The sequence below is a fragment of the Amycolatopsis tucumanensis genome, assembly GCF_021654135.1.
In the GTDB taxonomy this organism is placed as follows: domain Bacteria; phylum Actinomycetota; class Actinomycetes; order Mycobacteriales; family Pseudonocardiaceae; genus Amycolatopsis_E; species Amycolatopsis_E tucumanensis.
In genome coordinates this window covers 57,101-161,159 of record NZ_JAKGSD010000015.1, presented here as the reverse complement: position 1 = coordinate 161,159, position 104,059 = coordinate 57,101, and the positions used below count along the sequence as shown (strand labels likewise).

The following is a 104,059-nucleotide window of genomic DNA, read 5'->3' as shown; positions in this document are numbered from 1 at the left end:
GCGGCAGCGGCCCGCGGCGGGGCGGCGGCGGGGCGGCGGCGTGGTAGCGCAGCAAATCCGGCGCAACGGCAGGCGGCGGCGCGGCAGCGGCACGGCAGCGGGGCGGCGGGCGGCAGCGCGGGCAGCGGCACGGCAGCGGCCCGCGGCGCGGTGCCGGGTTGCCGGCGGCGCCGGCGCGGCGGCACCACGGCGCGACGGCACCACGATGCGGTGAGCGCCCTCGGGCGCACCGAGTATCCGGAAACAGCACTCCCGGGCGGCCCCCACCCGGACGCGGCGCGGCAGCGCAGCAAGTCCGGCGGGGCCGCGGGCGGCGGCGGGCAGCGGCACGGCAGCGTAGCAAAACCGGCGCAACGGCGCGCGGCAGCGCAGCAAAACCGGCGCAACGGCGCGCGGCAGCACGGCAACGGCACGGCAACCCAGCAAAACCGGCGCAACGGCGCACGGCAGCACAGCAACGGCACGGCAGCGGCCCGCGACGCGGTGCCGCGTTGCCGGTCGGCGCCAGCGCGGCGGCACCACGGCGCGGCGGGGGCGGCACCACCGTGCGACGGCACCACCGTGCGGTGAGCCCCCTCAGGCGCACCGAGTATCCGGCAACAGCACTCCCGGGCGACACCCACCCGGACGCGGCGCGGCAGCGGGCACCAGCTCGGCCGCCGCGGGATGCGGGGGCAGCCGCAGCACGGGCTTGCGGCCGCCCCCGCCGCGCGCTACGCACTGGGGGCGAGCCGGGAACCGGCGTCCAGGTTGGACAGCGGCTCGTCGAGCAGCAGCAGGCCCGGCGAGTACACTCAGCTTCGGCGCGTCAAGCGTCCCACCAGCCCCGGCTTGCGCCGTGTTCGCAACCGTCCCGCGAGCGCGTCCTCCAGCAGGCGGCCGACCGTCTCCTCGGCGCACGCCCGGTTGGCCCCGATCCCGCCGGACGGCCCTCGCTTGATCCAGCCCACCACATACGTCCCCGGCGCCACGCGGCCGCCGTCGTTCGGGATCGTGCCGCTGTCCTCGTCGAACGGGAGCCCGGGCAGCGGCGCCCCGCGGTAGCCGACGGCGCGCACCACGCCGCCCGCGGGGATCTCGACGTCCCCCGACACCCGGATTCCCCGCACCCGCGAGGCACCGAGGATCTCCTCCGGCGCGGCGTGGAACCGCAGCACGATCCGCCGCTTGCCGGGCTGGGGTGGCGCCGTCCAGTCGACCGTCTCCTGCTTGCAGTCGCGCAGCAGGGCGGCCCGCGGCGACGTGTCGATCGCCTCGGTGATGCGCGGGTCGTGCGCGTCGACGACCAGGTCGATGTCCTCGTGCTGGGTCAGCGCCAGCAGCTCGGGCGTGGTGTACGCCGCCGCCTCCGGACCTCGCCTGCCGAGCAGCACGACCTCCCGCACCCGGCTCGACTTCAGCCGCTCCAACGCGGCCGGGGCGATCGAAGTGCCCTCCAGCGAACGCGGGTCCGTCGTCAGGATCCGCGCCACGTCCAGTGCCACGTTGCCCGTCCCGGCCACGACGAGGCGTTCCGCCGAGAGGTCGACCGCGTCCGCGGGCACGTCCGGGTGGCCGTTGTACCAGGCCACCACCGTCGTCGCCGCGACGCTGCCCGCCAGGTCCTCGCCGGCGATCCCCAGCCGCCGCGCCGAGGACGCGCCCACCGCGTAGATCACCGCGTCGTGGCGGCGCGCCAGCTCGTCCACCGTGACGTCCCGGCCCACCTCGACGCCCAGCCGCATCCGCAGCCGCGGGTGGTGGTGGTACCGCGCGAACGTCTCGCCGATCTTCTTGGTGGACGGGTGGTCCGGCGCGACCCCGTACCGCACCAGCCCGCCCGCGACCGGCAGCCGGTCGATCAGCGTTACCCGGGAACTGGTGTGCAGCAACAGGTCCTCGACGGCGTACATGCCGGCCGGCCCGGTGCCGACCACCGCGACGTCCAGCGCCGGGAAGTCGGCCGGGATGGTGCGGCTGAACACCGGCGGGCCCCACGCGTGGAAGTTCGGCGCGGGATCGGTCGCGGCCGGCTCGCGGTCGGCGTAGAAGTCCGCGTTGATCCCGGCGTACGGCCGCATCGACTCGGCCAGCGCGTCCACCGGGAAGATCGCGTCGACCGGGCAGGCGTCGGCGCACGCGCCGCAGTCGATGCAGCTGCGCGGGTCGATGTAGAGCATCTCGGTGGTGCCGAAGTCCGGCTCGTCCGGCGTCGGGTGGATGCAGTTGACCGGGCACACCGCCACGCACGACGCGTCGTTGCAGCAGGTCTGGGTGATCGCGAAGGCCATGGTCAGAGGAGGTTCGCGCGCTTGTAGAAGACCGTCGCGGCCTTGGTCAGCAGGCCGGCCGAGTCCAGGAACTCCATCAGCCCGGCGCAGCTCGACCGCAGCATCGACTTGTGGTGCTCGTTGGCCTTCGCCTCGCGCAGCGCGCGCTTGGTGTCGAGCCCGGCGTTCGCGTAGACCTTCGGGTTCCACATGCTGCTGACGATGAAGTACGCGGCGATCGACACGACGAGCGCGTTGTACTGGCGGCCCAGCGGCCCGGTCTTCTTCAGCCGCTCGCGGGTCTCCTCGCGGGCGAACTTCATGTGCCGCGACTCCTCGACCACGTGGATGTTGTTGATGGTGCGCACGAACGGCACCACGCGCTCGTCACGCATCCAGTCGCGCTGCATCACGTCGAGGACCTCTTCGGCGACCAGGATCGCCGCGTAGGCGGCCTCGCCGCGGGCGGTCGTCTTGAAGAACCGGCCCAGCTCGACGGCGAGCCGGCGCGGGCGGTAGGCCGGGGCGCGAAGCTTCGCCGCGCCACGCGCGAACATGATCGAGTGGCGGCACTCGTCGGCGATCTCGGTGAGCGCCCACTGGAACGCCGGGTCGGTCGGGTCCTTGGCGTAGAAGTCGCGCAGCACCATCTGCTGCAGGATCATCTCGAACCAGATGCCGGTGCTCGCCACCGACGCCGCCTCCTGGCGGGTCAGCTCGCGCTGCTGCTCGGGGGTCATCTCGTTCCAGTACGCGGTCCCGTATAGGGTGCTCCACTCCGGGCTCGCGCCGTGGTAGCTCGTGTCCAGCGGGGTGTCCCAGTCGACCTCCTTGACGGGGTCGTAGGACAACGTCTCGGACGAGTCGAGCAACCGCTGCGCGACCGACCGGTGGTCAGGCTGCGCAGTGTCCGAGTGCTCGTGTGCGCCGACGCTGGTCATGGCACCCTCCCGATTGCCTGTTACCTCGGTTTACTGTTACCCAAGGTAACACGCATCGGCGACGGCGCAAGAGGGCGACCGCCCGTGACCGAGCACCGCGATTTCCTGAAACGGGTATTTCGGCCCCATCACATCGGCGCCTGCCGGGCCTACCGTTTCCGGCATCACCGAAGGAAGGGCGGATGCCATGGAGATCAACAGGATCGGGCGCGACGTCAGCGTCCTGAGCGACCAGCTCGAGGTGCCCGGCATCGGCTTCCTCCCGGTCAACGCGTTCGTCCTGCACGGCGCCGAACCGGTCGTCGTCGACACCGGGCTGAGCCTGCCCGGCCGCGGTTACCTGGACGCGCTCGGGGCGGTGATCGACCCCGCCGACGTGCGGTGGATCTGGCTCACCCACCCGGACCGCGACCACACCGGCGCCCTGTTCGAGCTGCTCGAGCTGGCCCCGCGCGCCCGCCTGATCACCACCTACCTCGCGATGGGCATCATGTCGACCGAGCGCCCGCTGCCGGTCGAGCGGGTGTACCTGCTCAACCCCGGCCAGACCCTCGACGCGGGCGGCCGCACGCTGACCGCCTTCCGGCCGCCACTGTTCGACAGCCCGGCCACGGTCGGCTTCTTCGACCACAGCAGCGGGGTGTGCGTCAGCTCGGACTGCTTCGGCGCCCCGATGCCGACCGCGGAACTCGCCACGTGCGACGACGTCGCTAACGCCCCCGCGGACGCGCTGCACGCCGGCCAGCTGCTGTGGGCCGCGGTGGACAGCCCGTGGGTGCACAACGTCGACCACGACCGCTACCTCGCCACGCTGGCGCCGCTGCGGACCTTCGACCCGGCCGTCATCCTGAGCACCCACCTGCCCCCGGCGCCCGGTCGCACCGCCGAGTTCCTGGACCGCGTCGCCACGGCCCCGGACGCGGACCCGTGGGTCGGCCCGGACCAGGCGGCGCTGGAGCAGATGCTGGCGACCTTCGAGCCGCCGGAGCCGCACCCGGTGTCCTAACCGAACAGCAGCGAGCTGCCGTGGGCGCGCTTGAAGTACAGGTGCGCGTCGTGCTCCCAGGTGATCGCGATCCCGCCGTGCAGCTGGATCATCTCGGCCGCGGCGTGCCGCAGTGCTTCCGAGCACACGGTTTTCGCGGTGGCCGCGTCCAGCGCGAAGTCGTCCCCGGTCAGTGCGCCGTACAGCGCCGAGCGGGCGGCCTCGACCTGCACGTGCACGTCGGCCATCCGGTGCTTGAGCGCCTGGAAACCGCCGATGGGCCTGCCGAACTGGCGCCGCTGCTTGGTGTACTCGACGGTCAGCTCCAGCGCCCTGGCCGCGGCGCCGGTCTGCTCGGCCGCCAGCGCCACGGCCGCGGTCCAGCGCAGCCGCTCGGTGTCGAACCCGCCGATGTCCAGCCGCCGCGCGGGGGCGTCCGCCAGCGTGACGACCGCGAGACGGCGCGTCGGGTCCAGGGTCGTCACGGCCTCCCGGCGGGTGTCGGCCGGCGCGACCTCGAACAGGCCAGGGCCGTCCGGGGTGCGCGCCACCACCAGCAGGACGTCCGCGTGGTCGCCGTCGAGCACGTAGTGCGCCCGGCCGCCGACGCGCCCGTCCCGGAACTCGCGCGCAGGCGACCAGCGTCCGTCCTCATCGGACCACGCCAGCGCGGCGAGGCTGCTGCCCGCCGCGATGCCGGGCAGCAGCCGACGGCACGCCTCGTCGTTGCCGGTCAGCAGCAGGGCCTGCCCGCACAGCACCGCCGAGCCGAGCATCGGGGCCGGGGTGAGGGTGCGGCCCAGCTCCTCCAGCACCACGCACGCCTCGGCCAGCCCGGCGCCCGCGCCCCCGTACTCCTCCGGGATCGCCAGCGCCGCGACGCCGATCTGCTCGCACAGCGTGGACCACAGCTTGTCGTCGTAGCCGAGGGGTGAGTCCATCGCGGCCCGCACCGCTTCCGGCGCGGACCGCCGGGTCAGCAGGGCCCGCACGGACTCGCGCAGCGCCCGCGCCTCCTCCGTCCACATCGGATCGATCATCGCGCCAGCACCCGCTCGCGGTGGAACCCGCCGTCGCCCCAGGCTCCGGTCAGTGCACGGACTTTGGTCAGTCGCAGGCCGAGGTCGTGTTCGGCGGTGTAGCCGATGGCGCCGTGGACCTGCAGCGCGGTGCGGGCGGCGAGGTAGGCGGCGTCGGCGGCTTTGACCTTGGCGGCCGAGATGTCCTGTGGGCTGCCGGTGACGGCGGCGCCGCGCACCAGGGGCCGGGTGAGTTCGAGGTGGGTAGCGACGTCGGCGAGCAGGTGCTTGATCGCCTGGTACTCGCCGATCAGCCGGCCGTACTGGCTGCGTTGCTTCGCGTAGGCGACCGAGGCGTCCAGCAGCCATTGCCCGGCGCCGAGCAGCTGCGCGGCCACCGCGAGCACCCCCAGGTCGAAGGCGCGTTCCGGGACCGGGCCCAGGGACACCGCCGCACCGTCCACTCGGAACAACCGGCGGGCCGGGTCGATCGAGCGCACCGGCTCCGGCCGGGCCGCCCGGATCTCGTGCGCTTCGCCGTCGCGCAGCGCGAGGACAACGTCCGCGATGTCTGCGTCCAGCGCGAGGGGCACCTGCGGCGGCGCCACCACGGTGGCCAACGCCTCCCCCGACGCCAGCGCCGGCCACCACGCCTGGGCGGCCGGGACGGCGGGCGCGACCGCGGCGGTTTCCACCAGCGGTCCGGGGACGGCGTGGTAACCCAGGGCCTCGAACGCCACGACCAGGTCGACGGGGCCGGCGCCGAGGCCGCCGTGGGCTTCGTCGATCAGCAGGGCGGGCACGCCCAGTTCGGCGAGGCCGCGCAGGAGTTTGAGCCCGGGTTCGTGCCGCCCGTGTGCCCAGGCGCGGGCGGCGGCGGGGGTGTCGGCGCCGGCGAGGTAGTCGTGCAGGCTGGTGGCGAAGTCCCGGTGTTCGGCCGACAGCGCGAATCTCATCGGCGGGCCTCCTTCGGCAGTCCCAGGAGTCGTTCGGCGATGGTGTTGCGCTGAATCTGGTCGGTGCCGCCGTAGATCGGGCCGGCCAGGGAGAACAGGTACCCGTCCACCCAGGCCTGGTCGGTTTCGGCCGCGGGACCGAGGATGTCCAGGGCGGTGTCGTGCAGGTCGAGGTCGAGGTGGGACCAGAACAGCTTGTTGACGCTGGATTCCGGTCCGAGCTCGCCGCCCTCGGCCAGCCGGGAGACGGTGCCGAAGGTGTAGAGCTGGTAGGCGCGCGCCCCGATCCACGCGTCGGCCACCCGGTCCCGCGACGCGGCCGGTTCCCCGGTCGAGCGCCACAGGTCCACGAGCCGGTTCGCGGCGGCGAGGAAGCGGCCGGGGCTGCGCAGCGACAGGCCGCGTTCGTTGTTGGCGGTGGTCATCGCCACCCGCCACCCCTGGCCCGGTTCGCCGATCACGTCGGCATCGGGCACGAACACGTGGTCCAGGAAGATCTCGGCGAACCCCGGCTCCCCGTCCAGTTGCGGGATCGGCCGCACGGTCACGCCCTCGGCGCGCAGGTCGAACATGAAATAGGTCAGTCCGCGGTGCCGCCGCCCGCGGGGGTCGGTGCGGAACAGCCCGAACGCGCGGTCGGCGAAGGCCGCGCGGGAGGACCAGGTTTTCTGCCCGGACAGCAACCACCCGCCCTCGGTGCGGACCGCGCTGCTGCGCAACGCGGCGATGTCGCTGCCGGCTTCGGGTTCGGACCAGGCCTGCGCCCACACCTGCTCACCGCGGGCCATCGCGGGCAGGATCCGCTCCCGCTGCTCCTGGGTCCCGTGGGCGAACAAGGTCGGGCCCAGCATGAAGATCCCGTTCTGGCTGACGCGCCCGGGTGCGCTCGCGGCGTAGTACTCCTCCTCGAACAGCACCCACTGCAACAGCGACGCGTCCCGCCCGCCGTACTCGCGCGGCCACGACACGACCGACAACCGGGCGTCGCCCAGCTGCGCCTCCCACTCGCGGTGCGCCGCGAAGCCCTCCGCGGTGTCCATGGACGGCAGCCTGGGCACGTGTGCCGCCAGCCATTCCCGCACCTCGTGGCGGAACGCCGCCGACTCGGCATCGATGTCGAGGTCCATCAGCGCTGCGCCCCGTCCCGCATCGACCGCGCGTCCTGCCCACCGAGGGAATCGGTGGAGGTTTCGGCGTTGTGGGCGTGCGCGAAGTGGTGCAGCCCGAACACCGAGTCCATTCCGGACCGCAAACCCATCAGGTCCTCGGCCTGGTTGACCGCCTTCTTCGCCAGCGCCAGCCCGAACTGCGGCATCCGCCCGATCGTCTCCGCCAGCTCGAAAGTGCGCGCTTCGAGCTCGGCGCGCGGCACGACCCGGTTGACCATGCCCCACTCCTTGGCCTGCTGCACGCTGAACCGCTCGCCGGTGAACAGGACCTCCTTCGCCGCCCGCGGACCCAGCACCCAGGGGTGCGCGAAGTACTCCACCCCCGGAATGCCCATGCGCACCACCGGATCAGCGAAGAACGCGTCGTCGGAAGCCACGATGAGGTCGCAGACCCAGGCCAGCATCAGCCCGCCCGCGATGCACGCCCCCTGCACCGACGCGATCATCGGTTTCGGGATCTCCCGCCACCGCCGGCACATCCCCAGGTACACCTCGGACTCCCGGGCGAACCGCTGATCCCCGCCCTCACGCGTCGTGTGGTCCCACCACACCACCGCCCGCCGCTCGAAACTCTGGTCCACATCCCGCCCGGGCGTGCCGATGTCATGTCCCGCCGAGAAGTGCTTGCCCTCCCCCGCCAGCACGATCACCTTCACCTCGGCGTCGTCCACCGCGCGAGTGAACGCGTCGTCCAGCGCGTAGGTCATCGCCGAGTTTTGCGCGTTGCGGTACTCGGGGCGGTTCATCGTCACCAGCGCCACCGCGCCCCGGCGCTCGTAGCGGACGACGTCCTCGGTCATGCGTTCTCCTCACCTCAGCTGCCGCTTCAGCACCTTGCCGGAAGCGTTGCGGGGCAGCTCGTCCACGAAGTCGACGAGCCGCGGGACCTTGTAGTTGGCCAGCCGCTCCCGGCAGAACCCGATCACCTGCTCCGCCGTCAGCCCGGCGCCGACGACGAACGCCTTGCCGACCTCGCCCATGCGCTCGTCTGGCACCCCGACGACGGCGACGTCGCGCACGCCGTCCAGTTCGGTCAGGGCGTGCTCGACCTCCGCCGGGTAGACGTTGAACCCGCCGCAGATGTACATGTCCTTGAGCCGCCCGGTGAGGGTCAGGTAGCCCGCGTCGTCGAGTTCGCCGACGTCGCCGGTGTGCAGCCAGCCCTGCTCGTCGATCGCCTGCGCGGTCGCCTCCGGGTCGTCGAGGTAGCCGAGCATCACGTTGGGCCCGCGGACGACGACCTCGGAACCGCGGATCGCCACCTCGAACCCGGCGGTCGCCCGGCCGGACGTGCGCGCGACCAGCTCCGCGTCGTCGCCGGGGCGGCACATCGTCACCACGACCGCCTCGGTGAGCCCGTACGCGGTCAACACCGTGTCGAACCCCAGCTCAGCCCGCATGCGCCGGACCAGCGAGGCGGGCACGGTCGCCGCGCCGGTGACCGCCAGGCGCAGCGACGAGGTGTCCCCGCGGTTCGTTTCCTGGAGCAGCGACTGGAAGATCGTCGGCGCGCCGGGCAGCACGGAGATGCGCTCGCGGCGGATCGTCGCCAGGGTCGACCGCACGTCGAACACCGCCTGCGGCACGATCGTGGCCCCGGTCAGCAGGGCGACCACGATCCCGGCCTTGTAGCCGAAGCTGTGGAAGAACGGGTTGATCACCAGGTACCGGTCGTCGGCGGTGACCCGGCCGCACTCCGCCCACGCGGCCGCCACGTCGACCACCTGCCGGTGCGCCGACAGCACCCCCTTCGAGCGGCCGGTGGTGCCGGAGGTGAACAGGATGTCGCTGACGTCGTCGGGCCGGACGGCGTCCGCGCGCGCCTCGACCTCGGCCGCGGGCACGCGAGCGGCGAGGAACTCGTCCCAGCCGAGGGTGCCCTCGACGGGGCGATGCGGTTGTTCGAGCGGGACGCGGACGACGGTGCCCAGGTCGGGCAGCGCGGCGCCGGTCGCCTTGATCGCGGCGTGCCGGTCGGCGCCGAGGAAGTCCGCCGCGACGACGAGCGCCTTGGCGCGGCTGCGGACCAGCAGGTCCACCGTCTCGGCGGCGGTGAACCGGGTGTTGACCGGCACCAGGACCGCGCCCGCGTACAGCGCGCCGAGCGCCGACAGGACCCAGTGGTACGTATTCGGCAGGTTGATCGCGACGCGGTCGCCGGGCTGGATCCCGCGCGCCGCGAACGCCCCGGCTACGACCTGAACACGTTCCAGGAGTTGCCGGAAATCAAGCCGGACGCCACCGTCGACCAGCGCCTCGGACGAGCCGAACTTCGCCGCGGCGTCACGGACGACGGCCGGGATCGTGGTCTGCCCCACCGCACCCTCCCCTGGACCGGGAAACTAGAACGTGTTCTCATTACCCTAGGTGCCCGGTGGGCCGGGCAGCAAGGAGGCGTGCGTTGGAGCTGACGCGGTTCCGTCGTGAGGTCGCGGACTGGCTGGCGGACAACCTGACCGGTGAGTTCGCGGCGCTGCGTGGGCTGGGCGGGCCGGGGCGGGAGCACGAGGCGTTCGACCTGCGGCTGGCGTGGGAGCGGCACCTGGCGGCGGCGGGGTGGACCTGCGTGGGCTGGCCGAGCGAGTTCGGTGGGCGTGGGTTGTCGCTGGAGGAGCAGGTCGCCTTTCACGAGGAGTACGCGGCGTCGGGGGCGCCGGCGCGGGTCAACCACATCGGGGAGCAGTTGCTGGGGCCGACGTTGATCGCGTTCGGCACGCCGGAGCAGCAGACGCGGTTCCTGCCGAAGATCGTGGCGGTGGAGGAGCTGTGGTGCCAGGGCTACTCCGAGCCCGGGGCCGGGTCGGATCTGGCGGCGGTGTCCACCTCGGCGGAGCTGCGGGACGGCGAGTGGGTGGTCAACGGGCAGAAGATCTGGACGTCGCTGGCGCATGTGGCGGACTGGTGTTTCGTGCTGGCCCGCACCGAGCGGGGGTCGCAGCGCCACCGGGGGTTGTCGTATCTGCTGGTGCCGTTGCGGCAGGCGGGGGTGACGGTGCGGCCGATCCAGCAGCTGACCGGGACCTCGGAGTTCAACGAGGTGTTCTTCGACGACGCCCGCACCCCGGCTGGCATGGTGGTCGGCGAGCCGGGTGAGGGGTGGCGGATCGCGATGGCCACCCTCGGCTCCGAACGCGGCGTGTCGACGCTGGGCCAGCAGATCGGGTTCCGCCGCGAGCTGGACGGTATCGAGGCGGAGGCCAAGCGGCTCGGGACCTGGGAGGATCCGCTGCTGCGCGCCGATCTGGAGCGCGCCCGGATGGGCCTGCGGGTGCTGCGGGCGCACGCGTTGCGGACGCTGGGTCAGGCGGCGGGGCCGGAGGTCGCGGTCGGCAAGCTGATGTGGGCGCAGTGGCACCGCCGCCTCGGCGAACTCGCGGTGCGGGCGCGGGGGGCGCGGTCGCTGGTCGCCGAGGGCGAGCTGGACGAGTGGCAGCGGCTGTTCCTGTTCACCCGCGCCGACACCATCTACGGGGGCTCGGACGAGATCGAACGCAACATCATCGCCGAGCGGGTGCTCGGCCTGCCCAAGGAGGCCCGGTGATCCCCCACTACCCGCCCGGACACCACCTGCTGGAGGACAAGGTCGTGGTGGTGACCGCCGCCGCGGGCACCGGCATCGGCTCCGCGGTGGCGAAACGCTGCCTGGAAGAAGGCGCCAACGTGGTGATCAGCGACTGGCACGAACGCCGCCTGGCGGAGAAGGCCGCCGAGCTGGCGGAGCTGGGCAAGGTCCACGCGATCACCTGCGACGTCACTCTTGAAGACCAGGTCCAGGGGTTGACCGCCGGGGCGGTGGAGCAGTTCGGCCGCATCGACGTGATGATCAACAACGCCGGCCTCGGCGGGACCCGCTCGGTGCTGGAGATGACCGACGAGGAATGGTCCCGGGTCCTCGACATCACGCTGACCGGCACATTCCGCTGCACCCGCGCCGTGCTGCGGCAGTTCGTCGAGCAGGGCGGTGGCGGGGCGATCGTCAACAACGCGTCGGTGATCGGGTGGCGGGCGCAGGCCGGGCAGGCCCACTACGCCGCCGCGAAAGCCGGGGTGATGGCGTTGACCCGGTGTTCCGCGCTGGACGCCGCCGAGCACGGCGTGCGGATCAACGCGGTAGCGCCGAGTTTGGCGATGCACCCGTTCCTGGCGAAGGTCACCAGCGACGAACTGCTGCAGGAGTTGCAGGGCCGGGAAGCCTTCGGGCGGGCGGCGGAGCCGTGGGAGGTCGCCAACGTGATGGTGTTCCTCGCCAGCGACTACGCCAGCTACATGACCGGTGAAGTCGTGTCCGTGTCCAGCCAGCACCCCTAGGGAGTCGTTGTGCCTGAAGCCTTTCTCCTCGACGCGGTGCGCACCCCCGTCGGCAGGCGTGGCGGCGCGTTGTCCGGGTGGCACTCCGCCGACCTGGCCGCGCACACCATCCGGGCGGTGGTTTCCCGGGCCGGGGTGGACCCGCACCTGGTCGACGACGTGATCCTCGGCTGCACCGACACCCTCGGACCCCAATCCGGCAACATCGCCCGCACGGCGTGGCTCGCGGCGGGGTTCCCGGACCACGTGCCGGGGGTGACCGTGGACCGGCAGTGCGGGTCCAGCCAGCAGGCCGTGCATTTCGCCGCGCAGGCGGTGCTGTCCGGGACGCAGGACTTGGTGGTGGCCGGCGGGGTGCAGAACATGAGCCGCATCCCGATCAGCGCCGCGATGCTCGCCGGGCGGGAGTACGGTTTCGACGACCCGTTCTCCGGCTCCAAGGGCTGGCAGGAGCGCTACGGCAGCGTCGAGGTGTCGCAGTTCCGCTCCGCCGACATGATCGCCGAACACTGGGACATCACCCGCGAAGCCATGGAAGCCTATGCGCTGCGCAGTCATCAGCGCGCGATCGAGGCCATCGACTCCGGACGGTTCGCCGCGGAGATCGCCGCCGTGGACGGCTTCTCGGTGGACGAGGGCCCGCGCCGGGACACCAGCCTCGAACGCATGCAGGGACTCAAGCCACTCTCCGAAGGCTCCCGGCTCACCGCGGCAGTGGCGAGCCAGATCTCCGACGGCGCCAGCGCCGCGTTGCTCGCCTCCGAAAAGTTCGTGCAAGAACACGGGCTCACTCCCCGCGCCCGCATCCACCACATCTCCGTGCGCGCCGCGGATCCCGTCTGGATGCTCACCGGACCCATCCCCGCCACCGCCCACGCCCTCCGCAAGGCCGGGCTCACCGTGGACGACATCGACCTCTTCGAAGTGAACGAGGCCTTCGCCAGCGTGGTCCTGGCCTGGCTCGACGAAACCGGCGCCGACCCCGACCGCGTCAACGTCAACGGCGGCGGCATCGCCCTCGGCCACCCGATCGGCGCGACCGGCACGAAGCTGCTGGCCACCCTCCTGCACGAGCTGGAGCGCCGCAACGGCCGCTACGGCCTGCAAACCATGTGCGAAGGCGGCGGAACCGCGAACGTGACGATCATCGAACGGTTGTGACCGGACGGGGAGGCGCACCGCGCCTCCCCTCAACCACCCAGCCGCTGAAGTATCTCCTTGGCCTGCGTGACGGTGGTGTCGATGATGTCGGCCACCGTCGGCAGGTCGTCGATCATGCCGACGACTTGGCCGGAGGCGAGGACGCCCGCGTCGGTGCGGCCTTCGACCAGGCCGGCGCGCAGCAGCATCGGGGTGTTGGCGGCCATGATGATCTGGCTCCACGTCATCTCGTTGCCGTGTTTCATCGCCAGGCCCTCGCGGATCATGGCGGGCAGCGAGAGGCCGGTGAGCTTGCGGAAGCGCAGGGCGTTGCGGGCCGCCTGCAGTGTGCCCCGGACCCGGCCGGTGTCTTCCAGCTTCTCGACCAGCTCGGTGCGCAACACGCGGTGCGGCAGCCCGTCGACGCGCCGTGTCACGACGGTGCCGGTGAGGTTCTGCGCGAGGTAGACCCGCTTGACCTCCTCCGGCACGGTGCTTTCCTTGCTCAGCAGGAACCGCGTGCCCATCGCGACACCCGCGGCGCCGTAGGCGAGTGCGGCGGCGAGTCCGCGTCCGTCGAAGAAGCCACCCGCCGCGACCACCGGAATGTCAACAGCGTCGAGGACCGAGGGCAGCAGCAGGGTCGTGGCCACTCCCCCGGTGTGCCCGCCACCCTCACCGCCCTGCACGATCACGGCATCCGCCCCCCACGCCGCGACCTTCTCGGCGTGCCGGGCCGCTCCGATGGAGGGGATCACCACGATGCCGTGATCGCGGAGTTTGGCGATCATCTCCTTGCGCGGCGCCAGCGCAAAGGAGGCGACGCGCACGCCCTCGCGGATGAGCAGGTCGACCCGGTCGCCGGCGTCGGTGGCGTCGGCACGGAGGTTCACGCCGAAGGGCCGGTCGGTGCGCTGCTTGACCTCCGCGATCGCGGCTTCCAGTTCCGGGTAGGTCATGGTGGCCGAGGCGAGGATGCCGAGTCCGCCGGCTTCGGCGGTGGCGGAGACGAGGCGGGGGCCCGCGACCCAGCCCATTCCGGTCTGCACGACCGGGTGCCGCACCCCGACCAGCCGCGTGAGGGCGGTGTCCAGGGTCATGACGGGACTTCCTTGTCCCGCAGGCCCTTCGGGTCGAGCACCTCGCGGATCAGCCGGAGCTCCTCGTCAGTGGGCTCGCGGCTCACGCCTGCCCCGGACAGGTCGATTTCGAAACCGCTCGCCGTCGCGACCTCCTCGGGTGTGACACCGGGGTGCAGTGAGACGGCGCGCATCGAGTGATCCGGAGTGGCGAAATCGAACACACCGAGGTTGGTCACCACGCGGTGCACGTCGTGGTACTTCAGTCCGGCTTTGGCGGCGTTGTCGTAGCCCACGCCCGACACGATGTCCACGGACTCGACGAACACGCGGGGGCTGTGGCGCGGCACCCAGTAGCTCGTGCGGTGGTTCGCGGTGTTGCCCGGCGCGCCCCGCACGCCGAGCAGCTGCTTCGTCGGGCGGGCGTGGTCGCCGATGGCGGAGATGTTCTGGTTGCCGAACCGGTCGATCTGGTTGGCGCCCATCACCACGTGCCGCCGGCCGTGCGGGACGATCGTGTCCAGCATTTTGCGGAACGGCTGCCAGCCTTCCACATTGCCCTCGACATCGATCAGATACGCCTCGCCGTCGGAGAGCAGCAGGTCGGGTTCGAAGGTCAGGCGGGCGAGCTTCGCGCCCAGCGACGGGATGTAGCCCATCGGGCTGGCCACGATCTCCCCGTCGCCGCGGAAGAGTTCGGCCACCGCCACCACGGCGATCTCGGCCCTGGTCGCGCTCATGCCGCCGCCTCGAATCGATCCACCTCGGACAGGTACTGTGCCTCGTCGCCGGACAGGAACCGGTCCACGAACCCCGGCCACGCGTCCAAGTCCTTCGCACACGCCACGTAGTGCTTCTGGAACCGCTCATCCCGGCCGTAGTCCGGGACGGCGGTGGTGAAGTGCGCACCCCGCGGCGCCTCCACCACCCCGTCCACCGCCGAACGGTTGAGCAGCAGCGACTGCACCGGCCCCGTCAACTCCGCGGTGTCCACCACCTTCTCCACGGAGACGAATCGCTTCTTCGCCGCCAGGCAGAACAGGTCGTCGAAATACGGATCCGGGCCGAGATACTGCGCATTCCCCCGGGCGTCGGCGCGGTTCAGATGCACCAGCGCTACATCGAGTTCCTGCGCGGGCACGGCCACCAATTCTTCTCCATCGGCATAGGGTGAGCGCACGGTGCGCAGGCCGGGATTGACCCGCATGACCTCGGAGCCCAGCCCCGCCCGCAGCGGCAAGAATGGCAAGCGCTGCGCCGCCGCCGAGAGCGCCGCCGCGAACATGCCCTCGTCGTATTCGGTCACCTCGATCGCCCCGGTCTCCCGGGCGCGGCCGAACCACGGGTCGAACGGGATCGAGTCCAGCGTGACGAACCCGAACACCACCCGCTTGACCTTCCCCGCCGCGCACAACAAGCCCACATCCGGGCCGCCGTACGACACCACCGTGAGATCACGAACGGGCGTCCGCAGCAACGCTCGCACCAACGCCATCGGCTTGCGCCGCGAGCCCCAGCCGCCGATGCCGATGGTCATGCCGTCCCGGACTTCCGCCGCGACCTCGTCGGTGGTCATGCGCTTATCGGCCATTGAGGAACTCCTCCCGAGCCTCATCCGAGGCGCCCAGCAGGTTCAGCTCGAAGGTGAACCCCTGCTCGAACCGGTAACTGCGGTGCACGTGCTGGGTGTCGATACCGTTCAACGCCTCCTTCGCAGCCCGGATCACCCGCGGATCCTTCGCGGCGATGTCCCGCGCCACCGCCAAAGCGCTCTCATCCAGCTGTTCATGCGGCACCACCTGATACACCGAGCCGAACGAGTGCAGCTCCCCGGCGGTGATGGTGCGCGCCGTGAAGTACAGGGTGCGCATCAGGTGCTGCGGCACCAACCGCGCCAGGTGTGTGGCCGCACCCAGGGCACCCCGCTCCACCTCCGGCACCCCGAACGTGGCGTCCTCCGAGGCGATCACGACATCGGCGTTGCCGACCAGGCCGATCCCACCACCCAGGCAGAACCCGTGCACCGCCGCCACCACCGGCACCGCACAGTCATACACCGCACCAAAAGCCGCATAACAGCCCTTGTTCGCACCCACCAGCGCCTCGTAGCCCGCGGTGCGCTGGATCTCCTTGATGTCCACCCCGGCGTTGAACCCGCGGCCCTCCGCCCGCAGCACCACCACGTGCACATCCGGATCCTCCCCCGCGGCACGCACAGCGGCAGCGAGGTCGAACCAGCCCTGCACCGGCAACGCATTGACCGGCGGGAAATCCACCGTGACGATCTCGACGTGACCGTCGCGTTTGGTCAGAATCGGCATCAGGACGCTCCGTACACGGGTTCGGGCGCGGGCGCCTCGGCGATCAACTTCTCCACCACCGGACCCAACTCCCCCGGCTCCCACCGGGCACCCTTGTCCACGAACGGGCCGTGCCGCCACGCCTGCGCCAGCGACACCTTCCCGCCCTCCACCTCGAACACCCGCCCCGTCACACCGGCGGATTCCGCGCTCCCGAGCCACACCACCAGCGGCGAGACGTTCTCCGGCGCCATCGCATCGAAGCCCTCATCCGGGCGGGCCATCGTGGCGGCGAACACCTCCTCGGTCATTCGGGTCCGGGCTGAGGGGGCAATCGCGTTCACCGTCACGCCATACCGGGCCAGCTCCGCCGCAGCGACGACGGTCAAGCCCGCGATGCCCGCTTTCGCGGCCGAATAGTTGGACTGGCCGACACTGCCCAGCAGCCCCGCCCCGGAACTGGTGTTGATCACCCGCGCACTCGGCATCCGCCCCGCCTTCACCTCACCGCGCCAGTACTCCGCGGCATGCCGCAACGGCGCGAAGTGACCCTTGAGGTGCACGCGGATCACCGCGTCCCACTCCTCCTCGCCGAGGTTGACCAGCATCCGGTCCCGCACGAAACCCGCGTTGTTCACCAGCACGTCGAGCCGCCCGAACCGCTCCAGCGCGGTGTTGATGAGGTTTTTCGCACCGGCCCAGTCGGCCACGTCGTCGGTGTTCGCCACGGCCTTGCCACCGAGAGTCTCGATTTCCGCCACCACCTGGGCGGCCGGACCGTCGCCGGTGGCGGAACCATCGAGGGCCACACCAACGTCGTTGACCACCACCCGCGCGCCCTCGGCCGCGAACGCCAGCGCGTGCGCCCGCCCGATCCCGCGGCCGGCGCCCGTCACGATCACCACCCGGTCCTGGCACAGAGTCATGAACCCTCCCGATCGACATCCGCGGCCGCCTGGAACGCGGGCACCTCACCACCGCCGTGCACCTTCAACGTCGCACCCGAGACGTAGGAAGCCAGCGGCGAAGCCAAAAACGCCGCACACCGGCCGACCTCCTCCGGCTCCGCAAGCCGCCCCAACGGCACCGTCTTCCCCACCGCTGCCACGTCGCTGCCGTAGTGCAGATGCGCCTGCTCGGTGCGCACCAACCCGACATCCAGCGCGTTGACCCGCACCTTCGGCGCCCACTCCACCGCCAGGCTCGCGGTCAGGTTGTCCAGCCCCGCCTTCGCCGCCCCGTACGCGGCCGTCCCCGGCGACGGGCGGGTCGCGGACACACTGGAGATCATCACGATCGACCCGCCCGAGCCCCGCTGCATCACCCCGTTCGCGTGTTGCGCGACCAGCAACGGCGCCAGCAGGTTCAACTGCACGATCTTGTCGTGGAATCGCGGCGACGCCTCCGCAGCCGAGGCGAACGGACTGCCACCCGCGTTGTTCACCACCACATCCAGACGACCGTGCTCGTCCACGATCCGGCCGATCAGCGCCGACACCTGCTCCGGATCACGCACATCGCAGGCGATGAACTGGCCTGCCGGTTCCTCGGGCTCGCGCCGGGCGCAGGTCACGACGTGCGCGCCGCAGTCCTGGAACACCCGCGTGATGCCGCGGCCCACGCCACGTACACCCCCGGTCACCAGGACCACGGCGCCGGCCAGGCCCAGATCGCTCTCCACACCCCCAAAACTAGAACATGTTCTCGTCAGGGACAAGGTCGCTGGTCTGGGCGCCGGTCACGCAGCACGAGAACTGGTTTCCACGCGGGTGCGGACCGCCCAGCGAGTCGCCGGGACCGTCCCCAGCCCGGCGGCGAGGAACACCCCGGCGAGCACGAACCAGCCGGGACGCCCCCAGGTGCCGACGAGCAGCGTCATCAGCGCCGGGCTCAGCATCTGCGCGCCGGCCTGGGCCGTGGCGGCCAGGCCCTGGTAGCGGCCGGTCGCGCCGGGCGGGGTCAGGTCCAGGGTGAGCGCCCACTTCGCGGCGATGAACCACAGCTCGCCCGCCAGGTGAGCAGCCGCGGCGAGCAGCACCAGGCCGACGGCGATGGCGCCGCTGCCGCCACCCGTCGCGGCGAACAGCAGGCAGGCCAGCGCGAGAGCGGCGCCCGACCAGACCGCCCGCGCGGCGCCGCGGCGCGGACTGGTGCAGCCGCGGCTCGCGACGACCTGCAAGAGCGCGACGCCGAGCGAGTTGACGATGACGACCACGCCCGCCAGCCCGGCGGGCAGGTGCGTGTCGCGGACCAGCCACAGCGGGAGCGCGGTCGAAACCAGGCCCCAGCACAGCGAAAGCAGGCCTGTCGTCGAGACGACCGCGAGGAACGCGGGATCGGCGAGCACGGTGCGCGGCTTGCGCGCCAGCGCGACCGGCCGCACCCTCGGCACACGGGTCAGCAGCGCGGCGTAGGCCAGCGAGGTGAGCGCGTTGACCGCGATCAGGACGTGGAACGCGGCCGCGCTGCCCAGCGTCAGGCAGGCCGCTCCCGCCGCCGCGCCGACGGTGTAGCCGAGGTGGCTGGCGACCCGCTGCCGGGCCAGGTGCGCCACGCGGGTCTCCTCGTCGGCCAGCTGCGCAACGTAGGCGGTGCGGACCCCGGCGGTGGCGCGGTCGGCGGCCGTGTTGACGACCGCGACGGCCAGGAACACCGCGACGTGGTGGGCGAACACGAACGCGGCCATCGACACGCCCTCGACCGCGATCAGGGCGATCAGCAGCTCCCGCGGCCCGAGCCGGTCGGCCAGCGCGCCGACCGGTGTGGCCGCGAGCAGGCCCGCGCCGCCCGCGAGCATCAGCCCGAGGCCGACGACCGGGGCAGGCAGCCCGGCGACGGACGTGAAGTAGACCGCCCAGGTCGTGTACCACGCGCCGCCGCCGGCCGTGGTGACCAGCACGCCGAGCGCCAGCACCCGGAACGGGCCGGGCGGCGGGATCTGCTCGTGCCAGTAGCGACCCATCACATAGACCTATCACGTATCCGTGAAACGTGAAAGTCGATGGTAGGGTATGGGGCGTGACCTCCCTCGGATGGACCAGCGCCGAGCAGCCGGTGGTGGCGACGGTGACCGGGCTGGCGCGCGAGCTGGCCGACCCGATCCGGCTGACCGTGCTGCAGCTGCTCGCGCACGAGGGGCCGCACGGGATGACCCAGCTGGCGGACGTGCTCGGCGTGAGCCCGGCGCGCTTGGGCAACCACCTGGCGAAGCTGCGGCAGGCCGGGCTGGTGGTGACGTCGCAGAGCGGGCGGCACGTCACCTACCGGCTGAAGGACCCCGCGATCACCGCGGTGCTGGACGCGCTGGCCGACTACGCGGGCGGCGCGCTCCCGCTGCCCGGACCGGCCGCGCCCCCGGAGCGGCTGTGCTACGACCACGCGGCCGGGCGGCTCGGGGTGGCCGTGCTGGACCACCTGCTGGCCGAGGACGCGCTCCGCCGCCGGGCCGACACCGACGAGCTGGAGCTCGGCCCGCGGGCGGCGGAGGTGCTGGCGCGGCTGGGCATCGATGCGGACTCGCTGACGGCGGGCCGCCGCAAGACGGCGACGAGCTGCCTGGACCGCACGCTGCGCCGTCCGCACCTGGGAGGAGCCCTCGGACACGCGATCCTGACCCGGCTGCGCACCGAGGGCCTGGTGGAGGTCGACGCGGACGGCCGAACGCTGACCCTCCGCCCCGACGCGGGTGAGCGGCTCAGCGATCTGCTGCCGGGGCTGGTGCTCGACCACTGACCACGACCTCGTCCTACCTGGCGGCCGCGGAGCGGCCACCGCACTCGCCGGGTCGTGCAGAACGGCAGCCGCAGGCCCAGCGGCCGACGGCTGGATCCCGGCACCCGGCGTGGAGGCCGGGTGCCGGGCCTGCGATCCCCGCGGCCTCGCCAACCTCAGGGCGCGATCGTCAGCGCGGCGATCCGCTCCCCGCGCAGCCGGAACCGGTAGCGCAGATCCACCTCCCCACCGGGAAAGTTCCCGGTCACGTGTTGCGTCACCGTCCACTCCCCCGCCGAGTGGGACGCCCCCGTCAGCGTGGCCGTGTACTGGTACTCCGTGGCCGCGCGGCGCAGCCACCCGTCGATCTCTTCCGTTCCGCGGTACGTCCGGCCGTCGTCGGTGACCACGGCGTCAGGGGTGAAGCCCGCGGCGCTCGGGGCGTCCAGGTAGTCGCGGATCGCCTGTGGCAGTTCGGTCATCGTTCTCCTCCTCAGACGGTCGGCACCGTGCCGCCGTCGATCGTGTGTTCCGCGCCCGTGATGGCGGCCGCCCGGCCGGACACCAGGAACGCCACCAGCTCGGCGACCTCCTCCGGCAGCGTGGGCCGTCCCAGCGGGATGCCGCCGAGCGCGGCCGTCAGCCGGTCCCACGCGGTCCGCTCGTCGACGCCGTCGGCCTCGGCCAGGCGCGCGACCAGGGCATCCGCCGCGGAGGTGCGGATCGCGCCCGGCGACACCACGTTCACCCGCACCCCGCGCGGCGACAGCTCCTTCGCCAGCCCCTTGCTGTACGTGGTGAGCGCGGCCTTGGCGGCCGCGTACCCGAGCGTCGCCTCGAACAGCGGCAGCCGCCGCTGGATGGACGACACGTGCACGACCGCCCCGCCCGCCGCCACGTCCGGCAGCAGCGCCCGGTCCAGGCGGACCGCGGCCAGCAGGTTGAGGTCGAGCTCGTCCTGCCAGTGCCGGTCGGTCAGCGCCGCGAACCCGCCACCCGGCGCGGACGACCCGCCCACGGTGTGCACCAGGATGTCCAGCGCCCCGAACCGGTCGCGCACCTCCCGCACCACCGTCTCGACCCCGCCGGGCGCCGTGACGTCGGCGGCGACGAACGGGCCGTCGGCGTGGTCCGGGCGGGTGCGGGCGGTGGCCAGGACATCGGCGCCGGCGGCACGCAACCGGGCGACGACGGCCGCGCCGGTGCCCCGCCCGCCGCCGGTCACCAGGGCGCGCCGCCCCTCCAGAGATTCGTTCATGCCCGGCACACTCCGCCGTGACGGCGCGGGAGGGTCAAGCGCTGGACCCTCCCCCGGGGAGAGGGTGCAGAATCCGCTGGTGCTGACCATCGGCGAGTTCGCCAGGCTGACCCACCTGAGCATCCGCACGCTGCGCCGCTACCACGACGCCGGGCTGCTCGAACCCGCCCGCGTCGACCCGGCCACCGGCTACCGCTACTACGACGCGGCGCAGATCCCGGCCGCGCAGGTCATCCACCGGCTGCGGGAGCTCGACGTGCCGCTGCCCGAGGTGCGCCGCATCCTCGGCAGCCCCGACCCGGAAGCCCGCGCGCTGCTGGTCGGCGAGCACCTGCGGCGGCTCGAGGACCAGCTGGAACGCACCCGCGCGGCGGTCACATCGCTGCGCAGGCTGCTCACGCCCGAGCCCGGCGAGCTGGCGGTCGAGCTGCGCCGGACCCCGGCCACGACGGTCGCGGCCGTCGAGGGCACCGTCGCCGAGGCGGACGTGCTCGCCTGGTACGCGGGCGCGATGGCCGAGCTGGACGCGGTGGTGCCCGACCCGGCCGGCCCGCCCGGCGGCCTGTACGACAACGAGCTGTTCACCCACGGCCGTGGCCGGATGGTGGTCTACCTGCCGGTCGCCGAACCACCCGCACCGGCCGGGCGGGTGCGGCCGGTGACGCTGCCCGCCGCGGAACTCGCCGTCGCCACCCACCCGGGCGACCACGACACGATCGACGTCACCTACGGCGAGCTCGGCCGCTGGGTGGTGGACCACGCGCTCGCCGTGGCCGGCCCGGTGCGCGAGGTCTACCTCAGCGGCCCCAGGGACACCGCCGACCCGGCGGCGTGGCGGACCGAGATCGGCTGGCCGGTCTTCCGCGTCGCACCGGCCTGAGGAGTCCACAAGGGACGTGGCGCGGAATACTGGACCGGCACGCGGGGTTGACCCGGTGCAAGCCGGACTACTCGGTGAGAGGTGATGCGAGATGCGGACGTTCGTGCTGGCCGGCGGGTGCTTCTGGTGCCTGGACGCGGTCTACCGGACGCTGCGCGGGGTGCAGGACGTGGTGTCCGGCTACACCGGCGGCGACACGGCCCAGCCGTCGTACGAGCAGGTGTGCACCGGGCGGACCGGGCACGCGGAGGCGGTCGCGGTGACGTTCGACGAGACGGTCATCCCGGCCGAGGTCATCCTCGACGTGTTCTTCACCCTGCACGACCCGCGGCAGCTCAACCGCCAGGGCGCCGACGTCGGCACCCAGTACCGCTCGGCGATGTTCTACGCCGACGACGCGCAGCGCGCCGAGTTCGAAGCGGCCATCAAGCGCGCGGCGGACTGGTGGGACGGCGAGATCGTGACCACCCTGGAGCCGCTGGGCGAGTTCTACCGGGCCGAGGAGTACCACCAGGACTTCTTCGCCAAGAACCCCGGCCAGGGCTACTGCCTCGCGGTCGCGCTGCCGAAGGTGAACAAGGTGCGCAAGTCCTTCGCGCAGTACGTCGCCTGACCTCAGCGTTCGACGAACGCGGCCAGCTTGGCCAGCGCCATCCGGGTCCCGGTCTCGTTGTCCTGCGGGGCGACCGAGGCCGGGACCCCGTCGTGCCGGATGACCACCTTCGTGCCCCCTTCGGCGTCGGCCAGGGTGGTCGTCATGGTCATCGTGCCCTGGGATGCCGGGTCGGGGCTGTCGAACTCGATCACCTCGACCACGCGCCGCCCCGGCTCGAGCACCGCGAAGTGACCGGTGTAGGTGTCGGTGGCGCCGCCGGACTTGCCGGCGCGGCCGGGGTCGTCGTAGACCAGCGACACCCGGAACCGCCCGCCCTCGCGGGCGTCGAACTCGTGCACCCTGGCCGTCATCCCGTCCGGCACCCGCCACGTCGCGATCGCCTCGCCGTCGACCAGGGCGCGGTAGACCTCCCGGCGCGGCGCGCGCACGAACCCGGAAACGCTCGTCGAAGTCATGACGACACCCTGGCGCGGCGGCCGGCGGGTGTCCAGCCTCCCGGCATCTCGTCCCAGGTGCGGCCGTCGAGGAGCCGCCCGCCCGCGTTGCGGGTCCGGCCGCCCCACTGCTTGAACAGGAACGGGATCCCCGCGGCGGCACACCGGTCCCGCACCGGCCGGACCGACTCGGCCGCCATCGGCCGCGCGTGCGGCCCCGACTCGCCACCGGCGTAGACCCAGTCGAGCCCCGTCAGGTCCAGGTCCGGCAGCGGGCCGAGCAGCGGCTGCAGGGACAGGAACCGAACCGCGGCCGGGGTTTCGCGTGCTGGCGCGGCTCGCGCCGGAGCCGCTGCCGCACGTCTGGTGGGGCGTGACGATCGAGAGCGACGAGCAGGCCGGGCGCGCCGACCGGCTCCTCCTCGGGCACGCGGGGGTGGAACAGGTCGGTCATCGAGCCGGTGAACACCAGCCGGGGCGCTCGCCAGCGCGACCGGACCGCCAGCCGCCCGGGGTGCAGGGTGACGGCGAAACCCGGTCCGCTGGTGCGGGGGTCGCCGTCGCGGGTGTAGGCGGGGCTGCCCATGGCCCGCAGCCGCCGCGCGAAGGCCATCGCGTAGCAGTTGTCGCATCCGGGGCTGACCCGGTCGCAGCCGGTGGCCGGGTTCCACGTCGCGGTCTCGATGGTGCCGTCCCGCATCCTTCCATTGAACCCCCGACGCGAGGACTCTGGGGACTCCACGGCCGCGACGGCAAAGGAGCCCGCCATGTTCGCCAACGCAGACGAAGTCCTGCGCTACATCGCCGACGAGAACGTGGAGTTCGTCGACGTCCGGTTCTGCGACCTGCCCGGCATCATGCAGCACTTCACGGTGCCCGCCGCGGCCTTCGACGCCGACGCCTTCGAAGAGGGGATCGCCTTCGACGGCTCGTCCGTGCGCGGGTTCCAGTCGATCCACGAGTCGGACATGCTGCTGCTGCCCGACCCCTACACGGCGCGCGTCGACCCGTTCCGCGCGGAGAAGACGCTGTTGATGAACTTCTTCGTGCACGACCCGTTCACCCGCGAGTCCTACAGCCGCGACCCGCGCAACATCGCCCGCAAGGCCGAGGAGTACATCAGCGAGTCGACCATCGCCGACCGCGCGTTCTTCGGGCCGGAGGCGGAGTTCTACATCTTCGACTCGGTGCGCTTCGGCAACGTGGAGAACACCGCGTTCTACGAGGTCGACTCGGTGGAGGGCTGGTGGAACACCGGCCGCGACGAGGAACACGGCAACCTCGGCTACAAGACCCCGTTCAAGGCGGGCTACTTCCCGGTGTCGCCGCGCGACCACTTCGCCGACCTGCGCGACCAGATGGTGCGCAACCTGGCCGGCGTGGGCATCGAGGTGGAGAAGGCGCACCACGAGGTCGGCAGCGGCGGGCAGGCCGAGATCAACTACCGGTTCAACACGCTGCTGCACGCGGCCGACGACCTGCAGCTGTTCAAGTACGTCGTGAAGAACACGGCCTGGGAGCAGGGCAAAACGGTGACCTTCATGCCGAAGCCGCTGTACAACGACAACGGTTCGGGCATGCACTGCCACCAGTCGCTGTGGGACGACAACGGCCCGCTGTTCTACGACGAGGCGGGCTACGGCGGGCTGTCCGACCTGGCGCGGCACTACGTCGGCGGGATCCTGCACCACGCGCCGAGCCTGCTCGCGTTCACCAACCCGACGGCGAACTCCTACCACCGGCTGGTGCCGGGCTTCGAGGCGCCGATCAACCTGGTGTACTCGCAGCGGAACCGGTCGGCGTGCGTGCGCATCCCGGTGACCGGCTCGTCGCCGAAGGCCAAGCGGATCGAATTCCGCTGCCCGGACTCCTCAGGCAATCCGTACCTGGCGTTCTCCGCGATGCTGATGGCCGGGCTGGACGGGGTGCGCAACAAGCTGGAGCCGCCGTCGCCGATCGACAAGGACCTGTACGAGCTGCCGCCCGAGGAGGCGCGGGACGTGGCGCAGGTGCCCGCGTCGCTGGAGGCGGTGATCGACCGGCTCGAAGCCGATCACGAGTTCCTCCTCGCGGGCGGCGTCTTCACCGAGGACGTGATCGAGACGTGGATCGACTTCAAGCGCGAAACGGAGATCGACCCGCTGCGGCTGCGGCCGCACCCGTACGAATTCGCGCTCACCTACGACGTGTAGGTGTTGACCGCCGCGCGGCAGGGGCGGACCATGACCTCTCCCGGGTCTGAAAAGGAGCGGGAAATGACTTTCGTACAGGTCATCGAGTACAAGACCGAGCACCCGGAACAGATGAACGACATGATGGACCGCTGGCTGGCGGAGACGCGGGGCAAGCGGACCGCCACGCACGCGGTGCTGATGAGCGACCGGGAACGGCCCGGCACCTACATGGAGTTCGTCGAGTTCCCGTCCTATGAGGACGCCATGCGCAACTCGTCCCTGCCGGAAACCGACCGGTTCGCGAAGGAGATGATGGCCCTCTGCGAGGGCGACCCGGTGTTCCACAACCTGGAAGTGATGCGCGACGAGCGCCTCTGAGGGCCGCGCTCGCGACTCCGCGCGGACCGGCTCCCCGCCGGTCACGAACGCCTCCCGCGGGTGCTGCACCGACGCCGGCGAAAGGATGTCCCGCCCGAACAGCGCCGCGGTCAGCCAGACCGCCAGCACCCGCACCTTGCGTTCCCAGCTGGGCACGGCCGGCACGTGGTAGCCGCGGTGCATGAGCCAGGCCGGCAGCCCGGTGACGACGATCCGCCGGTACTGGAAGATGCCGCGGCCGAGGCCGAGCGTGGCGATCGCGCCGAGGCTGTGGTGCACGTACGGCTTCGGCGGGCGGCCGCGCAGCGTGGCGATGATGTCGCGCGCCAGGAGTTTGCCCTGCCGGTACGCGTGCTGCGCGTTGGGCACCGTCCGGGCGCCCGGCACGGGCGAGGCCGGCACCGCGGCGGCGTCGCCGGCCGCCCACGCGTCCGGCACCGGCGCCGCCTCCGTCCCGGCCCGCAGGTCCGGCCGCACGACGATCAGCCCGCGCTCGTCCCCCGGCAGGTCGGTGCGCCTGCCGGTGACCGGGTTCGCGCCGTCGCACGCGGTCCACACGATCAGCTCCGAGTCGAACTCCTCGCCGCTGGACAACACGACGTGCCCACCGACCGCCGAGGTGACCTGGGTATTCAGGTGCACGCGCGCGCCGCGCTGCTCGAGGTCGGGTTGTGACGACCGGAGCGGCCCTGGTGCCGCGGATCACGTCAGCGGGACTGGAGCCAGTCGCGGTAGCGGGTGGTGGCGGGACGGCCGCCGGTGAGCACGTCGCCCTTGACCGCGGCGAACAGGCCTGCCGTCTCGTCGGTGACCACCCGGCGGCCGTCGCCGGTCGCGGCGAGCGTGATGCGGCCCAGTTCGTCGGGCGGGACGACCTCGGGGCAGGCGACCTCGCGAGCGCCGCCCAGCGGGGCTTCGGTCGCGGCCTCGGCGACCGCGGCGGCGACCTCGGCAGAGCTGATCGGCTGGATCGGCGTGGACGGCAGGCGCACCGCCTGGTCGAGCCCCTCCCCGGTGAGCAGGTCGACGCCGGTGGCCCGCGAGTGCCCGGTGGCGTCGTGGCCCGCGGCGACGAGCCGGTCGACGACCTGGGAGCCGACGAGGCCGGTGCCGATGACCGCGATCTTCATGGGGCACTCGCGCCTGGCCGAGCTGCACGGGGTGTCCGGGACGTACCTGGCGAAGCAGCTGCAGTCGTTGTCCCGTGCGGGGCTGGTCCACTCGGTGTGTTCGAGGCGGACAAGGCGTGGCGGGCCGCGCTGCGGCAGGTGTCGGTGGCCGACCTGGGCCGCATGGTCGGCACCGACTACGAAGGCGACGTGCTGGGCCAGGTCGGGAAGTGGCTCAGCAGACCGTCCTAACCGGACTGCCAGTGCCAGCCCGAGCGGCGCAGCGCGTCGGCGCGGGCCAGGACGCTTTCCAGGCGCGCGGCGGATTCGGCCTTGTCCCAGTACCGGTCGGCGGCCGTGGTCTGGGCGTCGTGCTTGCGGTAGAGCACGCTCGGCTCGGCGATGAACTCCCCCGACGCCACCGCCTCGGCCGCCAGCAGCAGCCCAACGGTCTCCGCGCCGGTCAGCGCCGGCCAGCCGCCAAGCGCGCGCACCAGGTCCGTGTGCGCCGCGAACGTGTTGGCCTGCACGGACAACCGGTCGTCGAGCTGTTCGGCGTAGAACCGGCCCGGCGGGACCGGCCCGGGCGGCGGGTCGCAGGGTCCGGGCCGCGTCGAGCCGTCCGGCAGCAGGTCGACGCACGCCGAGGTGCACCACGCCATCCGGCCCAGCGCCTCGATGTCCCTGGCCAGCGCGCCGGGCAGCAGCACGTCGTCGGCGTCCAGCGTGCGCACCACCGAGCCGGTCGCCCGCGCCAGCGCCATCGTGCGCGCGACCGCGGCACGGCCGGGCAGCCCGGAACCGGGCAAGACGCGCTCATCGGGCGGCAGGCAGTCCACCACGCCGCTGTCGCCGTCCTCCTGCAGGCACCACTCCCACTCCCAGCCAGGCGGCAGTTCCTGGTCGCACAGCGAGGTGTAGGCCTCCCGCAGGAAGTGGTGCCCCCCGTCGTGGACAGCCGTGATCACACTGACCTTCGGCAACGGATCCCCCAGATCGAGACGATGTCCGTCACCATCAAACCAGTTCACGACCCGGTGCGGGTCACGGCATCCGGGGACCCGGCCGCATGGGTGGGTCACCGGTGAAACGCGGTTTCACCGGTCTTTCATCGCCCGCCCCTACCGTTCGCCGGGATTTCGTCCACACGAACCGGGAGGGTTCGATGAAGAAGATCGCGGCACTGCTGACCGGACTGGCGGTCGCGGCGACGGCGTACCTGGTGGCCTCGCCCGCCGCGCAGGCCGCCCCGTGCGAGGGGACCTACACCATCGTCGTCGGCGGGACTGGCGACAACGACTCCGACGACCCGTACTGGCAGGGCAACATCAGCCAGCGCGTCGGCTACCCGGCGATCCCGGTCGGCATCAACGCGCGGCAGGGCGTCAACGAGCTGAACCGGCTGATCCGCGACCAGCGCAACGTCTGCCCCGGGCAGCACGTGAAGGCCGTCGGGTTCTCGCTCGGCGCGGCCGTCGTGCACACCTGGGTGACCGAGAACTGGCCGACCATCGACGACGTGAACGCCGTGCTGATCGCCGACCCGAAGCGGGCGGCGGGCCCGGGCAACGCGGGCGCCGCGGCGCACCCGCTGGTCGCGCCGGTGGTCGGCGCGCCGCTCGCCGGAGCGGACGACTTCTTCGGCGACATCCCCACCCTGACGCTCTGCACGGACGACATCATCTGCGACGCCAACGCGGCGTCCGGCCTGCCCGGGTACCTGTGGGAAGGCAGGCACGGCAACTACACCTTCAACGTGGACGCCTACTCCGACGACGCGAGCGGGCAGTGGTTCAACGGGGTCTACATCCCCTGATCGCCAGTCGGTGACCCCGGGCCTGGGTGGATCGGCCCGGGGCCGCCGCACGTCAACGGTTGTATCCGACAGGGGCGCTGAGCGTAGCGAAGGGGCGCGGCCCGCCCGCGTCAGCGGAACTGGTGCACCACCATCTCCGCCAGTGCGGCCACATCCGCCTCCGCCATGGGGCCGCCCGTGATGCCCATCCGGTGCAGCAGCGTGCCGACCACCACGTCGATGAACAGCAGCACCCGGTTCTCCGGCTCCCCCAGCGCGTCCTGCAGCACCACGCGGTACGGGTCCTGCAACCGCGTCGTCAGGACCTCGCGCAGCGCCGGGTCGTTCACCGCGTCCACGAACACCCCTGCGAACGCCGCGCCGACCCCGGGCTCGGCGATCTTCGCCGCGGCCCAGTGCACCGCGCGGGTCAGCACCTCCTGCCGGCCCTCGCCCTCCAGGGGCACCGGGCCGAACGCGTGCACCAGGCAGTCCGTGATCAACGCGCCCTTCGACGGCCACCGGCGGTAGATCGTCGTCTTCGCGACGCCCGCCGCCGCCGCGATGCGGTCCATCGTCGCGCCCGCGTAGCCCAGTTCGTGGACCGTTCGCAGCGTCGCGGCGAAGACCTCGGCGTCGATGCCGGCGCGGGGGCGGCCGGGCGATTTGGCGGAGCTCATGGCGACACCCTAGCCAATTCCGCTACCATCGGTATCGCTACCGTCAGTAGCGTAATCCGAGGAGGGGACATGGCCGACCGACCACCGCCGGGCATCCGGCTGCTGCACGCGCTCGCCAAGGAGCCGGACTGGGCCGCGATGACCGACGCGGAACTGGCCTCCTTCAGCGAGCGCACCAACCGCAAGCGCGCCTCCCGGCTGGCGCGGCTGATCACCGGGCGCCCGGACCGCGGCGCGGCGATCGAGTGGCAGGACGTGACAGCCCCCGGCCGCACCATCCGGGTCCGCGTCCACCGGCCGCGGCACGGCGAGAACCTGCCGGTCGTGATTCACGTGCACGGCGGCGGCTTCACCGGCACGGCCGTGCAGTGCGACTGGGTCAACAGCCACCTCGCCGCCCGCCTGCCGGCCGTCGTCGTCTCGGTCGAGCACCGCCTCCTCGCCCCGGGCACCCCGCTGACCGCCGCCGCCGAGGACGCCTGGGACGTGCTCCAGCAAGCCGGAACCTGGGGCGACCCGGCGCGCATCGCGGTGTTCGGCGAGAGCACCGGCGGGCTGATCGCCGCGCTGTCCGCGATCCGCGCCCGCGACACCGGCCTGCGACTGCGCGCCCAGGTCCTGGTCAACCCGGCGCTCGACCTGACGGAGACCGCCTACGACCACCCCTCGATGAGCGAGCACGCGCAGAGCCCGATGCTGACGATCGAGCAGATGCGGCTGTTCCACCGCCTGGCCGCACCACCCGGGACGGACCCGCTCCCGCTGTCGCCGCTGCGGGCGGACGACCTCGGCGGGCTGGCCCCGGCGCTCGTCGTGGTGCCCACACTCGACCCGCTCGCCGACCACGGCCGCCGGTACGCCGAGCGGCTGCGCGACGCCGGCACTCCTGCCGCACTGGCCGCACACCGCGGGGCGCCACACGCGTTCCTCAGCATGCCCGGCCTTGTCCCCCAGGCGAAGCCCGCCCGCGCGAAGATCACCGCCTTCCTCGCCGGGCATCTCGTGGCGGCACTGGAGACGCGATGACGGAAAGCCTCGGACGCCTGCTGCGGCCGCACGCCGGAGGTTTCGCTGCCGTGGTGGTGCTGCAGGTGATCGGCGCGGTCGCCGGCCTGGCGCCGCTGCTCGCGGTCGTCGAACTGGGCCGCACGCTGCTGTCCCCGGAACCGGCCGACGAGAGTCGCGTGTGGACGGTCGTCGCGCTGGGCGCGGCCGGCCTGCTCGTCCGGATGCTGTTCACCGCCGCGTCGGCCGGAGTGGGACACGTCCTGGACGACCGGGTGCAGCTGTCCTTCCGCCGCCTGCTGGCCGAGCGGCTGGGCCGGGTGCCGATCGGCTGGTTCGCCCGCCGCCGCACCGGCGAGCTGGCCAAGGTGGTCGGCGAGGACGTCAGCGCCGTGCACCCGTTCATCGCCCACACGCCGGGCGAGCTGGTCTCCGCGTTCGTCGTGCCGCTGGTGTCGCTGGTCTACCTGGTGACGATCGACTGGCGCCTCACCCTGATCACGCTGGTACCCGTGGTGCTGGCGATAGCGCTGGTCCCGCTGATGATGACCGCCGCCCGGCAGCGTGAGCAGCAGGAGTTCGACGCGGCCATGGGCCGGATCGCGAGCTCCGTCGTCGAGTTCGTGCGCGGTATCGCGGTGGTCAAGGCGTTCGGCGGGTCCGAGCGTGCGCACCGGAGGTTCCGCACCGCCACCGACGACTTCGTCGGCACCTTCCTCCGCTGGGTGCGCGGCATGTCCGGCATCGCGGCCGGGATGCAGCTGGCGTTGTCACCGCCGTTCGTGCTGGTGGTCGTGTTGATCGGCGGGGCAACGCTGATCACGTCCGGCGGCCTCGCCCCGGCCGACCTGCTGCCCTTCGTGCTGCTCGGCCTCGGCCTGACCGCCCCGGTGGCGGCCCTTGGACACGGCTTCGACGACCTGCAGGCCGCCGGTCGCGCGGTCGGCCGGATCCGCGAGGTGCTGGCGGTTCCGCCGCTGCCCGAGCCCGCGCACCCGGCCGAGCCCGACGGGCACCGCGTCGAGCTGCGTGACGTCCGATTCGGGTACACCGAGGGGCACGAGGTGCTGCGCGGCGTCGACCTGGTGCTCGAACCGGGCATGGTCACCGCGCTCGTCGGGCCGTCCGGCAGCGGGAAGTCCACTTTGGTCCAGTTGCTGCCGCGGTTCTTCGACCCGGACGCCGGTTCGGTCACGCTCGGCGGCGTCGACCTGCGGGAGATCGGCAGCGACCGGCTCTACCGGACGGTGTCGTTCGTCTTCCAGGAGACGTCGTTGCTGCGCGCCCCGGTCGCGGACAACATCGCGCTGGCGGTGCCGCGGGCCGCGCGCGAGGACGTCGTCCGTGCCGCTCGCCTGGCGAACATCCACGACCGGATCCTCGAACTGCCGCGCGGGTACGAGACCGTGCTCGGCGAGGAGGCGAGCCTGTCCGGTGGGGAGGCGCAGCGGATCGCGATCGCCCGCGCGCTGCTCACCGACGCGCCCGTCCTGGTGCTGGACGAGGCCACCGCCTTCGCCGACCCGCAGACCGAACACGCGGTGCGCGGGGCGCTGGCCACGCTGATGGGCGACCGGACGATCCTGGTCATCGCCCACCGGCTGGAGACCGTCGCCGACGCCGACACCGTCGTCCTGCTCGAAAACGGGTCGATCGCCGAACGCGGCCGTCCCGCCGAACTGCTCGCCGGCAACGGGAAGTTCGCCGCGTTCTGGCGCGCCCGGGGAGAGGAACCACGATGATCACCACGCTGCTGCGCGTGCTCGGCCACGAACACGCCCGGCCGGTCCGGCGCACCGTCGCTCTGATGACCACCACCGCGGTCGCCGAGGGCCTGTCCTACGCCCTGCTGGTGCCGGTGCTGCGGGCGCTGTTCGGACCCGCCCCCGGCGAGGTGTGGCCGTGGCTGATCGCGTTCGGCGCCGCGGTAGTGGTGTACGGGGTGCTGCGCTACGCCAGCGATCTGTCCGGTTTTCGCGTGGGCACCACGTTGTTGCGCGGGATGTACCACCGGCTCGGCGACCACCTGGCCCGGCTGCCGCTGGGCTGGTACAGCGCCGGGCGGGTCGGCGAGGTGTCCGTGCTGGCCAGCCGCGGCGTGCTGCAGGCGATGAGCGTCATCGCGCACCTGCTGGCGCCGTTCGTCTCGGCTTGTGTGACACCGCTGACGATCGTCGTGGTGATGATCGCGTTCGACTGGCGGCTGGGGCTGGCCGCGCTGGCGGCCGCGCCGCTGGTGGTGGCGGTCCAGGTGTGGGCGGGACGGGCCACGGCGGCCGCGGACGCCGAACGCCACGAGCGCGACCAGCAGGCCACGGCGCGGGTGATCGAGTTCCTCCAGGCGCAGCCGGTGCTGCGGGCGGGCGGCCGGACCGCCGAACGGTTCCGGCTGCTGGACGACTCGCTGCGCAACGTGCAGCGGGCGTCGCGGCGGGCCACGTTGTCGGCGCTGCCGGGCGCGGTCGGCCTGACGCTCGTGGTGCAGGCGGTGTTCACCGCGCTGCTGGTGCTGGGCGCGGCCCTCGCGCTCGGCGCGGGCGTCGGGGCGGCGGAGGTGTTGTCGATCCTCGTGCTGGCGGCCCGGTGCGCGGATCCGTTGCTGTCGCTGGCCGAGACCGGGGGCAAGCTACGCGGCGCCCGTGCGGAGCTGGCCAGGCTCGACGCGGTGTTGCGCACCGAGCCGCTGCCGGAACCGGCCGACCCGGTGACGCCGGCGCGGCACGACCTGGAGTTCGACGGGGTCACCTTCCGGCACGGCGACCGCACGGTGGTCGACGGCGTGTCACTGTCCATTGCGGAGGGTCAGCGGCTCGCGGTGGTCGGCCCGTCCGGTGCCGGGAAGAGCACGCTGTTGCAGCTGATCGCGCGGTTCTACGACGTGGACGCCGGCGCGGTGCGGGTCGGCGGCGTGGACGTGCGGGCGATGGCGGCGGCGGATCTGATGTCGCGGATCGCCATCGTGTTCCAGGACGTGTACCTGTTCGACGGCACGATCGAGGAGAACGTGCGGCTCGGCCGCCCCGGCGCGACCCCCGCGGAGGTCCGCGCGGCGGCGACGGCGGCCCGGCTGGACGAGGTGATCGAGCGCCTGCCCGGCGGCTGGTCGGCCACCGTCGGTGAAGGCGGAGCCCTGCTCTCCGGCGGCGAACGCCAGCGCGTGTCGATCGCCAGGGCGCTGCTGAAGGACGCCCCGGTGGTGCTGCTGGACGAGGTGACGTCGGCGCTGGACCCGGTGAACGAATCCGCGGTGCACGAGGGAATCGAGCGGTTGATGGCGGGCCGCACGGTGGTGATGGTGGCGCACCGGCTGCGCACCGTCCGCAGCGCCGACCACATCGTCTTCCTGGACAACGGCCGGATCACCGAGCAGGGCACGCACGAGGAGCTCCTGTCCCGCGGCGGCCGGTACGCGCGGTTCTGGCAGCTGTCCCTGGAGCCGGCGAACGACTGATCAGACGCGGTCGACCAGGAAGTCGATCATCTCGTGTATCACGGCCGGAACGGAGGGATGGCACCGCGAGGCCGTGAGGAAAGCGTGCGGCAACCCGTCCACGGTGGTGAGCACGTGCTCTGTCGACACATCCTCCAGGCGGGCCGCGAGGCGTTCCGCGGCAACGGCGGGCGCCGAGATCGGCGCCCGCCGAGTCGCCGGCGATGGCGAGGCGGCGCGGCCGCTGCTGAACCCGCCACCATGGAGGTACAACAGGATCGGATGCCGCCCACGGCCCGTTGGTTCGATGTTCTCATCGGTGGTGCCGACGCCACCGGCCCGGCGGATCAGCGTCCCCTTCCGGATCGCACCGAGTTCTCGTTCCGCAGTGCCCGTGGCGACCTCGGACGCAACTCGCCCGGCGCCCGGTCCTCACTCCACCTTCTTCGCCGGTGCTTGGCCGTTGCTCTCGGGCAGCCCCTCGCCCGTGGGGGCCACCTGCAGGCAGAAGTCGCCGTCGTAGTGGCGGTTTCCGGTCAGCACCGCCTGCTCCACGATCTCCGCGCTCTTCTCCTCCCGCCGGATCATCGGGTCGCTGCGGAGGTCCTTCGCGAGCGCCACGCACAGCACCACCATCACCAGCGCGAACGGCGCCGCCGCGATGATCGTCAGGTTCTGCAGCCCGGTGAGCGCCTCGTCGCCACCACCGCCGACCAGCAGCATCACCGCGGCCACGCCCCCGGTCGCCACGCCCCAGAACACCACCAGCCAGCGCTTCGGCTCGATCGCGCCGCGTTGCGACATCGACCCCATCACCAGCGACGCGGCGTCCGCGCCGGAGACGAAGAAGATCGCCACCAGCACCATCACCAGCACGCTCGCCACGGCGGCCAGCGGGAACTGGTCGAGCACCCCGAACATCTGCGACTGCGCGCTGCCCGCGCTCGCCAGATCCGTCCCACTCCGCTGGAGCGTGATCGCCGTACCGCCCATGATGCTGAACCACACCAGGCTCACCACGGACGGAACGAGGATCACGCCGACCACGAACTGCTTGATCGTGCGGCCGCGGCTGATCCGCGCGATGAACATGCCCACGAACGGCGTCCACGAGATCCACCACGCCCAGTAGAAGATCGTCCACGAGGACAGCCAGCTCTCCATGTTCTCGCCGCCGGAGGCGCCCGACCGCGAGATCATCTCGCCCATCTCGCGGAAGTAGTCGCCGATCGTCGAGGGCACCAGGTTGAGGATGAAGATCGTCGGCCCGACCACGAACACGAACACCGCGAGCACGGCGGCCAGCACCATGTTGATGTTGGACAGCCACTGGATGCCCTTCGCCACCCCGGACACCGCGGAGGCGACGAACGCCACCGTCAGCACCGCGATCACGCCGATGAGCAGGCCGGTGCCCGGGTTGTCCGACAGCCAGCCCCGCTGAACGAGCCCGCTGCCGATCTGCAACGCGCCCAGCCCGAGCGACGCGGCGGACCCGAACAGCGTCGCGAAGATCGCCAGGATGTCGATGAGCCTGCCCAGCGGCCCCTCGCTCACCCGCTCACCGAACAGCGGCGCGAACGCCGAGCTGATCAGCTGTTTGCGGCCGCGCCGGAAGGTGCCGTAGGCGATGGCGAGCCCGACCACCGCGTACATCGACCACGGGTGGATGGCCCAGTGGAACAGCGACGTCGCCATCGCGGTCTCCACCGCCGCGTCGGTGCTGCCCGCGACCGTGCCCGGCGGCGGCTCCACGAAGTGCGACAACGGTTCGGCGACCCCGTAGAACATGAGCCCGATGCCCATGCCGGCGCTGAACATCATCGCGATCCACGACACCGTGCGGAACTCCGGCCGCTCGCCGTCGTGGCCGAGCGGGATCTTGCCGTACCGGCTGAACGCCAGCCAGATCGCGAACAGGACGAACCCCGTCGCGGCCAGCAGGAACGCCCAGCCGGTGTTCCGGATCAGCCAGTCCAGCACCCCCGCGGACACGCTGGAGAGATTGTCGGTGGCGAACACGCCCCAGGCCAGGAACGCCGCCGCGACCACCGCCGCGACGACGAACACCACGCGATCCATCCCGCCGCGCGCTCTGGGTTCCGCGGGTTTCCGGGTCGTTGCTTCCGTACTGGGCACGACGCTCACCGCCTCTTGCTCGAGTTGGTTGTCCGGCTGCCCCCCTGCGCTCCGCGAGATGGTCACCGCGTCACCGCCCGCCGGCCAGTGTCCGCTCGACCCACTGGTGGAATTCGCCGATGTGGTGTTCGGACGGCACCAGGACCCCGCCGCGGGCGTAGGCGCGCGAGGACATCGCGGGCTGGCAGCGCTCGCAGGCGTCGAAGTCCTGCTGGTTCACGCGGTGGAACAGCTCGACCGAGTGTGACACGTCGCGGCCGGAGTCCACCACTTCGCGGGCGTAGAGCCAGTCGCATTCGACGATCGTGCGGTCGACCGCCATCGGGAACATCCGGTGGATGATCACGTGGTCGGGCACGAGGTTGACGAACACCTGCGGCCGCACGGTGATCGCGTAGTAGCGGCGGTCCTGGTGCTCGTCCACCCCGCCGAGCCGGTCGAACCCGGCGCTGCCGTCCACCGTGAACCCGCTGACGTCCTCGCCGAACTCCGCGCCGTGGCCCACGTAGTACTGCGCGGCGTAGCCGTCGGCGAACTCCGGCAGCACCTCGGTCAGCTCGGGGTGGATCGTCGCGCAGTGGTAGCACTCCATGAAGTTCTCGATGATGAGCTTCCAGTTGGCCTTGACGTCGTAGGTGATCCGCCTGCCCAGGGCCAGCTCGTCGATGCCGTAGTTGCCGATCGCGTCGAGCTGCCCGAGCCGGCCCGCCACGTCCGCCTGCACCGTCTCTTCGAAGGACGGCGGCTCCTCGGCCAGGCACAGCCACGCGTAGCCGAGCCACTCCCGCAGGTGCACCGGCTTGAGGCCGTACTCGGTGCGGTCGATGTCCGGCATCGAGGTCAGGTTCGGCGCCGCGACGAGCTTGCCGTCCAGGCCGTAGGTCCACGCGTGGTAGGGGCACTGGAAGTTCCGCTTGACCGTGCCGCTCTCTTCCACGCACAGGCGCGCGCCGCGGTGGCGGCAGATGTTGAGGAATGCCCGCAGGGCGCCGTCGCGCGACCGGGTCACCAGCACGCTCTCGCGGCCGATCTGCACGGTGCGGAAGTTTCCGGGTTGCGGCAGGTCCGCGCCGCGGACCGCGCAGAACCACATCTGCTCGAAGATCTTCTCCTGCTCCAGCGCGAAGATCGTCTCGTCGGTGTAGGTGATCCCGCCGAGTGTGGGGATCAGGCTCGACGGGAGCCCGGGCTGGTCGGTGGACGGCGCGGTGGTGGTGTTCTCGGTCAACGAACGCTCCGTGGTGGTGTGAGTGACCGGGGACTGGTTGTTGCTTCTTCCGCAACACCTGCGTGATGTGCAACTGCGACGCGGACCACAGTGCGGCCTACGCGCCGCGTCTGTCAAGACCTGAACCGGGGATGGCGCGGAGTTTTCCTGACGGCAACACGAGGGCCGAATCCCTGCGACACAAGGGACTCACGAGTAACAAAGGTTCGCCGGAATCGGCTCTTGACCCCGCCGGACGCCGAGCCGTAGCGTGGCGGCCAGTTGATATATCAGTCGGCGAACAGAGGTATGAGACCCGGGAGGCAGCATGTCGGTGGCCATCGGCCGCGCTGGCGCACTCAGCCCCCAGCGCGTGCTCGGGCGTTCCCTGCTCCAAACCGATCCGGAGGTGCACGCGGCGATCGGCCGCGAGCTCGGCCGCCAGCGCGACACCCTGGAGATGATCGCGAGCGAGAACTTCGCGCCGCTGGCGGTGATGCAGGCGCAGGGGTCGGTGCTGACCAACAAGTACGCCGAGGGCTACGCCGGCCGCCGCTACTACGGGGGCTGCGAACACGTCGACGAGATCGAGACCCTGGCCATCGACCGGCTCAAAGCGCTCTTCGGCGCGGAGTACGCCAACGTGCAGCCGCACTCCGGCGCACAGGCCAACGCCGCCGCCATGGCCGCGCTGCTGGAGCCCGGCGACACGATCCTCGGCCTGGACCTCGCGCACGGCGGGCACCTGACGCACGGAATGAAGCTCAACTTCTCCGGCCGCCTCTACGACGTGGCCGCCTACCACGTGCGCGCCGAGGACCACCGCGTCGACATGGACGAGGTCGAGCGGCTGGCTCGGGAGCGCAGGCCGAAGCTGATCGTCGCAGGCTGGTCGGCCTACCCGCGGCACCTGGACTTCGCCGCGTTCCGCCGGATCGCCGACGAGGTCGGCGCGTACCTGATGGTCGACATGGCGCACTTCGCCGGGCTGGTCGCGGCGGGCCTGCACCCCTCCCCCGTGCCGCACGCGCACGTCGTCACCTCGACCACGCACAAGACGCTCGGCGGCCCGCGCGGCGGGGTGATCCTGGCCGAGCGGTCGCTGGCGAAGAAGCTCAACAGCAGCGTGTTCCCCGGCCAGCAGGGCGGGCCGCTGGAGCACGTCATCGCGGGCAAGGCCGTGGCGTTCAAGCTGGCCGCCGAGCCGGAGTTCCGCGAGCGCCAGGAACGCACCCTGCAGGGCGCGAAGATCCTCGCCGACCGGTTCCTGCGCGAGACCGGGATCGGGGTGCTGACCGGCGGCACCGACGTGCACCTGGTGCTGGCCGACCTGCGGGAGTCCGAATTGGACGGAAAGCAGGCCGAGGACCGGCTGCACGAGGTCGGGATCACGGTCAACCGCAACGCCGTCCCGTTCGACCCGCGCCCGCCGATGATCAGCTCCGGCCTGCGGTTCGGCACGCCCGCGCTGGCCGCGCGCGGGTTCGGCCCCGACGACTTCGCCGAGGTCGCCGACATCGCCGCGCTGGCCCTGCGCCCGGACGCCTCCGCCGCCGACCTGGACAAGCTCTCCGCCCGCGTCGCCGACCTCACCGCCCGCCACCCCCTCTACCCGGAGCTGACGGCATGACCACCCCCCAGCCCCCCGGCGCGCACCTGCCCGACCACCCGGACTTCCTGTGGCGCAACCCGGAACCGAAGCGCGGCTACGACGTCGTGATCGTCGGCGGCGGCGGGCACGGCCTGGCCACCGCGCACTACCTGGCGCGCAACCACGGCATCACCAACGTCGCGGTCCTGGAGCGCGGCTGGCTGGCCGGCGGGAACATGGCCCGCAACACCACGCTGATCCGCTCCAACTACCTGTGGGACGCCTCCGCGGCGATCTACGAGCACGCCCTGAAGCTGTGGGAGGGCCTCGAAGACGACCTGGGCTATCCGATCCTGTTCTCCCAGCGCGGGGTGCTGAACCTGGCGCACACCGAGCAGGACGTGCGCGACAGCGTGCGGCGGGTGGAGGCCAACAAGCTCAACGGCATCGACGCCGAGTGGCTCTCCCCCGACGAGGTCGCCAAGGTCTGCCCGATCGTCAACGTCTCCGGCGACATCCGGTACCCGGTGCTGGGCGCGACGTACCAGCCGCGCGCGGGCATCGCCAAGCACGACTACGTCGCATGGGGTTTCGCCCGCCGGGCCGACGAGGCCGGGATCGACCTGATCCAGGACTGCGAGGTCACCGGGTTCACTGTGGACGGTGATCGGGTGACCGGGGTGCGGACCAGCCGCGGCGACATCGCCTGCGGCACCGTCGCGCTGTGCGCGGCCGGGCACACCTCGGTGCTGCTGGACCAGCTCGGCGTGCGGGCGCCGCTGCAGTCGCACCCGCTGCAGGCCCTGGTGTCGGAGCTGCTGGAGCCGGTGCACCCGACGATCGTGATGTCCAACGCCGTGCACGTCTACGTGTCCCAGGCGCACAAGGGCGAACTGGTGATGGGCGCGGGCGTGGACTCCTACAACGGGTACGGCCAGCGCGGCGCCTTCCACATCATCGAGCGGCAGATGGCAGCCGCGGTGGAGCTGTTCCCCGTGTTCGCCCGGGCGCACCTGCTGCGCAGCTGGGCCGGGATCGTGGACGTCACGCCGGACGCCTCGCCGATCGTCGGCCGCACGCCCTACGACAACGTCTACCTCAACTGCGGCTGGGGCACCGGCGGGTTCAAGGCCACCCCGGGCCTGGGCTGGTGCCTGGCCGACACGATCGCCAACGGCGAGCCGCACCCGTACGTCGAGCCGTTCGGCCTGGACCGCTTCGTCACCGGCGCGCTCGTCGACGAGCACGGCGCCGCCGCCGTCGCCCACTAGGAGCCACGCATGCAACTCATCACCTGCCCGTGGTGCGGGCCGCGCGAGGAAGTGGAGTTCCACTACGGCGGCCAGGCCCACCTCGCCTACCCGGACGACCCCGCCGCGTTGTCCGACGAGGAGTGGGCGCACTTCGTCTTCTTCCGCGACAACCCCAAGGGCCCGTTCGCCGAACGCTGGAGCCACGCGGCCGGCTGCCGTCGCTGGTTCAACGCGGTCCGCGACACCCGGACCTACGAGTTCCTGGCCGTGTACCCGATGGGCCAGTCCGCACCGGAGGTGGCGTCATGAGCCGCATCAAGGGTTACGGCCGGATCGACCGCACCGGCACCGTCGGGTTCACCTTCGACGGGGTCACCTACACCGGCCACCCGGGCGACACGCTGGCCTCGGCGCTGCTCGCCCACGGCGTGCACGCGGTGGGCACGAGCGTGAAGTTCGGCCGCCCGCGCGGGATCGGCGCGGCGTGGGTCGAGGACCCGACCGGGCTGGTGCAGATCGAGGAGCCGTTCCCGGAGCCGATGCTGCTCGCCGCGACCGTCGAGCTGACCGACGGGCTCGTCGCGCGCGGGCTTGCCGGGCAGGGTCGGCTCGCCGAGGTGGCCGACACCGCCCGCTACGACCGCAAGCACACGCACTGCGACACGCTCGTCGTCGGGGCGGGCCCGGCCGGGTTGCTGGCCGCGCGGTCCGCCGCACGGCGCGGGGAGCGGGTCGTGCTCGTCGACGACCGGGCCGACGCGGGTGGCTCGCTGACCGGCACCGAGGTGATCGACGGGCGGCCGTCGCGCGAGTTCGTCGCCGAGGTGGTGGCCGAGCTGGCCGCCGCCCCGGAGGTGCTGCACCTGCAGCGCACCACGGCGTTCGGGCAGTACGACGACGGGTTCGTGCTGGCGCTGGAGCGGCGCACCGACCACCTCGGCACCGCCGCGCCGCGCAACCTCTCGCGCCAGCGGGTGCACCGGATCCGCGCGCGGCACGTCGTGGTCGCGACCGGCGCGCACGAGCGGCCGGTGGTGTTCGCCGACAACGACCGGCCGGGCATCATGCTCGCCTCCGCGGCGCGTGACTACCTGCACCGCTACGGGGTGCTCGCCGGACGCGAGGTCGTCGTGTTCACCACCAACGACTCCGCCTACGCTGCCGCGCTGGACCTGGAGCACGCCGGGGCGCGGGTCACCGTCCTCGACGCCCGCCCGAGCGCGCCGGAGCACTGGGCCGCGCTGTGCCGGGAACGGTCGATCGCCGTGCGGCCGGGCAGCGCCGTCGTCGGCACCACCGGCGAGGTCCGGATCACCGGCGTGGACACGGTCACCGCGGGCAAGGCCGAGTCGCTGCCGTGCGACCTGCTGCTGACCTCCGGCGGCTGGAACCCCGCCGCGCACCTGTTCAGCCACGTCCGCGGCGCGTTGCGGTACGACCCGGCGCTGGGCGCGTTCCGCCCGGCCGAGCCGATCCCCGGGGTGTCGGTGATCGGCGCGGCGAACGGCACGTTCGACCTCGCCGGCTGCCTGCGCGACGGCGCCGGGGACGACGCACCAGCCACGCCCGCGGAGCCGGAGACCACGCCGCCGCTGGTGCTGTGGCGCACCGAAGGCGACCCGGCCCGCCAGTTCGTGGACATCCAGCGCGACGCGACGGTCGCCGACATCGAGCGCGCGGTCGGCGCCGGGCTGCGGTCGGTCGAGCACATCAAGCGCTACACCACCATCGGCACCGCACACGACCAGGGCAAGACGTCCGGGGTGATCGCCTCCGGCATCGTCGCCGAGCTGCTCGGCAAACCGGTCGAGGACACCGGCACCACGACGTTCCGCCCGCCCTACACCCCGGTGGCGTTCGCCGCGCTGGCCGGGCGGGAGCGCGGGAAGCTGTTCGACCCCGAGCGGATCACCTCGCTGCACAGCTGGCACGTCGCGGCGGGGGCGGTGTTCGAGGACGTCGGGCAGTGGAAGCGGGCCCGCTACTACCCGGCGCCGCACGAGAACATGGACGCCGCCGTGCTGCGCGAGTGCGCCGCGGTCCGCGGCGGGGTCGGCATCCTGGACGGCTCCACCCTGGGCAAGATCGACGTGCAGGGCCCGGACGCCGCCGAGCTGCTCGACCGGCTCTACACCAACATGATGAGCACCCTGAAGGTCGGGCGCGTGCGCTACGGCGTCATGTGCGGCAACGACGGCATGGTGTTCGACGACGGCACGGTGCTGCGGCTGGCCGAGGACCGGTTCCTGGTCGTCACCACCACCGGCGGCGCGGCGCGCGTGCTGGACTGGATGGAGGAGTGGCTGCAGACCGAGTGGCCGGACCTGCGCGTGCACCTGACCTCGGTGACCGAGCAGTGGTCGGTGTTCCCGGTCGTCGGGCCGCGCTCGCGCGACGTGATCGCCGCGGCCTTCCCGCACCTGGACGTGTCCAACGAGGCGTTCCCGTTCATGTCCTGGCAGGACACCGAGGTCGACGGCGTCCCGGTGCGCATCGCCCGCATCTCGTTCTCCGGTGAGCTGGCGTTCGAGGTCAACGTGAACTCCTGGTACGCCAGGGCGATGTGGCTGCGCCTGCTCTCGGCAGGCGCGCGCTGGAACATCACCCCGTACGGCACGGAAACCATGCACGTGCTGCGCGCGGAGAAGGGCTACCCGATCGTCGGGCAGGACACCGACGGCACCGTCAGCCCGCACGACCTCGGCCTGGGCTGGGCGGTGTCGAAGAAGAAGCGGGACTTCGTCGGCAAGCGCTCGTTCACCCGCCCGGAGAACACCAACCCGCTGCGCAAGCAGCTGGTGTCGCTCCTGCCCGCCGACGCGCGGACCAAGCTGCCGGAGGGCTCCCAGGTCGTGGAGTTCCGCCCGGACGGCACCCTGCCCCCGCCGCCGGTGCCGATGCTCGGCCACGTCACCTCCAGCTACCACAGCGCCGAGCTGGGCCGCCCGTTCGCGCTGGCCCTGGTCAAGGGCGGGCAGGCGCGCATCGGCGACACCGTCCACGTCCCGGTCGACGGCGCCCTGGTGCCCGCCGAGATCGGCGGAATCGTGCTGGTCGACCCGGAAGGAGCACGCCGCGATGGCTGACCCGCGCCTCTACCCCACGCATCCGCTGCAGCAGTGGATCCCGTCGCTGGCCGCCGCCTCGCGCAACGCGACCGGCCTGAACCTGGAGGCCGAGCCGCCGGTGGCCGCGGTCGACCTGCGCGTCACGCCACCGGCCGACGTGCTCGGCACCCCGCTGCCCACCGAGCCCAACACCTGGGTCTACGCCGCCGACGGGCAGATCGTCTGGCTCGGCCCGGACGAATGGCTCGTCACCAGCACCGCCGCGCAGGGGCACGAACTGGAGGCGCGGCTGGGCGCTGCGGTCCGGCCACGCGGCGGAGCCGCCATCGACGTTTCCGCGCAGCGCACCGGAATCCGCGTCAGCGGACGGCACGCGCGGGACGTCCTGGCCACCGGCTGCTCGCTCGACCTGCACCCGCTGGCGTTCCCCGCCGGAAGCGCCGCGCAGACGACACTCGGGCAGGCCCCCGTGCTGCTGCTCGCGCTCGGCGCGGGCGAGGACTTCCGCGTGTTCGTGCGGCCCTCGTTCGCCGGATACCTCGCCGACTGGCTCCTCGACGCGGCGCTGGAGTTCCAGCCCGCCGGGGCCACCTCGTAGACCACAGACAGGAGACCACGATGAGCACCACACCCCGGGTTGTCATCATCGGCGCCGGCATCGTCGGCGCGAACCTGGCCGACGAGCTGACCGAGCGCGGGTGGACCCGGATCACGGTCCTCGACCAGGGTCCGCTCCCGCTGACCGGCGGCTCGACCTCGCACGCGCCGGGCCTGGTGTACCAGACGAACCCGTCGAAGACGATGACCGAGTTCGCCACCTACACGGTGAACAAGCTCAAGAGCCTGGACGTGGACGGCGCCTGGTGCTTCAACCAGGTCGGCGGCCTGGAGGTCGCCACCACCCCGGAGCGCCTGGCCGACCTGCACCGCAAGCAGGGCTGGGCCACCTCGTGGGGCGTGCCCGGCGAGGTCGTCGGCCCCGAGGAGTGCGTGCGGCTGCACCCGCTGCTCGACCCCGAGCAGGTCCTCGGCGGGTTCCACACCCCGACCGACGGGCTCGCCAAGGCCGCGCGCGCCGTGGTGGCCCTGCGGCGCCGCGCCGAATCCCGCGGCGCCGAGTTCCACGGCAGCGTCCGGGTCACCGGCATCTCCCACACCGGCGGACGGGTCACCGGCGTGCGCACCACCGCCGGCGACTTCCCCGCCGACATCGTGGTGTCCTGCGCCGGGTTCTGGGGCCAGGCGATCGGCGAGATGGTCGGCATGCGGGTGCCACTGCTGCCGCTGGCGCACCAGTACGTGCGCACCGGCCAGGTCGCGGACCTGGTGGGGCGCAACGACGAGCTGACCGAGGCCGGGCTGCCGATCCTGCGCCACCAGGACCGCGACCTGTACTACCGCGAGCACGTCGACTGCCTCGGCATCGGCTCCTACGCGCACCGCCCGATGCCGGTGCGCCTGTCCGACCTGCCCGAGGTCTCCGACGACGACCTCACCGAGGCGGCGATGCCGTCGATGCTGCCGTTCACCGAGGAGGACTTCGCGCCCTCCTGGGAGCACAGCAGGCAGCTGCTGCCGTCGCTGCGGTCGGCGAAGATCGAGACCGGGTTCAACGGGATCTTCTCCTTCACCCCGGACGGCGGCCCGCTGATCGGCGAGTCTCCCGACGTCGCCGGGTTCTGGATCGCCGAGGCGGTCTGGGTGACGCACTCCTCCGGCGTGGCGCGCTCGGTCGCGCAGCTGCTGGTCGACGGCCGCAGCGAGATCGCCCTGCACGGCTGCGACGTGCACCGGTTCGACGAGATCGAGACCACCGAGGCCTACGTCGACGAGACCGCGCAGCGCAACTTCGTGGAGATCTACGACGTGGTGCACCCGCTGCAGCCGAAGCTGTCGCCGCGGGACCTGCGGGTCAGCCCGTTCCACGCGCGGCAGAAGGAGCTCGGCGCGTTCTTCCTGGAGGCGCACGGCTGGGAGCGGCCGCACTGGTACGAGGCGAACGCGCACCTGGTCAAGGACCTGCCGCCGGAGTGGCAGCCGCCGTCACGGGACGCGTGGTCGGCGATGTTCCACTCCCCGATCGCCGCGGCCGAGGCGTGGAAGACCCGCACCGCGGTCGCCCTCTACGACATGACCCCGCTCAAGCGCCTGGAGGTGTCCGGGCCGGGCGCGCTGGCGTTCCTGGACCGGCTCACCACCGGCAAGATGGACAAGTCGGTCGGCTCGGTGACCTACACGCTCGCGCTGGACGAGGCCGGCGGGATCCGCAGCGACCTGACGGTGGCCCGGCTGGGCGAGGACCGCTTCCAGGTCGGCGCGAACGGCAACCTCGACCTGGCCTACTTCCGGTCCGAGGCGGGCGGGGACGTGCAGGTCCGCGACATCACCGGCGGCACCTGCTGCATCGGCGTGTGGGGTCCGCTGGCGCGCGATCTCGTCCAGCCGCTGAGCCGGGACGACTTCTCGCACGAGGCGCTGAAGTACTTCCGCTGCATGCCCGCGCACATCGCGGGGATCCCGGTCACCGCGATGCGACTGTCCTATGTGGGCGAACTCGGCTGGGAGATCTACACCAGCGCCGAGTACGGGCAGCGGTTGTGGGACGTGCTGTTCGAGGCAGGCCGCCCGCTCGGGGTGGTCGCCGCGGGCCGCGCCGCGTTCAACAGCCTGCGGCTGGAGAAGGGCTACCGGTCGTGGGGCACGGACATGACCACCGAGCACAACCCGTACGAGGCCGGGCTCGGGTTCGCGGTGCGCAAGCAGAAGGGCGACTTCGTCGGCCGGGACGCGATCGCCGAGGTCACCGACGAGACGGTGACACGCCGGCTGTCCTGCCTGACGATCGACGACGGCCGCAGCGTGGTGCTCGGCTCCGAGCCGGTGTTCCTCGACGGCGAGCCCGCCGGGTACGTCACCTCGGCCGCGTTCGCGCACACCCTGGGCGTGCCGATCGCCTACGCGTGGCTGCCCGCCGCCGCGACCCCGGGCACGCCGGTCGAGATCGGCTACTTCGGCCGCCGGGTGCGCGCCACCGTGGCCGCCGAACCCCTGGTCGACCCCGAGATGCTGCGCATCCGGCGCTGAGGACGGACACCGATGCGCACACTGACCCTCGAAGCGTTCCTCGACGCGCTCGCCGCCCGGGTGCCCGCCCCGGGCGGCGGCGCCACCGCCGCGCTGCACGCCGCCCAGGGCGCGGCGCTGGTCGCGATGGTGGCCCGGTACAGCGACGGCGAGAAGTACCGGCAGGACGCCGACGCGATCACGCAGATCCGGGCCAACGCCGACGACCTGCGCACCCTCGCGCTGGCGCTGGCCGAGAAGGACGCCGCCGCGTTCCAGGCCGTCACCCGCGCCTACGCCCTTCCGAAATCCACCGAGCGCGAGAAGGTGGCCCGGTCGCGGGCGATCGGCGCGGCACTGGTGGAGGCCGGGCGGGTCCCGGCCCGCGTCATCGCGGTCGCCAAGCAGATCGTCAACCTCACCGAACGGCTGCAGCCGATCGGCAACCGCAACGTGATCAGCGACGTCGCCGCGGCGGCCGACGCGGCGCGGGCGGCGTTGTCCACGGCCAGGGTGAACGTCGAGATCAACCTGTCCGGCATCGGTGAGGGCCCGGCCCGCGACGAGCTGACCGCGGCGATCGCCACCGTGGACCAGGCGATCGCCCGCGCCGACGACGTGACCACCGCCGTGCGGAAGCAGATCACGCGATGACCGCCGTCCTCAGTGGAACCGAGCTGGGCAGGCAGATCCGGGACGGGGTCTCGGCTGACGCCGCGGCCCTGTCCGAGCGGGGCGTGCACCCCCGCCTGGCCGTCGTGGTCGCCACCGACGACGAGTCCAGCGCCTGGTACGTGCGCTCGATCGCGAAGACCGCGGCCCGCAGCGGTGTGCAGTGCGATGTCGTGGACCTCGGCGCGGCCGCCACCCCGGCCGGCATCACCGCCGAGCTGGAGCGGCTGAGCGCCGATCCGGCGGTGCACGGGATCATCCTGCAGACCCCGCTGCCCGGCGGCGCCCGGCTGGAGGAGCTGGCCACCGCGATCGACCCGGCCAAGGACGTGGACGGCGCCAACCCGCTGTCGCTCGGCCGTCTCACCGCCGGCCTGCCCGCGCACCCGCCGGCGACGGCCGCGGCGGTGCTGGCGCTGCTCGACCACTACGAGGTGCCCCTGGCCGGGCGCCGCGCCGTGGTGGTCGGGCGCTCCACCGTGGTCGGCAAGCCCGCGGCGCAGCTGCTGCTGGCCAGGGACGCGACCGTGACGATCTGCCACCGCCACACCGCGGACCTCGCCGCGTCCACCCGGGAGGCCGACGTCCTCGTGGTGGCCGTCGGCCGGGCCGGGCTGATCACCGCCGAGCACGTCGCCCCGCACGCGGTGGTCGTCGACGTGGGCACCAACCCAACCCCGGACGGCGGCCTCGCCGGTGACGCCGACGCGCGGTCGCTGTCCGGGCGGGTCGCGGCGCTGACACCCGTGCCGGGCGGGGTCGGCCCGGTGACCACCGCGCTGCTGCTCCGGCACACCATCACCGCCGCGTCCCGTTAGGACAGTCATGACCGGGAACCCCCTCGCCGTCCGGACACCGGTGCCGGAGCTGCTGACCGAGCCACGCACCCTGGTCTGCGGCATCGTGAACGTGACGCCGGATTCGTTCTCCGACGGCGGTCTCTTCCACTCCCACGCGGCCGCGGTCGAGCACGGGGAACGGCTGGCGGCCGAGGGAGCCGACCTGCTCGACGTGGGCGGCGAGTCCACCCGGCCCGGCGCCCGTCCGCCCACCCTGGACGAGGAGCTGGACCGGGGGGTGCCGGTGATCGCCCGGCTGGCCCGCGTGGTGGACGTGCCGATCTCGGTCGACACGTCCCGCCCCGAGGTGATGCGTGCCGCGGTGGACGCCGGGGCCGCGATGATCAACGACGTGCGCGCGCTGCGGCACCCCGGCGCCCTGCGGGCCGCGGCCGAGCTCGGGGTGCCGGTGTGCCTGACCCACATGCTCCGGCCCCCGCACCTGATGCAGCGCGATCCGCGCTACACCGACGTGGTCGCCGAGGTGCGGGACTTCCTGCGCGCCCGCATCAAGACCTGCCTGGCGGCCGGCATCCCGGCGGAGCACCTGATCGCCGATCCGGGGTTCGGCTTCGGCAAGACGCTGGAGCACAACCTGGCCCTGCTCGGCGCGCTGCCGGAGTTCCGCGCGCTCGGGGTGCCGCTCATGGTGGGCCTGTCCCGCAAGGCGATGCTCGGCCGGCTCACCGGCCGTCCGGTCGGGCAGCGCACGGTCGCGTCGGTGACCGCCGCGGTCCTGGCCGCGCAGCGCGGCGCGAAGATCGTGCGGGTGCACGACGTCGCCGCCACGCGCGACGGCCTCGCGGTCCTGGAGGCGCTGCCGTGAACCGGTCAGATGATCGCGCGGATCGCCTTCTCGAAGCCGGTGACGTGCACGAGGGCCAGCTCGGCCGCGGTGTCCGCGTCACCTTCGGCGATCGCGCGCAGCAGGGCGGTGTGCTCGCCGACGTGCCGGTCGAAGTGCGGCATCCGGTCCAGGAACAGGCAGAAGATGCGGGTCGCCAGGTTGTCGTAGCGGACCAGCGTGTCCTCCAGGTGCGGGTTGCCCGCCGCACGGTAGATCGCGCGGTGCACCCGCAGGTCGCAGCGCATCAGCTCGGTGCGTTCGAGCGCCCGCACGTCCAGGTCGGCGACCTCGTCGGCGAGTTCGGCGAGCTCGGACTTCACGCCCGGTCCGGCGGTCTCGGCGGCGCGCCGGGCGGCGAGGGGTTCCAGCTGGACGCGGATCTCGGAGATGTAGGCCAGGTCGGTGATGTCGACGCCGGTGGCGAACGTGCCGCGCCGCGGGTAGGACACGACCAGCCGGTCGACCTCCAGGCGTTTGAGCGCCTCCCGCACCGGCGTGCGGCCGAGCCCGAGCGACGCGGCCAGCGCGGTGTCGTCGATCGGCGCCATCGGCGGGATGTCCAGCATGATCAGCCGGTCCTGGATCGCCGTGTAGGCGCGCTCGGCCAGGGAGACCGGCGGCCCCTCGAGTTCCTGCTGTCGAACGGTCACGAACGCCATCCTCTCCGCTGAAAACCACGATCCGCCACTCTGGTATATCAACCCTACATCAGGAGGGACCATGACGGTCTCCGTCTTCGACCTCTTCAAGGTCGGCATCGGTCCGTCCAGTTCGCACACGGTCGGCCCGATGCGGGCCGCGTACCTGTTCGCCTCCCGCCTGGCGGACACCGGGCTCCTGCCGCGCACGGCGGGGCTGCGCTGCGAGCTGTTCGGCTCGCTCGGCGCGACCGGGCACGGGCACGGCAGCGTCAAGGCCGTCGTGCTGGGGCTGACCGGGGAGCAGCCGCACCTGGTCGACCCGGTCGCCGCCGAGCCCGCGGTGACCGCGGCCCGGGCGGACGGCGCGATCTCGCTGCTCGGCAAGCACCGGATCGCCTTCGCCGTCGACGACGACATCGTGCTCCACCGCCGGAAGCGGCTGGACTTCCACAGCAACGGCATGGTGTTCGCCGCCTTCGGCGACGACGGCGAGGTGCTCGACCGGCGCGAGTACTACTCGGTCGGCGGCGGGTTCGTGCTCGACCAGGACGAAACCGGCCGCCGGGCGCTGGTGCCCGATCCCACCCCGGTGCGCTACCCGTTCACCACCGCCGACGGGCTGCTCGCCCACACGCGCGAAACGGGCCTGCGCATCAGCGACCTGATGCTGGCCAACGAGTTGTCCTGGCGCGTCGAGGCGGAGATCCGCGCCGGGCTGCTGCGGATCTGGTCGGTGATGCGCGAGTGCGTGCACCGCGGCACGCACACCGGCGGCGTGCTGCCGGGCGGGCTGAAGGTGCGCCGGCGCGCCAACGACCTGCGGGAACGGCTGGAACGCGACTCGGGTGAGCCGGACGCGCTGCACGCCATGGAGTGGGTCACCCTCTTCGCGCTCGCGGTGAACGAGGAGAACGCGGCCGGCGGGCGGGTGGTCACCGCGCCCACCAACGGCGCGGCCGGGATCGTGCCCGCGGTGCTGCACTACGCGGAGAAGTTCCTGCCCGCCTTCGACGACGACGCGGCCGTGCGGTTCCTGCTCACCGCCGGGGCGATCGGGTCGCTGTTCAAGGAGAACGCCTCGATCTCCGGCGCCGAGGTCGGGTGCCAGGGCGAGGTCGGGTCCGCGTGCTCGATGGCCGCGGCCGGTCTGGCGGAGATCATCGGCGGGACCCCGGAGCAGGTGGAGAACGCGGCCGAGATCGGCATCGAGCACAACCTCGGCCTGACCTGCGATCCGGTGGGCGGGCTCGTGCAGATCCCGTGCATCGAGCGCAACGCGATCGCCTCGGTCAAGGCGATCACCGCCGCCCGGATGGCGGTGCGCGGCGACGGCCGCCACCACGTGTCGCTGGACAAGGCCATCAAGACGATGCGCGAGACCGGCGCTGACATGAAGGACAAGTACAAGGAGACCGCCCGCGGCGGGCTGGCTCTCAACATCGTGGAATGCTGAGGAGACACCGATGACGCGCTCGTTCACGCTCACCCTGGACTGCCCGAACCGGACCGGGATCGTCCACGCCGTCAGCGCCTACCTCGTCGAGCACGGCGGCAACATCGAGGAGTACCAGCAGTTCGACGACCCGGTGCGCAAGCGGCTGTTCCTGCGCACCAAGGTCACCACCGACGCGGACGTGGACCTCGGCGAGCTGTCCCGCGGTTTCGAGCCGGTCGCCGCGGACTTCGCCATGTCGTACGCGTTCCACCCGGACCGCAACGCGCGTGTCCTGGTGATGGTGTCCAAGCAGGGCCACTGCCTCAACGACCTGATCTTCCGCTGGCGCGCGGGCAGTCTGGGGGCCGACATCGTGGCCGTGGTGTCCAATCACGACGATCTGCGCCCGATGGCGGAGGCGGCCGGGCTGCCGTTCCTGCACATCCCGGTGACGCCGGAGACCAAGCCCCAGGCCGAGGCGCGGCTGCTGGAGGTGGTGGAGGAGTACGAGGCGGAGCTGGTGGTGCTCGCCCGGTACATGCAGGTGCTGTCCGACCAGCTGTGCAAGGCGCTGCACGGCCGGGCGATCAACATCCACCACTCGTTCCTGCCCGGGTTCAAGGGCGCGAAGCCCTACCACCAGGCCTACGACCGGGGAGTGAAGCTCGTCGGCGCGACGGCGCACTACGTGACGCCCGACCTGGACGAGGGGCCGATCATCGAGCAGGAGGTCATCCGCATCGACCACACCTATGATCCGCGCGCACTGCAAACGGTAGGCCGCGACGCGGAGGCGCTGGCGCTCTCCCGGGCGGTCCGCTGGCACTGCGAACGCCGCGTCCTGCTCAACGGCAACAGCACCGTGGTCTTCCCCTGACCCGCGGTGCCTGTGGGTCGGCCCCTCCGTGCACTGTGGACGGTCCGGAATGCTCAACGACAACAGCATCCCCTGCCGCGCGCCCGCGGCCCGGCTGCTCCGTGCAGAGTGGACACCTGGCCCACGGCGCCGCACACGCGGAACCGCGGCGCCGGGCCACACGTTGCCCCGAACACTCCGCCGACGCATGGTCAACCCCCTGCGCCCGCGGACCGACCGGGCCGTGCGTTGTGGGCGCCGCTCCTGTCGCGAACAGCCGCCCGCGTCGCCGAGGCGCCGGCGCTGTCCCGAGCGGTCCGCGGGCACGTGGTCATCCCCCGCCGCCGGCTGCACCGCGCTCACCGCTTCCTGCCGCGGCGGACCAACCGTCAGCGCGGACCGAGGTAGCCGACGCGGAAGCTGATCTCCTCGGCGCCCGCGACGATCTTCTCGGCGATGTCCGGATAGGACGACGGCTCCATCCGGTACGCCGGCCCGGAGACCGACAGCGCCGCGATCACGTCCCCGTTCGCAGCGCGGATCGGGGCGGCCACCGCGTTCAGCCCGACCTCCAGCTCCTCCACGGTGCACGCCCAGCCGCGCTCGCGGACCTGCTCCAGCTCCTCGGCGAGCTTGGTCCGGTCGGTGCGCGTGTTCGGCGTGAACGCGGGCAGCTCGGCCAGCGCGGACTCCCGGTCGTCGTCGCCGGCCCAGGCCAGCAGGACCTTCCCGCTGGAGGTGGCGTGCAGCGGGGTGCGCTGGCCGATCCAGTTCCGCGCGGTCACCGCCGCCGAGCCGTAGACCTGCATGATGTTGGTCGCCTGCCCCTGGTCCACGACGGCGACGTTCACGGTCTCGTCGAGTTCCGCGGCGAGCCGCTCGCACACCGCGCGGCTCTCCCGGGACAGGTCCAGCCGGGCCGTGGTGGCGCCGGCCAGGCGCACGATGCCGAACCCGAGGCGGTACTTGCCGCGCTCGCTGACCTGTTCCACCAGCTGCCACGCCTCGAGCGCGCCGACGAGGCGGAACGCGGTGGATTTGTGCACGTCCAGTTCCTGGGCGATCTCGGTGACCCCGGCCTCGCCGCGTCTGGCGAGGATGTCCAGGATGGCGATCGCCCGGTCCACCGACTGGACCTGACTCGCGGACCCGTTCGTAGAGCGCTCGTTGTTCCGCATACCGCAACTCTACTCACATGACACAATTTCCCACTTCCGGGCCTTGACCGCTCCCCCTACGCTGCCGCACTCTGTTGCGGATAGCACGTGTAGTTGTGCATTACACAACGGAGCCGCCTCATGATTCCCGTCTGCGCTCTCCAGGACCTCCCCGTCGGCGAAGCCGTCCGCATCGAAGCCGAAGTGCCGATCGCGGTGTTCAACGTCGACGGCACGCTGTACGCGATCGACGACACCTGCACCCACCAGGACGCCTCGCTGGCCGACGGCTGGCTGGACGGCTGCGCGGTGGAGTGCCCCCTGCACGCCGCCTGCTTCGACCTGCGCACCGGCATGCCGAGCGGGCCCCCGGCCAAGAAGCCGGTGCGCACGCACGAGGTCGTCGTGGTCGACGGGCAGATCTACGTCAACGTCAACGCGCCGCAGCGGATGGGGGTCTGATGCGCGTGATCGCCATCGCCGGCGCGTCGCTGGCCGGCCTGTCCACGGCGCGCGCGCTGCGGGAGGCCGGCTTCGATGGGCGGGTGGTCGTCGTCGGCGACGAGCCGCACCGGCCCTACGACCGGCCGCCGCTGTCGAAGGAGTTCCTCGCCGGCACGATGTCCGCCGCCGACCTGGCGCTGGAGAGCGACGACGAGGACCTGGACGTGGACTGGCGCCTGGGCGCGCGAGCCGTGGCCCTGGACCCGGCACTGCGGACGATCGTGCTCGACTCGGGCGAGCGGATCACCTGCGACGGCGTGGTCCTGGCGACCGGCGCGCGGGCCCGCCGCCTGCCGGGCTCGCCGCTCGCCGGTGTGCACACGCTGCGCACCCTGGACGACGCGATCGCGCTGCGGGCCGAACTGGTCCCCGGCGCGCGGCTGGTGGTGATCGGCGCCGGGTTCATCGGGGCCGAGGTCGCCTCGACCGCCCGCGGGCTCGGCCTGGCGGTCACGGTGGTCGAGCAGCAGGCCGTGCCGCTCGCCGGACCGCTCGGCGTCGAGTTGGGCGGTGTGTGCGCGGCGCTGCACGGCGAGCACGGGGTCGAGCTCATCACCGGCGTCGGCGTGGCGGGGCTGACCGGCGCGGAACGGGTGCGGTCGGTGCACCTGACCGACGGCCGCGAGCTGCCTGCCGACGTCGTGGTGGTGGGGGTCGGCGCGGTGCCGAACACCGAGTGGCTGGCCGGGTCCGGTTTGGACGCGGAGCGGGGCGTGCGCACGGACGCCCGGTGCGCGACCGGCATCCCGTCGGTGGTGGCGGTCGGCGACTGCGCGGTGTCGCACAACCCGTTCGCCGGCGCCGAGATCCGGCTCGAACACTGGACCAACGCGCTCGAGCAACCGGCCACCGCCGCGGCGACCCTGCTCGGGCACGAGCAGCCGCCCAGCCCGCGCGCGCCCTACTTCTGGTCCGATCAGTACGGGGCGCGCCTGCAGTTCGCGGGCCACCGCCGCGAGGGCGACCGGATGGAGGTCGTCGACGGCGACCCGGCAGCGCGCCGGTTCACGGCGGTGTTCCGGCGGGGCGACCGCCCGGTGGCGGTGTTCGCGATGAACCAGCCGAAGGTGTTCGGCCGCTGGCGCCGCGAGCTGCGTGCCACCGCTACCGAACCGGTATGAACGGGCCGTTCATGCCGCGATGATGGGGTCTGTGGTGGGTGGATGAACGGTCCGTTCATGCCTTGGCGGCGGCTGGGCATCTCGCGCCCCGATGAACGGTCCGTTCACAGGTTCGCGGGTGGGCCAGTCGCGGGTCGATGAATGACCCGTTCATGCCCTCCCGAGTGGGTGGGCCGGTGGCTCCGCGATGAACGGTCCATTCATCTCTGGGAGCGGGCCACCATGTCCCGGCTTGACGAATGGGCCGTTCGTGCTGCCGCCGCGAGGCCTGTCGTGGGTGGATGAACGGTCCGTTCATGCCTGCGGGGCGGCTGGGCATCTCGCGCCCCGATGAACGGTCCGTTCACAGGTTCGCGAGTGGACCAATCGTGCGTCGATGAATGGACCGTTCATGCCTTCGAGCGGCTGGGCATGTCGCGCCCCGATGAATGGCCCGTTCAACGGGGCGCGGGTGGACCAGTGGTGCGTCGCTGAACGACCCGTTCATGCCTTCGCGAGCGAGTGGACCGACGGTGCCGCGATGAACGGTCCATTCATCCCTTGGGAGCGAGCCAGCATGTCCTGGCTTGATGAATGGTCCATTCACCCCGCCGCCGGGGGGCATGTGGCGGGTCGATGAACGGTCCGTTCATGCCCCGAACGACTGGGCATGTCGCCCCGATGAATGGTCCGTTCATCGGGGCGCGGGTGGACCAGCTGCGCATCAATGAATGGCCCATTCATCGCGCGGCCGCTAACCGCTCAGGAAGCAGGACCGGCGATCGCGCGCCGAAACAGCGCCTCGATGTCCGAAATAGACGGTGTGCCGTCCGCGATCGCCAACTGCATCAGCAATCCGCAGAACAGTCCGGCCAGCAGGCGCCCGGTCAGGGCGTCCGTCCGGGAGCCGAACAGCTCGATCAGCGCGTCGTCCCACGCCGCGCTCACCGGGCGCAACCGGGGGCGGTGCATGGCCGCCACGTAGAGGTCGTACTCGACCACCGTGTGCGGGCCCTCGTCACGCACGTACCGCATCACCAGCTCCGCCAGCGCGGCCGCGAAGTCCGCGTCCGGCGGCACGCTGCGCTCCCACTCCCGCAGGCCGCGGACGTTGTCCTCGGCCGCCTGGCTCAGCGCGACCTCGAGCAGGTCGTCCAGCGTGCGGAAGTGGTACGTGGTGGACCCCAGCGGCACCCCCGCCGCCGCGGCGACCGCCCGGTGGGTCAGCCCGTCGATCCCCCGCTCCGCCACCACGTCGATCGCCGCCCGCGCGATCTTCGTGCGCCGCCCGGGATCGTTGGGACGCTGCCGGCGCGATCCGGCCGCCTGCCCTGACACCACCGCGCACACCCCTCACCTGCGAAGACACCCGGTTAACACGATCGTAGCCGACGAGTATGGACATCCGTACGCACTCTCATGTACAAATGTACGCACTGAAGTGCCGCGCATCACATCTCCCGCGCCGGCGTTGCCCGCTACCGCATCGGAAAGGGCTCATGAAGGACCTGTACATCGACGGAAACTGGACCGAGGGGCGCGACGGGTCCCGCACCGACGTCCGCAACCCCTACGACGCCTCCGTCATCCAGACGGTCGCCCTCGCCGGCCCGGAGGACGTGGACCGGGCCGTCAAAGCCGCACGAGCGGCGTTCCGCCCCGGCTCGCCGTGGCGCCGCACCACCGCGGCCGACCGCGCCGAACTGCTCCACCGCATCGCCGACCTGCTGATCCGCGACCGCGAGGACATCGCCCGCACCGAAAGCCTCGACACCGGAAAGACCCTCGCCGAAGGGCGCATCGACGTCGACGACGTGGTCGCGGTGTTCCGCTACTACGCCGCGGCGATCGCGCAGGAGGCCGGGCGCGTGGTGGACACCGGGAACCCGGCCGCGATCAGCCGGATCGTGCACGAGCCGGTGGGCGTCTGCGCGCTGATCGCCCCGTGGAACTACCCGCTGCTGCAGATCTCCTGGAAGATCGCCCCCGCGCTGGCGGCGGGCAACACGATGGTGCTCAAGCCGAGCGAGCTCACCCCGCTGACCACCATCCGGCTCGTCGCGCTCGCCGAGGAGGCCGGTGTGCCGCCGGGCGTGGTGAACCTGCTGCTCGGCCCTGGCGCGGTCGGCGCCGCGATGGTCGAGCACCCCGGGGTCGACCTGGTGTCGTTCACCGGCGGGCTCGCGACCGGCGAGAAGATCATGGCCGCCGCGGCGCGCGGCGTCCGGCGGGTGGCGCTGGAACTCGGCGGCAAGAACCCCAACGTGGTCTTCGACGACGCCGATTTCGACACCGCCGTCGACCTCGCCCTCAACGCCGCGTTCGTCCACTCCGGACAGGTCTGCTCGGCGGGCGCCCGGCTGATCGTGCAGAACGGGATCCACGACCGGTTCGTCGGCGAGCTCGCCCGGCGCGCCGAGCGGATCCGGCTCGGCAACGGGCTCGACCCGGACACCGAGTGCGGTCCGCTGATTTCCGAGCAGCACCGTGCGAAGGTGGAGGGCTACATCGCCGGGGCGATCGCCGACGGCGCCACCCTGCGCGCGGGCGGCACGCGGCCCGAGGATCCCGCGCTGCGCAACGGTTTCTTCCTCCGGCCCACGGTGTTCAGCGACTGCACCCGCGACATGGCCGTGGTGCGCGAGGAGGTGTTCGGCCCGGTCGTCACGGTGGAACGGTTCGCCACCGAGGAGGAGGCCGTCGAGCTGGCCAACGACACCGACTACGGCCTCGCCGGCGCGGTGTGGACCTCCGACGCCGGCCGCGCCCAGCGGGTGGCCGGGGCGCTGCGCCACGGCACGGTCTGGATCAACGACTACCACCCGTACCTGCCGCAGGCGGAGTGGGGCGGCTTCGGCAAGTCCGGCATCGGCCGGGAACTCGGCCCGTCCGGCCTGCACGAGTACCGCGAGACCAAGCACATCTACCACAACATCGATCCCCGGCCGCAGCACTGGTTCAAGGGCTGACCGGGACTCCCTCTCCACGCCGCAGTACTGAAGAGGAGGCGCGCGTGAGCACCAGCAACGACCACGGACTGTCCGAGTTCGGGTACCGGCAGTCCCTCGACCGCAGCATCGGCAAGTTCGCGAGTTTCGCCGCCGGGGTCAGCTACATCTCCATCCTCACCGGCACGTTCCAGCTGTTCTACTTCGGGTTCGGCACCGGCGGGCCGGCCTACTGGTGGTCCTGGCCGATGGTCTTCGTCGGGCAGATCGCGGTGGCCCTGTGCTTCGCCGAGCTGGCCGCCCGCTACCCGGTCGCCGGTTCGGTCTACAACTGGTCCAAGAGACTCGCCGGGCCCACCACGTCGTGGCTGGCAGGCTGGATGATGTTCACCGCCTCCGTGGTCACCCTGGCCGGCGTGGTGCTGGCCTACCAGGTCACGCTGCCGCAGCTGTGGTCCGGCTTCCAGCTGGTCGGCGACGGCAGCGGCGCCCACGACTTCGGGATCTCCGCGGTGATCTGGGGCGCGGTGCTGATCCTGTTCACCACGCTGGTGAACGCCTTCGGCGTGAAGCTGATGGCGCGCATCAACAGCATCGGCGTGTTCATCGAGCTGATCGCGGCGGTCCTGCTGGTCGTCATCCTCGCGGTGAACGTGGTGCGCGGCCCCGGTGTCTTCGTCGACACGCACGGGCTCGGCGAGGGGCACGTGGGTGGCTACGCCGGTGTGTTCCTGGTGGCCGCGATCGCCTCGGCCTACGTCATGTACGGCTTCGACACGGCGAGCTCGCTCGGTGAGGAGACCGTCAACCCGCGGCGCACCGCGCCGGTGGCGATCCTGCGCGCGGTCATCGCGTCGTTCGTGATCGGCGGGCTGATCCTGCTGTTCGCCATCATGGCCGCGCCCGACCTGTCCGATCCGCGGCTGGGCACGTCGTCGGGCGGACTGCAGCTGATCGTGCTGCAGGTGCTCGGCGGGCCGCTGGGCAAGGTGTTCCTGGGCTGCATCGTCGTCGCCATCACGGTGTGCGCGCTGGCCGTGCACACCGCCGGGATCCGGCTGATGTTCGCGATGGCCCGCGACAACGCCCTGCCGTTCGGGGTGCGGCTGGCGCGGATCAACGCCAAGACCGGCACCCCGGTGGTCCCGGCGATCCTCATCGGCGCGGTCGCGGTGGCGATCCTGCTGGTCAACATCGGGACACCGCAGATCTTCACCGCGGTCACCAGCGTCGCGGTGGTCATGATCTACCTGGCCTACCTGCTGGTGACGGTGCCGATGCTGGTCAAGCGGCTGCGTGGCGGGTGGTCGGGCCGCGACGCCGGCGGCCACTTCTCGCTCGGGCGGCTCGGCCTGCCGGTCAACGTCGTCGCCGTGCTGTGGGGCGCCGGGATGGCCGTGAACCTGGCGTGGCCGCGCGAGCAGATCTACGGCGGCGGGGCGCTGCGCTGGATGGCCCTGATCTTCATCGGGATCGTCGCCGCGATCGGCCTGGCGTGGTTCCGGCTCCGCGGCCGCCACCGCCTTGGCACGCTGCCCGAACACCAGGCCGACCGCGGCGACCAGCTCGTCGACGAGCTTTCCTGAGGAGGACGAACGTGAGCACCGAGAACTACGACTTCATCATCGTCGGCGGCGGCTCGGCCGGGTGCGTGCTGGCCAACCGGCTGTCGGCCGATCCGAAGGTGAAGGTGCTGGTGCTGGAGGCGGGCCGGTCGGACGCCAAGTGGGACGTGTTCGTGCACATGCCCGCCGCGCTGACCTTCCCGATCGGCAGCCGCTTCTACGACTGGGGCTACCGCAGCGAGCCGGAGCCGTTCATGAACCGGCGGCGCATCTACCACGCGCGCGGCAAGATCCTCGGCGGGTCGAGCAGCATCAACGGCATGATCTTCCAGCGGGGCAACCCGATGGACTACGAACGCTGGGCCGCCGACCCCGGCATGTCCGGCTGGGACTACGCGCACTGCCTGCCCTACTTCCAGCGCATGGAGAACTGCCTGGCCGACCCGCCGGACGGGCGCTGGCGCGGGCACGACGGCCCGCTGGAGCTGGAGCGCGGACCGGCGTCGAACCCGTTGTTCCAGGCGTTCTTCGAGGCCGCGGAACAGGCCGGGTACCCGCGCACGGACGACGTGAACGGCTACCGGCAGGAGGGGTTCGCGCCCTTCGACCGGAACGTGCGCCGCGGCCGCAGGCTCTCCGCCGCCCGCGCCTACCTGCACCCGGTGCGGCACCGGAAGAACCTGACCGTGCAGACCCGCGCGTTCGTGTCGCAGGTTCTGTTCCGCGGCAACCGCGCCGTCGGGGTGGAGTACTCGACCGGGCGGAGCGCGCCGCGCGAGGTGTACGGCAAGGAGGTCGTGCTGTGCGGCGGGGCGATCAACACGCCGCAACTGCTGCAGCTGTCGGGCGTGGGCAACGCGGCCGAGCTGCGCCGCCTCGGCATCGACGTGGTCCACGACCTGCCCGGTGTGGGTGAGAACCTGCAGGACCACCTCGAGGTGTACATCCAGTACGCCTGCAAGGAGCCGGTGTCGATGCAGCCGCACCTGGCGACGTGGAAGCGCCCACTGATCGGCGCGCAGTGGCTGTTCCTGCGGTCCGGTCCGGGTGCCACGAACCACTTCGAGGGCGGCGGTTTCGTGCGCAGCAACGACACCGTGGCCTACCCGAACCTGATGTTCCACTTCCTGCCGATCGCGATCCGCTACGACGGGTCGGTGCCCGCCGGCGGGCACGGCTACCAGGTCCACGTCGGACCGATGTACGCCGACACCCGCGGCAGCGTGAAGATCACGTCGACGGACCCGCGGCGGCACCCGGCGCTGCGGTTCAACTACCTGTCCACCGAGAACGACCGGCGCGAGTGGGTGGAGGCCGTGCGGGTGGCCCGCAAGATCCTCAATCAGCCCGCGCTGGACCGCTACAACGGCGGCGAGATCTCCCCCGGCCCCGGCGTCGAGACCGACGAGCAGATCCTGGACTGGGTGGCGAAGGACGCGGAGACCGCGCTGCACCCGTCCTGCACGGCGAAGATGGGCGTCGACGAGATGTCCGTTGTGGACCCCGGGTCGATGCGGGTGCACGGCACGGAGGGCCTGCGGGTGGTGGACGCGTCGGTGATGCCCTACATCACCAACGGCAACATCTACGCGCCGGTGATCATGACCGCGGAGAAGGCGGCGGACCTGATCCTCGGCAACACCCCGCTGGCGCCGATCAAGGAGCCGTTCTACCGGCACAACGCCGGCTGAGACACCGACAGGTGCGGCGCCAGCGCGCGCAGGAAGTCCGGCGCGTCGAACGCCGCACCTGCGGACACCACGCCCGTCGCCCGGGTCCGTCCACTCAGGATCCGGGCGACGGCCTCCACCGCGAGCGGCGCGCTGATCGCGTAGATGTCCTGCCCGGCGGCGGAGATCCGGCGCTCCTCGGCGCCGCGGCGGACCACGACGTCGACGACGAAGGTCTGTGCCGAGCGGCCCCGCTCGTCGACGGCGGCCGGGGCCGCGGCGCCGGGCGCGGCCAGGTCCGCCGCCGCCTTGGCCGTCATGTAGGTGCGCACCTCGGGCACGTCCAGGTGGGTGGGGACGGTGACGATGTCGGCCATGCTGAACTCCCCGATGACGTCCTGCGACCCGAGCGGCGCGGGGAACTCCCACTCCAGCGTCGGCAGGGCGTCGTCGTGGTACTCCAGCCGTCCGCCGGTGTAGCGGACGCGGCGGTCGTCCCGCCGCTGCCGCGACACCGCCCCCGCCGCGAGCGTCCCGGCGGTGGGGTGCCAGCTGCTCAGGCCGTAGGCGAGGTGCACCTCGTCGGCCGCCGTCCAGTCCCCCATGGCGGCGGTGACCAGCAGGTCGCCGAGGCCGCCGAAGAACGCCATCGCCGGGACGACCACGTTCTCCCCCGCCCGCTCCGCGAAGTGGGCGAAGGTGTCGGCGTTCGCCTCGATCTCGGCGGCCACGTCGACGTACGGGATGCCCGCCCGCAACGCCGCCTCGATCAGCGGGGCGGCGGTCGTCGCGACGGGCCCGGCGCAGTTGATCACGGCGTCCGCCCCGGCGAGGGCGCGGTCCAGTGCGGCCGGGTCGTCGACGGCCGCCGGCCGCACTTCGAGGTCCGGCTGCGCCACCGCCAGGAGCTTCTCCCGGTCGCGGCCCAGCAACAGCGGGACGTGCCCGCGCTCGCGCAACTCCGCGACCACGAACCGCCCGGTGTGTCCGTACGCCCCGTACACCGCAACCCGTCCCATGCCTGCTCCCAGGTGCTCGAAGTGATCCGCTGCGGGTAATCCTGTCCGGCCGGGCCCCTGCTGCCCAGCGTCCGGAATGACACGACCCGTACACTTTCGGACATGAACTCTGTCGCCGTCGCCACCACCGACGGCATGGTGCACTTCGAACTGGCGCTGGCCTGCGAGGTCTTCGGCTCGCCACCGGACGCCGTGCGCGTGCCCTGGTACGACCTCAGCGTGTGCGGCGCGCGCCCGGTGCGGGCCGGCCGGTTCCGGGTCGAGCCGGACGGCGGTTTCGACCGGCTGGCCGAGGCGGACACCGTGATCGTCCCCGCGCTGGCCGACGTCGACGAGGACCCGCCCGCCGACCTGGTCGACGCGGTGCGCGCGGCTCACGAGTCGGGCGCGCGGGTGGTGTCGCTGTGCACCGGCGCGTTCGTGCTCGCGGCCGCCGGCCTGCTGGACGGGCTGCGTGCGACCACCCACTGGGCGCACACTGACGAACTCGCCGCGCGCTACCCGCGGGTGACCGTGGACCCGGACGTCCTCTACGTGGACAACGGCCGCGTGCTCACATCCGCGGGCAAGGCGGCGGCGATGGACCTGTGCCTGCACCTGGTGCGTCTCGACCACGGCTCGGCGATCGCGAACGTGGTCGCCCGCCGCCTGGTCGTGCCGCCGCACCGGGAAGGCGGGCAGGCGCAGTTCGTCAGCACGCCGGTGCCGGAGGACGACGGCCATCCGCTGGCGGAGCTGCTGCCGTGGGTGATGCGGCGGCTGGACCAGCCGTTGACGGTGGAGGACCTGGCGCGCCAGGCGAACCTGAGCTCACGGCACCTGGCCAGGCACTTCCGCGCCGTCACCGGCACCACCCCGCTGCGGTGGCTGCTGGCGCAACGGATCCGCCGCGCGCAGGAGCTGCTGGAGAGCACGGACGACAGCATCGACGCGATCGCCGCCGCCGCGGGCATGGGCACCGCGACGACGCTGCGGCGTCACTTCCACCGCGCGGTCGGGGTGCCGCCGGACACCTACCGCCGCACGTTCCGCGCCTGAAGTTCGGACCTGGCGATCAGCCACCACGCGCCGGCCGCGCCCGCGAGGTAGGCGACGCCGAGGAGCAGGAAGGACAGGCCGGCGCCGCGACCCCAGTCCGTGACGGCGCCGAGCACGACACTCATCGCCGCGACGCCCACCAGCGTGCCGATCTGGCGGTTGGCGTTGAGCACGGCGCCGGCCACGTTCGCGTGCGCGACTCCGGCGAACTCGACCAGCGCGGCGGTCATCCCGGGCGAGATGATGCCCGCGCCGACGTTGGCCACCGCGACGGCGACGGCCAGGACCCAGTACGGCGTCTCGGTCGACATGCCGACCATGGCGAGCGACGCGATGCCGGCGACGAGCAGGAAGACCGTCAGCAGCACCCCGTTCGGGATCCGGCCCGCGATGCGCGAGTAGACCAGGTTGCCCAGCGGGAACCAGATTGTCATCGGGAGCAGCTCCAGGCCCGCGAGGAGCGGGCCGGCGCCGCGGGCGTGCTGGAAGTACAGGCTGAGCATGAACATGCCGCCGTAGACGGCGAAGTTGAACAGGAACCCGACCAGGTTCGCGCCGGTGAAACCCGCGCCGCGGAACAGGTTCCACGGCATGACCAGGTTCTCGGCCCGCCGTTCGCGGGCGACGAGCGCGGCGGCGGCGAGGCCCAGCACCACGTAGGCGGCCAGCACCGGGCGCGCCAGCCAGCCCAGCCGCGGACCTTCGATGAGCGCGAAGCTCAGCGCGGCGAGCGCCGCGATCCACAGGACGTGCCCCGGCACGCCCAACCGGACGCGGCGCCCGTCGACCGCTGGGATGCAGCGCCGGGTCAGCAGGATGCCGGCGACGCCGATGGGCAGGTTGAGCAGGAAGATGCTGGGCCAGCTGAAGGCGCTTACCAAAAGCCCGCCGAGGGTCGGCCCGAGCGCGGCCGAGGTGGCGACGATCGCCGACCACAGCCCGAGCATGCGGGTGCGCCGGCGCTTGTCGGGGAACGAGAACACCAGCAGGGACAGGGAACTCGGCATGAACAACGCGGCGCCCATGCCCTGGACGAGTCGCGCGGCGATGAGCACCCCGGCCGTGGGCGCGAGCGCGCAGGCGAGCGAGGCGGCGAAGAAGACCGCCATGCCGGCCAGGTAGACGGCCCGCGCGCCGAAGCGGTTCGCCAGGCCACCCGCGAGCATCAGCAGCGAGGCGAACACCAGCACGTAGCCGTCGACGATCCAGGTGAGTTCGGGCAGCGAGGCGCCGAGCTGCTGCTGGATCGCGGTGCCGGCGACGTTGACGACGGTCACGTCGAGCGAGGCCATGACGAAGCCGGTGGCGAGCGCGGCGAGTTTCAGCCCGGAGGAGTCACGCACGGTAAGTACGATAGCCATCAAACTTCATGGTGGTCAAACTTCGACGATCATCGTAATATGGGTGTCGTGACGGACCGGATCAACGACCACCCCGCCGCGGAGGACATCACGCTGCAGGGCGTGCTCGACGCGCTGACCGACCCGGTGCGGCGCAGCATCGTGCGGCAACTCGCCGATTCGGGCGAGGACATGGCGTGCGGCACGTTCGACATCAACGTCACCCGGTCGACCAGCACGCACCACTTCAAGGTCCTGCGGCAGGCCGGGATCATCCGGCAGCACTACCAGGGCACGGTGAAGCTGAACGAGCTCCGCCGGGCCGACCTGGAGCGCGCCTTCCCCGGCCTGCTGGACACGATCATCGAGTCCGCCCGCCGGGAGGCGGGCCGTCAGCGCGCGTCCGCCTGACCGCCCCGCGCGGGGCGGTCCCCGCGCAGGTACCGGGTCACCATGGCGACCAGCTCGTTCTCCAGCGCCTCGGTCCCGATGGTCCGCGGATCGGCCATCGCCCGGTGGGTGTTCGTCTCCACGGTGAACACGATCAGCTCCGCGGCGGTGTCCAGGTCCCGCACACCCACATCGGGGTGCCGGGCGAGCAGGTTGCGCACTTGACCGACGCGCATCTTCCCGTGCCGGTCGATCGTGTCGAGGAGTTCCCGCGAAACCGGCGCCTGCTCGATCATGATCCGCAGCAGCTGGGGATCGTCGCGGTGGTTGTCGATCGCGTCCCGCACCAGGGCCCGGACCAGCTCCTCCAGGCTGCCCGGTGACAGGTCGAGCTGGTCGGCGGGCGTCCACCGGCCGCGGTCGATGTGCCGCACCAGCAGCTCCGCGAGGATGGCGTCCTTGTTCGGAAAGTACTGGTACAGCGAGCCGATCGAGACGGCGGCGCGCTCGGCGATGCGGTTGGTGGTGCCGGCGGCGTAGCCGTGCTCGGCGAAAACGTGAGCAGCGGCGGTGAGGATGCGCTCGCGGGTGAGCTCCGCGCGCACCTGCCGGGGCTTGCGACGTGCTTGAAGGCGACGGTCGTCCGACGGCATCGCACATCCTCCTCGTGGCGGGAAAAGCGAGTAGCCAAAAAGCTGAGCTATTGCTCACAATAGTGGCATGACCTGCGCTGACGCACCACACCAGCTCACCACTGTGGACGAGGTCGAGTCCATCGTCGGGCGCCCGGCGCCGATGATCACGCTCAAGCAGATCTCCGTCCTCGACGAGGGCTGCCGGGCCGTCCTGGCCCGCTCGCCGATCGCGGCCGTCGGCTATCGGGACGCCGGCGGCGCGAGCCGGACGACGTTCCTCGGCGGCGCGCCGGGGTTCGTCCGCGTCCACTCGGCCACCCGGTTCTCGTTCACCCTGGACGACGACGCGCGGGGTGCGGTCTCGTTCTTCTTCCTCCTGCCGGGTGTCGGGGAGGTGTTGCGCATCAACGGTTCCGTGGTCAAGCGGAAGGGCGAGCGGGTCTTCGCCGACGTCACGGAGGCCTACGTCCACTGCGCGCAGGCCATCCTCCGGTCCCGGCTGTGGCAGCCCCGCGATCCGGCCGGGCAGGCCGCCGCACCCGGAGGTGAGGGTCCACTGTGCCAGGCCGGGATCGCCGAGTTCCTCGCCGCGGCCCCGTTCCTCGCGCTGTCCACTTGGGACTCCTCCGGCGGGAGCGACACGAGCCCGCGCGGGGACCGGGAGGCGGTGGCGCGGATCGTGGACGGCCGCACGCTCGTCATCCCGGACCGGAAGGGCAACAAGCGCGCCGACACGCTGCACAACCTGCTGCAGGACGACCGGCTGTCGTTCGCCGCGCTCGTCCCGGGCCGGGACGAGGTGCTGCACGTCCGCGGGCGGGGCGCGATCACCGTCGACCCGGCACATCTGGAGCCTTTGGCTCTGCGCGGGAAGCCGCCGCACGCGGCGCTGCTCATCACTGTCGAGGACGCGTCGATCGCCGTCAACGACGCCGTGGTGCATTCGCAGCCGTGGAATCCCGGCGCCGACCGTGACCCGGTGCCGGATCTCCTTGCCGTGGCGGGAAAACACGTAGCCGCGAACTCGACGACGGCCGCGGGCGGCGCCTTCCTGCTCAAGGCGGTCCCGGGCGCGAACCGGCTGCTGCGGCGGGTGATGGACCGCACCTACCGCTCGGGCCTGCGGAAAGAGGGCTACGAAGAGCCGCCCCGCTGAGCCGGGTCACGCGGTGAATCCGCCGTCGATGTTGAGGCTGGAGCCGGTGATGTACGCGGCTTCTGGGCCGGTAAGGTAGGAGACGAAGGCGGCGACCTCGGCCGCGGTGCCGTACTGGTCGGTCGCCATGACGCCGAGCATGGCCGGCGCGAGGGGCCCGTCGGCGGGGCTGCCGATGTTGATGATCCGCCTGCCTTCACCCAGGTGCGCGAGAGCCTCGCGGATCGCGACGATCACCGAGCGCACGTCGATCGTCAGCATCGCGTCGATTTCGTCCATCTTCGGGTCGGTGGTGGGACCGAAGCTGCCGACAGCGGCGTTGTTGACGAGGATGTCCAGGCCGCCGAAGCGGTCGGTGGTCGCGGCGACGGCGGCCTCGATGTCCTGCTCGCGCCTGTTGTCGGCGCGGATCGGGTGCGCGGCGCCCCCGGTCGCGGCCGCCACCGCCTCCGCACGGTCCCGGGAGTTGGCATAGGTGAACGCCACCTTCGCGCCGTCCGCCACGAGCCGGGCGACGATACCGGCGCCGACTCCCCTGGATCCGCCGGTCACCAGCGCCGTCCGCCCCGCGGGACACGTTCTGGCGCTGCGGTTACGCGGGCACGTCGATCCAGGACCTCACCGACGCCACCGGGGTCGGAACGCAAAGCCTCTACGGCGCCTTCGGCAGCAAGCGTGAGCGACCGCGGACCCGAGCCCATGGCACGGCGTCACGTCAGCCGTCACCTTCAACGAGGGCGGCCGCATGGAGCTGCCACCGCAGGGCTAGGGCTGCCTGATAGCCAACAGCGTCGCAGCACTCTGAGCGCCCAAGACGAAGACGTGCGGGCCCGCGCATGCCGCCTCTACAACGAAACGCTCGCACTGTTCACCCAGCGGATCACCGAGCGCTCCGTCGGCCGCTGACAACACCCGCGCGCGGTCAGAGAACAGGAGGCCAATGGCTGCGGTCATGCGCTGCAGGTCCTTCGAACACCTCCGGGGCGGTGCGGGTGAGCGGTCCGAGCAGGTCCGGGTTCTGCTCGATGACCTGAAGCCGCAGGCGTCATACAAGACAGTCGAACAGGCAGCAGCGACGGGCGTCGTCACAGCGATCGCACCGCAATTCGCCCACACGGGCGGCCATCATCTCGACGACGCGCAAGAAGCGTACGCAGTGCCAGACGACGCCAAACCTCGCCGACCACCCACAGGGGTAATGGCATGCTCTCGACCCGCGACCACGGAGCGCCTCTGGACGTGTCGGCAGCCTTGACCCGCGTCTGACCGCAGCCATCTGCCCGCGGCGGACCGTCGAGCACATCCCTCCCGCTGCCGCGGACCGCGGACCGCGGGAAGCACCTTTCTCGGGTCGGTCGAAGAATCGAAGGCTCAGTGTGGTACCCCGGGTACTGAAGCGGGCAACGAACGTTCATTCAAGCAGTACGATCGAGCCATGGGGAACTCCACAGCGCGAACCGCCGCGGCCGACCGCGTCCGTGCGGCAGCGGTCGACCTGTTCTTCGAGCAGGGCTACGACCGCACCAGCGTCCGGCACATCACGGCGGCGCTGCGACTCACCTCCGGTGCGCTCTACAACCACTTCCGCTCGAAGGAGGAACTGCTCTACTCCATCGTTTCACGCACGCACTCCGAGGCCGAGCGCGTCACGGCCGACGCGATCCTGCGCGCGGGTGGAGACCCGGCCCGCCAGCTCGCGGAAGTGGCCCAGGCGTTGACCGCGTTCTCGGCCACCTACCGCAAGGAGACCTCGATCAGCCACGCGGAGTGGCGCAACCTCCCCGAGCCCCAGGCAGCCGAAATCCGCGGCAGCCGTCTGCGGCTCGGTCACCTCGTCGAGCGGCTGCTGGAACGCGGCATCCGCACCGGGGTGTTCCGGCCGACGGCCGACAACGCCCTGCTCGCGAAGGTGCTGCTGAGCACGTGGACCGAGGTGGGCCGCTGGTACCACCCCGGCGGCCACCTCAGCGTGCCGGACCTCGCCGACGAATTCGCCGTGCTCGCGCTGCGCACGGCCGGTGCGGCAGCGCCCATCAGTGTTGAGCGATTCGCTCCTGCTTGACCCGCAACCCGGCCGCCTCGCGGTCCCACGTGTCCGCGGTGACGCCGGCCGCCCGCAGCCGGTGCTTCTCGATCTTGCTCGTGGGCGTCTTGGGCAGCTCGTCGAGCACCCGGATGTAGCGCGGCACCATGAAGTGCGCCATCCGGTCGGACAGGAACGCCAGCAGCTCCGCCGGATCGATGACGGCCCCCTCGACCGGTGCGACGACGGCCAGCACGTCGTCCTCGCCGTGCGGGCTGGGCACCGCGACGACCGCAGCTTCGCGCACCGCCGGGTGGGCCAGGATCTCCGCCTCCACGTCGAACGACGAGATGTTCTCGCCGCGCCGCCGGATCGCGTCCTTGACGCGGTCGACGAAGAAGTACTCGCCGTCGGGGCTGCGGCGGAAGGCATCCCCGGTGTGGAACCAGCCGTTCCGCCAGGCCCGCGCCGTCGCCTCGGGCATGCCCCAGTAGCCGGAGTTCATCGCCCACGGCCGGTCGGTGCGCAGCACCAGCTCGCCTGGCGTCCCGTCGGGGACTTCCCGGTCGAACTCGTCGACGAGCCGTGCCTGCACGCCGCGGCGAACCCGGCCACAGGTCCCCGGGGTCGTCGGATCGTCCTCGGAGATGATCGGGATCGACGTTTCGGTCATGTTGAACAGCGCCGTCACACGCACCCCGAAGCGGCGGGCGAAACCGGCCACGTCGTCGTTCAACGGCACCATGAACACGTGCCGCAGGGGGTGGTCGCGGTCGCCGGGAGCGGGCGGCTGCTTGGCGAGGAAAGTCGCCATCACGCCGAGCAGGGTCACGTGGGTGGTCCCGGTCGTGCGCACCAGGTCCCAGAACCGGGCGGTGTCGAATCGGTCGACGACCGCGATCGACGCGCCCTTCAGCAACGCCGCGTAGCAGCCGATCGTGCCGCCGGCGTGGAACAGCGGCAGGTTGATCATGTACCGGTCCTGCTCCCCGAACCGTTCGTCGAACGCCGCCGCGGCAGTTGTGGCGACGTGCGTGTAGGAGCACACCACGCCCTTCGACGGCCCGGTCGTCCCGGACGTCAGGATGATCGCGTACGGGTCCCAGGGCTGGACCGGCGCTTCCGGAACCACCTCCGGCCCGGCGTCCGTCCAATCGCGACTGGTCAGCGGCACCACGTGGTCCAGTTGACCGCCCTCCAGCGTGGCCAGACGCGGTACCAGATCGGGGTGCGCGACCATCACCCTGGCGCCGGACAAGCGGATCGCGTGCTGGAGCAGGCCGCCGCGGTAGGCGGGGTTGAGCGGCATGTAGATCGCGCCGAGCAGGTTGGCGCCATACCAGACGCGCAGCGCGTCCGGACCGTTCGGCAGCCAGGACAGAACGCGGTCGCCGTGCCGGACGCCGAGCGCGGCCAGTCGGCGGGCGACCCCGTTCGCCGCCCGCCAGGTCTCGCCGTAGGTCCAGCGGCTACCGTCCTGGAACACCGCGTGCACGGTGTCCCCGCGCTCGCGGGCGTGCCGCCGCAGCAGCTGCCCCAGCACGCACTCCTCGGGCCCCGGAACGGCCGAACTCCACCAGTCCATGTCACTGCCTCGCTTCCGTCGGATCAGCGGGGTCGCCGGACGGGCTCCCCCCAGCGAACGCCCCCAGGTACGCCTGGCGCAAGCCGGGACCGCGCAGCAGGTCCGGGCCGGGCCCCTCGGCGACGATGCGTCCGTTCTGCATCACGAAACCCCGGTCGGCGATGCTCAGCGCCCGCTCGACCACCTGCTCGACCAGCAGGAGGCTCAGCCCTTCGGCGCGCAGCACCTCGATCGTGTCGAAAACGCGGTCGACCATCACCGGCGCCAGCCCGAGGGAGGGTTCGTCGAGCAGCAGCATCCGCGGCTCGCGCATGAGGGCTTGCCCGATGACCAGCATCTGCTGTTCACCACCGCTGAGGACTTCAGCCTGCGCGGACAGCCGGGCGCGCAGGAACGGGAACAGCCCGAGCACCCGGTCCAGCCGGTCGCGTTGCTCCGGCTTGCCGAGACCGGACCGCCACAGCCCGAGGTCGAGGTTCTCTCGCACGGTGAGCCCGCGGAAGATGCGCCGTCCCTCCGCCACGTGCACGAGTCCGCGTCCCACGACGGTCTCCGGGGCCGCGCGGCTCAGGTCGGCTCCGTCGAAGGTGATCCGGCCGCGGCTGGGGTGCCGCAGACCGGAGATGGTGCCGAGGAGCGTGCTCTTGCCTGCCCCGTTCGCGCCGACGAGCGCGCAGACCTGGCCCGGCTCGACGGCCAGGGTGATGTCTTCGACCACCGGTGCCGAGCCGTAGCCGGCAGTGACCTCGGACAGTTCGAGGAGAGGAGTCATCAGCGCCCCAGGTAGACGTCGAGAACACGGTCGTCGGTCAGGGCCGTCGCCGGCGGCGCCGACAGCAGCGTCGCGCCCTCGTGCAGCACCGTGACCGCGTCGGCCACCTCGGCGACGAGTTCGATGTGGTGCTCGATGAGCACGACGGTGACGCCGTCGGCGCGGATCTCCCGCAACAGCCGTCCCAGCGCGTCGAGTTCGGTCATCGACAGGCCGGCGGCCGGCTCGTCGAGGAGCAGCAGGCTCGGACGGGCCATCAGCGCGCGGCCGATCTCCAGCAGCCGCTGCTTGCCGTGCGGCAGCGCACCTGCCTGCTGCCCCGCGACGTCGCCCAGCCCGACGAACCGCAGGTACGCCATGGCTTCGGCGGCGAGCGCGGCGGCCTCCCGGCGGGCAGGCGGCAGGCCCGCCGCTATCACCACCGCGGGCGACCGCTCCCGCGCATAGGCGCCGAGGAGGACGTTGTCCAGCGCGCTCAGTTCCGGCAGCAGGCGCGGCGTCTGAAAAGTGCGGCCGACGCCGGCGCGGGCCATCCGGTCGGGCGACCGCCGGACCATCGCCCGCCCTCCGAGCCGCACGGTGCCGTCGTCGGCCCGGACGTAGCCGGTGATGGTGTTGAGCAGAGTGGTCTTGCCGGACCCGTTGGGCCCGACCACCGCGTGGATGGTGCCGGCGGGTACCGCCAGATCGGCGGACCGCAGGGCACGCACGCCGCCGAAACCCTTGACCAGGCCACGGGCCGTCAGGCTCAGCGCGTCCCGCCGCGGCGGCCGGGGCGGATCCGGGAGGCGCTCGGTCACCGGGATCGGCGGCCGGCGGGAGCGCCACCAGCGCGACCAGGCGCCGGCGATTCCGTGCGGAGCGTAGACGGCGACCACGAGCAACGCCGCGCCGTAGACCAGCAAGCGCCATTCGGCCAGCGCTCCCAGCAACTCGGGCAGCACGAAGAACGCCAGCACGCCGACGACCGGACCGCCCAGCCGTCCCGCCCCGCCGACGATCACCACGAGCAGGAAGAAGACCGAGAAGTCGATGGTGAAGTCGTCCGGTGTCACCATGCCCTTGAGCGCCGCGAGCAACGCACCCGCGGCGCCGGCGAGGACCGCGCTGAGGAAGAACGCGAACACCTTGAGCCGCACCGTGTTCGCGCCCGCCGAGCGGGCCGCCTCCTCGGCATCGCGAACGCTGATGAGCGCGCGGCCGACTCGTGAGCGCACCAGGTTCCGCAACACCAAGTACGTGACGACGACGAAGGCGAGCACCAGCCAGAAGAAGCCCGCGTCGTCCAGCGGCAGCCCGCCCGCCTCCGGGCGCGGCACGCCGAAGATCCCGGAAAAGCCACCGGTGATCGCGCGCATCTCGACCAGCAGGCCGTTGACGACCATCCCGAACGCCAGTGTGATGAGGGCGAGGTACCAGGCGGTCAGGCGCAGCGCGGGCAACGCCATCAGGCTGCCGACCAGTCCCGCGCCGAGCATCGCGACCGGCAGGGCGGCCCAGAAGGACCACTCGTGCGCCGTGGTCAGCACCGCCGCGACGTAGGCGCCGACGGCGACCAGCGCGCCGTGGCCGAGCGAGACCTGCCCGGCGTAGCCGAACAGCAGGTTCAGCCCCATCGCGACGAGGACGTAGATGCCCACCAGCGTCGCCAGGTACACGACGAACGGGTCATCGGCGATCAGCGGCAACGCCGCCGCGGCGCCCGCGGCGAGCGCGATCCCGGCCGCCCTGGCCCGCGGCCCGCCGACCACCCAAGGCCGTCGTGCGGCCAGTGTCGCGTCAGACATGGCGCAGCACCCCGCCCGCACGCCGGAGCCCGGTGGGCCGGACCATCAGGACGACCACGACCACTCCGAAGAGGACCGCGGTCTGCATGCCCGGCGAAACGTACCGCGCCCCGGCCGCTTCGACGACGCCGAGCAGCCAGCCCGCGACCAGCGCGCCCCGGTGGTCGCCGACGCCGCCCACGATGGCCGCGAAGAACCCGCGGATGAGCAGGCCGAACCCCATGGTCACCGAGGCCAGCAGCAGCGGCGCGGCGAGCACCCCGGCGAGTCCGGCAAGCGCGCCCCCGGCCAGGAACGAGATGCGGCCGATCCGGTCCGGCCGGATCCCCTGCAGCCGCGCCGCGTCGCGGTCCGCGGCGACCGCCCGCACCGCGCACCCGAACCGCGTCCGGTCCCCGAGTTCGAGCGCGACGACGAGCACCACGACCACTGCGATCACCACGAGCTGGTAACTGCTGATCTGCAGCCCCAGCAAGTCGATCGGTCGCAGGGACAACGGCTCGGGTGGCGCCACCGACCGCGGTTCCGCGGTCCAGATCCGGCCCGCGACCTGGCTCAGGACCAGCGAGAAGGCGAGCGTGGTGATGACCCAGCCCGCGGCGTGACTGGATCGGCGCAGCACGGGCGCGACGGCCAGCCGTTCCTCGAGCAGCGCGACCAGGCCGACGACCACCACCACACAGCCGAGCGCGATCGGCCACGGCAGGCCCCCGAGGCCGGTCGCGGCCATCAGCATCGCGCCGACCATCACCAGGTCGCCCTGCGCGAAGTTGAGCACGTTCGTCGGCCGGTAGAGCACGTTGAACCCGATCGCGACGAGCGCGTACAGGCTGCCGAACGTCAGCCCGGGGACGAGGACCTCGCTGACCGGGTTCACGAGGCCAGCTCCCGGAAGATACCGCCCGCGGACGCCGCGTCCCGGGCCGAGAGCAGCGTCGCGATGGCGATCGCGTCGTCGCCGATTCCACAGTGGTCGGTCTCGGTGAACGAGATCGGCGCCCGCACACCCGGGTAACCCCGTACCCGGTCGAAGGCGGCCCGCAGCCGCTCCGGGTCGGTCGTGCGCTCCTGCTCCACCACCGTCGCCAGCAGTTTCAGGAAGTCGTAGTACGGGCTGTTGGCGGCGGAGAACGCCAGCTGCCCGGCCTCGGCCCGGATCTTGGCCGCGTACTCGACCGCGGGGCCCGACGGGGCACCACCCCGGGGGTAGGTCAATGAGCGGTAGGCGGTGCCGTAGAAGTTGCGCAGCAGCTCGACCGGGATCTCGTTGTAGGCGTCGATGTAGTTGAGGTCGTGGGCCACGATCACCGGCGCGAAGCCGCCGTTGGCCATCGCCCGCAGGGACAGCACGGCCGCCTGCGGTTGTCCGCTGAACATGCCGAGCCCCTCGACCCCGGCGCGGGCCAGCTGGTTGAGGTAGGGCGTCATGTCCGGGGCGTTCGGCTCGAACACCTGCACACCGGCGAGTTCGGTGCGGTAGTCCTCACGCAGGGTGCGGGTGAAGGACTCCTGCATGGACTTGCCGAACTCGGAGTTCTCGGTGAGCAGGCCGATCCGGCGGAGGCCGCGGGTCTCGAAGAGGAACTTCGCGGCCGCCCTGCCCTGCCTGCTGGTGTTGAAGACCAGCTGGTAGTGCCCGGGGAACCGGGCCCCGTCGCCGAGGAGGTCGGCGCCGCCCCACGCGGACTGGATCGCGTTGCCGCGGGCGAGCGCGGTGACCGACGCGACGGCCTGGGAACTGCCCGTCGGACCGACGACGAAGTCCGGTCGCGCGCTGAGCAACCGCTGGGCGACGGTCGCCTGCGTGGCGGGGGATCCCTCGTCGTCCTCTTCGTGCACCGCGATCGCCGTGCCGAGCAGGCCGCCCGCGGCGTTGATCTCCTGCAGGGCAAGCCGCGCGCCGATGAAGGTCGGGGCGTAGGCGCTGGCCAGCCGCCCGGTCTTCGGCTGGATCCAGCCGAGCTCGGCCTGCCCGTCCGTGGATCCCGCTCCGCGACCGGCGCACGCCGTCAGTCCGGCGCCGAGGAGCCCGGTTCCCAGTGCCAGCGCCCCCGACAGGGCGGTCCGGCGGGACAAGCCGGGTCCGCCGCGGCTCAGGCTCGTGTCCATGTGCGCCTCCGTTGGCGTCGGATCACCCGAAACGGGTACGTGTATGAGCGTTTATATACATCGCGCTTCTCGCACGTCAAGAGACGTGGTGAACAGCCCGGAAGACTTGCCAAGTCCCGAGCGGGAAGCGATATTGCATGTACGTTCATTCACCAGCAAGGGAGCGCCATGGCCGACACAGTCCACATCCTGGGCGGCGCCCAGACCGATTTCGCCGTCAAGTGGGCCAAACAGAGCGACAACCCGCTCTTCGACATGCTGGAGCAGGCTGTCCGAGACTGCCTCGGCGTGACGGGACTCGAACCGTCCGACATCGACACCGCGCACGTCGGCAACTTCGGCGGGGAGCGCTTCGCCGGGCAGTCGCACCTCGGTGCGATGATCCCGATGCTGACCCCGGCCTGGGCCACGCTGCCCACCAGCAGGCACGAAGCAGCCTGTGCGTCCGGTAGTGCCGCGGCGCTGGCCGCCATGGCGGAGATCGAGGCCGGGCGGTACGACGTCGTCCTCGTCGTCGGGGTCGAGCTGATGCGCAACGTCGCGGGTGAGGAAGCGGCACGCAACCTCGGCTCCGCGGCGTGGACACCCGAGGAACTGGACTCCGGCGAGCTGCCCTGGCCGCACCTCTTCGACCGCATCAGCCAGGAGGTGGACCGCCGGTACGGCCTCGACCAAACCCACCTCAACCGCATCGCCGAGCTCAACCGCACCAACGCCCGCCGCAACCCGCTCGCCCAGACCCGTGACTGGACAGCCGAACCCGGCCACTTCGACGCCGACGACATCGCCAACCCGATCGTCACCGGCCGCACCCGGAGGAGCGACTGCGGCCGGATCACCGACGGGGCGAGCGCGATCGTGCTCGCCGGCAGCCGGTTCACCGAGTCCTGGCTGGGCGGGTCGCCCGGCCGCAGGGCCAGCCGGATCAGCGGATGGGGCCACCACACCGCACCACTACCGCTGAGCGCGAAGTTCACCCACGAGGGGCGCTACCTGTTCCCGAACGTCCGGCAAGCGATCACCGACGCCTACGGCCGGGCCGGCGTGCGTGGACCGGAAGAGCTCGACGTGATCGAAACCCACGACTGCTTCACGATCACCGAGTACGTCGCGATCGACCACTTCGGACTCACCGATCCCGGGAAGGCCTGGCAGGCCATCGAGGACGGCCACATCGACTTCGACGGGCGCCTGCCGGTGAACCCGTCGGGCGGCCTGATCGGCGCAGGGCACCCAGTGGGGGCCACCGGAGTCCGGATGCTGCTGGACGCGCACCGGCAGGTGACCGGAACCGCCGGCGACTACCAGGTACCGGGAGCGCGCACCGCCGCGACCCTCAACGTCGGGGGCAGCTGCAGCACGGCGGTGAGCTTCGTGGTCACCGGGTGAGCGGCTTCCCATCACGCGAACATCGCGGGGACGGGCTGCTCGCCTCCGGGGGTGAACGCGGGCAGTGATCGCAAGGTCGCCCAGCCGCCGCACACGCGCAACTGGGCTCCGTCCACCATCGCGGATGCCGGGCTGATCAGGTACGCCACCGCCGCGGCGATGTCTTCCGGATCGCACAGCCGGCCGGATGGGATCCGCCGCAGTGACGCGGTCACGAACGCTGGATCGGCGGTGTCGGTCATCGGGGTGCGGACAATGCCCGGCAGCACCGAATTGACCCGGATCCGGTGGCGCGCCAGCGTCACCGCCAGGTGTGTGCTCAGCTGCGCGACCGCTGCCTTGCCCGAGCCGTAGCTGTACAACCCCGGCACCGGCGCGGTCTGCGCGCTCGTGGACGAGACCGCGACGATGTTGCCGCGGTGCCCGGAGGAAACCCACCGCTGCGCGAGCCTTTCCACGGCGTCGGCGAAGGACAGGACGTTGATCCGGTAGGCCTCTTCGCGGTGCCGCCGCGCCTCGGGCTGGTCGTCCCTCGGCAGGACGCCGGCCGCGTGCACGAAGTCGTGCACCGCGCCGGCCTGGCGCAGGGCTTCGTCGACCAGGTCGTCGGCGGCGCCGGCGCGGGACAGGTCGGCGCGGACCGTCCAGGCCCGCCGCCCAAGGTGCTCCCGGATCGCCGCCGCCACCTCGTCCAGCTCGGGGAGCCGCCGTGCCGCGAGCACGACATCGGCGCCCCGCCTGGCCAGCTCGAGAGCGGCTTCCGCGCCGATCCCGCTGCTGCCTCCGGTCACCAGCACCGTCCGCCCGTCCAGGGACCACGGTCGCGCCGGCGGTACCGTGCTGCCGTCCACTTTGGCTGTTCCGGTGGCACTGACTGGCACGATCCCGGTCTCGAGTCCGCCGTCGAGCGGCAGCACCTCGCCGACCATCGCGTTCAGGCCGCGGCTGAGCAGCAGTGTCAGGGCCGCCTGCAGGTCAGCCTCGGTCACCGGGCGGCGGACCACCTGGTGCGCGTGGAGCACCGCCTCGGCCGGCTGGGGCAACGAATGGCCGAGAAAGGGCGCGTAGCCGATGCGGATGGCATTCATCCGCACGCCGTGCGGCGCCACCCGGGAGGCGAGCTGCTGCCACCAGTGCAGATCCGCGCTCTGCCGCGCCGAGCGCTCGACGTGGGCCGAACCAGCCGGCCACGGCAGGGCGTCGGTGACGAGCACCATCCGGCCACCACCGGATCGGGCCATCCGGGTCGCAGCTTCCAGGACGACCGAACGACGCAGGCAACCACCGCTGCCGTGCACGCCGAACGCCGCGTTCTCCACCTGGACCGCACAGAACGCCGCCGCGCCCGTGCCGGCGGTGACGGTCCGGAACCCGGCTCGCTTCAGGACCGCGTTGACCGCGCCGAGCGCAGCGGTCTTGCGCGGCGCATCGATTTCGATCGTCGCCGAACATGGCCGCAGCGACACCGTCCGGGACGGTGCCGTGCTGGTACTCGTCATGGGACACCTCCGCAGTAGCGCACATCGCGAAACTACGGCCGTCCCGGCCCGCGGTCATCGCCCCGCGAGTACCCCTTGAGAACCGCGGGCCGTGACGGGAAGTACCGCCGTGTCAGGCTTTTCCGGCTTCCTGAACCGGCACCTGCTCGTGCCGGAGGATCCAGGACGCCTCTCCTCGCCGCCGGAAGTCGGTGCCGAACCAGCCCGGGTTGTACGCGCTGCCACCGCCGTCGACGAGCAAGGCGGCGCCGTTGACGTAACCACTGTCGTCGGACACGAGGTAGGCGACCGCACCGGCGATGTCCTCGGGCTTGCCGAGCCTGCCCAGGGGCGATTCGGCCTCGTTGTAGCTGCGCGCCCCGGTCGCCAGCAGACCACCGGTCATCGCCGTCTCCGTCACGCCCGGCATCACCGCGTTGACGCGGATGTCGAACTGCCCCAGTTCGTAGGCCATGATCTTCACCATCATGTTCAGCGCGGCTTTGGCCGAGCAGTAGGCGGTGAACAGGGCTACCGGTTCGACGGCCCCGGACGACGAGGTCACCACGATCGCTCCCCCATTGCCCAGCTCGGCCATCCGTCGCGCCGCGGCCTGGCAGATGAGGAACGTGCCGGTCACGTTGATGTCGAACGTGCGGCGCCAAGTCTTCTCCGGGATCTCCAGGAACGCGCCGAACCGTCCCCAGCCGGCGTTGGCCACGCAGATGTCGAGCCGGTCGTGCCGCTGCAGCCGCTCGAACAACACCGCTACCTGGTCGGGGTCGGTTTGGTCGCAGGGCACCGCCTCGGCCAGACCGCCGGCGTTCTGGATGTCCTTGGCGACCGCTTCGGCTCCCTCGCCGTCGATGTCGGCGATGACGACAGTCGCGCCGTCCCGGCTCAGACGCCGCGCCGTCGCCTGCCCGATGCCGGAGGCGCCACCGGTCACCAGCGCGACCCGCCCATCCAGCCGCGCGGCGTCAGTGTTTCCCATGCTCGTTGGTTCCCTTCCCGTTGCCATGACTAGTTCCGCACCCAGCCGCCGTCGACGAACAGCACCTGGCCCGTGACGTACCGCGCCTCGTCCGACGCCAGCCAGACCGCGGCGCCCGCGACCTCGTCCGGCTGCCCGGTCCGGCTCAACGGCAGGGTCGCCACGGTCTTCTCCCCGATCCGGCCGAGATCGGCCGCGTGGCCGGTGTCGGTGTCGATGAACCCAGGCGCGATCGCGTTGGCCCGGATCCCTTCCCGGCCCAGTTCGACGGCCAGCGACCGGGTCATCGTGAGCAGGCCGCCCTTGGATGCGTCGTAGGCGATCTGGCGGAAGAACCCGATCACCGCGACCGAGCAGATGTTGACGATCGCGCCGTGCCCGGCCGCGGCGAGGTGATCGACCGCGGCCTGGCTGAGCACGAACGGCGCCTTGAGGTTGACGTCCATCACCCGGTCCCAGTGCTGTTCGGTCTGCTCCCGCAGCGGCAGGCGGTGGATGGTGCCCGCGTTGTTGACCAGGATCGCCAGGCCGCCCAGCTGGTCCGCGGCCGTGGCGACCAGCTCGCGGGCGAAGGAGGTGTCGGCGATGTCGCCGGCCAGCGCCACCCCGTCACCACCCGCGGCCTCAATGCGCTCGACCGTCGCCTTCGCGGCCTCGGCGTCCAGATCGTTCACCGCGACCCGGGCGCCGCCCGCGGCGAGGCGTTCGGCGATCGCCGCGCCGATGCCACGTCCTGCCCCGGTGACGAGCGCGGCACGTCCTGCGAGGTTCATGGACCCCTCCACTTCCTTGTGTATGAACGTTCATTTTTAGGACCGCAGGCCTGTCCGGTCAAGACGCGGCACCCGGCCGGTCTAGCTCGGATCGAGGTCGAGCAGGCGCGCGCCGTTGTCGTGCAGCCACGCACACTTGCTGCGCTCGTCGAGCGCGAGCGCAGCCACTTCAGCGGCCAATGCACCGGTGGTCATGCCGTGCACCCATTCGATCCCCCCGAAGAGGATCTTGCTCCGGACCGTGGAAGCACCGTGCAGGAGCAACGGCTCCCACCCGGATCCTGGCCGGGTCATGTGCCGCGGCCGGTGCGTGGAGAACTCCAGGTAGACGTTGCGGTGCCGCTGGCACAGCGTCATCATCTCCAGGACCCAGGGCCAGCCGCCGTGCCCGGCGACCACCACCAGGTCGGGGTGCCGCCGCGCGATCTCGTCCACCTCCCGCCACGTACACCAGTTCATCGGCACCCGGGTCGACAGGTTGTGCCCGGTGTGCACCCACAGGGGCACACCCAGCTCACTCACCGTCCGGTAGAACTCGTGCGCGCCCTCCGACAACGGCTCGGCGACGTCCAGGAAGTGGGTAACCGACACCCCGCGCATGCCGAGTTCGAGCACGCAGCGCCGCACCTCCGCGATCGCCGCGGCGGGATCGGCGAGGTTCACGCTCGCCCACGCCTGCAGGCGTTCGGGATGACGCGCGGCGAACTCCGCGATCCGGTCGCTCACCATCCCGCCGCCGGGCAGCGGCCGCATGCTCGAGTGGATGACCTGGTGCCGCACCCCTTCCCGCGCCAGGCGGGCGACGTAGGCGTCCAGGTCGAGATCGAACACCGGGCTCGCCAGGAGCAGGTCGAGCGCGGCGTCGGGATCCTTGCTCGCCGCCGCGAAGTCCCGCGGGTCCAGTCCCGCGGTGACCGCGAGCCGCTGGCCGAACAGGCGGAAGTAGTCCGGCGCGTACTCGGCGAACCCCCCGAGGTAGGCGCGCCAGCAGTCGCGGTCGAGCACCATGCCCGACATGTCGACGATCGGGTGCGGGTGGACGGTCATGCATCACCTCTCCGGTTCGCGAAGAGGCCGGGACCGGTCTCAGCGAACCTTGCTGATCGAACGGAGGACGAGATCGGCGTAGAAGGCCGCGAACGCGGTGTCCGACACCGGGCCGTCCGGACTGAACCAGCCGGCCACCCGGAAGGACATGTCGAGCGCGGCAGTGGCGGCCATCCGCACCGGGTCTCCATTGGGCACCTTGGGCAGTTCGAAGGCGCCTGCCGCGGCACCTTCGCGGATGACATCGGAGACCCTGGCCCGGATACCGAGCCGGAGCCGGCGTACTTCGTCACGGTGTTCCTCGTCGAGCGCGCGCCACTCGTCGCCCACCACGGCTTCCTTGCGGTAACGCGTGTGGTGCAGCACGAAGGCCTCGATCAAGCCGTGCAGGCGCTCCGGCGCGGGCGCGTCCGCGCGGACCGCGTCGAGCATGCGGTCGAGCGCGGCGTGCCCGTCCATGATGATCGAGTACAGCAGCTCTTCCTTGGAACCGAAGTGGTTGTAGAGCGCACCGGGGGTGAGTCCGCAGGCCTCCGTGATGTCCCGCACGGACGTCGCGTGAAAACCCTTGTTGTAGAACAGGCGCGTGCCCGCCTCCTGCAACCGGACCCGCGGGTGCTGCCCGTTCCTGCTCCGCGACCTGACCGGCGTCCCCATCGCTTCCCACCGACTTCCGTGCACCTGGGCCGTGCGCCCGGTGGCCGGGCGCGTTGAGCCCGGCCACCGGGATGTATGATCGTTCATACATCGACCGTGCCGTCAACCCTACCGGAACCCGCGGACACGACGATCTGTGACCTGGCACACGCGGATCAGCACCACACCTCCGCGCTGTCGTCGGTGTAGCCGAGCGAGCGGTACACGGCGTCGACCAGGCTCTGCCCCCTCTCGTTGAGCAGGGTGCCGGGCCCCATGTTGTTCATGGTGTAGCCGAAGGACATGCGGTCGGCAGGCGAGGCGAAGCCGATGCTGCCGCCGAAACCGGGGTGGCCGAAAGCGTCCTGGGACAGGATGACGCTGTCGCGCAAGCCGTAGGGGCGGTGCCGGTTGTCGATCGACCGGAAGAAGCCTGCCGAGAACCGGCTGCCGATCAGCAACGTCTCGTCGTGCCCCGCCGACATGGTCGTCGACATCCGCGTCAGCGCGCGCCGGTCCACCAGCTGCACCCCGCCGAGGCCGCCGCCGCACGCCAGCGGCGCGTACATGCCGGCGAGGCCACGGGCGTTGCTGATCCCGCCCGCGGCCCCGATCTCGGCGGCGTGCGCCTCGCGGGAGTCGAACCCGGTCGGCCCGGGCAGCATGTACCCGCCGGAGTTGGCGAAGATCTGGCCGGGGATGGACTCCGGTTTGGTGGCCGCCATGGTCATGAAGAGCGATGGCTCGTCGCCCTCGCGCGGCTCGGGGAAGATCATCGGCGCGAGCCGCGGTTCGACCTCCTCCGGACACCCGATCCAGAAGTCCAGGCGCAGCGGCCCGGCGACCTCCTGCTGGAAGAACTCGCCGAGCGACCTGCCGGACACTCGCCGGACCAGTTCTCCGACCAGCCAGCCGAAGGTCAGGGCGTGGTAACCGTGCCTGCTTCCGGGCTCCCACGCGGGCTTCTCCACCTCGAGAGCGGCGACCATCCGGTCCCAGTCGAAGAAGGCGCAGTCAGGCAACGGCGTGCTGATCACCGGAAGTCCACTTTGGTGGGTCAAGAGCATTCCCACCGTGATGTCCTCCTTGCCCGACTGGCCGAATTCGGGCCAGTAGCGGGCGACCGGCGCGGCCAGGTCCAGCTGCCCGCGAGACGCGAGCACGTGGGCGCACAGCGCGGTCGCCCCCTTGGTGCAGGAGAAGATCACGCTCGCAGTGTCCCGCTCCCACGGGCGGCCGGTCTCCCGATCGGCGACGCCACCCCACAGGTCCACCACCGGTTCGCCGTCGATCATCACGCAGACCGAGGCGCCCACCTCCCCGCGGTCGGCGAAGTTCCGCTCGAACTCCTCGCGAACGCGCGAGAACTCTTCCGCACAGCTACCACCGATCATCGGACTTCCTTTCCTCGGACGCACTCCGTCGTGCGCCCCGTGTTCATCCCCCAACCGACTGCTGGAGGGACGCCAGCAGCGCCGGAAGCGCCGCCGGAAGCTGCTCACCCGCGATGCGTGCCGTCTGTTGCCAGCCGTCCAGCAGGCGCGGCAACAGATCGGGCACCTGCTGTGCCAGTTGCGCGGTGCCGGCCGGAAGAGCGGTCAGCGCCGCGAAACCGGTGCGCGGAACGTCCATCAGGGACCGGATGGTGCCGGCCGCGGCCAGCTTTCCACCGCACCCGAAGATCGTGCAGTCCTTCGGCGCGTTCGGGCCCAGCTGCGCCACCGCGAGGTTGTCGGGCACGCTGACGAACAGGCTCGGGTCGACCGCACCCGGCTTCGGCGCGACATAGGGCGGCGGGGCCGGCTGCCGGGGAGTGACGACGGACTGCGTCAGAAGGCGGAAGAACTCGTACTCGACGCGGGTGGTCTGGCCCGGCGCGACGGCGGTGAGCGGATCGCCCGCGTCGAGCCGGCTCGGTGGCCAGTTGAGCGTCCCGCTCGAGCGGGTCACCACCATGTCCAGCCCGGGGATCACGAAGACGTGCTGGCCGAAGAACCCGTAGGAGAAGTACATGTCGGCGGGAGCACTGGCGATCATCGGCGCCGGGTTGCGTGTGGACGCGAACGCGGACGGGGTGATCCAGTACGGGCCGGCGTTGAGCCAGGTGAGATAGCCGTAGCCGGGATTGGTCGGGCTCGGCGTGCGCAGTTCGCGGAGGTAGCTCTCGGAGATCAGCCGCTTTCCGTCGAAGGTGCCGTTGTTGGCCAGCAGCTGACCGATCCGCCCGAAATCGTGTCCAGGCAGGAACAGGTTGGACCAGCCGTCGGTGTTGCCTGCGCGGTCCCGCAGCCAGAACCAGTGGGCGCGGGGGATGCCGACCGGGCCGAAGAGCTCGCGCTGCGCGAAGTCCTGGAGGTCCTCACCGACCGCGCGCTGCACCACGTAGGCCACCACGGACGGCCCGGTCTGCGAGTACCGGTAGAAGGTTCCGGGCTGGTGGTCGAACGGCAGGGACAGGAACTCGCGGACGCGGTCGGGCATCGCGAGGTTCAGCTCGCGTGTCCAGTTCGCCCTGATGCCGCTGGTCTGGGTCAGCAACTGGCGGATGGTGACGGCGCGGTGGGCTTCGTCCCCGAGGTCCGGCGGCAGGTACTTCCCGATCGGATCGTCGACGGAGAGGAGGCCGAGAGTAGCGGCCCGGCCGGCGAGCAGGGCGGTGATCGTCTTGGTCTGGCTCCAGTTGTTGCCCGGGACATGACCGAGCAGCGGGTCGAAGATCCCCGTCCCGACAAGGCAGTTGTGCCGGTAGACCTGCACCGTCTCGGACCCGTTGACCGAGAGGAGGTTCAGCGCGTGGCCAAGGGTGACGGGATCGAGACCGACCTGCTCGGGGCGGGCGGTCTCGTACCGGTCGCCGGCGTCCGCGCACCTGGTTCCGCTCGCGGCCGTGGCGCGCTCCGGAGCGACCGCCGCGAAGGCGGTCGCGACCAGGGCCGCGGTCAGCACACCGGCGAGCACGGCCCACCGGCGCGAGAGTGACAGCTTCATCGATGCCTCTCCGGTTCCTGACAGGGTCGGTCTGGCCGGGTACTCAACCCGACCAGACCGGCCGTTGTCAACGATCGTTCATATACGGCTGTTCAGGTGAGGGCCTGCGCACGAAGTGGGGCGCGCAAAGTACGCCGACGTGGCGTAGCTGGCCTCAGCTGTATGAACGTTCATAATGGAACCGGCGGACAGGGGCAATGCCGCCCGCTCGAACAGGTGACGGGAGTCGTCCGCCTCAGATCGGATTCACCCAGCCGGGTGACGCACGCCCCAAGCGCGCAACACGGCCTCGGTGTCCGCCCCAGGCTTTCGCGGTGCCTCTGGGAGGTCGGGTGCGCTGCGGGAGAACCTCGGCGCCGGCGCGGCCTGGCGGACGCCGCCCAGCTCGACGATCGTGTCGCGCCCTGCGAGCTGCGGTTCTTCGACCGCCTCCGCGAAGTCGAGCACCGGTGTGACACACGCGTCGACGCCGGCGAACCGCTCGGCCCACTCGTCACGGCTCCGCGTCTCGAAGGCCTGCTGGAAGGCTTGTCGCAGACGCGGCCACCCGGAGCGGTCGAGCTGCTCCGGCAAGTCGGCGTCGCCCAGTCCGAGCCCGTCGACGAGCTGGGCGTAGAACTGCGGCTCGATCGCGCCCACCGCGACGTAGCGGCCGTCGCGGCACCGGTAGGTGTCGTAGAAAGGCGCCCCGCTGTCGACGAGGTTCGACGCCGCCTCGTCCCGCCACTGGCCGACGCCACGCAGTGCCCACACGCCCTGCGCCAGCGACGTCACGCCGTCGACGATCGCCGCGTCGACCACCTGCCCGTGGCCCGAGCGCCCGCGCTCCCACAACGCCGACAGGACGCCCAGGACGAGGTACAGCGATCCACCACCGAAGTCCCCGACCAGGTTAAGGGGCGGCGTAGGACGCGCGCCGGCCGTGCCGATGGCGTTCAACACACCCGTCACGGCGAGGTAGTTGATGTCGTGCCCGGCCTGGTCGGCCCGGGGCCCGTCCTGACCCCAGCCGGTCATGCGGCCGTAGACCAGGCCCGGATTGCGGTCCAGGCACTCCTTCGGGCCGACGCCCAGCCGCTCGGCGACCCCCGGCCGGAAGCCTTCGATCAGCACATCGGCCTTCTCGGCGAGCGCGAGCACGAGGTCGCGTCCCTCCGGTTGCTTCAGGTCGGCCGAGATCGAGCGCCGACCGCGTAGCAGCCAGTCATCGGCGCCTTCTGGCACCACACGCAGACCACCCCTGGGCCGCTCGACGCGGACCACCTCCGCCCCCAGATCGGCCAGGAGCATGGCCGCGTGGGGCCCCGGGCCGATCCCTCCCAGCTCCAGAACGCGCAACCCGCACAACGGTCCCGCCACGGCTGTCCTCCTCCTCGGTCCGGCCGGCGGGAGTGCACCTCAGGCGAGCCGGAGCAGCAGCGACGTCGTGTCGCCACCACCGGAAAGGCCCACCGTCATCGCCGTCCGCCGGCCACTGTCGGCAATCCGCTCGGAACTACCAGCCAGAGCGCGCGCGGGCAAGCGGGGATAGGGGTTCACCAGGTTCGCGGTGGGGGCGACCCCACCCCGGTGCCCACCCCGGTGCCCGCCGCGTTGACCGCGAAGGTGATCGGCCCGTACCGCTGCTCCACCTCGGCGACCGCGGACTGCACCGAATCCAGGTCCCGCACGTCACCTGGGCACGCCACCCCACTGCATTACGATGGAAATTGGATGATCACAACTACGCGAGCAGCCCAATTGACCTCGTCTACCAGTACCCGTAGACCGACAACCCCACGATTTCCTTTCGCAACTAGCACCCCCCTATTCTCCGGATCATGGATCTTGACCATTCCGAACTCCGATTCGAACTGTCTGACAAACACCTCGGTCAAGCCGACAGCCACAGGGGCGAGCGGAGGGCTTCGATAAACCTCGACCTCAACAGGGCCGTCCACGACACTCTGCACCGCGACGTAGAGCGAATCCGTATCGAAATGGACGTAATCGATCGACGCGTCCCATCCCCTGTGATCTGCCGAACTTTCAGAGTCTTCGATTAACAGGAGGCCATGGTCAAAGTACGCAGTTAACGATCCAATAAGACCTTCTTCAGTTGTAGTCATAGTTTTCTCTCCTTAGCTGCCCCACCATTCCACCCTGCTGCCGCGCACATGACTGTGTCCACGATTATCAAGGTGATGACCATGATGCTGGCCGACGCCGCCGACGAGCGCCTCGTCCCGGTCAACCCATCCAGCCTCGGCGAGCAGGTCGTCGCGATCGCGGCGCAGGCCAGCGCGCTGGTCGGGCTGTGGGCCGGGTTGCTCATCATCACCGCCGCTTGGACCGGTGCTCGCTGGGATGAGCTGACCGGCCTGCAACGCCGCCGAACGCCCACCTCGACGACGGTGAGATCGTCATCAACCCGCAGATCGGTGTGCTGCACGAGGTTAACGGGGCAGCTGGAACCTGTCCCAGCCGTCCAGCGCGGCCGTCAGCCGTACGCAACCGCGCCCATCTCGCCGCAACCGGCACGACCCCGGACCGGGTCTCGGGCGCTTCGAGCAGGTTCGGGTCAGTTGGCCAAAGAGCGGCCGAGGAGGAGCCGTTAGGCGACCCCATTTGCCGCGAGAAGCATGATCCACTCCAGAATCGCTCCTGCACACCCCTGTTGATCTTGAAATCGACAAGGCAGGGTGAACGTGAAGAAAACATGAAAAAGCCCGCTGACCTGGACGTTTACCCAAAGCAGCGGGCCCAAACAGACCGTCGGGCTGACAGGATTTGAACCCGCGACCCCTTGACCCCCAGTGTGGCCGATCCAATCCGCTGACCTGCACAAACAGAGATTCGCCTGCACAGAGCGGGGCAGTTGTGGCCGGCCGAGGACGATTCAACGCAACACGTGCTTATCCGTCGCTCCACATTTGCTCCCGCTCCTGCAGGCTGTTGCGTCGCCCTGCGGAGGTGATATCTGACTCCCGCTCGGCAGGCGGCGCACCACTCGTGCCGCGCCGCACGCGCTCGCGCCCCAAAACGCTGATGCCCAGGGCCACCTATGCGGGGAACAGCGCGTAGTAGCCGTCGGGCGGAGCGCCGGGGCCGTGCCATGGCGAAGTGGCGGGCCAAGCCGGGACCCCGCTGGGCGGCGTCGCCACGTCGCGGAGCACGTATCGGGGCGTGACCTGCGGGGTGCCGCGGTCGAGGAAGTGGTAGTTCAGACGGAGCAGCCACTGCTTGACCGGCCCCGCCTGCGCAGTGACGGTATCGATCGCGGAGACCAGTTGAGTGCGGTCCGAGAACTGGTCGAGGACCGTGCAGTCACAGAAGTAGGCGATCGCACCGATCTCACCCTCGAGGCGAACCGGTTGATCGCCTACGAGCGCCTTCAGGTCCCGGCCGACCGTCGCGTACTGCGCGGGACTGGCCCAGTTCGTCGTCACCGCCGCCATTCGCCAGGGCAGACCGTGCTGCACGGCGAATCCCAGCTGGCACACGACCAGGAAAACGGCGGCGAGAGCGAACCCGCGGGCAACCGCACTGGCGGCAAGCGCAGCAAAAAGGGAGAGGCAGATCAGCGACGGTCCGTAGTACCAGTGGTAGGGCGGCACGCCGAGGATCGTGTAGGCGAGGTAGTGCAGGATTCCCCCCAGCCCGAACGCGGCCGGCAGGGACAACTGCGCCCGCCGTCTCGTCCAAGCAGCGAAAGCCAGCACGCCGAGCACCGCAGGCAGGAAGGCCAGCACGATCGCCGCAGGATAGAACCGCAGCAGGAGAAGCGGTCCCTCGCCGAACTGGTGACCACCCCACGATCGCTGCTGCGTCTTGATGAGCAACGTGTCCGGAACGAACGACCCCAGGACCACCCAGCTGAACACGAACCACGGCCCGGCAACCATCCCAGCGGCGACGACGGCCTTCCACCACCCGCGCCACAGCGAACGGCTCGCCGCGAACAACACCACAACAACGATCGCCAGGTCGAACCGGGTCAACACCGCCAGCCCCGCACACACGCCGAAGACCCACGGCCGCGACTCCACCGCTGCCATCAGCATCAGCGCCAGCACCGCGGCACCGAGGGCGACCTCGAGCCCCACCGCCGACAACAGCAGCGGATTGAGCAACACGGCCAGCCACGCGGCAACCGCACCCCAGGCCGGCAGGGAGAGTGCCCGCATGACCCGTAGCAGCGCGGCCGCAAGTGCCATGTTGGCGACCACGAACAGGACCCCGAGGGCCCACACCGGGTGCCTGAGCAAGGCGGTGAGAGCACCCAGAAGCAGCACATTCAACGGCGATGTCGCCGTGTTCGACGTCTGCTCCGCGATGAGACCCCAGTGCCCGTGCAGCCCGAGATTCCGCGCATAGGTGAGCGTGATGTAGGAGTCATCGATGATGCTCGCGTGGACGAGCCAGAACACCACGGCCGACACGATCGCGAGCAGCGCAACAACGCCTGAGGTTCGACGCGACGAGCAGCGCCCTGACGGCGACGTTCGCCGTGGCATTGCTTGTGCAGGGAGCGCACTCACCATGCAGTTGACTCCTGACGAAGGCTGAACGAGCAGAGCTTAGGCGACCGCCGACGCGCAGCTCGACAGAGATCGCTGATGAGCTGCCAGCCCAGGACCCACCAGGACGAGTAGGACGATCGGGTCGATAAAGGACATACCAGCCAGGCACGCTCAGAATCGACCGTTTGGTGCGCGCCAGCACTTCGCCGGCCACCGTTCCACAGGAGCCAAAGGATTGCCACACCCACAAATCTTCCCGATGGCCGCGAACTCCGCCCACATGTAGTCGTTGCCTGTCCCGGTACAGTTCGCACATACACTCGACGGAATAGACTTACTTCGCACTCCCATCGCTTCGTCATTGAAACCATACTTACCGACCGCCGAGCGCGATCATCTATCGGCAACCCCTCGGCCGCCGTCTCTCCCATGTTTGCATTTGTCCAGCCGAACCTGGGTTCGAAGATTGTGGAAATGCTTATTTGCAGAACCCTAACACCCACGGTTTCTCGGACTTCGAAACCAGTTGGACCACTTCTTGGCGCAACTCCGGAGAGTACATAGTCGTTCTTCCACCGACTCGAGGAAACCGTTTCCTTAGACTCGACATCAGAGCGCTTCAGGTAGTTAGACGGCTTGGCCGACGGGATCGACAACAGACTCCGGCGAGCCGGAGGCGGCACCCCCTTCCACCATCATCTTTACGTCGCCACCTTATCCCGTGAACACGCACACAGATCTGACATAGATTACGCAGACTCGTCCACGTTCACCCATCCGCAAGCATCGGAAGATGAGCGACGGTCACCACACCAAAGAAGGAGAACTCCAATACGACGTCATCACTCGGTGAATATATCCAGAAGTCTGCAATATTACTATCCAGCACGTCCGAAAGGTGCGCAAGGAAGTCTTCACATGATAACTCCAAGCTTGGAATCGCCAAGCTGCCCCAGAACACTACAATATTGCCGACACCGGAGACGAATTGTTGAATAATTGCGTCCAGCCCAGGTGAATCTCGATTCGTCGAACTGATCACCAACTCTTCGGGTACCGCCGTCCAATCGATCGCACCGTCGGAGTTGCGCGGGTAGCGACCGAGGCTTTCCCGTTCGTTGCGAAGATGTTCTGCCGGGTCCAACAGCTTCACCCCTGGCCGCCCAACCCACTCCGACCCGGGATGCCCCGGCAAATCGGAGCGAACCAGTCGAACCATAGACCGCGGAAGGAGGTCCGGCCTGGTTCCGTATACGTCCTCGAACGTCACCAGTTACCGTCCAATACTCTCGCGAAATCTTCTTCGGTTCCATTCCAGGCGACGGCATATTTACTTGCAGAATCACCCTTGCCGATTTCCACGTTGATATGGGGCCCCTTCACCGGGTCGTAGTCCAACCTCAGCCTCTTGAATTCACCATTCACCCGGGTAGTGAACCCTACAACTTTGCCATACGTCGACGGCGCAGACTCTAGACGACCAATGTACGGCTGTCGAGTCGCAGGATCGATCTCGCCGAGCAAATCGAGCGCCTTGTTTCGGGCTTGCTCGAAGCTGACGAAGCCGCCCATGACAACTTCCTTGCAGGGCCCTCCGGAATTATGTACGAGTACCGGCGCACTGCCCGCCACGACATAGTACGTGTGGACGGTGTCGATGGTCAGGTTGTAGGTCCGCAGCGTACCCGTGTACACCCGGACCGCCAGCACTGCCGCGTGGCCGTCGCCGGGGGTGTCGAGTTGTTCGGCAGGCTTGAGGGCAGCCGCTTCGGTCCAAGCGTGCGTCGTGGTGTCCCAGAACAGGTGGTGGGCCGTCGTGACGATGTCCTTCGGCCCGTCCGGGGCGGCGATGGTGAGGGTGGCGAAGTCGCGGTCGTCGTCGGTGATGTGGATCGCTGTGACCACATGTTTCTGGGTGTTCGAATCGTCCGGTTCGGCGTTCGTGATCTCGTCGCCGAGTTTGAGCGCAGCGATGGGTTTCGTGCTGCCGTCCGCCATGAGAACCGGCGTGTCGCCGGCGAAGCTGTTGCAGGATCGCGCGAGGTCCTGCGCGAGGGTGGACTCCGCACGCTCGCCGGCGATGTAGGACTCGACAGCGCGTCCTCCGGCATAGGCCGCTTCAGCGCCCTTGACCACACCACCGCCGGGGATGAACCAGATCCCGACGTTGATGGCGCCCTTCAGGCAACCCACCACACTCGGGTTGTCGATGCACCGCTCGACGTCGGCGAGACCGGAGACCTCCCAGACCTCGTCGACCAGCCTGGCGAGGAAACCCTTTTCCTTCGGCGCCGGGTCGGAAGACGTCAGGTAGTTGGGCGGCATCGCGGACAGGATCGACAGCGGCGTGGGGATGCTCATCTTCGGCACGCTGGTGTCCATCAGTTCTGTCGGGGACAGACCCGGCGCCGGCCACTTGTTCGGGACCGGGTAGCCGTTCTTGGGCCAGTTGGCCGTTGCGCCGTAGCCAGTGTTCCGGCATTCGACGTTCATGCAGGAGGGGTCGGCCAACGGTTCCAGCCCGCTGGGATCGGGTCGGGTCAGCGGGTTCCCGAGACCGTAGGCGTAGCCGTTGAGCTGTTGCGGAACTGCCGTGTCGAGCACCGGGTCGACGGTGGTGAACCGCCCGGTGGCAGGGTCGTAGTCGCGTGCTCCGAGGTGGACCATGCCGGTCGTGTCCTGGTAGCCGCCCAGATAGCCGTGTTTGTCCGGCCAGGAGGTGGGTGCCGCGCCGCGGAGGACACCGTAGGGGTCCTGCCAGCGCTTGGTGACCGACAGGTCGGCCGCGTCCACGCTCGCGTAGGTGGTGTTGACGTTGTCCGTCAGCAACCACTTCAGCTGGCCGGACTTCCGCTCGGCGACGGGCAGGCTGCCGAAGGTGTAGAAGCGGGTGCCAACAGCCGTGGACGTGCCGGCCGCGACGAAGATTTCGAGGTCGTTGAGGACGAGGGTGGTGCCGGTGGCGTCCTTGGTCAGCAACCGGTTGCCGTCGGCGTCGTAGACGTAGCTGGTGACCTTGCCCGCGGCGTCCTTCGCGGTGGCTACCCGTCCTTCCGCGTCGTAGGTGTAGGTCAGTTGTGCAGCCGGACCGCTTTGGGTCGCTGTCCGCCCGGCAGCGTCGTAGGTGTAACTGGTGCGGGCACTGCCGGAAGGCCCGGTCGTGTCGACCGACTGGACGGCGTGGGGCTGCGGCTGCCCCGGCTGCGGGTAGGTCGAAACCGCCGCGGTGTCACCGGACGTGGCGTGCTGCGTTTCGGTGAGACGGTTGCCGGTCTGGTCGAAGCTCCACGACTTCCAGTACGGTGCCGCTCCGCCGAGAGTGGCGGCGCTGGCAGCGGCGGCACAGTCGCCGGATGCCGGTGTCCAGGCTTCAGTGAGCCGCTGCAGGTAGTCGTAACCGAAGCACTGGTTGTCCGACGGCGCACCGAGCGGGGTGTCGGCGATCTTGGTGATGTCGCCTGCCGCGTCGTAGGTGTAGGCCCGGTTCCCGATCATGTAGTCCGACGCCGTGGCCCGCTCGGCGAGGGTGCTCGCCAGCCGGTTCGTGCCGTCCTCGTAGGTGTGCGTGATCGAGATCTGGTGGGGGTCGTCGGGGTCCTGGTAGTTGTTCCGGAGGATCTGTCCGTACGGGTTGTAGTCCGTCTCGCTCACGAGTTCGGTGCCGGCGCTCGTTCCGGCGGCCAGCAGGGTCGCGGGTTTGTCCAGCGCGTCGTAGCCCGTGAGCATCGACTCGTCGGACAGTCCTCCCTTGGCCGGGCTGCCGTAGGAACGCAGGACGTCGCTCAGCGGGTCGTAGCGCCAGGAGAACGAGTAGGTTCCGCCCAGCCCGGTTTCGGTCAGCGGAATGGTGAACCGGGAGCTGGTGACCCGGCCCGCCGAGTCGTAGGTGACGACCGTGTTGGTGTAGGTCCTGCCGTCGGCGTACCTGCTCGAGCTGGCGAGTTTGCCCTTCAGGACGGTGTCGTAGGTCCAGGAGACGAGCTTGGTCCCGGTCACCGAGCCCTGGTACTCGGCGGTCTTGCGGCCGAGGTTGTCGTAGGTGTAGGCCAGCGTCCTGCCGCTGGCGTCGGTGCTGGTGAGCATCCGGTTGTCGGCGTCGTAGGTGTAGGTCGTGATGCCGGTGTCGGGGTCGGTCGTGGCGAACTTGCGCCCGCGGAGGTCGTACGTGGTGGTCCACGTGTTCCGCCCCGTGCTGTCGGTGGTCGACGTGAGCATGCCGGTGTGGTTGTAGCCGTAGGTCGTCACGTCGGCGGGGTCGCCGGGGTTCGTGTGCGCCCGGTCCTTGTACTGCACGAGCTGTGTCTTCTGACCGAGCCCGTCGGTGACCACGCTGCTCGCAATGCCGCCAGCCGGCGGAACGGTGGTGGTGCGATCCCCGTCGTAGGTAGTGGTCGTGCGCCACTGTTCCGTGCCGTAAAGCTCGTAGATCGAGGCGACCGCCCGGCCCGCGCTGTCGAACCGGGAGACTGTGGTGCTGGGTACGGCGTTGTCCTGCACCACGAGGAGGCTGGTGCCCGGGGCGGCGTCCTTGTTCCAGTAGGCGTCGTGCGTCTTCCACGTGCGCCCCTGGGAGTCGTAGAACGAATCGGTGACAACACGCCCGCCCTCGGCGTAGGACGTTGGCGCCTGGGTCTGCACCGTGCGGCCGAGTCCGTCGACCAGTTCGTACGTCGACGCGTACTTGCCACTGGACAGGAGGCGGTTCGCGGTCACCACGCTCGGACCGGTGGTACTGACCGTGTAGGAGTACGTCGTGGCAGCGGGCGCATTGGTGGATTTGTCGTGCCCCGGTGGCCACAACGCCGTGAGACGGCCCAGAGCGTCGTACGTGGCGTCGGTGCGCAGCCCGCTCTGGTCGACTTGCGCCGTCATGGCGCCGGTGATCGGGTCGAGGTACTGGACCGTCGTGAACCTGGTCGAATTGGTGCCGCTGACGGGCGGCGCGGTGGTGACGACCTGGGTCAGCGGGCCTCCGGTAGCCGGCGTGTAGGCGATGTTGGTGGTCAGCCCAAGTGGGTCGGTGGAGGCCGTCGGCCGGCCGTAGACGTCGAACTCGGCGGTGGTCGCGGGCGCGACGAACTTCTCGCTGCCGCCGGCGGGCCAGGAGTCGAGCGTGTCGGTGCGGGTGATGTCACCGGTACCCGGCGCCACGCCGAACGCCTGGTGGTCGAAGTAGGACCGGCTGTCGCTCACGATCGTCCCGCTGCTCGCCGGCGTACTGCACGGCCCTGCGGTCTTCTGCACCTGGCTCGTGTAGCTCATCAACCACGCCGCCGTGTTCTGGGCGTAGGTGTTCCGCGTGCAGGTGGCCTGAGCGGGATCACTGATGTCGCCGTCGTTCTCGACCTGCGTCGGCAGACCGTACGCATCGAAGGACGTGATCATGCGCGTGGTTCGCCACTTGTTCGCCGAGGCGATCCAGGTCCGCGTGCGGCTCGTGCCGGTGCCGGTGCGGAAGGCCTGGGTGCCGTCGGCGTTGGTCGCGGTCGCGGGCGAGATCCAGGGATCGTTGACGGTGTTCGCGATGACGTTGCCGTCGAGGTAGGTCAGCGATTCGCGCTGGAAGCCGCCGAGCGCCGTGCTGTCCGGGATCGTCCCGCCGAGACTGTCGGTGACCGAGACCGAGCGTTTGCCGCCGCCGGGCAGGGTGTCGCCGTCCATCCCCCGCAGGTAGAGCGCTTGGCTGACGGTCGGTGGACCGGCCGGGTCGCTGGTGGCCTGCCCCTTGGTGGTCTTGACTGTGGCGTAGCCACGCCACTGGGACCACGTCCGGTACTTCGGATCGCCCAGGTGGTTCTCGTCGTAGTGCCACGCCGCGCCACCGAGGTAGTCGTAATGGGTGAGCGCCTGCTGGGAGAAGGTCGTGCGGCCGTCCTCGGTCACGTCGGTGACGACGTACTTGTTGAACCAGTCCAGCACCGGGTCGGTAGCTCCGCCTGGTGTCCAGTAGACGGGGTAGCAGGCGAGGGTGTTGCTCTCCGGGTTGGCCGGCATGGTGACGCCGGGTACGCACTGCGGGTCGGCGTACTTGACGGCGATCACGCCACCCTGGTCGGTGGTGACGGCGTCGATGCGGTTACGGGTCAGCGCCGTGTACTTGCTGTTGGCATCCACCCTGTTGGCCAGCGCCTTGGGGTGGAACACCGTCGGCGGCATGCTCGCCGAACCGCCGGCCTTGCCCGTCTGGGTGATGGAGTCCAGCCACATCGCGGGGCTGGAACCGTCGCCGCTCGCCGGAAAGGATTGAACCAGTGACCACTGGGTGGCGGTTTTCCAGCCGGTCCCGCCGTCGGTGACCTGGGTGCTGATGCCGATCACCCGACGTTGGGTGAAGAACACCGGGGCCACGTTCCGGCAGGTCGCTCCCTCCGCGCACATCTGATCGGCGGGAACGTCGGGCCAGGCTGCCGCGTTCCCTGCCAGCTGGCCGGGGTCACAGGTGACCGCGCCGTTCGGAAGGCACCGTTCGGCCGTGTCGAACACGATCTGCGCGGGTGCGTGGGTGTAGAGGCCAACGACGTGGGTGTTGAACCCGTACTCGATGCGCAGCAGCTGGCCCTCGCGGATGTAGGGCGTTCCGGCGCTGGTCAGGTTCAGGTTCAGACCGTAGCGGTTGGTCTCGGGCTGGTAGTAGTAGGTGGTCGCATTGCCGTGCGGGTCCACCACGTAGTCGAGGTTCCAGCGCCAGGCCTGCTGGCACCAGGACGAGGCGAACGTGGCGCCGTTGCACGGTTCGCCTGCGTTGTTGCCGAAGACCGGCACGGTCCAGGTCGACTGGGTTTCGGGGTTCCCCGTCTGCCATCCGGGCAGGTGGTTGAGCCCGAAGAAGTACTGGGTGCCGTCGAGCGTGGTGACCTTCCAGTGCTCGCCGTCCTTGGCGCCGTTGGCCGCACCGGTCAGCTTCTCCACGCGCGCGCCGTTGTCGCCGCGGGGATGCCAGGTTCCGGTCGCGGTGTCCTTGATCAGCTCGGTGGTCGAGCCGCCCAGCGACAGCGTCGCGTTGTCACTGCCCCAGCACAGATCGCCGGTCTTGGTCTGACCGTTGTTGCCGCCCAGGTCTCCGGCGCAGGCCTTGTAGGACCGCTCGATGTACCCACCCGCAGTCGAGTTCCAGCCGTCGCCGATCTCGGAGGCCTGGTTGTTGGTCGCCGAGGTCAGCCCGTCGACGGTTCCCGACGAGTACTTCAACTCGAACGACGGCGACTTCCCGTTCGGTGCCTTCGGGGCTGAGATCGGGTAGGTGTAGGAGAAGTCACCGGACGACGTACCGGACGCCCACGAGCCCGCCGGCGAGAGTTTCGTGGCCTTGAAGTCGCCTCCGCCGCTCGCGGTGTCCGCGGTCGCTGCCAGCACTGTCACGCTCTCGGCGGCAAAGGTCGCTTCACCGGTCAAGCGGTGGGCACCCGCGTCGTTCTCGGAGTCGACCGGCTGCCCGGCGCGGCATTCCGGTTTGTCCGGTGTCGTGAGCACGCAGGCGGGGAGCTGTTCGAAGTGCAGGCGTTCGCCGAAGTCCGCTCCGTACGCGGCGGCGAAACCGCGGTAGTCGAGCGCGACTTCGACCGGCCCGGACGTGTCGCCGGAGATCGCCTTGAGTTCGAGCAGGGTTCCGGGGATACCGGCCCTCTCGGTGACCTGGCGGTCCACAGTGGCCACTTCGACCCGGCCCGCGCCGTGCCCGTCCGGAACCGTGGAGGCGTCGGCGGTGTAGCGGCCGGTGCGCGTGTCGCGGCCGTGGCCCCGCGTGACCGACACTGGAAGCTTGCCCGCGACCAACAGGGCCGGGGCCTTGCTGCCCTTGGCCGTGGCGGGTAGGTCCATCTGCGCCCGGTCCGGTGCGGGCCAGTTCACCGCGGGTGTCGGTGCCGAGGGCGTCGAAGCGGGAGCGTCACCGGCGAGAGCCGTCACGACCCGTCCGGTCACCGACTGCGCCGCTTGCAGGGGTGGCAGGTCCCAGCCGAGACCGTGCCAGCCCACGGGCTGGGCTATCGCCTGGTGTGCCGATGCCAGGAGGATCGCCGCTGTCGCAACGGCCGTCGTCCGCGCCCACCGCTTGATCTTCAACCGGCGCCTTGCCACGGTCATGATGATGATCGCCCTTGTCTCTCGGGAAGCGGGACGTGGATCAGAGGTGCCTGACACCGGAAAGGCTGCCCGGGTCATCGGTCTTGGCGTCGTACGCGATGTCGCCACCACCGCGCACACCCTGGTAGATCCGCACACCGGCCAGGCCGCCGTACCATCCATCGGAGCTCTGGCCGCTCCACACGCCGCGGCCGAGGAACAGGGTTCCGGTGCTCGCGCGGCTGGTGACTCCGCCTCCGTCTGGGGTGTTGGCGTAGGTGTGCTGCTTCACGCCGTTGACGTAGAGCGCGATGGTGTGGGTGGAGGCGTCGTAGGTCGCGGCGAGGTGGACCCAGGTGTTGTTCGCGGCGTCGGCGTCGCTGATCGCGTACCACGCGCCGGGGCCCGTGGTGGAGTTGCTGACGAGCAGCGTCCACTTCGGGTGCGGGGTGCCGTTGGCGTCGTTCCAGCTGTGGTACCCGAGCAGGATCGGCGAGTACTGGGAATCGTCCACGCCGACCACGGCTCGCCCGTTCGGGTCGACCGCGCCGCCGACGGCGACGTCGTCGGAAGTCCACCGGTGGTAGACCCAGGCTTCGACGGTGTAGGAGCGGTCGGTGCGGAAGCCTGCCGGGCGCCCGGCGTCGACCTGCCCGGTCCATGGTCTCGGGAACTGGGCCGAGCAGGCGTCAGGCGCTTCGGTGAGGCTGACGGGGCCGGATCCGGTTCCGGTGGTCTTGCGGATCGAGTCGAAGTAGCTGAACCCGGCGAGCGATGCGATTTGGTCGTCGGTCAGCGCCTGGCCCCACACCTGGACCCGGTCCACAGATCCCTTGAAGAAGTTGTTGACACCGAGGTAGGCCCCGACGGTGAAGGTGTCGACCGCGCTCCAGGCCGTCGGGACGACGTTCTGCCCTTCGAGCTTGCCGTTGACATACAACCGCACCCGCATGGTCGATTGGTCGAAGACGCCCGTCAGCAGGGTCCACACACCCGCCTGCGGGGCCTGCGAGCCGATCGCCCAGTGGTAGAGGTCGGTGCTGTTGTCGTCGGCGGAGGTCATCCCGAAGACCCAGCGCTTGACGTCGGGCGAGTACCGCAACTGGAAAGCGGCCTCATTGGTTCCGCCCTGGGAAAGGAGTGTGTAGTAGCCGTTGAGGTCGTCGAGTTTCGCCCAGGCCGACACCGTGAACGACTGGGTGGTGTCGACTGGCGGAGCGGCGTTGGCGTAGGCGCCGGTGCCGTCGAAATGGACGGCGCTCCCCTGCTGGCCGGTGGTCCAGGTGTAGCCGTTGTTGAGCGTCATCGCGTTGCCGAACGGGCTGGTGTCGTTCGCGGTGGCGCCGCTGCCTTCATCGAGAGCCCAGCTGCTCTGCAGGGACGGTGCCGTGGTGCCGAGGGCGGTGACGCAGCCCTCTGCGAGGCCGAACTTCGACACGGGCGCGGGAGCGTTGGCGAAGTCGTGTGCCTCCTGCGCGGACAGGACTCGCTGCCACACCTGGACGTCGTCGACCTGGCCTGCGAGGTAGTCGGTGCGGACGCCGTTGAACTTCGCGGCGCCGATCACGAGCCTGCCCGTCGAGGCCCATCCGGCTCCGACCGAGGTGGACTGCTTGACTCCGTCGACGTAGAGGGTGGTGGTGCCGGTGGATGCGTCGTAGGTGCCCACGAGGTGGGTCCAGACGCCGACCGTGGGCGGGCTCGTGGACTTGGCCCGGACCGTGGTGGCGTTGGCCTGGTCGGCGGTGGTCATGCTGAACGCCCAGGCGTTGTCGGCTTTTGAGTACTGCAGGTAAAAGCCGCTGGCCTGGTTGCCGTCCTGCGAGACCACGGTCTGGTAACCGTTGGTGTTGTTGAGCTTCGCCCAGGCGCCGACACTGAAGGATTTCGTCGTGTCCGCCACGGGACCGGTTGTGGTGTCGACGTAGCCACTCGAACCGTCCAGGGTCAGCGCGCCCTTGGTTCCCTCGCTGTAGCCCCCGGTGTCCGGATGGGTCCAGGAGTTGCCGTGGTCGTAGCCGGCGATCCAGTCACCGCCGCCGAGGAGCTCCGCGCCGTGCACGGTCAGCCCGGCGTTGTCGGGCGTGGTGTTGGCGGTGTCGGCCAGCACCCGGCCGCCCATTTCGTCGAGCGGCCACGCGCCGACCAGTCCCACGGCCGGGGTGAACGGGAGGACGTGGAAGGTGCAGGACGGAGCATCGAGGTTCCCGCTGGCGACGCAGGTGGCGTCAGGGCCGGGGGTGCCGGCTTTGTTGACGGCTTTGACCTTGATGTAGTTCTGGTTCCCGTTGACGGCGATTGCGGACAGGTTCGCAGTCGCGATCATCTTTCCGCTCGCGTCGGTGGCCTTCGTCGCCGTGATACTCGGCGACCCTTGCGGTTGTGGTTCGGAACCGTCGGTGGTGTAGATGAAGTGGTCGATGTCGTAGAAGTTGGCTGTGGCCATCCCGACGGAGACACTGAAGTGCGCGGTGTCGCCCTGGTAGGCGGGTGAGGTGCCGGTCATGCTGACTGTCGGCGCCAGCGGCACGGTCGAGTCGACGTAGAACTCGCAGCTGCCCACCCAGGGTGACCACAGCTGGCCGTCGTTGACCTGCATCGACCAGTTGTAGATACCGTCGCCGGTGATCCATCCCGCGGGCACGGCGGCGAACTGCGCGGTCGCCGCCTGGTTCGGGCCCGGGGTGCCCACAGTGACCAGGCTTCCCGCGTTGTCGTGCACGTTGGTGCTGTGCCCTGCAGTGCCGGCCCCCAGCGCGAAACCCGCGAACAATGTTCCGCCATCGGGGTCGGACACCAGGCCGACCAGTTGCGGGGTCTTGGTCTGGATCCACGGCCGATTGGCACCCTGGACGCACTTCAGCGCGCCGTGCTGCATCGTCAGGTTCCAGGGCGTGTTCGGGTAGGAGTTGTAGTTGACCTGCAGGTAAGGGTTGAGCGCGAATCGCCGCCACGCCGACACCGAGTTCTCGGTGCTGCCGATGAGCATGAACGTGACGTTGGGCCAGCGCTGGTTCGCCGACGTCTGTGCCCCCGCGGTCGCGTCGAATTGGGCGATCACGTTCGGCGCGTCGTTGCAGTTCGCAACGTTGCTCGAACCGAGCTTCGAGCCCCAGATCGGCTGGGCGTTCCACGTCGTGTTCCCGTCGATCGCGCCGGCCAGCCACAGGTCGGTCGGGCTGGTTCCCGAGCAGTTGTAGGAATGCAAGACCGTCGCGTTCAACGATGCGGACTTCACGACGGTGCCGGCGAACTGGGCGGCGTTCATCTGGATGTAGGAGCGCGACACACCCGCGGCGTCGTAGTTCTCGTACCCGGCCTTGAGATCGGAGAGATCACCGGCGGTGGCGTTGTAGTTGTGCGCGGCCGGGTAACCGGACTGCACGACGACGTGCGCCTGAATCCCGCACGAAGTGCACCAGTTGTCCGGGTCCAGGGTGACCGGGTACTGCGTCTCCGGATCATCCAGGAACTCCTGGTTCGGCGAGACCTTCACCTGGTCATCGGTCAGCTCGACCTCCATCACGGATTCGTGCCGGCCACCGCCTTCCCCCAGCTGGGCTTCCGCTTCCGATCCCTCACCGGCGGAGTCCCACATGCGCGACGCGTCCCCGTCGAAGAGCACTTTGCCTTCCGGATCCTTGACCACGAAGCCGTCGGTCGCCTCTGTGGAGTCCGTCGGCGTGCCGTGTCCTTCGCCTTCCGCGAGGTCGACCGTGGTGTTCTTGGTGTAGAGCCCGAAGGGGATGGTGGCCAGAGCGGGATTGTCCGCGGCCTCGCGGGTCTTCACCACCACCTTCTGCATGTAGCCTTCCGGCACCGCCTCCACCTGCAAGTCCACGCCGGGCAGCACCTCCGCGTAGGTGGCCGTGTCCCCAGCCAGCGTCGGCACCGGCAGATCGGAGGTCCAGACCAGGCCGACAGAGTGGCCGTCACCATCTCCAGCGGTCACGATCGGCACACCAGACGACCCGGCCCCACCCGGGTTCAGCGCCAGATCGACGGTCGTCGCCTTCGGCCCGACGCTTCCGTCCGCCCGCTTGACCAGTGTCGTGTCGATCGGAGCCCAGGTAGCGCCCTGTTTCACCCGTACCGGATGGGTGTATTCAGTCAGCGTCCAGGACCCATCGGGGTTGGCGACCGTTTCCGAGGTCTCGGTGGTCGCCGACGACACCACCACGGGCTTATCACCCTGCTGCGCCCAGAGCGCCGCGGTCGCCTCATCCGGAGCCGAATCCGGCACCAGGCCCGCGCTCACAGCCGAAGCCGGCGGGACCGCAACCGCGGACGCGACGGCCGTCACCACCGCGATTCCGAGCAGCAACCACCCACGACGTGACTTCACGAAGAGGTCCCCTCATCCCCAAGCGGGTGGTCCCAACCCACCCAGAGCGAAGATCAGACTCACAGATAGTTGACATAAGTAAAATAGTCCGAAAAGGCTAATCAGCACAGCGTGATCAAGACGGTCGCCAATTGCCACTCGTTGAACCGGTCGCTATTTTCCAACAGCCGAGAAAACGGACAACAAGCCATCAACTGCCGACTCTCAAGCACATCTCTGCAACCCCGGATCACAAAGCCCGAAAGATGGCAGAACAAGTGGAGTGTCGGATTCCTCCCAAATGTCGCGACGTCAAGGCGGGGTCGAGTTGCACCATCGCGAAGAGAACAGCGACGAGCTGCGCGGCAGCGCACGGCGAAACATGAACAACAACGCTGAGGCGACGAGCCGCTTTCTTGACTCAGTTCACCGGGCGGTTGCCGGCCACGCCCCTCGTGGCCCTGCGACGCACCGCTGAGTGCCACCCGAAAGCTCCAAAAGAAGGGTTGGGTCCAGCCTTGTCGAGCAGACCAACAGCCACACCGCCCTACGCCTCAACGAGCCGAGGCAAACGAGGAACGCCGGGAATACTCAGCACCTCACCGCGCCCGGCCCCTGATCGAGGTTCCGGCCGCGGCATGGTAGCGGACGAGAGCTACTATCAAGGTTCTTCGATCAGACAACCGCCGGAAATCGAAGGGCCGACCCCTTTACTACAGGTCAAACTTCTCCCCCAGCGTGGTCGGCACAGAGCGCTGACCTGCGAAAACAGAGAATACCCTGCGTAAGGCGGGACAGTTGCGACACGCTCGGGAAGGTTCAGCGAACAATGCGAACATTCGCGGCTCCACTTTCGCTCCGTCCCCACAGCCCATTGCGCGCGTCCCGCTCCGTCGGCGCGACCTGGCATCGACGGCTAGACGAATGACCCCTTCGGCGTGAACTGTGCGGCCGACGCCGCGCCGACTCGCGAAACATGGCTTCCACAAGTCTGCGCGGATCGTTCAGGTCCATTGAGGAGCCGCTCCTGGCCGATCACCGCGCAGGGCGCTGCTCGCGACTTGCACTCGTCATGTGCCGCGGAATCGGACAGCCCGTACGCCTGGCCACGCAGGTTCGAGTCCTCGGCATTACTGCTTTTGGGCTGTGTGCCAAGAGATGGCCGATCTGATCGCGAACTCGCGAACCGTGACTCGATTCGGCATGGGCCGGAAGAATTTCGTCATATGACCTTCCTGTTCGCGTCCGGAAACGTGTCGACGGCCGTGGTCTGCGGCATCCCTCCGCTCGCCGGCACAGGCGGCGTGGCTGCCGGTCCCCCGGGCCCCCCGAGACCAACCGCGCGACGAGCAGACCTTGTCTACGAGCGCAAATCAGCCTCTCTCAACGGAAGAACGCCACGGTGCGTGCCTCCACGCTGGCCCTCGGGGCTGCGTCGGGGCGCGAGGTGGGATCGTCGATCGCGCTGTGCGCCACCGGGAACGGTACCGAGGAGTCGGTGTCCCAGAGGCGGAACAGCAGCGCCTCGTCCGGCTGCATGTCCGGGAAGTAGTACCAGCGCTGGTTCGGGTGGTGCACGAGGTTCAGGCCGATGAACGGCGTCGGCTGGTCCGGTCGTTCGTGGATCGGGACCGGCACGTACTGGTCCAGACCGGTGGTGCGGGCGTCGGCGACAGCGAGAGGAACCCGTTCGACCGGACGGATGCCGCGCCACACGTTGATCTCCGACCAGCGTCCCGCCAGCCACTCGTCGGCCTCGGCGCCCATGGCCCGGCGGATCCAGACCTCGAAGCTCGCGCCGTCGTAGTCGGCGTGCGCCGCGCGCGCCGGTGGGCGTTCGCCCCGCTTCTCGCCGTCCTCGAAGCGCGCCATCGTGTGGAAGACAACGACCTTCACCGCACCGGTCGCCGCCTTGACCAGCTCCTCGAGCTCAGCCGTGTAGACCCGCTCCACCTCCTCGACGTCGGTGAAGTCCTGCACCTTCGTCTGGTGCTCGACCAGAGCGAACCCGTGCACGTCGAGACGGAAGTCCTCGCTGATCGGGCGGGCGTTCGTGATCGTGGTGTCAACGGAGCGGAAGCGGGCTGTGGAAGCAGCGTGCTGGCCGGCGTAGAAGATCCCGGCAGGCTCGGCCGGGTCTGCGTACTGCAGCGGCACCGTCACGGACGAAAGAGCCTGTGTGGTCATAGTTCCTCCTGAAGGTTCGAAGTGTCGGTGCGCGTCCCCTCGGGGAGTGCGCGCAAGGTGGTCGAGGGTGACTCGCCGAAGCGGCGTCGGTAAGCGCCGGCGAAGCGCGGAACGTGGGTGAAGCCCCATCGCAGGGCCACCTCCGTCACCGTCACGCCGGATCCCGGACCGGCGGCGGCGAGCTCGTCGCGGACACGCGCGAGCCGAATGCGCTGAACGTACTCGCGCGGTGAGACGCCGATGTGATCTTGGAAATGGCGTTGCAGCGAGCGAGAGCTCACTCCTGCGTGGCGCGCGAGCCGCTCCAATGACAGGTCGCTGCCGGGCCGGGTCTCGATGAGCTCGACAGCCCGCCGCAGTGGTCCGGGCCGGTGGGCGTAGGCGCGGCTGCCGGCGAGCTGGGCGCTGTAGTTGTGTGGTTGGGCGAGCAGCAGGCCGCTCATCAGAAACGCCGACCAGGGGTTGTCGCCGAGTGTCCAAGCCGCCGCCAGCCCCGTGCCCGTTCCCAGGTCGCCGACCAGCAGAGTCACCGCCCGCGCCCACGTCCCGGCGGCCGGGGCGCGCAGGTCCATCGCGGGGCGGAACACCAACGGCGTCGTGATCGGGCGGTCGAGCAGTTCCTCGAGGCGAGCCTCGAGCGCAGCGCGCTCGATCCGGACGTGGAGCTGCCGGTACTCGGCGCTCAGCCGCATGCTCACCGGCATCGACGGTGAGATGATCCCGGCGGTGTTCCGGTCCACCACGATCTCGTCGGCGCCGCAGGTGATGCGGTTGTGCCCGCCCCACGAGAGGTTGACGTCGTAGTAGTCGATCTGCTCGGTCAGCGTCACCCCGAGCTCGGCCCCGCGATGCTGGCCGTAAACCAGCGAGAGTGGACCCAGCGGGGCAACGGCGACATCGGCGGTCACGGCGCCGCGTCCGCGGTGCGGGGTCAGCCGGTGCGGGGTGAGGACCTGGGACACCGACGTCCGGAACGCGTCGATGTCGGAGGCGCGCAGCACCGAATACCGTTCCAGCAAGGCCGAACTCGACATCCGCCCGGCCTCATGCCTTCGCCGGCTCGCGATCGGCGGCGGTGAGGCCCCGATGCGCGGGCACCGCGCCGATCTCGGCGGCCGAGAGCTGCGGCTTGCCGAGCCGGATCGAGAACACTGTGACGACTTGGGCCACCACGATCAGCCCCGCGACCAACCACGGCGCGCCGTCCAGCTGGATGATCAGGGCCGCAGCGAGAAGCGGGGTCGGCCCCGCGACGAGCGCCTGCTGGAGCTCGCGGGACGAGGTGAAACCCGCGGCGCGCGACTCGGTGCGGAAGAGCACCGGACCGATCACCAGCTGCGCGACGACGCTCGGGGACCAGCAAACCGCCCAGAGGACTGCGCCCGCGATGACGACCAGGGTCATGTTCCGCGTGCCGAGGAGCGCGAAGTACGGGAACGCCAGCAGAATCCCGGCGATCGCGCCGACGAGGAGGACGGTCTTCGCACTCCAGCGGTCGCACGCCTTTCCCCACAGGGGCAGAGCGACGACACCGGCCACGTACATGACGAGCAGTGCCAGGGCCGTTTGGGAGAAGGTGAGCTTGAGCTGGTTGGCCATGTAGCTGATGCCGAAGGCGTTGGCCACGTACCCGATCACGTTGCTGGCGGTCGGCA

At 70.8% G+C, this 104,059-nt stretch carries 91 protein-coding genes and 1 pseudogene (1 of these 92 only partly in view); 38 read left to right on the top strand and 54 right to left on the bottom strand.

Features of this window, described 5'->3' with window-relative positions:
- Window positions 1-570, top strand: a 570-nt coding sequence (locus L2C96_RS17485) for a hypothetical protein (protein WP_372491231.1), incomplete at its 5' end; no start/stop codon positions are given.
- Window positions 571-794: 224 nt separating this feature from the next.
- Here the strand turns inward: L2C96_RS17485 and L2C96_RS17480 are convergent.
- Both L2C96_RS17480 and L2C96_RS17475 read right to left on the bottom strand, forming a co-directional pair.
- Window positions 795-2,270, bottom strand: a complete 1,476-nt coding sequence (locus L2C96_RS17480; protein WP_237336968.1) for an FAD-dependent oxidoreductase — start codon at window positions 2,268-2,270, stop codon at window positions 795-797.
- Window positions 2,271-2,272: 2 nt separating this feature from the next.
- Window positions 2,273-3,190 (bottom strand): AurF N-oxygenase family protein, encoded by a 918-nt coding sequence (locus tag L2C96_RS17475; protein ID WP_020419902.1) that lies wholly within the window; start codon window positions 3,188-3,190, stop codon window positions 2,273-2,275.
- A 187-nt stretch (window positions 3,191-3,377) separates the two neighbouring features.
- On the opposite strand from L2C96_RS17475, the gene L2C96_RS17470 reads away from it, so the two are divergent.
- Window positions 3,378-4,196: an MBL fold metallo-hydrolase gene (locus L2C96_RS17470; protein WP_237336967.1), complete on the top strand. Its 819-nt coding sequence runs from the start codon at window positions 3,378-3,380 to the stop codon at window positions 4,194-4,196.
- Here the strand turns inward: L2C96_RS17470 and L2C96_RS17465 are convergent.
- From L2C96_RS17465 to L2C96_RS17445, 5 genes are read right to left on the bottom strand one after another with little or no spacing between them, the layout of a single operon-like run.
- The gene (locus L2C96_RS17465) at window positions 4,193-5,215 is read right to left on the bottom strand and encodes an acyl-CoA dehydrogenase family protein (RefSeq protein ID WP_237336966.1); all 1,023 of its coding nucleotides are present in this window, start codon (window positions 5,213-5,215) and stop codon (window positions 4,193-4,195) included. The two genes, L2C96_RS17470 and L2C96_RS17465, sit on opposite strands and share 4 nt — an antisense overlap.
- The gene (locus tag L2C96_RS17460; protein WP_237336965.1) at window positions 5,212-6,150 is read right to left on the bottom strand and encodes an acyl-CoA dehydrogenase family protein; all 939 of its coding nucleotides are present in this window, start codon (window positions 6,148-6,150) and stop codon (window positions 5,212-5,214) included. Before L2C96_RS17460 ends, L2C96_RS17465 begins: the two co-directional genes overlap by 4 nt.
- Window positions 6,147-7,277 (bottom strand): acyl-CoA dehydrogenase family protein, encoded by a 1,131-nt coding sequence (locus L2C96_RS17455; protein WP_237336964.1) that lies wholly within the window; start codon window positions 7,275-7,277, stop codon window positions 6,147-6,149. Before L2C96_RS17455 ends, L2C96_RS17460 begins: the two co-directional genes overlap by 4 nt.
- Complete coding sequence (locus L2C96_RS17450) at window positions 7,277-8,119, bottom strand: enoyl-CoA hydratase (protein ID WP_237336963.1); 843 nt, start codon at window positions 8,117-8,119, stop codon at window positions 7,277-7,279. The genes L2C96_RS17455 and L2C96_RS17450 overlap by 1 nt, the downstream gene beginning before the upstream one ends.
- 9 nt (window positions 8,120-8,128) lie before the next feature.
- Window positions 8,129-9,637 (bottom strand): FadD3 family acyl-CoA ligase, encoded by a 1,509-nt coding sequence (locus L2C96_RS17445; RefSeq protein WP_237336962.1) that lies wholly within the window; start codon window positions 9,635-9,637, stop codon window positions 8,129-8,131.
- Window positions 9,638-9,720: 83 nt separating this feature from the next.
- Between L2C96_RS17445 and L2C96_RS17440 the strand changes: the two genes are divergently transcribed.
- The 3 genes from L2C96_RS17440 to L2C96_RS17430 are packed head-to-tail and all read left to right on the top strand — an operon-like array spanning window position 9,721 to window position 12,788.
- Complete coding sequence (locus L2C96_RS17440; RefSeq protein WP_237336961.1) at window positions 9,721-10,860, top strand: acyl-CoA dehydrogenase family protein; 1,140 nt, start codon at window positions 9,721-9,723, stop codon at window positions 10,858-10,860.
- Window positions 10,857-11,627, top strand: a complete 771-nt coding sequence (locus tag L2C96_RS17435) for an SDR family oxidoreductase (protein WP_237336960.1) — start codon at window positions 10,857-10,859, stop codon at window positions 11,625-11,627. Before L2C96_RS17440 ends, L2C96_RS17435 begins: the two co-directional genes overlap by 4 nt.
- 9 nt (window positions 11,628-11,636) lie before the next feature.
- A complete protein-coding gene (locus tag L2C96_RS17430; protein ID WP_237336959.1) occupies window positions 11,637-12,788 on the top strand; it encodes an acetyl-CoA C-acetyltransferase in 1,152 nt (383 codons plus the stop codon).
- A gap of 29 nt (window positions 12,789-12,817) precedes the next feature.
- Here L2C96_RS17430 and L2C96_RS17425 read toward each other — a convergent pair whose 3' ends face one another.
- The 7 genes from L2C96_RS17425 to L2C96_RS17395 are packed head-to-tail and all read right to left on the bottom strand — an operon-like array spanning window position 12,818 to window position 19,108.
- Window positions 12,818-13,861: an NAD(P)H-dependent flavin oxidoreductase gene (locus tag L2C96_RS17425; RefSeq protein WP_237336974.1), complete on the bottom strand. Its 1,044-nt coding sequence runs from the start codon at window positions 13,859-13,861 to the stop codon at window positions 12,818-12,820.
- Window positions 13,862-13,863: 2 nt separating this feature from the next.
- Complete coding sequence (locus L2C96_RS17420) at window positions 13,864-14,586, bottom strand: CoA-transferase subunit beta (RefSeq protein WP_237336958.1); 723 nt, start codon at window positions 14,584-14,586, stop codon at window positions 13,864-13,866.
- The gene (locus tag L2C96_RS17415) at window positions 14,583-15,437 is read right to left on the bottom strand and encodes a CoA transferase subunit A (protein WP_237336957.1); all 855 of its coding nucleotides are present in this window, start codon (window positions 15,435-15,437) and stop codon (window positions 14,583-14,585) included. The genes L2C96_RS17420 and L2C96_RS17415 overlap by 4 nt, the downstream gene beginning before the upstream one ends.
- On the bottom strand, window positions 15,427-16,167 hold the full coding sequence (locus L2C96_RS17410; protein ID WP_237336956.1) for an enoyl-CoA hydratase family protein: 741 nt from the start codon (window positions 16,165-16,167) through the stop codon (window positions 15,427-15,429). The genes L2C96_RS17415 and L2C96_RS17410 overlap by 11 nt, the downstream gene beginning before the upstream one ends.
- On the bottom strand, window positions 16,167-17,072 hold the full coding sequence (locus L2C96_RS17405) for an SDR family oxidoreductase (RefSeq protein ID WP_237336955.1): 906 nt from the start codon (window positions 17,070-17,072) through the stop codon (window positions 16,167-16,169). Before L2C96_RS17405 ends, L2C96_RS17410 begins: the two co-directional genes overlap by 1 nt.
- On the bottom strand, window positions 17,069-17,827 hold the full coding sequence (locus L2C96_RS17400; protein WP_237336973.1) for an SDR family oxidoreductase: 759 nt from the start codon (window positions 17,825-17,827) through the stop codon (window positions 17,069-17,071). Before L2C96_RS17400 ends, L2C96_RS17405 begins: the two co-directional genes overlap by 4 nt.
- Window positions 17,828-17,884: 57 nt before the next feature.
- The gene (locus L2C96_RS17395; RefSeq protein ID WP_237336954.1) at window positions 17,885-19,108 is read right to left on the bottom strand and encodes an MFS transporter; all 1,224 of its coding nucleotides are present in this window, start codon (window positions 19,106-19,108) and stop codon (window positions 17,885-17,887) included.
- Between the two features lie 56 nt (window positions 19,109-19,164).
- Here L2C96_RS17395 and L2C96_RS17390 point away from each other — a divergent pair, with 56 nt between their 5' ends.
- On the top strand, window positions 19,165-19,878 hold the full coding sequence (locus L2C96_RS17390) for an ArsR/SmtB family transcription factor (RefSeq protein WP_237336953.1): 714 nt from the start codon (window positions 19,165-19,167) through the stop codon (window positions 19,876-19,878).
- 155 nt (window positions 19,879-20,033) lie between these two features.
- Here the strand turns inward: L2C96_RS17390 and L2C96_RS17385 are convergent, their stop codons facing one another.
- Window positions 20,034-20,339 carry a nuclear transport factor 2-like protein gene (locus tag L2C96_RS17385; protein WP_237336952.1) on the bottom strand — a complete coding sequence of 102 codons (306 nt, stop codon included), beginning with the start codon at window positions 20,337-20,339 and terminating at the stop codon, window positions 20,034-20,036.
- Window positions 20,340-20,350: 11 nt separating this feature from the next.
- Entirely contained in the window at window positions 20,351-21,115 is a 765-nt protein-coding gene (locus tag L2C96_RS17380; RefSeq protein ID WP_237336951.1) for an SDR family oxidoreductase, read from the bottom strand.
- A 64-nt stretch (window positions 21,116-21,179) separates the two neighbouring features.
- On the opposite strand from L2C96_RS17380, the gene L2C96_RS17375 reads away from it, so the two are divergent.
- Window positions 21,180-21,995: a MerR family transcriptional regulator gene (locus tag L2C96_RS17375; RefSeq protein WP_020419922.1), complete on the top strand. Its 816-nt coding sequence runs from the start codon at window positions 21,180-21,182 to the stop codon at window positions 21,993-21,995.
- A gap of 91 nt (window positions 21,996-22,086) precedes the next feature.
- Window positions 22,087-22,608 carry a peptide-methionine (S)-S-oxide reductase MsrA gene (msrA, locus tag L2C96_RS17370; RefSeq protein ID WP_020419923.1) on the top strand — a complete coding sequence of 174 codons (522 nt, stop codon included), beginning with the start codon at window positions 22,087-22,089 and terminating at the stop codon, window positions 22,606-22,608.
- Window positions 22,609-22,610: 2 nt separating this feature from the next.
- Here the strand turns inward: msrA and L2C96_RS17365 are convergent, their stop codons facing one another.
- The 3 genes from L2C96_RS17365 to L2C96_RS17355 are packed head-to-tail and all read right to left on the bottom strand — an operon-like array spanning window position 22,611 to window position 23,745.
- Window positions 22,611-23,066, bottom strand: a complete 456-nt coding sequence (locus L2C96_RS17365) for an SRPBCC domain-containing protein (protein WP_237336950.1) — start codon at window positions 23,064-23,066, stop codon at window positions 22,611-22,613.
- Window positions 23,063-23,338, bottom strand: coding sequence for a DUF5131 family protein (locus L2C96_RS17360; RefSeq protein ID WP_237336972.1), 276 nt, complete (start codon window positions 23,336-23,338; stop codon window positions 23,063-23,065). The genes L2C96_RS17365 and L2C96_RS17360 overlap by 4 nt, the downstream gene beginning before the upstream one ends.
- A complete protein-coding gene (locus L2C96_RS17355) occupies window positions 23,299-23,745 on the bottom strand; it encodes a DUF5131 family protein (RefSeq protein WP_237336949.1) in 447 nt (148 codons plus the stop codon). The genes L2C96_RS17360 and L2C96_RS17355 overlap by 40 nt, the downstream gene beginning before the upstream one ends.
- Window positions 23,746-23,812: 67 nt before the next feature.
- Here L2C96_RS17355 and glnA point away from each other — a divergent pair, with 67 nt between their 5' ends.
- Both glnA and L2C96_RS17345 read left to right on the top strand, forming a co-directional pair.
- Window positions 23,813-25,237: a type I glutamate--ammonia ligase gene (glnA, locus tag L2C96_RS17350; protein WP_020419926.1), complete on the top strand. Its 1,425-nt coding sequence runs from the start codon at window positions 23,813-23,815 to the stop codon at window positions 25,235-25,237.
- Window positions 25,238-25,300: 63 nt separating this feature from the next.
- The gene (locus L2C96_RS17345) at window positions 25,301-25,597 is read left to right on the top strand and encodes a hypothetical protein (protein ID WP_020419927.1); all 297 of its coding nucleotides are present in this window, start codon (window positions 25,301-25,303) and stop codon (window positions 25,595-25,597) included.
- Window positions 25,598-25,993: 396 nt separating this feature from the next.
- Here the strand turns inward: L2C96_RS17345 and L2C96_RS45330 are convergent.
- Both L2C96_RS45330 and L2C96_RS17335 read right to left on the bottom strand, forming a co-directional pair.
- Window positions 25,994-26,239 (bottom strand): annotated as a pseudogene (locus tag L2C96_RS45330) (NAD(P)/FAD-dependent oxidoreductase); the annotation flags it as partial.
- 65 nt (window positions 26,240-26,304) lie between these two features.
- Window positions 26,305-26,727: an SDR family oxidoreductase gene (locus L2C96_RS17335; protein WP_237336947.1), complete on the bottom strand. Its 423-nt coding sequence runs from the start codon at window positions 26,725-26,727 to the stop codon at window positions 26,305-26,307.
- A gap of 96 nt (window positions 26,728-26,823) precedes the next feature.
- On the opposite strand from L2C96_RS17335, the gene L2C96_RS44515 reads away from it, so the two are divergent.
- Window positions 26,824-26,958: a hypothetical protein gene (locus L2C96_RS44515; protein WP_272882757.1), complete on the top strand. Its 135-nt coding sequence runs from the start codon at window positions 26,824-26,826 to the stop codon at window positions 26,956-26,958.
- Here L2C96_RS44515 and L2C96_RS17330 read toward each other — a convergent pair.
- Window positions 26,955-27,674: a glycosyltransferase family protein gene (locus L2C96_RS17330; protein ID WP_237336946.1), complete on the bottom strand. Its 720-nt coding sequence runs from the start codon at window positions 27,672-27,674 to the stop codon at window positions 26,955-26,957. The two genes, L2C96_RS44515 and L2C96_RS17330, sit on opposite strands and share 4 nt — an antisense overlap.
- 197 nt (window positions 27,675-27,871) lie before the next feature.
- On the opposite strand from L2C96_RS17330, the gene L2C96_RS17325 reads away from it, so the two are divergent.
- On the top strand, window positions 27,872-28,522 hold the full coding sequence (locus tag L2C96_RS17325; RefSeq protein WP_237336945.1) for a cutinase family protein: 651 nt from the start codon (window positions 27,872-27,874) through the stop codon (window positions 28,520-28,522).
- 110 nt (window positions 28,523-28,632) lie between these two features.
- On the opposite strand, the gene L2C96_RS17320 is transcribed toward L2C96_RS17325, so the two are convergent.
- Window positions 28,633-29,181, bottom strand: coding sequence for a TetR/AcrR family transcriptional regulator (locus tag L2C96_RS17320; RefSeq protein ID WP_020419932.1), 549 nt, complete (start codon window positions 29,179-29,181; stop codon window positions 28,633-28,635).
- Window positions 29,182-29,250: 69 nt separating this feature from the next.
- Here L2C96_RS17320 and L2C96_RS17315 point away from each other — a divergent pair, with 69 nt between their 5' ends.
- The 3 genes from L2C96_RS17315 to L2C96_RS17305 are packed head-to-tail and all read left to right on the top strand — an operon-like array spanning window position 29,251 to window position 33,637.
- Window positions 29,251-30,207: an alpha/beta hydrolase gene (locus L2C96_RS17315; RefSeq protein WP_237336944.1), complete on the top strand. Its 957-nt coding sequence runs from the start codon at window positions 29,251-29,253 to the stop codon at window positions 30,205-30,207.
- Window positions 30,204-31,928 carry an ABC transporter ATP-binding protein gene (locus L2C96_RS17310; protein ID WP_237336943.1) on the top strand — a complete coding sequence of 575 codons (1,725 nt, stop codon included), beginning with the start codon at window positions 30,204-30,206 and terminating at the stop codon, window positions 31,926-31,928. Before L2C96_RS17315 ends, L2C96_RS17310 begins: the two co-directional genes overlap by 4 nt.
- A complete protein-coding gene (locus tag L2C96_RS17305) occupies window positions 31,925-33,637 on the top strand; it encodes an ABC transporter ATP-binding protein (RefSeq protein WP_237336942.1) in 1,713 nt (570 codons plus the stop codon). Before L2C96_RS17310 ends, L2C96_RS17305 begins: the two co-directional genes overlap by 4 nt.
- 411 nt (window positions 33,638-34,048) lie before the next feature.
- On the opposite strand, the gene L2C96_RS17300 is transcribed toward L2C96_RS17305, so the two are convergent.
- Complete coding sequence (locus L2C96_RS17300; RefSeq protein WP_237336941.1) at window positions 34,049-35,698, bottom strand: BCCT family transporter; 1,650 nt, start codon at window positions 35,696-35,698, stop codon at window positions 34,049-34,051.
- A gap of 127 nt (window positions 35,699-35,825) precedes the next feature.
- Complete coding sequence (locus L2C96_RS17295) at window positions 35,826-36,983, bottom strand: aromatic ring-hydroxylating oxygenase subunit alpha (RefSeq protein ID WP_237336940.1); 1,158 nt, start codon at window positions 36,981-36,983, stop codon at window positions 35,826-35,828.
- Between the two features lie 307 nt (window positions 36,984-37,290).
- On the opposite strand from L2C96_RS17295, the gene glyA reads away from it, so the two are divergent.
- From glyA to folP, 9 genes are read left to right on the top strand one after another with little or no spacing between them, the layout of a single operon-like run.
- Complete coding sequence (glyA, locus tag L2C96_RS17290) at window positions 37,291-38,592, top strand: serine hydroxymethyltransferase (RefSeq protein ID WP_237336939.1); 1,302 nt, start codon at window positions 37,291-37,293, stop codon at window positions 38,590-38,592.
- Complete coding sequence (locus L2C96_RS17285) at window positions 38,589-39,824, top strand: sarcosine oxidase subunit beta family protein (protein ID WP_020419940.1); 1,236 nt, start codon at window positions 38,589-38,591, stop codon at window positions 39,822-39,824. Before glyA ends, L2C96_RS17285 begins: the two co-directional genes overlap by 4 nt.
- A 9-nt stretch (window positions 39,825-39,833) precedes the next feature.
- Entirely contained in the window at window positions 39,834-40,115 is a 282-nt protein-coding gene (locus L2C96_RS17280) for a sarcosine oxidase subunit delta (RefSeq protein WP_017983404.1), read from the top strand.
- Window positions 40,112-42,892, top strand: coding sequence for a 2Fe-2S iron-sulfur cluster-binding protein (locus L2C96_RS17275; protein WP_237336938.1), 2,781 nt, complete (start codon window positions 40,112-40,114; stop codon window positions 42,890-42,892). The genes L2C96_RS17280 and L2C96_RS17275 overlap by 4 nt, the downstream gene beginning before the upstream one ends.
- The gene (locus L2C96_RS17270) at window positions 42,885-43,472 is read left to right on the top strand and encodes a sarcosine oxidase subunit gamma (RefSeq protein WP_237336937.1); all 588 of its coding nucleotides are present in this window, start codon (window positions 42,885-42,887) and stop codon (window positions 43,470-43,472) included. The genes L2C96_RS17275 and L2C96_RS17270 overlap by 8 nt, the downstream gene beginning before the upstream one ends.
- A 20-nt stretch (window positions 43,473-43,492) precedes the next feature.
- The gene (locus tag L2C96_RS17265; protein ID WP_237336936.1) at window positions 43,493-45,958 is read left to right on the top strand and encodes a GcvT family protein; all 2,466 of its coding nucleotides are present in this window, start codon (window positions 43,493-43,495) and stop codon (window positions 45,956-45,958) included.
- A 12-nt stretch (window positions 45,959-45,970) separates the two neighbouring features.
- A complete protein-coding gene (locus L2C96_RS17260; protein WP_237336935.1) occupies window positions 45,971-46,591 on the top strand; it encodes a cyclodeaminase/cyclohydrolase family protein in 621 nt (206 codons plus the stop codon).
- A complete protein-coding gene (locus tag L2C96_RS17255; protein ID WP_237336934.1) occupies window positions 46,588-47,427 on the top strand; it encodes a bifunctional 5,10-methylenetetrahydrofolate dehydrogenase/5,10-methenyltetrahydrofolate cyclohydrolase in 840 nt (279 codons plus the stop codon). The genes L2C96_RS17260 and L2C96_RS17255 overlap by 4 nt, the downstream gene beginning before the upstream one ends.
- A 7-nt stretch (window positions 47,428-47,434) precedes the next feature.
- A complete protein-coding gene (gene folP, locus L2C96_RS17250) occupies window positions 47,435-48,274 on the top strand; it encodes a dihydropteroate synthase (RefSeq protein ID WP_237336933.1) in 840 nt (279 codons plus the stop codon).
- Between the two features lie 5 nt (window positions 48,275-48,279).
- Here folP and L2C96_RS17245 read toward each other — a convergent pair whose 3' ends face one another.
- Window positions 48,280-48,954 carry a GntR family transcriptional regulator gene (locus L2C96_RS17245; RefSeq protein WP_237336932.1) on the bottom strand — a complete coding sequence of 225 codons (675 nt, stop codon included), beginning with the start codon at window positions 48,952-48,954 and terminating at the stop codon, window positions 48,280-48,282.
- 61 nt (window positions 48,955-49,015) lie between these two features.
- Between L2C96_RS17245 and L2C96_RS17240 the strand changes: the two genes are divergently transcribed.
- Both L2C96_RS17240 and purU read left to right on the top strand, forming a co-directional pair.
- Window positions 49,016-50,389 carry an L-serine ammonia-lyase gene (locus tag L2C96_RS17240; protein ID WP_237336931.1) on the top strand — a complete coding sequence of 458 codons (1,374 nt, stop codon included), beginning with the start codon at window positions 49,016-49,018 and terminating at the stop codon, window positions 50,387-50,389.
- A gap of 10 nt (window positions 50,390-50,399) precedes the next feature.
- On the top strand, window positions 50,400-51,248 hold the full coding sequence (gene purU / locus L2C96_RS17235; RefSeq protein WP_237336930.1) for a formyltetrahydrofolate deformylase: 849 nt from the start codon (window positions 50,400-50,402) through the stop codon (window positions 51,246-51,248).
- A 368-nt stretch (window positions 51,249-51,616) separates the two neighbouring features.
- On the opposite strand, the gene L2C96_RS17230 is transcribed toward purU, so the two are convergent.
- A complete protein-coding gene (locus L2C96_RS17230) occupies window positions 51,617-52,405 on the bottom strand; it encodes an IclR family transcriptional regulator (RefSeq protein ID WP_237336929.1) in 789 nt (262 codons plus the stop codon).
- 120 nt (window positions 52,406-52,525) lie between these two features.
- Between L2C96_RS17230 and L2C96_RS17225 the strand changes: the two genes are divergently transcribed.
- Together L2C96_RS17225 and L2C96_RS17220 are read left to right on the top strand one after the other, a co-directional pair.
- The gene (locus L2C96_RS17225) at window positions 52,526-52,846 is read left to right on the top strand and encodes a bifunctional 3-phenylpropionate/cinnamic acid dioxygenase ferredoxin subunit (protein WP_020419952.1); all 321 of its coding nucleotides are present in this window, start codon (window positions 52,526-52,528) and stop codon (window positions 52,844-52,846) included.
- Entirely contained in the window at window positions 52,846-54,009 is a 1,164-nt protein-coding gene (locus tag L2C96_RS17220; RefSeq protein WP_237336928.1) for an NAD(P)/FAD-dependent oxidoreductase, read from the top strand. The genes L2C96_RS17225 and L2C96_RS17220 overlap by 1 nt, the downstream gene beginning before the upstream one ends.
- A gap of 741 nt (window positions 54,010-54,750) precedes the next feature.
- Here the strand turns inward: L2C96_RS17220 and L2C96_RS17215 are convergent.
- Window positions 54,751-55,338 (bottom strand): TetR/AcrR family transcriptional regulator, encoded by a 588-nt coding sequence (locus L2C96_RS17215; protein WP_372491230.1) that lies wholly within the window; start codon window positions 55,336-55,338, stop codon window positions 54,751-54,753.
- Between the two features lie 149 nt (window positions 55,339-55,487).
- Between L2C96_RS17215 and L2C96_RS17210 the strand changes: the two genes are divergently transcribed.
- The 3 genes from L2C96_RS17210 to betA are packed head-to-tail and all read left to right on the top strand — an operon-like array spanning window position 55,488 to window position 60,192.
- Window positions 55,488-56,957, top strand: coding sequence for an aldehyde dehydrogenase family protein (locus L2C96_RS17210; protein ID WP_237336927.1), 1,470 nt, complete (start codon window positions 55,488-55,490; stop codon window positions 56,955-56,957).
- Window positions 56,958-57,001: 44 nt separating this feature from the next.
- The gene (locus L2C96_RS17205; RefSeq protein WP_237336926.1) at window positions 57,002-58,522 is read left to right on the top strand and encodes an APC family permease; all 1,521 of its coding nucleotides are present in this window, start codon (window positions 57,002-57,004) and stop codon (window positions 58,520-58,522) included.
- A gap of 11 nt (window positions 58,523-58,533) precedes the next feature.
- On the top strand, window positions 58,534-60,192 hold the full coding sequence (betA, locus tag L2C96_RS17200) for a choline dehydrogenase (protein ID WP_020419959.1): 1,659 nt from the start codon (window positions 58,534-58,536) through the stop codon (window positions 60,190-60,192).
- Here the strand turns inward: betA and L2C96_RS17195 are convergent.
- Window positions 60,171-61,190, bottom strand: a complete 1,020-nt coding sequence (locus L2C96_RS17195) for a saccharopine dehydrogenase family protein (protein ID WP_237336925.1) — start codon at window positions 61,188-61,190, stop codon at window positions 60,171-60,173. The two genes, betA and L2C96_RS17195, sit on opposite strands and share 22 nt — an antisense overlap.
- A 102-nt stretch (window positions 61,191-61,292) precedes the next feature.
- Here L2C96_RS17195 and L2C96_RS17190 point away from each other — a divergent pair, with 102 nt between their 5' ends.
- Complete coding sequence (locus L2C96_RS17190) at window positions 61,293-62,228, top strand: helix-turn-helix domain-containing protein (protein WP_237336924.1); 936 nt, start codon at window positions 61,293-61,295, stop codon at window positions 62,226-62,228.
- On the opposite strand, the gene L2C96_RS17185 is transcribed toward L2C96_RS17190, so the two are convergent.
- Window positions 62,204-63,589 carry an MFS transporter gene (locus L2C96_RS17185; RefSeq protein WP_237336923.1) on the bottom strand — a complete coding sequence of 462 codons (1,386 nt, stop codon included), beginning with the start codon at window positions 63,587-63,589 and terminating at the stop codon, window positions 62,204-62,206. The two genes, L2C96_RS17190 and L2C96_RS17185, sit on opposite strands and share 25 nt — an antisense overlap.
- 39 nt (window positions 63,590-63,628) lie before the next feature.
- Here L2C96_RS17185 and L2C96_RS17180 point away from each other — a divergent pair, with 39 nt between their 5' ends.
- A complete protein-coding gene (locus tag L2C96_RS17180) occupies window positions 63,629-63,979 on the top strand; it encodes an ArsR/SmtB family transcription factor (RefSeq protein WP_237336922.1) in 351 nt (116 codons plus the stop codon).
- On the opposite strand, the gene L2C96_RS17175 is transcribed toward L2C96_RS17180, so the two are convergent.
- Complete coding sequence (locus L2C96_RS17175) at window positions 63,961-64,611, bottom strand: TetR/AcrR family transcriptional regulator (RefSeq protein ID WP_027936156.1); 651 nt, start codon at window positions 64,609-64,611, stop codon at window positions 63,961-63,963. The two genes, L2C96_RS17180 and L2C96_RS17175, sit on opposite strands and share 19 nt — an antisense overlap.
- A gap of 67 nt (window positions 64,612-64,678) precedes the next feature.
- Between L2C96_RS17175 and L2C96_RS17170 the strand changes: the two genes are divergently transcribed.
- Complete coding sequence (locus L2C96_RS17170) at window positions 64,679-65,749, top strand: pyridoxamine 5'-phosphate oxidase family protein (RefSeq protein WP_237336921.1); 1,071 nt, start codon at window positions 64,679-64,681, stop codon at window positions 65,747-65,749.
- 6 nt (window positions 65,750-65,755) lie between these two features.
- On the opposite strand, the gene L2C96_RS17165 is transcribed toward L2C96_RS17170, so the two are convergent.
- Window positions 65,756-66,253, bottom strand: coding sequence for an SDR family oxidoreductase (locus L2C96_RS17165; protein WP_237336920.1), 498 nt, complete (start codon window positions 66,251-66,253; stop codon window positions 65,756-65,758).
- Window positions 66,254-66,288: 35 nt separating this feature from the next.
- Here L2C96_RS17165 and L2C96_RS45085 point away from each other — a divergent pair, with 35 nt between their 5' ends.
- Together L2C96_RS45085 and L2C96_RS17155 are read left to right on the top strand one after the other, a co-directional pair.
- Window positions 66,289-66,528, top strand: a complete 240-nt coding sequence (locus tag L2C96_RS45085) for a TetR family transcriptional regulator (protein WP_308191159.1) — start codon at window positions 66,289-66,291, stop codon at window positions 66,526-66,528.
- Between the two features lie 656 nt (window positions 66,529-67,184).
- Entirely contained in the window at window positions 67,185-67,811 is a 627-nt protein-coding gene (locus L2C96_RS17155) for a TetR/AcrR family transcriptional regulator (protein WP_237336919.1), read from the top strand.
- On the opposite strand, the gene L2C96_RS17150 is transcribed toward L2C96_RS17155, so the two are convergent.
- Genes L2C96_RS17150 through L2C96_RS17130 form a run of 5 tightly spaced genes read right to left on the bottom strand, consistent with a single transcriptional unit; the run spans window position 67,783 to window position 74,025 of the window.
- On the bottom strand, window positions 67,783-69,357 hold the full coding sequence (locus tag L2C96_RS17150; RefSeq protein WP_237336918.1) for an AMP-binding protein: 1,575 nt from the start codon (window positions 69,355-69,357) through the stop codon (window positions 67,783-67,785). The genes L2C96_RS17155 and L2C96_RS17150 overlap by 29 nt on opposite strands.
- A gap of 1 nt (window position 69,358) precedes the next feature.
- Window positions 69,359-70,129 carry an ABC transporter ATP-binding protein gene (locus tag L2C96_RS17145; protein ID WP_237336917.1) on the bottom strand — a complete coding sequence of 257 codons (771 nt, stop codon included), beginning with the start codon at window positions 70,127-70,129 and terminating at the stop codon, window positions 69,359-69,361.
- The gene (locus L2C96_RS17140) at window positions 70,129-71,916 is read right to left on the bottom strand and encodes a branched-chain amino acid ABC transporter ATP-binding protein/permease (protein WP_237336916.1); all 1,788 of its coding nucleotides are present in this window, start codon (window positions 71,914-71,916) and stop codon (window positions 70,129-70,131) included. Before L2C96_RS17140 ends, L2C96_RS17145 begins: the two co-directional genes overlap by 1 nt.
- On the bottom strand, window positions 71,909-72,793 hold the full coding sequence (locus L2C96_RS17135) for a branched-chain amino acid ABC transporter permease (protein WP_237336915.1): 885 nt from the start codon (window positions 72,791-72,793) through the stop codon (window positions 71,909-71,911). Before L2C96_RS17135 ends, L2C96_RS17140 begins: the two co-directional genes overlap by 8 nt.
- A complete protein-coding gene (locus tag L2C96_RS17130; protein ID WP_237336914.1) occupies window positions 72,790-74,025 on the bottom strand; it encodes an ABC transporter substrate-binding protein in 1,236 nt (411 codons plus the stop codon). The genes L2C96_RS17135 and L2C96_RS17130 overlap by 4 nt, the downstream gene beginning before the upstream one ends.
- Before the next feature lie 168 nt (window positions 74,026-74,193).
- Between L2C96_RS17130 and L2C96_RS17125 the strand changes: the two genes are divergently transcribed.
- A complete protein-coding gene (locus L2C96_RS17125) occupies window positions 74,194-75,414 on the top strand; it encodes an acetyl-CoA acetyltransferase (RefSeq protein ID WP_237336913.1) in 1,221 nt (406 codons plus the stop codon).
- Between the two features lie 11 nt (window positions 75,415-75,425).
- On the opposite strand, the gene L2C96_RS17120 is transcribed toward L2C96_RS17125, so the two are convergent.
- From L2C96_RS17120 to L2C96_RS17080, 10 genes are all read right to left on the bottom strand, one after another.
- Window positions 75,426-76,913 carry an SDR family NAD(P)-dependent oxidoreductase gene (locus tag L2C96_RS17120; RefSeq protein WP_237336912.1) on the bottom strand — a complete coding sequence of 496 codons (1,488 nt, stop codon included), beginning with the start codon at window positions 76,911-76,913 and terminating at the stop codon, window positions 75,426-75,428.
- Window positions 76,914-77,025: 112 nt separating this feature from the next.
- Window positions 77,026-77,886, bottom strand: coding sequence for an SDR family NAD(P)-dependent oxidoreductase (locus L2C96_RS17115; protein ID WP_237336911.1), 861 nt, complete (start codon window positions 77,884-77,886; stop codon window positions 77,026-77,028).
- Between the two features lie 29 nt (window positions 77,887-77,915).
- Window positions 77,916-78,659: an SDR family NAD(P)-dependent oxidoreductase gene (locus L2C96_RS17110; protein WP_237336910.1), complete on the bottom strand. Its 744-nt coding sequence runs from the start codon at window positions 78,657-78,659 to the stop codon at window positions 77,916-77,918.
- An 81-nt stretch (window positions 78,660-78,740) separates the two neighbouring features.
- The gene (locus L2C96_RS17105; protein WP_237336909.1) at window positions 78,741-79,706 is read right to left on the bottom strand and encodes an amidohydrolase family protein; all 966 of its coding nucleotides are present in this window, start codon (window positions 79,704-79,706) and stop codon (window positions 78,741-78,743) included.
- Window positions 79,707-79,745: 39 nt separating this feature from the next.
- The gene (locus tag L2C96_RS17100; RefSeq protein ID WP_167499114.1) at window positions 79,746-80,363 is read right to left on the bottom strand and encodes a TetR/AcrR family transcriptional regulator; all 618 of its coding nucleotides are present in this window, start codon (window positions 80,361-80,363) and stop codon (window positions 79,746-79,748) included.
- 155 nt (window positions 80,364-80,518) lie between these two features.
- Complete coding sequence (locus L2C96_RS17095) at window positions 80,519-81,736, bottom strand: serine hydrolase domain-containing protein (RefSeq protein WP_237336908.1); 1,218 nt, start codon at window positions 81,734-81,736, stop codon at window positions 80,519-80,521.
- A 43-nt stretch (window positions 81,737-81,779) separates the two neighbouring features.
- Entirely contained in the window at window positions 81,780-83,330 is a 1,551-nt protein-coding gene (locus L2C96_RS17090) for a serine hydrolase domain-containing protein (RefSeq protein ID WP_237336907.1), read from the bottom strand.
- A 246-nt stretch (window positions 83,331-83,576) separates the two neighbouring features.
- Complete coding sequence (locus L2C96_RS17085; RefSeq protein WP_237336906.1) at window positions 83,577-84,689, bottom strand: CaiB/BaiF CoA transferase family protein; 1,113 nt, start codon at window positions 84,687-84,689, stop codon at window positions 83,577-83,579.
- A 176-nt stretch (window positions 84,690-84,865) separates the two neighbouring features.
- On the bottom strand, window positions 84,866-85,000 hold the full coding sequence (locus L2C96_RS44510) for a hypothetical protein (protein WP_272882755.1): 135 nt from the start codon (window positions 84,998-85,000) through the stop codon (window positions 84,866-84,868).
- A gap of 27 nt (window positions 85,001-85,027) precedes the next feature.
- Window positions 85,028-85,438 carry a hypothetical protein gene (locus tag L2C96_RS17080; RefSeq protein WP_237336905.1) on the bottom strand — a complete coding sequence of 137 codons (411 nt, stop codon included), beginning with the start codon at window positions 85,436-85,438 and terminating at the stop codon, window positions 85,028-85,030.
- A 75-nt stretch (window positions 85,439-85,513) separates the two neighbouring features.
- Between L2C96_RS17080 and L2C96_RS17075 the strand changes: the two genes are divergently transcribed.
- Window positions 85,514-85,927, top strand: a complete 414-nt coding sequence (locus L2C96_RS17075; protein WP_237336904.1) for a hypothetical protein — start codon at window positions 85,514-85,516, stop codon at window positions 85,925-85,927.
- A 444-nt stretch (window positions 85,928-86,371) separates the two neighbouring features.
- Here L2C96_RS17075 and L2C96_RS17070 read toward each other — a convergent pair whose 3' ends face one another.
- The 7 genes from L2C96_RS17070 to L2C96_RS17040 form a co-directional block, all read right to left on the bottom strand.
- Window positions 86,372-87,742 (bottom strand): hypothetical protein, encoded by a 1,371-nt coding sequence (locus L2C96_RS17070; protein ID WP_237336903.1) that lies wholly within the window; start codon window positions 87,740-87,742, stop codon window positions 86,372-86,374.
- 859 nt (window positions 87,743-88,601) lie between these two features.
- A complete protein-coding gene (locus L2C96_RS17065; protein ID WP_237336902.1) occupies window positions 88,602-88,985 on the bottom strand; it encodes a hypothetical protein in 384 nt (127 codons plus the stop codon).
- A 113-nt stretch (window positions 88,986-89,098) separates the two neighbouring features.
- Window positions 89,099-95,914: an RHS repeat-associated core domain-containing protein gene (locus tag L2C96_RS17060; RefSeq protein ID WP_237336901.1), complete on the bottom strand. Its 6,816-nt coding sequence runs from the start codon at window positions 95,912-95,914 to the stop codon at window positions 89,099-89,101.
- Between the two features lie 40 nt (window positions 95,915-95,954).
- Window positions 95,955-100,238 carry a LamG-like jellyroll fold domain-containing protein gene (locus L2C96_RS17055; protein ID WP_237336900.1) on the bottom strand — a complete coding sequence of 1,428 codons (4,284 nt, stop codon included), beginning with the start codon at window positions 100,236-100,238 and terminating at the stop codon, window positions 95,955-95,957.
- A 1,362-nt stretch (window positions 100,239-101,600) separates the two neighbouring features.
- On the bottom strand, window positions 101,601-102,404 hold the full coding sequence (locus L2C96_RS17050) for a CmcJ/NvfI family oxidoreductase (protein ID WP_237336899.1): 804 nt from the start codon (window positions 102,402-102,404) through the stop codon (window positions 101,601-101,603).
- On the bottom strand, window positions 102,401-103,405 hold the full coding sequence (locus L2C96_RS17045; protein ID WP_237336898.1) for an AraC-like ligand-binding domain-containing protein: 1,005 nt from the start codon (window positions 103,403-103,405) through the stop codon (window positions 102,401-102,403). The genes L2C96_RS17050 and L2C96_RS17045 overlap by 4 nt, the downstream gene beginning before the upstream one ends.
- A 43-nt stretch (window positions 103,406-103,448) precedes the next feature.
- Window positions 103,449-104,059 carry the 3' portion of an MFS transporter gene (locus L2C96_RS17040; RefSeq protein WP_237336897.1) on the bottom strand. The gene runs 790 nt beyond the window's last position, so only the last 611 of its 1,401 coding nucleotides appear in the window; the start codon falls outside the window, past its right edge; its stop codon occupies window positions 103,449-103,451.

What these genes read in the sequence shown, in the direction of transcription:
- L2C96_RS17050 (WP_237336899.1), bottom strand. Translation starts at nt 102,404, where the DNA reads ATGACCACACAGGCTCTTTCGTCCGTGACGGTGCCGCTGCAGTACGCA.
- glyA (WP_237336939.1), top strand. Translation starts at nt 37,291, where the DNA reads ATGTCGGTGGCCATCGGCCGCGCTGGCGCACTCAGCCCCCAGCGCGTG.
- glnA (WP_020419926.1), top strand. Translation starts at nt 23,813, where the DNA reads ATGTTCGCCAACGCAGACGAAGTCCTGCGCTACATCGCCGACGAGAAC.
- L2C96_RS17285 (WP_020419940.1), top strand. Translation starts at nt 38,589, where the DNA reads ATGACCACCCCCCAGCCCCCCGGCGCGCACCTGCCCGACCACCCGGAC.
- L2C96_RS17335 (WP_237336947.1), bottom strand. Translation starts at nt 26,727, where the DNA reads ATGAAGATCGCGGTCATCGGCACCGGCCTCGTCGGCTCCCAGGTCGTC.
- L2C96_RS17395 (WP_237336954.1), bottom strand. Translation starts at nt 19,108, where the DNA reads ATGGGTCGCTACTGGCACGAGCAGATCCCGCCGCCCGGCCCGTTCCGG.
- L2C96_RS17120 (WP_237336912.1), bottom strand. Translation starts at nt 76,913, where the DNA reads ATGACGAGTACCAGCACGGCACCGTCCCGGACGGTGTCGCTGCGGCCA.
- L2C96_RS17455 (WP_237336964.1), bottom strand. Translation starts at nt 7,277, where the DNA reads ATGGACCTCGACATCGATGCCGAGTCGGCGGCGTTCCGCCACGAGGTG.
- L2C96_RS17180 (WP_237336922.1), top strand. Translation starts at nt 63,629, where the DNA reads ATGGGTGTCGTGACGGACCGGATCAACGACCACCCCGCCGCGGAGGAC.
- L2C96_RS17230 (WP_237336929.1), bottom strand. Translation starts at nt 52,405, where the DNA reads ATGCGGAACAACGAGCGCTCTACGAACGGGTCCGCGAGTCAGGTCCAG.
- L2C96_RS17475 (WP_020419902.1), bottom strand. Translation starts at nt 3,190, where the DNA reads ATGACCAGCGTCGGCGCACACGAGCACTCGGACACTGCGCAGCCTGAC.
- L2C96_RS17220 (WP_237336928.1), top strand. Translation starts at nt 52,846, where the DNA reads ATGCGCGTGATCGCCATCGCCGGCGCGTCGCTGGCCGGCCTGTCCACG.
- L2C96_RS17095 (WP_237336908.1), bottom strand. Translation starts at nt 81,736, where the DNA reads ATGATCGGTGGTAGCTGTGCGGAAGAGTTCTCGCGCGTTCGCGAGGAG.
- L2C96_RS17130 (WP_237336914.1), bottom strand. Translation starts at nt 74,025, where the DNA reads ATGGACACGAGCCTGAGCCGCGGCGGACCCGGCTTGTCCCGCCGGACC.
- L2C96_RS17140 (WP_237336916.1), bottom strand. Translation starts at nt 71,916, where the DNA reads ATGTCTGACGCGACACTGGCCGCACGACGGCCTTGGGTGGTCGGCGGG.
- L2C96_RS17380 (WP_237336951.1), bottom strand. Translation starts at nt 21,115, where the DNA reads ATGAACGAATCTCTGGAGGGGCGGCGCGCCCTGGTGACCGGCGGCGGG.
- L2C96_RS17345 (WP_020419927.1), top strand. Translation starts at nt 25,301, where the DNA reads ATGACTTTCGTACAGGTCATCGAGTACAAGACCGAGCACCCGGAACAG.
- L2C96_RS17365 (WP_237336950.1), bottom strand. Translation starts at nt 23,066, where the DNA reads ATGACTTCGACGAGCGTTTCCGGGTTCGTGCGCGCGCCGCGCCGGGAG.
- L2C96_RS17275 (WP_237336938.1), top strand. Translation starts at nt 40,112, where the DNA reads ATGAGCCGCATCAAGGGTTACGGCCGGATCGACCGCACCGGCACCGTC.
- L2C96_RS17300 (WP_237336941.1), bottom strand. Translation starts at nt 35,698, where the DNA reads ATGGATCGCGTGGTGTTCGTCGTCGCGGCGGTGGTCGCGGCGGCGTTC.
- L2C96_RS17195 (WP_237336925.1), bottom strand. Translation starts at nt 61,190, where the DNA reads ATGGGACGGGTTGCGGTGTACGGGGCGTACGGACACACCGGGCGGTTC.
- L2C96_RS17150 (WP_237336918.1), bottom strand. Translation starts at nt 69,357, where the DNA reads ATGGACTGGTGGAGTTCGGCCGTTCCGGGGCCCGAGGAGTGCGTGCTG.
- L2C96_RS17100 (WP_167499114.1), bottom strand. Translation starts at nt 80,363, where the DNA reads ATGGGGACGCCGGTCAGGTCGCGGAGCAGGAACGGGCAGCACCCGCGG.
- L2C96_RS17420 (WP_237336958.1), bottom strand. Translation starts at nt 14,586, where the DNA reads ATGAGCGCGACCAGGGCCGAGATCGCCGTGGTGGCGGTGGCCGAACTC.
- L2C96_RS17110 (WP_237336910.1), bottom strand. Translation starts at nt 78,659, where the DNA reads ATGAACCTCGCAGGACGTGCCGCGCTCGTCACCGGGGCAGGACGTGGC.
- purU (WP_237336930.1), top strand. Translation starts at nt 50,400, where the DNA reads ATGACGCGCTCGTTCACGCTCACCCTGGACTGCCCGAACCGGACCGGG.
- L2C96_RS17480 (WP_237336968.1), bottom strand. Translation starts at nt 2,270, where the DNA reads ATGGCCTTCGCGATCACCCAGACCTGCTGCAACGACGCGTCGTGCGTG.
- folP (WP_237336933.1), top strand. Translation starts at nt 47,435, where the DNA reads ATGACCGGGAACCCCCTCGCCGTCCGGACACCGGTGCCGGAGCTGCTG.
- L2C96_RS17460 (WP_237336965.1), bottom strand. Translation starts at nt 6,150, where the DNA reads ATGAGATTCGCGCTGTCGGCCGAACACCGGGACTTCGCCACCAGCCTG.
- L2C96_RS17115 (WP_237336911.1), bottom strand. Translation starts at nt 77,886, where the DNA reads ATGGGAAACACTGACGCCGCGCGGCTGGATGGGCGGGTCGCGCTGGTG.
- L2C96_RS17145 (WP_237336917.1), bottom strand. Translation starts at nt 70,129, where the DNA reads ATGACTCCTCTCCTCGAACTGTCCGAGGTCACTGCCGGCTACGGCTCG.
- L2C96_RS17075 (WP_237336904.1), top strand. Translation starts at nt 85,514, where the DNA reads ATGACCATGATGCTGGCCGACGCCGCCGACGAGCGCCTCGTCCCGGTC.
- L2C96_RS17325 (WP_237336945.1), top strand. Translation starts at nt 27,872, where the DNA reads ATGAAGAAGATCGCGGCACTGCTGACCGGACTGGCGGTCGCGGCGACG.
- L2C96_RS17470 (WP_237336967.1), top strand. Translation starts at nt 3,378, where the DNA reads ATGGAGATCAACAGGATCGGGCGCGACGTCAGCGTCCTGAGCGACCAG.
- L2C96_RS17170 (WP_237336921.1), top strand. Translation starts at nt 64,679, where the DNA reads ATGACCTGCGCTGACGCACCACACCAGCTCACCACTGTGGACGAGGTC.
- L2C96_RS17125 (WP_237336913.1), top strand. Translation starts at nt 74,194, where the DNA reads ATGGCCGACACAGTCCACATCCTGGGCGGCGCCCAGACCGATTTCGCC.
- L2C96_RS17320 (WP_020419932.1), bottom strand. Translation starts at nt 29,181, where the DNA reads ATGAGCTCCGCCAAATCGCCCGGCCGCCCCCGCGCCGGCATCGACGCC.
- L2C96_RS17265 (WP_237336936.1), top strand. Translation starts at nt 43,493, where the DNA reads ATGAGCACCACACCCCGGGTTGTCATCATCGGCGCCGGCATCGTCGGC.
- L2C96_RS17245 (WP_237336932.1), bottom strand. Translation starts at nt 48,954, where the DNA reads ATGGCGTTCGTGACCGTTCGACAGCAGGAACTCGAGGGGCCGCCGGTC.
- L2C96_RS17465 (WP_237336966.1), bottom strand. Translation starts at nt 5,215, where the DNA reads ATGATCGATCCGATGTGGACGGAGGAGGCGCGGGCGCTGCGCGAGTCC.
- L2C96_RS17405 (WP_237336955.1), bottom strand. Translation starts at nt 17,072, where the DNA reads ATGACTCTGTGCCAGGACCGGGTGGTGATCGTGACGGGCGCCGGCCGC.
- L2C96_RS17415 (WP_237336957.1), bottom strand. Translation starts at nt 15,437, where the DNA reads ATGGCCGATAAGCGCATGACCACCGACGAGGTCGCGGCGGAAGTCCGG.
- msrA (WP_020419923.1), top strand. Translation starts at nt 22,087, where the DNA reads ATGCGGACGTTCGTGCTGGCCGGCGGGTGCTTCTGGTGCCTGGACGCG.
- L2C96_RS17225 (WP_020419952.1), top strand. Translation starts at nt 52,526, where the DNA reads ATGATTCCCGTCTGCGCTCTCCAGGACCTCCCCGTCGGCGAAGCCGTC.
- L2C96_RS17260 (WP_237336935.1), top strand. Translation starts at nt 45,971, where the DNA reads ATGCGCACACTGACCCTCGAAGCGTTCCTCGACGCGCTCGCCGCCCGG.
- L2C96_RS17240 (WP_237336931.1), top strand. Translation starts at nt 49,016, where the DNA reads ATGACGGTCTCCGTCTTCGACCTCTTCAAGGTCGGCATCGGTCCGTCC.
- L2C96_RS17175 (WP_027936156.1), bottom strand. Translation starts at nt 64,611, where the DNA reads ATGCCGTCGGACGACCGTCGCCTTCAAGCACGTCGCAAGCCCCGGCAG.
- L2C96_RS17210 (WP_237336927.1), top strand. Translation starts at nt 55,488, where the DNA reads ATGAAGGACCTGTACATCGACGGAAACTGGACCGAGGGGCGCGACGGG.
- L2C96_RS17280 (WP_017983404.1), top strand. Translation starts at nt 39,834, where the DNA reads ATGCAACTCATCACCTGCCCGTGGTGCGGGCCGCGCGAGGAAGTGGAG.
- L2C96_RS17080 (WP_237336905.1), bottom strand. Translation starts at nt 85,438, where the DNA reads ATGACTACAACTGAAGAAGGTCTTATTGGATCGTTAACTGCGTACTTT.
- L2C96_RS17090 (WP_237336907.1), bottom strand. Translation starts at nt 83,330, where the DNA reads ATGAAGCTGTCACTCTCGCGCCGGTGGGCCGTGCTCGCCGGTGTGCTG.
- L2C96_RS17060 (WP_237336901.1), bottom strand. Translation starts at nt 95,914, where the DNA reads ATGACCGTGGCAAGGCGCCGGTTGAAGATCAAGCGGTGGGCGCGGACG.
- L2C96_RS17270 (WP_237336937.1), top strand. Translation starts at nt 42,885, where the DNA reads ATGGCTGACCCGCGCCTCTACCCCACGCATCCGCTGCAGCAGTGGATC.
- L2C96_RS17315 (WP_237336944.1), top strand. Translation starts at nt 29,251, where the DNA reads ATGGCCGACCGACCACCGCCGGGCATCCGGCTGCTGCACGCGCTCGCC.
- L2C96_RS17255 (WP_237336934.1), top strand. Translation starts at nt 46,588, where the DNA reads ATGACCGCCGTCCTCAGTGGAACCGAGCTGGGCAGGCAGATCCGGGAC.
- L2C96_RS17355 (WP_237336949.1), bottom strand. Translation starts at nt 23,745, where the DNA reads ATGCGGGACGGCACCATCGAGACCGCGACGTGGAACCCGGCCACCGGC.
- L2C96_RS17190 (WP_237336924.1), top strand. Translation starts at nt 61,293, where the DNA reads ATGAACTCTGTCGCCGTCGCCACCACCGACGGCATGGTGCACTTCGAA.
- L2C96_RS17450 (WP_237336963.1), bottom strand. Translation starts at nt 8,119, where the DNA reads ATGACCGAGGACGTCGTCCGCTACGAGCGCCGGGGCGCGGTGGCGCTG.
- L2C96_RS17410 (WP_237336956.1), bottom strand. Translation starts at nt 16,167, where the DNA reads ATGCCGATTCTGACCAAACGCGACGGTCACGTCGAGATCGTCACGGTG.
- L2C96_RS17385 (WP_237336952.1), bottom strand. Translation starts at nt 20,339, where the DNA reads ATGACCGAACTGCCACAGGCGATCCGCGACTACCTGGACGCCCCGAGC.
- L2C96_RS17305 (WP_237336942.1), top strand. Translation starts at nt 31,925, where the DNA reads ATGATCACCACGCTGCTGCGCGTGCTCGGCCACGAACACGCCCGGCCG.
- L2C96_RS17105 (WP_237336909.1), bottom strand. Translation starts at nt 79,706, where the DNA reads ATGACCGTCCACCCGCACCCGATCGTCGACATGTCGGGCATGGTGCTC.
- L2C96_RS17185 (WP_237336923.1), bottom strand. Translation starts at nt 63,589, where the DNA reads ATGGCTATCGTACTTACCGTGCGTGACTCCTCCGGGCTGAAACTCGCC.
- L2C96_RS17310 (WP_237336943.1), top strand. Translation starts at nt 30,204, where the DNA reads ATGACGGAAAGCCTCGGACGCCTGCTGCGGCCGCACGCCGGAGGTTTC.
- L2C96_RS17155 (WP_237336919.1), top strand. Translation starts at nt 67,185, where the DNA reads ATGGGGAACTCCACAGCGCGAACCGCCGCGGCCGACCGCGTCCGTGCG.